The sequence below is a fragment of the Micromonospora parva genome (genome assembly GCF_040649675.1).
Lineage (GTDB): Bacteria > Actinomycetota > Actinomycetes > Mycobacteriales > Micromonosporaceae > Micromonospora > Micromonospora parva.
In genome coordinates, this window is record NZ_JBEZFX010000006.1 from 1 (window position 1) to 97123 (window position 97123).

86 protein-coding genes are annotated in these 97123 nt (G+C 71.9%); 54 read left to right on the plus strand and 32 right to left on the minus strand.

Annotated elements, in window-relative coordinates:
* Window positions 1-143 precede the first annotated feature (143 nt).
* Window positions 144-1109, minus strand: a complete 966-nt coding sequence (locus tag AB0C03_RS16205) for a COX15/CtaA family protein (RefSeq protein WP_357637438.1) — start codon at window positions 1107-1109, stop codon at window positions 144-146.
* Window positions 1110-1207: 98 nt separating this feature from the next.
* Between AB0C03_RS16205 and AB0C03_RS16210 the strand changes: the two genes are divergently transcribed.
* The 12 genes from AB0C03_RS16210 (at window position 1208) to AB0C03_RS16265 (ending at window position 10722) form a co-directional block, all read left to right on the plus strand.
* Window positions 1208-2008 carry a helix-turn-helix transcriptional regulator gene (locus tag AB0C03_RS16210; protein ID WP_374224336.1) on the plus strand — a complete coding sequence of 267 codons (801 nt, stop codon included), beginning with the start codon at window positions 1208-1210 and terminating at the stop codon, window positions 2006-2008.
* Entirely contained in the window at window positions 2005-3435 is a 1431-nt protein-coding gene (gene sufB, locus AB0C03_RS16215; RefSeq protein WP_030337321.1) for a Fe-S cluster assembly protein SufB, read from the plus strand. The genes AB0C03_RS16210 and sufB overlap by 4 nt, the downstream gene beginning before the upstream one ends.
* 57 nt (window positions 3436-3492) lie before the next feature.
* Window positions 3493-4638 carry a Fe-S cluster assembly protein SufD gene (gene sufD, locus AB0C03_RS16220; protein ID WP_357637441.1) on the plus strand — a complete coding sequence of 382 codons (1146 nt, stop codon included), beginning with the start codon at window positions 3493-3495 and terminating at the stop codon, window positions 4636-4638.
* Window positions 4638-4964 (plus strand): non-heme iron oxygenase ferredoxin subunit, encoded by a 327-nt coding sequence (locus AB0C03_RS16225; RefSeq protein ID WP_030337319.1) that lies wholly within the window; start codon window positions 4638-4640, stop codon window positions 4962-4964. Before sufD ends, AB0C03_RS16225 begins: the two co-directional genes overlap by 1 nt.
* A complete protein-coding gene (gene sufC / locus AB0C03_RS16230) occupies window positions 4964-5737 on the plus strand; it encodes a Fe-S cluster assembly ATPase SufC (protein WP_030337317.1) in 774 nt (257 codons plus the stop codon). Before AB0C03_RS16225 ends, sufC begins: the two co-directional genes overlap by 1 nt.
* A 20-nt stretch (window positions 5738-5757) precedes the next feature.
* On the plus strand, window positions 5758-7062 hold the full coding sequence (locus AB0C03_RS16235; protein ID WP_210857798.1) for a cysteine desulfurase: 1305 nt from the start codon (window positions 5758-5760) through the stop codon (window positions 7060-7062).
* Window positions 7062-7535 (plus strand): Fe-S cluster assembly sulfur transfer protein SufU, encoded by a 474-nt coding sequence (gene sufU / locus AB0C03_RS16240; protein WP_030337314.1) that lies wholly within the window; start codon window positions 7062-7064, stop codon window positions 7533-7535. The genes AB0C03_RS16235 and sufU overlap by 1 nt, the downstream gene beginning before the upstream one ends.
* Window positions 7536-7602: 67 nt before the next feature.
* A complete protein-coding gene (locus AB0C03_RS16245) occupies window positions 7603-8049 on the plus strand; it encodes a metal-sulfur cluster assembly factor (protein ID WP_030337313.1) in 447 nt (148 codons plus the stop codon).
* Between the two features lie 471 nt (window positions 8050-8520).
* Window positions 8521-9153, plus strand: coding sequence for a LysE family transporter (locus AB0C03_RS16250; RefSeq protein WP_357637447.1), 633 nt, complete (start codon window positions 8521-8523; stop codon window positions 9151-9153).
* An 89-nt stretch (window positions 9154-9242) separates the two neighbouring features.
* Window positions 9243-9890 carry an acVLRF1 family peptidyl-tRNA hydrolase gene (locus AB0C03_RS16255; protein ID WP_210866735.1) on the plus strand — a complete coding sequence of 216 codons (648 nt, stop codon included), beginning with the start codon at window positions 9243-9245 and terminating at the stop codon, window positions 9888-9890.
* Between the two features lie 95 nt (window positions 9891-9985).
* Window positions 9986-10285, plus strand: a complete 300-nt coding sequence (locus AB0C03_RS16260; RefSeq protein ID WP_030337308.1) for a muconolactone Delta-isomerase family protein — start codon at window positions 9986-9988, stop codon at window positions 10283-10285.
* Window positions 10286-10362: 77 nt separating this feature from the next.
* Window positions 10363-10722: a YybH family protein gene (locus AB0C03_RS16265; protein WP_210866734.1), complete on the plus strand. Its 360-nt coding sequence runs from the start codon at window positions 10363-10365 to the stop codon at window positions 10720-10722.
* Window positions 10723-10811: 89 nt separating this feature from the next.
* Here the strand turns inward: AB0C03_RS16265 and ypfJ are convergent, their stop codons facing one another.
* Complete coding sequence (gene ypfJ, locus AB0C03_RS16270) at window positions 10812-11732, minus strand: KPN_02809 family neutral zinc metallopeptidase (RefSeq protein ID WP_030337304.1); 921 nt, start codon at window positions 11730-11732, stop codon at window positions 10812-10814.
* A gap of 263 nt (window positions 11733-11995) precedes the next feature.
* Here ypfJ and AB0C03_RS16275 point away from each other — a divergent pair, with 263 nt between their 5' ends.
* Window positions 11996-13600 carry an ABC-F family ATP-binding cassette domain-containing protein gene (locus AB0C03_RS16275; RefSeq protein ID WP_030337302.1) on the plus strand — a complete coding sequence of 535 codons (1605 nt, stop codon included), beginning with the start codon at window positions 11996-11998 and terminating at the stop codon, window positions 13598-13600.
* A gap of 73 nt (window positions 13601-13673) precedes the next feature.
* Here the strand turns inward: AB0C03_RS16275 and AB0C03_RS16280 are convergent, their stop codons facing one another.
* Window positions 13674-14273 carry a cadmium resistance transporter gene (locus AB0C03_RS16280; RefSeq protein ID WP_081884132.1) on the minus strand — a complete coding sequence of 200 codons (600 nt, stop codon included), beginning with the start codon at window positions 14271-14273 and terminating at the stop codon, window positions 13674-13676.
* 216 nt (window positions 14274-14489) lie between these two features.
* Here AB0C03_RS16280 and AB0C03_RS16285 point away from each other — a divergent pair, with 216 nt between their 5' ends.
* The 3 genes from AB0C03_RS16285 to AB0C03_RS16295 all read left to right on the plus strand — a co-directional run bounded on the left by AB0C03_RS16285 (window position 14490) and on the right by AB0C03_RS16295 (window position 17622).
* On the plus strand, window positions 14490-14717 hold the full coding sequence (locus AB0C03_RS16285) for a helix-turn-helix domain-containing protein (protein ID WP_007462679.1): 228 nt from the start codon (window positions 14490-14492) through the stop codon (window positions 14715-14717).
* Between the two features lie 46 nt (window positions 14718-14763).
* Window positions 14764-15531, plus strand: a complete 768-nt coding sequence (locus tag AB0C03_RS16290) for an enoyl-CoA hydratase/isomerase family protein (RefSeq protein WP_030337297.1) — start codon at window positions 14764-14766, stop codon at window positions 15529-15531.
* A 114-nt stretch (window positions 15532-15645) separates the two neighbouring features.
* Window positions 15646-17622 (plus strand): ABC transporter ATP-binding protein, encoded by a 1977-nt coding sequence (locus AB0C03_RS16295; RefSeq protein WP_030337295.1) that lies wholly within the window; start codon window positions 15646-15648, stop codon window positions 17620-17622.
* Window positions 17623-17709: 87 nt separating this feature from the next.
* On the opposite strand, the gene mug is transcribed toward AB0C03_RS16295, so the two are convergent.
* The 6 genes from mug to AB0C03_RS16325 form a co-directional block, all read right to left on the minus strand.
* The gene (gene mug, locus AB0C03_RS16300; RefSeq protein WP_156057954.1) at window positions 17710-18297 is read right to left on the minus strand and encodes a G/U mismatch-specific DNA glycosylase; all 588 of its coding nucleotides are present in this window, start codon (window positions 18295-18297) and stop codon (window positions 17710-17712) included.
* Between the two features lie 29 nt (window positions 18298-18326).
* Window positions 18327-19088 (minus strand): SDR family oxidoreductase, encoded by a 762-nt coding sequence (locus AB0C03_RS16305; RefSeq protein WP_210866730.1) that lies wholly within the window; start codon window positions 19086-19088, stop codon window positions 18327-18329.
* Window positions 19073-19618: an SCO6045 C-terminal-like domain-containing protein gene (locus AB0C03_RS16310; protein ID WP_245233762.1), complete on the minus strand. Its 546-nt coding sequence runs from the start codon at window positions 19616-19618 to the stop codon at window positions 19073-19075. Before AB0C03_RS16310 ends, AB0C03_RS16305 begins: the two co-directional genes overlap by 16 nt.
* A complete protein-coding gene (locus AB0C03_RS16315) occupies window positions 19615-20433 on the minus strand; it encodes an MbnB/TglH/ChrH family RiPP precursor modification enzyme (protein WP_030337287.1) in 819 nt (272 codons plus the stop codon). The genes AB0C03_RS16310 and AB0C03_RS16315 overlap by 4 nt, the downstream gene beginning before the upstream one ends.
* Window positions 20430-21353 carry a TIGR04222 domain-containing membrane protein gene (locus AB0C03_RS16320; protein ID WP_030337285.1) on the minus strand — a complete coding sequence of 308 codons (924 nt, stop codon included), beginning with the start codon at window positions 21351-21353 and terminating at the stop codon, window positions 20430-20432. The genes AB0C03_RS16315 and AB0C03_RS16320 overlap by 4 nt, the downstream gene beginning before the upstream one ends.
* An 82-nt stretch (window positions 21354-21435) precedes the next feature.
* Window positions 21436-22008, minus strand: coding sequence for a TetR/AcrR family transcriptional regulator (locus tag AB0C03_RS16325; RefSeq protein ID WP_030337284.1), 573 nt, complete (start codon window positions 22006-22008; stop codon window positions 21436-21438).
* 77 nt (window positions 22009-22085) lie between these two features.
* On the opposite strand from AB0C03_RS16325, the gene AB0C03_RS16330 reads away from it, so the two are divergent.
* The 3 genes from AB0C03_RS16330 (at window position 22086) to AB0C03_RS16340 (ending at window position 24767) form a co-directional block, all read left to right on the plus strand.
* A complete protein-coding gene (locus AB0C03_RS16330; RefSeq protein WP_357637460.1) occupies window positions 22086-22946 on the plus strand; it encodes a carbon-nitrogen hydrolase family protein in 861 nt (286 codons plus the stop codon).
* Window positions 22947-23011: 65 nt separating this feature from the next.
* Entirely contained in the window at window positions 23012-23656 is a 645-nt protein-coding gene (locus tag AB0C03_RS16335) for an HAD family hydrolase (RefSeq protein ID WP_030337281.1), read from the plus strand.
* Window positions 23657-23834: 178 nt separating this feature from the next.
* A complete protein-coding gene (locus AB0C03_RS16340; protein WP_357637463.1) occupies window positions 23835-24767 on the plus strand; it encodes a serine protein kinase RIO in 933 nt (310 codons plus the stop codon).
* 44 nt (window positions 24768-24811) lie between these two features.
* On the opposite strand, the gene AB0C03_RS16345 is transcribed toward AB0C03_RS16340, so the two are convergent.
* Window positions 24812-25060 carry a DUF2630 family protein gene (locus AB0C03_RS16345; RefSeq protein WP_030337278.1) on the minus strand — a complete coding sequence of 83 codons (249 nt, stop codon included), beginning with the start codon at window positions 25058-25060 and terminating at the stop codon, window positions 24812-24814.
* 431 nt (window positions 25061-25491) lie between these two features.
* Between AB0C03_RS16345 and AB0C03_RS16350 the strand changes: the two genes are divergently transcribed.
* From AB0C03_RS16350 to AB0C03_RS16390, 9 genes are all read left to right on the plus strand, one after another.
* The gene (locus tag AB0C03_RS16350) at window positions 25492-26829 is read left to right on the plus strand and encodes a cytochrome P450 (RefSeq protein WP_210866748.1); all 1338 of its coding nucleotides are present in this window, start codon (window positions 25492-25494) and stop codon (window positions 26827-26829) included.
* Complete coding sequence (locus tag AB0C03_RS16355) at window positions 26826-27743, plus strand: terpene synthase family protein (protein ID WP_210866727.1); 918 nt, start codon at window positions 26826-26828, stop codon at window positions 27741-27743. Before AB0C03_RS16350 ends, AB0C03_RS16355 begins: the two co-directional genes overlap by 4 nt.
* A complete protein-coding gene (locus tag AB0C03_RS16360; protein ID WP_357637468.1) occupies window positions 27736-29352 on the plus strand; it encodes a prenyltransferase/squalene oxidase repeat-containing protein in 1617 nt (538 codons plus the stop codon). The genes AB0C03_RS16355 and AB0C03_RS16360 overlap by 8 nt, the downstream gene beginning before the upstream one ends.
* Window positions 29353-29476: 124 nt before the next feature.
* The gene (locus AB0C03_RS16365) at window positions 29477-32035 is read left to right on the plus strand and encodes a nitrate- and nitrite sensing domain-containing protein (RefSeq protein ID WP_357637471.1); all 2559 of its coding nucleotides are present in this window, start codon (window positions 29477-29479) and stop codon (window positions 32033-32035) included.
* 90 nt (window positions 32036-32125) lie between these two features.
* Window positions 32126-32548 (plus strand): roadblock/LC7 domain-containing protein, encoded by a 423-nt coding sequence (locus tag AB0C03_RS16370; protein ID WP_030337269.1) that lies wholly within the window; start codon window positions 32126-32128, stop codon window positions 32546-32548.
* Between the two features lie 5 nt (window positions 32549-32553).
* A complete protein-coding gene (locus AB0C03_RS16375; protein ID WP_030337267.1) occupies window positions 32554-32940 on the plus strand; it encodes a DUF742 domain-containing protein in 387 nt (128 codons plus the stop codon).
* A complete protein-coding gene (locus AB0C03_RS16380; protein ID WP_030337265.1) occupies window positions 32921-33532 on the plus strand; it encodes a GTP-binding protein in 612 nt (203 codons plus the stop codon). Before AB0C03_RS16375 ends, AB0C03_RS16380 begins: the two co-directional genes overlap by 20 nt.
* Before the next feature lie 86 nt (window positions 33533-33618).
* Window positions 33619-33954, plus strand: a complete 336-nt coding sequence (locus tag AB0C03_RS16385) for a YciI family protein (RefSeq protein WP_030337264.1) — start codon at window positions 33619-33621, stop codon at window positions 33952-33954.
* Window positions 33955-33983: 29 nt separating this feature from the next.
* The gene (locus AB0C03_RS16390) at window positions 33984-35213 is read left to right on the plus strand and encodes an RNA polymerase sigma factor (RefSeq protein WP_210861242.1); all 1230 of its coding nucleotides are present in this window, start codon (window positions 33984-33986) and stop codon (window positions 35211-35213) included.
* 100 nt (window positions 35214-35313) lie between these two features.
* Here AB0C03_RS16390 and AB0C03_RS16395 read toward each other — a convergent pair whose 3' ends face one another.
* The 3 genes from AB0C03_RS16395 to AB0C03_RS16405 all read right to left on the minus strand — a co-directional run bounded on the left by AB0C03_RS16395 (window position 35314) and on the right by AB0C03_RS16405 (window position 38901).
* Entirely contained in the window at window positions 35314-35688 is a 375-nt protein-coding gene (locus AB0C03_RS16395; protein ID WP_030337260.1) for a type II toxin-antitoxin system VapC family toxin, read from the minus strand.
* Complete coding sequence (locus AB0C03_RS16400; RefSeq protein WP_210861244.1) at window positions 35685-35942, minus strand: type II toxin-antitoxin system Phd/YefM family antitoxin; 258 nt, start codon at window positions 35940-35942, stop codon at window positions 35685-35687. Before AB0C03_RS16400 ends, AB0C03_RS16395 begins: the two co-directional genes overlap by 4 nt.
* Before the next feature lie 106 nt (window positions 35943-36048).
* The gene (locus AB0C03_RS16405) at window positions 36049-38901 is read right to left on the minus strand and encodes an aconitate hydratase (protein ID WP_030337255.1); all 2853 of its coding nucleotides are present in this window, start codon (window positions 38899-38901) and stop codon (window positions 36049-36051) included.
* 212 nt (window positions 38902-39113) lie between these two features.
* On the opposite strand from AB0C03_RS16405, the gene AB0C03_RS16410 reads away from it, so the two are divergent.
* Window positions 39114-39920: a DedA family protein gene (locus AB0C03_RS16410; protein ID WP_357637477.1), complete on the plus strand. Its 807-nt coding sequence runs from the start codon at window positions 39114-39116 to the stop codon at window positions 39918-39920.
* 89 nt (window positions 39921-40009) lie between these two features.
* On the opposite strand, the gene AB0C03_RS16415 is transcribed toward AB0C03_RS16410, so the two are convergent.
* Both AB0C03_RS16415 and AB0C03_RS16420 read right to left on the minus strand, forming a co-directional pair.
* Window positions 40010-40672, minus strand: coding sequence for a C39 family peptidase (locus AB0C03_RS16415; RefSeq protein ID WP_357637480.1), 663 nt, complete (start codon window positions 40670-40672; stop codon window positions 40010-40012).
* An 860-nt stretch (window positions 40673-41532) separates the two neighbouring features.
* Window positions 41533-41721, minus strand: a complete 189-nt coding sequence (locus AB0C03_RS16420) for a hypothetical protein (RefSeq protein WP_036412665.1) — start codon at window positions 41719-41721, stop codon at window positions 41533-41535.
* A gap of 19 nt (window positions 41722-41740) precedes the next feature.
* Here AB0C03_RS16420 and AB0C03_RS16425 point away from each other — a divergent pair, with 19 nt between their 5' ends.
* The 5 genes from AB0C03_RS16425 to pulA all read left to right on the plus strand — a co-directional run bounded on the left by AB0C03_RS16425 (window position 41741) and on the right by pulA (window position 50150).
* Window positions 41741-42484, plus strand: a complete 744-nt coding sequence (locus AB0C03_RS16425) for a hypothetical protein (protein ID WP_357637483.1) — start codon at window positions 41741-41743, stop codon at window positions 42482-42484.
* Window positions 42485-42521: 37 nt separating this feature from the next.
* Window positions 42522-42911 (plus strand): DUF6841 family protein, encoded by a 390-nt coding sequence (locus AB0C03_RS16430; protein ID WP_030337824.1) that lies wholly within the window; start codon window positions 42522-42524, stop codon window positions 42909-42911.
* A gap of 98 nt (window positions 42912-43009) precedes the next feature.
* Entirely contained in the window at window positions 43010-43696 is a 687-nt protein-coding gene (locus AB0C03_RS16435; RefSeq protein WP_030337823.1) for a hypothetical protein, read from the plus strand.
* A 141-nt stretch (window positions 43697-43837) separates the two neighbouring features.
* The gene (locus tag AB0C03_RS16440; protein ID WP_030337822.1) at window positions 43838-44545 is read left to right on the plus strand and encodes a cellulose binding domain-containing protein; all 708 of its coding nucleotides are present in this window, start codon (window positions 43838-43840) and stop codon (window positions 44543-44545) included.
* 109 nt (window positions 44546-44654) lie between these two features.
* Entirely contained in the window at window positions 44655-50150 is a 5496-nt protein-coding gene (gene pulA / locus AB0C03_RS16445; RefSeq protein ID WP_030337821.1) for a pullulanase-type alpha-1,6-glucosidase, read from the plus strand.
* A 110-nt stretch (window positions 50151-50260) separates the two neighbouring features.
* Here the strand turns inward: pulA and AB0C03_RS16450 are convergent, their stop codons facing one another.
* The 3 genes from AB0C03_RS16450 to AB0C03_RS16460 all read right to left on the minus strand — a co-directional run bounded on the left by AB0C03_RS16450 (window position 50261) and on the right by AB0C03_RS16460 (window position 56745).
* Window positions 50261-51916 (minus strand): hypothetical protein, encoded by a 1656-nt coding sequence (locus AB0C03_RS16450; protein ID WP_030337820.1) that lies wholly within the window; start codon window positions 51914-51916, stop codon window positions 50261-50263.
* 291 nt (window positions 51917-52207) lie between these two features.
* Window positions 52208-54091 carry a hypothetical protein gene (locus tag AB0C03_RS16455; protein ID WP_357637489.1) on the minus strand — a complete coding sequence of 628 codons (1884 nt, stop codon included), beginning with the start codon at window positions 54089-54091 and terminating at the stop codon, window positions 52208-52210.
* Between the two features lie 1172 nt (window positions 54092-55263).
* On the minus strand, window positions 55264-56745 hold the full coding sequence (locus AB0C03_RS16460; protein ID WP_357637491.1) for an aminopeptidase P family protein: 1482 nt from the start codon (window positions 56743-56745) through the stop codon (window positions 55264-55266).
* 132 nt (window positions 56746-56877) lie between these two features.
* On the opposite strand from AB0C03_RS16460, the gene asnB reads away from it, so the two are divergent.
* Window positions 56878-58839 carry an asparagine synthase (glutamine-hydrolyzing) gene (gene asnB, locus AB0C03_RS16465; RefSeq protein WP_036412658.1) on the plus strand — a complete coding sequence of 654 codons (1962 nt, stop codon included), beginning with the start codon at window positions 56878-56880 and terminating at the stop codon, window positions 58837-58839.
* Window positions 58840-58925: 86 nt separating this feature from the next.
* On the opposite strand, the gene AB0C03_RS16470 is transcribed toward asnB, so the two are convergent.
* On the minus strand, window positions 58926-60023 hold the full coding sequence (locus AB0C03_RS16470) for a lytic polysaccharide monooxygenase (RefSeq protein WP_030337816.1): 1098 nt from the start codon (window positions 60021-60023) through the stop codon (window positions 58926-58928).
* Window positions 60024-60375: 352 nt separating this feature from the next.
* Between AB0C03_RS16470 and AB0C03_RS16475 the strand changes: the two genes are divergently transcribed.
* From AB0C03_RS16475 to AB0C03_RS16485, 3 genes are all read left to right on the plus strand, one after another.
* Entirely contained in the window at window positions 60376-61653 is a 1278-nt protein-coding gene (locus AB0C03_RS16475) for an XdhC family protein (RefSeq protein ID WP_030337815.1), read from the plus strand.
* A 111-nt stretch (window positions 61654-61764) separates the two neighbouring features.
* The gene (locus AB0C03_RS16480; protein ID WP_030337814.1) at window positions 61765-62700 is read left to right on the plus strand and encodes a PfkB family carbohydrate kinase; all 936 of its coding nucleotides are present in this window, start codon (window positions 61765-61767) and stop codon (window positions 62698-62700) included.
* A 219-nt stretch (window positions 62701-62919) separates the two neighbouring features.
* Entirely contained in the window at window positions 62920-64746 is a 1827-nt protein-coding gene (locus AB0C03_RS16485; protein ID WP_357637496.1) for an alpha-galactosidase, read from the plus strand.
* A gap of 4 nt (window positions 64747-64750) precedes the next feature.
* On the opposite strand, the gene AB0C03_RS16490 is transcribed toward AB0C03_RS16485, so the two are convergent.
* Both AB0C03_RS16490 and AB0C03_RS16495 read right to left on the minus strand, forming a co-directional pair.
* A complete protein-coding gene (locus AB0C03_RS16490) occupies window positions 64751-65581 on the minus strand; it encodes an MBL fold metallo-hydrolase (RefSeq protein ID WP_030337813.1) in 831 nt (276 codons plus the stop codon).
* Entirely contained in the window at window positions 65578-65982 is a 405-nt protein-coding gene (locus AB0C03_RS16495; RefSeq protein WP_030337812.1) for a thioesterase family protein, read from the minus strand. Before AB0C03_RS16495 ends, AB0C03_RS16490 begins: the two co-directional genes overlap by 4 nt.
* A 137-nt stretch (window positions 65983-66119) precedes the next feature.
* Between AB0C03_RS16495 and AB0C03_RS16500 the strand changes: the two genes are divergently transcribed.
* A complete protein-coding gene (locus AB0C03_RS16500) occupies window positions 66120-67193 on the plus strand; it encodes a phosphatase PAP2 family protein (protein ID WP_245233781.1) in 1074 nt (357 codons plus the stop codon).
* A gap of 85 nt (window positions 67194-67278) precedes the next feature.
* Here the strand turns inward: AB0C03_RS16500 and AB0C03_RS16505 are convergent, their stop codons facing one another.
* The 3 genes from AB0C03_RS16505 to AB0C03_RS16515 all read right to left on the minus strand — a co-directional run bounded on the left by AB0C03_RS16505 (window position 67279) and on the right by AB0C03_RS16515 (window position 69960).
* Window positions 67279-68871, minus strand: coding sequence for a PH domain-containing protein (locus AB0C03_RS16505; protein WP_245233780.1), 1593 nt, complete (start codon window positions 68869-68871; stop codon window positions 67279-67281).
* Between the two features lie 43 nt (window positions 68872-68914).
* Window positions 68915-69430 (minus strand): PH domain-containing protein, encoded by a 516-nt coding sequence (locus tag AB0C03_RS16510; protein ID WP_051708882.1) that lies wholly within the window; start codon window positions 69428-69430, stop codon window positions 68915-68917.
* 299 nt (window positions 69431-69729) lie between these two features.
* Window positions 69730-69960 carry a hypothetical protein gene (locus AB0C03_RS16515; RefSeq protein WP_030337808.1) on the minus strand — a complete coding sequence of 77 codons (231 nt, stop codon included), beginning with the start codon at window positions 69958-69960 and terminating at the stop codon, window positions 69730-69732.
* 241 nt (window positions 69961-70201) lie between these two features.
* On the opposite strand from AB0C03_RS16515, the gene AB0C03_RS16520 reads away from it, so the two are divergent.
* The 3 genes from AB0C03_RS16520 to AB0C03_RS16530 are packed head-to-tail and all read left to right on the plus strand — an operon-like array spanning window position 70202 to window position 73226.
* The gene (locus tag AB0C03_RS16520) at window positions 70202-71299 is read left to right on the plus strand and encodes an AAA family ATPase (RefSeq protein WP_030337807.1); all 1098 of its coding nucleotides are present in this window, start codon (window positions 70202-70204) and stop codon (window positions 71297-71299) included.
* The gene (locus AB0C03_RS16525; protein ID WP_357637501.1) at window positions 71278-72279 is read left to right on the plus strand and encodes a DUF58 domain-containing protein; all 1002 of its coding nucleotides are present in this window, start codon (window positions 71278-71280) and stop codon (window positions 72277-72279) included. The genes AB0C03_RS16520 and AB0C03_RS16525 overlap by 22 nt, the downstream gene beginning before the upstream one ends.
* Window positions 72276-73226, plus strand: coding sequence for a VWA domain-containing protein (locus AB0C03_RS16530; protein WP_357637504.1), 951 nt, complete (start codon window positions 72276-72278; stop codon window positions 73224-73226). The genes AB0C03_RS16525 and AB0C03_RS16530 overlap by 4 nt, the downstream gene beginning before the upstream one ends.
* A gap of 418 nt (window positions 73227-73644) precedes the next feature.
* On the opposite strand, the gene AB0C03_RS16535 is transcribed toward AB0C03_RS16530, so the two are convergent.
* The 4 genes from AB0C03_RS16535 to AB0C03_RS16550 all read right to left on the minus strand — a co-directional run bounded on the left by AB0C03_RS16535 (window position 73645) and on the right by AB0C03_RS16550 (window position 77809).
* A complete protein-coding gene (locus AB0C03_RS16535) occupies window positions 73645-74913 on the minus strand; it encodes an acyltransferase family protein (RefSeq protein ID WP_357637507.1) in 1269 nt (422 codons plus the stop codon).
* The gene (locus AB0C03_RS16540; protein ID WP_051708880.1) at window positions 74910-75815 is read right to left on the minus strand and encodes an alpha/beta hydrolase; all 906 of its coding nucleotides are present in this window, start codon (window positions 75813-75815) and stop codon (window positions 74910-74912) included. Before AB0C03_RS16540 ends, AB0C03_RS16535 begins: the two co-directional genes overlap by 4 nt.
* Before the next feature lie 99 nt (window positions 75816-75914).
* Window positions 75915-76577 (minus strand): response regulator, encoded by a 663-nt coding sequence (locus tag AB0C03_RS16545; RefSeq protein ID WP_030337802.1) that lies wholly within the window; start codon window positions 76575-76577, stop codon window positions 75915-75917.
* On the minus strand, window positions 76574-77809 hold the full coding sequence (locus tag AB0C03_RS16550) for a sensor histidine kinase (protein ID WP_156058005.1): 1236 nt from the start codon (window positions 77807-77809) through the stop codon (window positions 76574-76576). The genes AB0C03_RS16545 and AB0C03_RS16550 overlap by 4 nt, the downstream gene beginning before the upstream one ends.
* 155 nt (window positions 77810-77964) lie before the next feature.
* Between AB0C03_RS16550 and fabG the strand changes: the two genes are divergently transcribed.
* The 4 genes from fabG (at window position 77965) to AB0C03_RS16570 (ending at window position 81386) form a co-directional block, all read left to right on the plus strand.
* On the plus strand, window positions 77965-78669 hold the full coding sequence (fabG, locus tag AB0C03_RS16555) for a 3-oxoacyl-ACP reductase FabG (protein ID WP_030337800.1): 705 nt from the start codon (window positions 77965-77967) through the stop codon (window positions 78667-78669).
* A gap of 26 nt (window positions 78670-78695) precedes the next feature.
* Window positions 78696-79463 (plus strand): enoyl-ACP reductase FabI, encoded by a 768-nt coding sequence (gene fabI / locus AB0C03_RS16560; RefSeq protein ID WP_030337799.1) that lies wholly within the window; start codon window positions 78696-78698, stop codon window positions 79461-79463.
* 99 nt (window positions 79464-79562) lie between these two features.
* A complete protein-coding gene (locus AB0C03_RS16565; RefSeq protein ID WP_030337798.1) occupies window positions 79563-80591 on the plus strand; it encodes a ferrochelatase in 1029 nt (342 codons plus the stop codon).
* Window positions 80592-80606: 15 nt separating this feature from the next.
* The gene (locus AB0C03_RS16570; protein WP_030337797.1) at window positions 80607-81386 is read left to right on the plus strand and encodes an HAD-IIA family hydrolase; all 780 of its coding nucleotides are present in this window, start codon (window positions 80607-80609) and stop codon (window positions 81384-81386) included.
* Window positions 81387-81589: 203 nt separating this feature from the next.
* Here the strand turns inward: AB0C03_RS16570 and AB0C03_RS16575 are convergent, their stop codons facing one another.
* Both AB0C03_RS16575 and AB0C03_RS16580 read right to left on the minus strand, forming a co-directional pair.
* Entirely contained in the window at window positions 81590-82384 is a 795-nt protein-coding gene (locus AB0C03_RS16575; RefSeq protein ID WP_030337796.1) for an Rv1486c family protein, read from the minus strand.
* Between the two features lie 128 nt (window positions 82385-82512).
* Window positions 82513-83088, minus strand: a complete 576-nt coding sequence (locus AB0C03_RS16580) for a TetR/AcrR family transcriptional regulator (protein WP_030337795.1) — start codon at window positions 83086-83088, stop codon at window positions 82513-82515.
* Between the two features lie 341 nt (window positions 83089-83429).
* Between AB0C03_RS16580 and AB0C03_RS16585 the strand changes: the two genes are divergently transcribed.
* On the plus strand, window positions 83430-84242 hold the full coding sequence (locus AB0C03_RS16585; RefSeq protein WP_030337794.1) for a DUF3097 domain-containing protein: 813 nt from the start codon (window positions 83430-83432) through the stop codon (window positions 84240-84242).
* Between the two features lie 73 nt (window positions 84243-84315).
* On the opposite strand, the gene AB0C03_RS16590 is transcribed toward AB0C03_RS16585, so the two are convergent.
* Entirely contained in the window at window positions 84316-85617 is a 1302-nt protein-coding gene (locus AB0C03_RS16590) for a serine hydrolase domain-containing protein (protein ID WP_030337793.1), read from the minus strand.
* A 108-nt stretch (window positions 85618-85725) separates the two neighbouring features.
* Here AB0C03_RS16590 and AB0C03_RS16595 point away from each other — a divergent pair, with 108 nt between their 5' ends.
* The 4 genes from AB0C03_RS16595 to AB0C03_RS16610 all read left to right on the plus strand — a co-directional run bounded on the left by AB0C03_RS16595 (window position 85726) and on the right by AB0C03_RS16610 (window position 90699).
* Complete coding sequence (locus AB0C03_RS16595; protein WP_210865353.1) at window positions 85726-86199, plus strand: NfeD family protein; 474 nt, start codon at window positions 85726-85728, stop codon at window positions 86197-86199.
* Window positions 86200-86203: 4 nt separating this feature from the next.
* Window positions 86204-87310 (plus strand): SPFH domain-containing protein, encoded by a 1107-nt coding sequence (locus tag AB0C03_RS16600; RefSeq protein ID WP_030337791.1) that lies wholly within the window; start codon window positions 86204-86206, stop codon window positions 87308-87310.
* A 152-nt stretch (window positions 87311-87462) separates the two neighbouring features.
* The gene (locus AB0C03_RS16605; protein WP_030337790.1) at window positions 87463-88236 is read left to right on the plus strand and encodes a hypothetical protein; all 774 of its coding nucleotides are present in this window, start codon (window positions 87463-87465) and stop codon (window positions 88234-88236) included.
* A 267-nt stretch (window positions 88237-88503) separates the two neighbouring features.
* On the plus strand, window positions 88504-90699 hold the full coding sequence (locus AB0C03_RS16610; RefSeq protein WP_030337754.1) for a transglycosylase domain-containing protein: 2196 nt from the start codon (window positions 88504-88506) through the stop codon (window positions 90697-90699).
* A 4-nt stretch (window positions 90700-90703) separates the two neighbouring features.
* Here the strand turns inward: AB0C03_RS16610 and AB0C03_RS16615 are convergent, their stop codons facing one another.
* Entirely contained in the window at window positions 90704-92551 is a 1848-nt protein-coding gene (locus AB0C03_RS16615) for a thiamine pyrophosphate-requiring protein (protein WP_357637519.1), read from the minus strand.
* Between the two features lie 92 nt (window positions 92552-92643).
* Here AB0C03_RS16615 and AB0C03_RS16620 point away from each other — a divergent pair, with 92 nt between their 5' ends.
* From AB0C03_RS16620 to AB0C03_RS16630, 3 genes are all read left to right on the plus strand, one after another.
* A complete protein-coding gene (locus AB0C03_RS16620; RefSeq protein ID WP_245233776.1) occupies window positions 92644-93492 on the plus strand; it encodes a TrmH family RNA methyltransferase in 849 nt (282 codons plus the stop codon).
* A gap of 46 nt (window positions 93493-93538) precedes the next feature.
* Complete coding sequence (gene argG, locus AB0C03_RS16625; RefSeq protein WP_030337757.1) at window positions 93539-94990, plus strand: argininosuccinate synthase; 1452 nt, start codon at window positions 93539-93541, stop codon at window positions 94988-94990.
* Between the two features lie 65 nt (window positions 94991-95055).
* Window positions 95056-96774, plus strand: coding sequence for a PucR family transcriptional regulator (locus AB0C03_RS16630; protein WP_455644282.1), 1719 nt, complete (start codon window positions 95056-95058; stop codon window positions 96772-96774).
* Window positions 96775-97123: the final 349 nt, after the last annotated feature.

The window sequence follows — 97123 nt, forward strand, 5'->3', positions numbered from 1 at the left end:
GCGGGGCGCGGGGCGCGGGGCGCGGGGCGCGGGGCGCGGGGCGCGGGGCGCGGGGCGCGGGGCGCGGGGCGCGGGGCGCGGGGCGCGGGGCGCGGCGGTTACCGGCCCGTCGGGCGGTTGCGTGCCGGGGCGCGCGGGGGTTGTCAGGCGGGGGTCGGAACCGGGGTGGCCTCGTCGGCCGGGGTGGCCCGGGGCGCCGGGGTGACCGGCCGGCGTTCCCGGGTGGACCACTGCACCGCCAGGGTGGCCAGCAGCACCAGGCACGAGCCGAGCATGTGTGCCCCGACCAGGAGCGCCGGCACGTGGGTGAAGTACTGCACGAAACCGATCAGGCCCTGACTCAGCTCCACAACCAGCAGGATGACCGCGGCCCGGGTGGCCCGCTGCGCACCGACGGCGCGGAACGCGAAGATGAGCGCCACGGTGAGGCCGATGAGCAGGAAGACCGCGTCGGCGTGCACCTGGGAGATCGACTCCGGGTCCAGGCCGTTGCGGGCGGCGCCGTGGTCGCCGGCGTGCGGGCCGCTGCCGGTCACCCAGGTGCCGATGACCAGCACCGCGATGCTGACGCCGGTGGTGATCCGAGCGAGGGTGCGCAGCGGGGCGGGCACGACCGCCACGACCGGGCCGTCGGGGTCGACGATGCGCCGCCAGAGCGCGTACGCGGCGGCGATCACCGCCATCGAGGCGAGGAAGTGCAGCCCGACCACCCACGGGTTGAGGTTGGTCAGCACGGTGATTCCACCGATCACCGCCTGCGCGGGAATGCCGAGGAAGACGGCGACGGCCAGCGCGAGGAGCCCGGGCCGGCGCGGCCGGTGGACCAGCACCGCCAGCACGGTGGCCAGCGCGATGAGGCCCACCGCGAAGGTCAGCAGCCGGTTGCCGAACTCGATCACCCCGTAGATGCCCATCTCGGGGGTGGTGACGTACGAATCGTCGGTGCACCGCGGCCAGGTGGGGCAGCCGAGGCCCGAGGCGGTCAACCGGACGGCCCCGCCGGTGACGACGATGCCCACGTTCGCGATGATCGAGGCGAGCGCGAGGCGGCGCAGCAGGATGCCGGAGACCGGACGGACGATTCGGTTCACGGCGCAAATCCTACGCACCGTAGTGATCGAGGTCCGTCCGACTCCGGCAGCTCGGTGGTTGGGATCACCGGGGCCCGGGTTTGCGGCCCTCCGGGTAATTACGTAACGTTGGCGTTGTGAAAAACGCGGCGGCGCTCTCCGGGCACCAACCGACGGCCGTAGCGGCCGTCGGTGCGCCGGTGTCCGCGCCCGCCGTGGGCACGTCGGCCGGCCTCGCCGGCCCGGCGGTGGCCGAGATCTCCACCCGGGATCGGGTCACCCGACTGCTGCTGGAACAGGGTGCCGCCACCGCCGCGCAGCTTGGCGCGGCGCTCGGGCTCAGTCCGGCGGCGATCCGCCGGCACCTGGACGCGATGCTCCTGGACGGTGACGTCTACGCCCGCGAGCAGACCGTGCAGGGCAGCCGTGGTCGGGGGCGCCCGGCCAAGGTGTTCCTGCTGACCGAGGCCGCCCGGGTCCGCTGTGGCACACACCACTACGACAACATGGCCACCGCCGCGCTGCGGTGGATCGCCCGCAGCGGCGGCTCGGACGCGGTCGAGGCGTTCGCCACCGAGCAGGTCTCCGCCCTCGAGTCCCGTTGTCGGACGGCCATGGAGGACGCCGGCGATGACCCTCTCGCCCGAGCCGAGGCACTCGCCGCAGCGCTCACCGCCGAGGGTTACGCTGCCAACGCGACCACGATCGCCTCCGGCGGCCAGCTCTGTCAGAACCACTGCCCGGTGGCGCACGTGGCCGCCGAGTTTCCTCAGCTGTGCGAGGCCGAGACCGCGGTCATCTCCCGTCTGGTCGGCACCCACGTGCAGCGTCTGGCCACCATCGCGCACGGCGACGGGGTGTGCACCACGCACATCCCGGCTCAGCCGGGCCGCGCTCAATCCGGTAATCCCGTCACCACTGTGAGGACAGATAGATGACCGAGCAGATCGTCCAGCCCCTGACCCAGGAAGAGCAGCTCGCCGCCCTGGGCCGGTACGAGTACGGCTGGTCCGACCCGGACGCCGCCGGCGCGGTCGCCCAGCGCGGCATCAACGAGGCGGTGGTGCGGGACATCTCGGCGAAGAAGAACGAGCCGGAGTGGATGCTCGACCTGCGGCTGAAGGGCCTGCGGCTGTTCGGCCGCAAGCCGATGCCGGCGTGGGGCGCGGACCTCACCGGGATCGACTTCGACAACATCAAGTACTTCGTGCGGTCCACCGAGAAGCAGGCCACCAGCTGGGAGGACCTGCCCGAGGACATCAAGAACACCTACGACCGGCTGGGCATCCCGGAGGCGGAGAAGCAGCGCCTGGTCGCCGGTGTCGCGGCGCAGTACGAGTCCGAGGTCGTCTACCACAAGATCCGTGAGGACCTTGAGGAGCAGGGCGTCCTCTTCCTGGACACCGACACGGCGCTGCGCGAGCACGAGGACGTCTTCAAGGAGTACTTCGGCACGGTGATTCCGGTCGGCGACAACAAGTTCGCCGCGCTGAACACCTCCGTCTGGTCCGGTGGCTCGTTCATCTACGTGCCGAAGGGCGTGCACGTGGAGATCCCGCTGCAGGCCTACTTCCGGATCAACACGGAGAACATGGGCCAGTTCGAGCGGACGCTGATCATCGTCGACGAGGGTGCGTACGTCCACTACGTCGAGGGCTGCACCGCGCCGCTGTACTCCTCCGACTCGCTGCACAGCGCGGTCGTGGAGATCATCGTCAAGAAGAACGCGCGCTGCCGCTACACGACCATCCAGAACTGGTCGAACAACGTCTACAACCTGGTCACCAAGCGCGCCGTCTGCCACGAGGGCGCGACCATGGAGTGGGTCGACGGCAACATCGGCTCCAAGGTGACCATGAAGTACCCGGCGGTCTACATGACCGGTGAGCACGCCAAGGGCGAGGTGCTCTCGGTGGCGATGGCCGGCGAGGGTCAGCACCAGGACGCCGGCGCCAAGATGGTGCACGCGGCCCCCCACACGAGCAGCACCATCGTGTCGAAGTCGATCGCCCGTGGCGGCGGCCGCACCTCGTACCGCGGTCTGGTGCAGGTGCTGGAGGGTTCGCACCACAGCCGGAGCACCGTCAAGTGCGACGCGTTGCTGGTCGACACCATCTCCCGTTCGGACACCTACCCGTACGTCGACATCCGCGAGGACGACGTGTCGATGGGGCACGAGGCGACCGTCTCCAAGATCAGCGACGACCAGCTCTTCTACCTGATGAGCCGGGGCCTGAGCGAGGACGAGGCGATGGCCATGATCGTGCGCGGCTTCATCGAGCCGATCGCCAAGGAGCTTCCGATGGAGTACGCCCTGGAGCTCAACCGCCTGATCGAGCTTCAGATGGAGGGCGCGGTCGGCTGACGCCGCCCGCCCTACCGAGCACCTGACACCGTCGTCGTTGAACAGACCAAGGAAGAAATGACTACCCAGGCTTCCGCGCCGCCGCCCAGCACCAAGTCGCAGGCGCTGCGCTCGTACGACGTCGCCGACTTCCCGGCCCTCACCGGCCTGGAGGAGGAGTGGCGCTTCACCCCACTCAAGCGCCTCCGCGGCCTGACCACTGAGGCGCCGGCCGCGGCCGGCGCGGTCCGACACGAGTACGGCGACCTGCCCGAGGGCGTCGCCATCACCCGGGTCGGCCGTGACGACGACCGGGTCGGCAGTGTGCTGACCCCGGTCGACCGGGTCAGCGCGCTGGCCTACGGTGCCGCCGCCGACGCCCTGCTGCTGCGGGTGGCCCCCGACGTGGTGCTCGGCGAGGCGGTGCGGCTGCGAGTGGTCGGCGAGGGTGTCGAGCAGCCGGTCTTCGGTCACACGTTCGTCGAGGTGGGCCGGTTCGCCGAGGCGACGGTGGTGGTGGAGCACGTCGGGTCGGCCACCCTGGCCGACAACGTCGAGGTCGCCGTGGCCGACGGGGCGAAGCTGACCCTGGTCACTGTTGCCGACTGGGCCGACGACGCGGTCCAGGCTCAGCACCTGAAGATCAAGCTGGGTCGGGACGCCAAGGTCATCCACATCCAGGTCACCCTCGGCGGCGACCTGGTCCGGCAGTTCACCAGCGTGGAGTACACCGGGCGGGGCGGCGAGGCCGAGCTGTACGGGGTCTACTTCGCCGATGCCGGCCAGCACCTGGAGCATCGGCAGCTGGTCGACCACAACGTGCCGGACTGCCGCAGCTACGTCGGCTACCGGGGCGCCCTGCAGGGCGAGAGCGCGCACACCGTCTGGGTGGGCGACGTGCTCATCCAGGCCGAGGCGACCGGCACCGACACGTACGAGATCAACCGGAACCTGCTGCTCACCGACGGCGCGCGGGCGGACTCCGTACCCAATCTGGAGATCGAGACCGGCGAGATCGCCGGCGCCGGTCACGCCAGCGCGACCGGCCGCTTCGACGACGAGCAGCTGTTCTACCTGATGGCCCGGGGGATTCCGGAGAGTGAGGCCCGCCGGCTGGTGGTCCGTGGCTTCTTCGCCGAGCTGATCAACAAGATTCCGGTGGAGTCGCTGCGCGAGCAGCTCGGCGACGCGATCGAGGCCCGGCTCACCAAGGCCGGCGCCTGATGATCCGGATCTGCTCGACCGAGGACGTGCCGAAGGGCACCGCGATCAGCGCGGACGTCGACGGCACGCCCATCGCGCTGGTGCACGGCGAGGACGGCGAGTTCTACGCCGCGTACGACGAGTGCTCCCACGCCGCGGTCGCCCTCTCCGAGGGCGAGGTCGACGGCTGCACGCTGGAGTGCTGGCTGCACGGCTCCCGTTTCGACCTGCGCACCGGCGAGCCGACCGGCCTGCCCGCCACCGAACCCGTCCCCGTCTATCCCGTCGACGTTCGCGACGGAGACATCTACCTCAGCCTGACGCCGAGTAATGGAGTGACCCGATAATGAGCACCCTGGAGATCCGCGACCTGAAGGTGTCGGTCAAGCTGCCCGAGGGTGAGCTCAAGCCGATCCTGGCCGGCGTCGACCTGACCGTGAAGTCGGGCGAGACCCACGCCATCATGGGCCCGAACGGCTCCGGTAAGTCCACCCTGGCGTACTCGATCGCCGGTCACCCCAAGTACGAGATCACCGGCGGCACGGTGACCCTCGACGGCGAGGACGTGCTGGCCATGACGGTCGACGAGCGCGCCCGCGCCGGCCTCTTCCTGGCCATGCAGTACCCGGTCGAGGTGCCCGGCGTCTCGGTGGCGAACTTCCTGCGCACCGCGAAGACCGCCATCGACGGCGAGGCACCGAAGCTGCGCACCTGGGGTGGCGAGCTGCGCGGCGCGATGGAGCGCCTCCAGATGGACCCGGCGTTCGCCCAGCGCAACGTCAACGAGGGCTTCTCCGGTGGTGAGAAGAAGCGCCACGAGATCGTCCAGCTGGAGCTGCTCAAGCCGAAGATCGCCATCCTCGACGAGACCGACTCGGGCCTCGACGTGGACGCGCTGCGCGTGGTCAGCGGGGGCGTCAACCGGGTCCGCGACACCGGTGACACCGGCGTGCTGCTGATCACCCACTACACGCGGATCCTGCGCTACATCAAGCCGGACTTCGTGCACGTGTTCATCGCCGGCCGGATCGTCGAGCAGGGCGGCCCGGAGCTGGCCGACAAGCTTGAGGCCGAGGGCTACGAGCGGTACGCCGCCGGGGCCGGCACGGCCAAGGCCTGAGTGGGAGAGGCGCTGCCGAGATGACCAGCATCGCGATCCCTTCGGGGATGCCGCAGTACGACGACGCGCCGCGTTTCGACGTGGCCCGGGTGCGCGCCGACTTCCCGATCCTGGACCGGGAGATCAACGGGCATCCGCTGGTCTATCTCGACAGCGCCAACACCTCGCACAAACCCCGGCAGGTGCTCGACGTGCTCGGGGAGCACTACGCGCTGCACAACGCCAACGTGTCGCGCTCGGTGCACACCCTGGGCACCGAGGCCACCGAGGCGTACGAGGGGGCACGGGCGAAGATCGCCGCGTTCATCAACGCGCCGAGCGCCGACGAGGTGGTGTTCACGAAGAACTCCACCGAGGCGATCAACATCGTGGCGTACGCCTTCTCGAACGCCTCGCTACGTCCGGACGGCGACCCCCGGTTCCGGCTCGGTCCGGGCGACGAGGTGGTGATCTCCGAAATGGAGCACCACTCGAACATCGTCCCGTGGCAGCTGCTCTGCGAGCGGACCGGCGCGACCCTGCGCTGGTTCCCGGTCACCGACCAGGGGCGGCTGGACGAGTCGGGCCTGGAGGACCTGGTCACCGAGCGGACGAAGATCGTCTCGCTGGTGCACATGTCCAACATCCTCGGCACCGTCAACGCCACCTCCCGGATCACCGCGCGGGTCCGTGAGGTGGGCGCGCTGCTGCTGCTGGACTGCTCGCAGTCGGTGCCGCACCTGCCCATCGACGTGGTCGACCTGGACGCCGACTACATCGTCTTCACCGGGCACAAGATGTGCGGTCCGACCGGCATCGGCGTGCTCTGGGGTCGCGGTGAGCTGCTGGCGGCCATGCCGCCGGTCTTCGGCGGCGGTTCGATGATCGAGACGGTCACCATGGCCCGCTCGACGTTCGCGGCGCCACCGGCCCGGTTCGAGGCGGGCACCCCGCCGATCGCCGAGGCGGTCGCCCTCGGTGCGGCGGTCGACTACCTGACCGGGATCGGGATGCGGGCCATCCAGTGGCACGAGAAGGAGCTGACGGCGTACGCGCTGGACGCGCTCGGCTCGGTGCCGGACCTGCGGATCTTCGGCCCGACCGTGCCGGTGGGCCGGGGCGGCACCATCTCGTTCGCGCTCGGTGACGTGCACCCGCACGACGTGGGTCAGGTGCTCGACTCGCTCGGCGTGCAGGTGCGGGTGGGCCACCACTGTGCCAAGCCGGTGTGCAGCCGGTTCGGCGTCCCGGCGATGACCCGGGCCTCGTTCTACCTCTACACCACCACCGAGGAGATCGACGCTCTGGTGGCCGGTCTGGAGCAGGTGCGGAAGGTGTTCGACTGATGCAGCTCGACCAGCTCTACCAGGAGATCATCCTGGACCACTACAAGCACCCGCACGGGCGTGGCCTGCGCGACGCCGACGACCCGGGCGACCGGGTCGCGGAAGCGCACCACGTCAACCCCACCTGCGGCGACGAGGTCACCATCCGGGTGGCCACCGACGGCACCGTGCTGCACGACATCTCGTACGACGGGATGGGCTGCTCGATCAGCCAGGCGTCGGCGAGCGTGCTGCACGAGTTGCTGCGCGGTCGGGGCACCGGGGAAGCTTTCGAGGTGCACGAGGCGTTCGTGGAGTTGATGTCCGGACGTGGCCAGGTCACGCCGGACGAGGACGTGCTCGGTGACGGGGTGGCCTTCGCGGGCGTGGCCCGCTACCCGGCCCGGGTCAAATGCGCGCTACTGCCGTGGATGGCGTTCAAGGACGCTGCGGCCCGCGCCGGTGTGGGCGTGAGCCCGGAGGTGAAGGCGTGACCGTGCGTCAGCGAGCGAATGACACAGTGGTGCCTGGTGGCATCACGAAGCGATGCGGAGGGACGGCATGAGCGAGAACACCGCTACCGAGGCGACGCCGGAGGCCGGTGACACCAGCGTGGTGCCGCAGACCGACGCCGCGACGACCGATGGCGGCGCTGACGCCGCTGCCGCTGCGGGCGGCGTCAGCAAGGCCATGCTCGCCGACATCGAGGAGGCGATGAAGGACGTCGTCGACCCGGAGCTCGGCATCAACGTGGTCGACCTGGGCCTGGTGTACGGCGTACACGTCGACGACGAGAACGTCGCCACCCTGGACATGACGCTCACCTCGGCGGCCTGCCCGCTGACCGACGTCATCGAGGACCAGACCCGGCAGGCGTTGACCACCGGTCCCGGCGGCGGCCTGGTCAACGACATCCGGATCAACTGGGTGTGGCTCCCGCCGTGGGGCCCGGACAAGATCACTGACGAGGGTCGGGACCAGCTCCGCTCCCTCGGCTTCAACGTCTGATCCGAACCACTTCGTCGAGCGCGGCACCCGGACGGGTGCCGCGCTCGACGTGTTGAACGCCGACGTGAACAAGCACGGGTCGTTCCGGTCTGACGCTGACGGTCGACCGTCAACAGCTCAAGATCGCGCTCGATCATTGATGTAGTGGCCTCGGTGCGTCGCCGAGGCCACTAGATCCTGGTTCGAGCACGATCTTGGCGGGGCGAGCCGGGGCGAGCCGGGGCCGGGGGCGAGCCGGGGCCGGGGGCGAGCCGAGCCGGGGCGAGCCGGGGCCGGGGCGGGGGCGCGGCGAGCCGGGCCGGGGGCGAGCCGGGGCGGGGCGCGGGGAATTCGGTGGCGGGGGCGCGGGTTCGGCGCGCAGGATGCGCTTGTGATTGAGGCGTACCCGATGCAGGTCCCTGTCCGTGCGGCCACTGCCGTGCGTCGACAGCGGCCGGTTCCCGGACGAGCCTCGACCTGCCACCGACGTCCGTGACCGGGGCGTTCCTCGCCGGCCTGGTCGCCGGTTACGGCGTCGCCATTCCGGTCGGCGCGATCGCGATCCTCATCCTGGGGCTCAGTGCCCGTACCTCGTTTCGGGTCGGTGCGGCCGCGGCGCTCGCCGTGGCGACGGCCGACGGGCTCTACGCGGCCGTCGCCGTGCTCGGCGGTGCCGGGCTGGCCGATGTCATCGCGCCGGTCGCCGGGCCGCTGCGGGTGGTCGCCGCCGTGGTCCTGTTGGGGCTTGCCGGGCACGGCCTCTGGCGGACCTGGTCCGCGCACCATTCGCAGCGGCCACCGGCGGAACGCGCCGGTCGGGGCATGAGCACTCCGGGGCGGGCCTACGCGGCGCTGCTCGGCCTGACCCTGCTGAACCCGATGACGGTGCTCTACTTCGCCGCGCTGGTGCTCGGTCGCAGGGACACGGCCGAATCGGGCGTGGTCCCCATGGCGCTCTTCGTGGCCGGGGTGTTCCTGGCGTCGGCGAGCTGGCAACTGGTCATCGCCGGCGGCGGCACGGTGGTCGGCCGGGCGTTGACCGGGCCGCGTGGCCGGCTGGTCACCGGCCTGGTCTCCAGCGCGCTCATCGCCGCCCTGGCGGTGGCAGCGCTACTGCCCGGCTGAACGGTCACCCGGCCGCGCCGTGCCGGGTCAGGGCGGGCCGGGGCCCGCCCGGGGGTCCGGGCGGGCTCGCGGTGCCGTACGGTCGGGCGGTGACCAGTCGACCCGCAGCCGGCGGAGGTCGGTGGGTCGAGGTCGATCCGGCCCGCGTCGGCCGCTGGGTCGAGGGCTTCGCCGACCGGCACGGCCCGCCCACCACCAGCACACAGGAGTACGGCCTGCTGCTCGCCGCTCCGGACGGGGCGACCGCCGAGCTGTACGCCCCACCGGGCGCGCCGGTCGGCACGGATGTGGCCGGGTTCGTGGCCTCCGCCGTGACGCCGCGCCGGATCGGTCTGCTGCTGGCCCGCAAGGGCGCGGTGGCGATCGGGGTGGCCGAGGGTGCCGACCTCGTCAGCTCCAAGGTGGACACCCGGTACGTGCAGGGGCGCACCGCCGCGGGGGGATGGTCACAGCACCGGTTCGCCCGCCGGCGCGACAACCAGGCGAAGGCCGCGCTGGGCGACGCGGCGGACCTGGCCGTACGACTGCTGTTGCCGGCGGCGGCGACGCTCACCGCGCTGGTCTGCGGTGGTGACCGCAGGGCCGTGGACGGGGTGCTCGCCGACCGGCGGTTGGCCCCGCTCGTGCCGTTGCGGGCAGAGCGGTTGCTCGACGTGCCGGAGCCCCGGCACGCGGTGCTGCTCGCGGCGGTGGGCGCGGCCCGCGCGGTCCGGATCCGGTTGCGCGACCCCGATTGACCTCGCCCTCCGCCGACCAGGTCCCAGGGGAGACGGCCGCCACGCAAAACGGGGTTCCCGCCGTGCTGCCCGGCTGGCGGCCGGAGGATGGGCGCGTGGAGTTTCTGGTTGACATGGTGACGACGGTGCCGCCCGGAACGTCGGACGACGGGGTTGCCGAGATGCGCGCGCGTGAGGCGGCCCGCTCGGCCGAGCTGACGGCGCAGGGCAGTCTCCTGCGGCTGTGGCGGCCACCGCTGGCGCCGGGGGAGTGGCGTACGTGGGGGCTGTTCCGGGCCGACGACGCCGACGAGTTGGAGGCGGTGCTCGCGTCGATGCCGCTGCGTGCCTGGCGGCGCGAGACCGTGACGCCGTTGACGCCGCACCCGAACGACCCGGGTCAACCGCCGCGCTGAGCCTGACGGGGCTCGCCCCGTGGGTTGGTGAGCACGACAGGCACGTTACGCGGCACGCCGCCAACAGGGAGATCATCATGTCCGAGGCCCAGATTCTGCGTACCGTCCTCGACCGGTGGAAGTCGGCTGTCGACGCCCACGAGCCCGATCGGGTCGCGGCGTGCTTCACCGACGACGCGATCTTCCAGGGGTTGCAGCCGTACTCGGTCGGTCGTGCCGGCGTCGCCGCGTACTACGCCGGCCAGCCGCTCGGCCTCACCGCCGCGTACGACGTCCGGGAGATCCGCCGTCTCGCCGACGACGTGGTCCTCGGCTACCTGGAGGTGGAGTTCGGCTTCACCGACCGGCCGGCCCTGACCGTCAACCTCGGTGTGCTGCTGCGGCGGGTAGGCGACGACTGGCTCATCGGCCACTACCAGGTGTCGCGGCTCACCTGACCAGGGAGGCGCCGCCGGCGACAGCGTCTGGTGCCCGAAACAGATCGTGGCAGGCCCGCCGGAGGGGCCTGCCACGATCTCAGAACTGGTCAGAGCTGGTCGGTGCCGAAGGTGTCACAGCTCTTCGGGTCGCCGCGGTCGTAGCCCTGGGTGAACCAGCGCTTGCGCTGCTCGGACGTGCCGTGGGTGAACTGGTCGGGGTTGACCCGCCCGCCGGAGCGTTCCTGGATGCTGTCGTCGCCGATCGCCTCGGCGGCCTGCACCGCCTCGCTGATGTCGGACTGGGTGATGGACGTGAACAGCGGCTCCTGGCCGGTCTTGTCCTTGCTCTCGGTGGCGTGCTTGGCCCAGGCGCCGGCGTAGCAGTCGGCCTGCAGCTCGAGCCGTACGGAGGCGGAGCGGGGGCCGCTCTGGTCGCCCTGGCCGGCCTTCGCGTTGGTGCCGAGCAGGTTCTGGATGTGGTGGCCGTACTCGTGGGCGAGCACGTAGGGCTGGGCGAACTCGCCCTTGGCGCCGAACCGGGAGGCCAGCTCGTCGTAGAAGCTCAGGTCGATGTACACCTGCTTGTCGGCGGGGCAGTAGAACGGGCCGACACCCGAGTCGGCCTGCCCGCAGCCGGTGTTCACGGCCGCCTGGAAGAAGTTGGTGTCGGTCGGCTCGTACTTCCCGTTGCCCACCTCCGGGTACGCCTTCTGCCAGTAGGCCTGGATGCTGTTGACGTAGAGCGCGTTGCGGCAGCGCGCGTCGTCGAGGCGCTGCGGGTTGTCGCGCGAGCAGAGCTGCTCCAGGTCGGTGCCGCCGGCCTGACCGCCCTCGTCGCCGTTGGTCATGGCGTTGAGGCCGAAGCCGCCGCCGAGCAGCGCGACGAGCACTGCCACCACGATGCCGATGATGCCGCCTCGACCGCCGCCGCCGGGGATCGGGATGCCGAAGCCGCCGCCGGATCCACCACCCCGGCCGACGTCGTTGACCTGGGAGGTGTCGATTTCGGCCCGCTCGTTGAGTTCCATGGTGACCCCGATCGCCGTATGCCGGTGAGTGTCTTTTATGTGTTTTTTCGTCCCTCAAGTGCCGGACGGGGTCCGGACAGGCGTTCCCGTACCCGATGATCTTGATCGGTAATCCGGGCGGGCCGCCCGGCGGCGCCCGGTACACTTGCCAGGTGCTGCGCTGCGAAGGCTGAACCGCCCCGCGCCGTCGGGCCCCTTGAGCCCGCCGGCCGTTTCGCGTGCCCCGAGTCAGCCTTCCGAACCCCGAGAGCGAGCCCGCAAACATGATCACTGCCACCGGCCTGGAACTGCGCGCCGGTTCCCGGATCCTGCTGTCCGACACCACCCTGCGCGTGCAGCCCGGTGACCGGATCGGCCTGGTCGGTCGTAACGGTGCCGGCAAGACCACCACGCTGAAGGTGCTCGCCGGTGAGGGGCAGCCGTACGGCGGCCAGATCGACCAGCGCAGCGCCATCGGCTACCTGCCGCAGGACCCGCGCACCGGCGACCTGGAGGTCACCGGCCGCGACCGGGTGCTCTCCGCCCGTGGCCTGGACGTGCTGATGGCGCAGATGCAGGAGATCGAGGCCCGGCTCGCCGAGGACGCCGACGAGAAGCTGGTCCGCCGGTACGGCGCGCTGGAGGACCAGTTCGCCGCCCTGGGCGGGTACGCGGCCGAGGCTGAGGCCGCGCGGATCTGCGCCAACCTCGGCCTACCGGACCGTGCGCTCGCGCAGACCATCGGCACCCTCTCCGGTGGTCAGCGTCGGCGCATCGAGCTGGCCCGGATCCTGTTCCGCGACGCGGGCGAGAACGGCGGCGGCATCCTGCTGCTCGACGAGCCCACCAACCACCTCGACGCCGACTCGATCACCTGGTTGCGAGGCTTCCTCGCCAACCACAAGGGCGGCCTCATCGTGATCTCCCACGACGGCGCGCTGCTGGAGTCGGTGGTCAACAAGGTCTGGTTCCTCGACGCCACCCGGTCGGTCATCGACGTGTACAACCTGGGCTGGAAGGCGTACCTGGAGGCCCGCGAGACCGACGAGCGGCGGCGGCGTCGGGAGCGGGCCAACGCGGAGAAGAAGGCCGGCGCTCTGATGGCGCAGGCCGACAAGATGCGGGCCAAGGCCACCAAGACCGTGGCCGCGCAGAACATGGCCCGCCGTGCCGAGAAGCTGATCTCCGGCCTGGAGGAGGTGCGGGTCGCCGACCGGGTGGCCAAGGTGCGTTTCCCCAGCCCCGCGCCGTGCGGCAAGACCCCGCTCACCGCGACCGGCCTGTCCAAGTCGTACGGCTCACTGGAGATCTTCACCGACGTCAACGTGGCGGTGGACCGCGGCTCCCGGGTGGCCATCCTCGGGCTCAACGGCGCCGGCAAGACGACCCTGCTGCGGATGCTCGGCGGGCTGCTCACCCCGGACACCGGCGAGGTGCACGCGGGGCACGGCCTGCGGTTGGGCTACTACGCCCAGGAGCACGAGACGCTGGACGTGGAGCGGACGGTGCTGGAGAACATGCGCGCCGCCGCCGTCGAGCAGTCCGACACCGACCTGCGCAAGATCCTCGGCGCGTTCCTCTTCTCCGGTGACGACGTGAACAAGCCGGCCGGAGTGCTCTCCGGTGGCGAGAAGACCCGGCTGGCGCTGTCCACCCTGGTCTGTTCCGGCGCCAACGTGCTCCTCCTCGACGAGCCGACGAACAACCTCGACCCGGTCAGCCGGGAGCAGGTGCTCGACGCCATCGCCAACTACCCGGGCGCGATCGTCCTGGTCACCCACGACCCGGGTGCGGTGCTCGCGCTCAAGCCCGACCGGGCCATCCTGCTGCCCGACGGCGACGAGGACGCCTGGAGCGACGACCTGCTCGAACTGGTCGAGCTGGCCTGATCGAGGCAGCTCGACGTGCGCTCGACCTCAACGTGCGCTCAAGCTCGACCTGCGCTCGACCTCGGCGCTGCGGTCAGCCGAGCAGGTCGACCAGCCGGCCGAGCACGCCGGAGCTGACCAGGATCACCAGCCCGATGGCGATGAAGATCGCCGGCACCAGCCAGGCGCCGGCGCGTTCGACGAGCCGGACCACCCTCCGATGCCCGCCCAGCCAGGCCCCGGCCACACACCACAGGGCGATCAGCAGCACGAAGACCAGCAGGAACACCGCGCTGTCGGCCACCCCGAGGGCCCGGAAGACGGGTACGTAGACCGCGACGTTGTCGGCACCGTTCGCGATCGTCACCCCGGCCACGCCGAGCGCTCCGGTGACGACAGCGGGTGGCTCGTCGTCGCCCGAACCCCGCAGTGCGCGGACACCGAGCGCGATCGGCAGCAGGCCCAGCAGACCCGTCCACGGGTCGGGCACCACCAGGAGCCCACCCGCGATCACCGCGCTGGCCAGCGCGAGCGCGCCGATGCCGAGGTATTGCCCGGCGACGATCTGCCAGGTGCGGGGTTGGCCGGTGGTGCGGGCCGCGACGAAGAACAGCGTCAGGATGACGATGTCGTCTATGTCGGTGGCGGCGAAGACGACGGCCGCTGCGCCCGCGGTGCTCAACAGGTCGATCACGACCGAAGGCTACGGGTCGTCGGCAGCCGCCAGCGTCCAGCGGTGGTACGCCCGGACGACGCGGCGGGCCGGATCGCCAGGATCACTCTATCGGGAAGCTGACATTGCATAGCGTGTCGGTTGGCGAAGAGTTGATATCTGGCGCATGATCGTCCGAGGCGGTCTAATAGGTGGGACCGTATCCGAACCGCACAGTCTGGGACGTGAGGACACAGCATGGCAGCCACTGGCACAGCCACCAGCACTGAGAAGGGTCGCCGGATCGTCGGAGCCGAGCGTCAGACGCTCGCCAAGGACCTGGTAAAGCGGTACACCTCGGGGGAGAGCATCCGCGCGTTGGCGGCCTCGACCGGCCGTTCCTACGGGTTCATCCACCGAGTGCTCACCGAGTCCGGCGTGCAGCTGCGTCAGCGCGGTGGTGCCCGGCGCCGCAAGAAGGCGTGACCCGCCCCCCAGCGTCGTCCATCAGCGCCGCGCCCCGGGACGTCCGGTGACCGCCGAGGCGACCGGGGTTCGGCTGACCTGCGACGGGCCGGTCGCCACGGTGACGTTGTGCCGGCCCGACGTGCTCAACGCCCAGACGCCCGCGATGTGGCGAGCGATGAGCGACTTCTCCCGTGACCTGCCCGGCGATGTCCGGGTGGTGGTGGTCCGCGGTGAGGGTCGGGCGTTCTCGGCCGGCCTCGATCTCGCGGTGGCGGGTGCCTCCGGTCCGGGGTCGTTCGCCGAGTTGGCCACGCTGTCCGAGCAGGAGTGCGCCGAGCGCATCGCGGAGTTCCAGGCCGGTTTCACCTGGCTGCACCGGCCGGACGTGATCTCCGTCGCGGCCGTGCAGGGCCACGCCATCGGTGCCGGCTTCCAGCTGGCGCTCGCCTGTGACCTGCGGGTGCTCTCCGCTGACGCGAAGCTGTCGATGGCCGAGGTGACCCTCGGCCTGGTGCCCGACCTGGCCGGCACGAAGCGCCTCGTCGAGCTGGTCGGCTACGCGCGGGCGTTGGAGATCTGTGCGACCGGCCGCCGGTTGGACGCCGCCGAGGCGGACCGGATCGGCCTGGCCACCCTGGTCGTGCCGCCAGCCGAGCTGGACGGTGCGGTGCGGGACCTGACCGCCGGCCTGCTCTCCGGAGCCCGCGACGCGGTGGTGGAGATCAAGGCGTTGCTCGCCGGCGCGGCCGGGCGGTCGCACGCCGACCAGCAGCGCGCCGAGCGGGAGGCGCAGACCCGTCGGCTGCGTGACCTTGCCGGCACTGGAGAATAGGTAAGGACCGCACGGGAAGATCCGGGTTACGGCTGGGGTTGTCACACTCGTCGGGAGAATTGACCTGACGGTGCGGTCTGCCCGGCAACCCGGAGGTGAGCGATGTCCAACCCGATGTCCGGCGGTGGCATGGCCGGGTGGAGCATGCTCCGGTCGATGCGCAACAGCGACGAGGTCTCCACCCACCGCCTCAAGCGGGGGGTGGCCCGCCGCATCGTGGCCTTCGCGCGCCCCTACCGGCGCGACATCGTCATCTTCCTGATCACCGTGGTGCTGGCGGCCGTCATCGGCGTGGCCACACCGGTGCTCGCCGGCGACGTCATCAACGCGATCAACCGAGGCGGCGACGAGGCCGGCCGACTCGTGGTGCGGCTGGCCCTGTTCATCGCCGCGCTGGCGGTCGCCGACGCACTGCTCTCACTGGCCCAACGGTGGTATTCGGCCCGGATCGGCGAGGGCATCATCTTCAACCTGCGCACCCGGGTCTACGACCACGTGCAGCGGATGCCGTTGCAGTTCTTCACCCGTACCCAGACCGGGGCGCTGGTCAGCAGGCTCAACAACGACGTCCTCGGCGCCCAGCGGGCGTTCACCTCGACGTTGTCCGGCGTGGTCAGCAACGTCATCCAGTTGGTGCTCACCGCGGCGGTGATGTTCACCCTCTCCTGGCAGATCACCGCGCTCTCGCTGGTGCTGCTCCCGATTTTCATCATTCCGGCCCGCCGGGTCGGTCGGCGGCTGGCCGAGATCACCCGGGAGTCGTACAACCTCGACGCCAAGATGAACGCGACCATGACCGAACGGTTCGGGGTGGCCGGCGCACTGCTGGTGAAGCTCTTCGGTCAGCCCGAGATCGAGGCCCGCCGGTTCGCCGGGCGGGCCGAGCGGGTCCGCGACATCGGCATCCAGTCCGCCATGTACTCCCGCACCTTCTTCGTGGCGATGCTGTTGGTCGCCTCGCTGGCGCAGGCGCTGACCTACGGCCTCGGCGGCTGGCTCGCGGTGACCGGCGGTGTCAGTGCGGGCACCGTGGTGACCCTCGCGTTGCTGCTCACCCGCCTGTACGGTCCGCTCACCGCGCTCTCCAACGTCCGGGTGGACGTGATGAGCGCGCTGGTCTCCTTCGACCGGGTCTTCGAGGTGCTCGACCTCAAGCCGGGCATCGTGGAGAAGCCCGACGCCGTGGCGGTGCCGCGTGGCAGCGGCCGGGTCGACTTCCGCGACGTGCGGTTCCGCTACCCGAGCGCCGCCGAGATCTCCCTCGCCTCGCTGGAGGAGGTCGCCACCCTCGACCGGACGATCAACGAACCGGTGCTCAAGGGCGTCTCGTTCAGCGTCGAGCCGGGGCAGATGGTCGCGCTGGTCGGCCCGTCCGGGGCGGGCAAGTCGACGCTGTCGATGCTCATCTCCCGGATCTACGACGTCAGCGACGGCCAGGTGCTGGTCGGCGGGGTGGACGTGCGCGACGCGACGCTCGCCTCCCTGCGCGACGAGATCGGTGTGGTCACCCAGGATTCGCACCTGTTCCACGAGACGATCGCCGAGAACCTGCGCTACGCCAAGCCGGACGCCACCGACGACGAGATCTGGGCCGCGCTGGCCGGAGCGCAGGTCGCCGACCTGGTCCGGTCGCTGCCCGACGGGCTGGACACCACCGTGGGGGAGCGCGGCTACCGGTTCTCCGGCGGCGAGAAGCAGCGCATCGCCATCGCCCGCCTGCTGCTCAAGGCCCCGTCGATCGTGATCCTCGACGAGGCGACCGCACACCTGGATTCGGAGAGCGAGGCGGCGGTGCAGCGTGCGCTGTCGGTGGCGCTGACCGGGCGGACCGCCCTGGTGATCGCGCACCGGCTCTCCACGGTGCGCGATGCCGACCAGATCCTCGTTCTCGACGGCGGGCGGATCGTCGAGCGGGGGCGACACGACGAACTGGTGGCGGTCGGCGGGCTCTACGCCGAGCTGTACCGGACCCAGTTCGCTGTCGCCGACTCGCCCACCCCGTTCGTCGACGCGACCGGCCCCGAGCCGGTGGTCATGCCACTGGGCACGTACGTCGCGGACGAGGCCATGCCGCCCGCCGCCGCCAACTGACGGCTGCCGGCCTTGATCGACTCGGGTTCCCTGAAGTCGGGGTGTCCTGGTCGCGTTGACCGCCCGACTTCCTGAAAACCGAGTCGATCAAGGGGCGGTTACCTCGGTGGCCTCCCGCAACTCGGCGAACGCCAGGCCCAGGGTGACCGGGGTGAAGTGGGCGTTCAGGCCGCTCGGGTTGGGCAGCACCCACAGCCGCGCCCCGGCCAACGACTCCGGTTGCGGCCCGAAGGTTGCCTTGGGCCGTTGGAAACCGATCCGGTACGCGGTCACCCCCACCACCGCCACCCAACGCGGCCGGTACCGGGCCACCTTGTCGGTCAGGATCGCCGCTCCGTCGAGGAGTTCCTCGGTGCTGAGTTCGTCCGCGCGGGCGCTGGCCCGGGCGGCCATGTTGGTGATGCCGAGCCCGAGCGCGGGCAGCTCGTCCTGTTCGCTGGGGTGCAGCAGTCGGGGAGTGAACCCGCCCCGGTGCAGGGCAAGCCAGAACCGGTTGCCGGGCCGGGCGAAGTGCCAGCCGGTGGCAGCCGACCAGAGGCCGGGGTTGATGCCGACGAAGAGCACCGCCAGCCCCGGCGCGAGCACGTCGGGGATGGTCCGGTCAGCGGCCGCCGCCAACTCCGCCCGGGTCGGCCCGGCCGCTCTGTCGGTGCGGGCCGGCTTCGACGGTGTCACGGCCCGGGTGGGCCGGGCCCTGTCGGGGGTCACAGCCCGCGTAGCGCGCCGCCGTCGACCGGCACTGTGATCCCGGTGAGGTAGCTCGCGGCGGGGGAGAGCGCGAACGCGGCCACCCGACCGAACTCGGCCGGGTCGCCGATGCGGCGCAGCGGGATGCCGGCCTCCGCCTCGGCGCGGGCCCGCTCCGGGTCGCCGGTAGCTCCGAACAGCTCCCGGTTGCGATCGGTCATGATCCGGCCGGGCAACAGGCCGACCACGCGGACGCCCCGAGGGCCGTAGTCGTCGGCGATGTCCTTGGCGGCCCCGACCAGGCCGGGCCGCAGACCGTTGGAGATGCCGAGACCGGGCACCGGGCCACGCGCCGAGGTGGAGAGCACCAGCCCGATCGCGCCGCCCTCGGGCAGGGCGTTGGCGACAGTGCGTACGGCGCGGATGGTGCCCAGGAAGACCGTCTCGAAGGAGAGCCGCCACTGCTCGTCGGTGACCGCTGCGGCGTTGCCGGGCGGTGGCCCACCGACCGAGATCAGCGCGCCGTCGAGCCGGCCGAAGTGCTGCTGGGCGGCGGCGACGAGCTGCCCCGGGGTCTCCGGGTCGGCCAGGTCGCCGGTCAGCCCGACGGCGTGCTCCGGCCCACCCAGCTGCTGCGCGGCGGCGGCCACGGCGTCCGCGTCCCGGGCCGAGAGGACCACCCGTGCACCGTCGGCGACCAGGCACTGCGCTGTCGCGAAACCCAGGCCGCGGGAGGCGCCGGTGAGGACGTACACGCGGTCGGTCAGTCCGAGATCCATAATGCCGATCCTGCCGCATCCGAAACGCCGTCGCCAGCACGGGTGGATACCCGCGGGGCGGGGCGCAGCAGGCGTACCCGGCCGGCGATCTGCACCGCGACGGCCCCGCCGGCGCGGCCCACCGCCGGCAACCGGCGCGGACGTGGCGGCCGCAGCCCGTCGTAGCGCAGGAGTGCCTCCCGGGCGGCCAGCTCCTCGGCTGCCGGCGGCGGCAGCGCACGTTCGGCGTGCAGCGCGCGGGCCAGGTCCCAACCGTCGCGCAGCGACCCGGCGGTGGGTCGCCGCTCGGCCCAGCCGGCGAAGGTCGTCGTCCACCTGGCACCGAGGCTGGCGGCGAGCAACGGCCAGTGCCGGGCGACGGCACCGGCCCGTTTGCGCAGCAGGGCCGCGCGGGTGGCGGCCAGCGGGCCGGGCGCGAACCCCGGCGGGGGTGGCCCTCCGGCGACGAGCGCGGCGACCAGTTCGGCCTGCCGTTCGGCGAGCCCGGCGCGGGGCGCGGCTGTCGGGTCGCCGTGGGGCGCGCCGGTCATGTGACGGCCGGGAAGCCCGCGGCGGCGGCCAGGGCGTCCAGTTCGGCGCGGAGTTCAGGGGCCGGCGGGTAGTGGCCGTCGCGTTCCAGCAGCAGCGCCGGTGGCCGCTGCCGGGCGCAGAGCGCGCCGACCAGCTCCAGCACCGCTGACGGAACCGGGTCGGTGTGGGTGTCGTGGTAGAAACCGCCGTACTCCGCGCCGCCGGCCACATGGGCGTACGCGATCCGCTCCAGCGGCAGACGGTCCAGCAACGCCAGCGGGTCGGCGCCCCGGTTGCGGGCGTTGGCGTGCACGTTCGCCACGTCCAGCAGCAGCAGGGCCCCGGTCCGGTCGAGGATCTCGGTGAGGAAGTCCGCCTCGTCCAGCTCGTCGTCGGGCCAGTCGACCAACGCGGCGATCGGTTCCAGCGCGATGGGCACCGGCAGGTCGGCCTGGGCCCGCGCCACGTTGGCGCAGACCGCGTCGACGGCTTCCCGGCTGCGCGGCAGCGGCAGCAGGTGCCCGGCCTCCAGACCGCCGGCCCTGACGAACGCGATGTGTTCGCTGATCAGCGGGGCGTCCAGGCGTTGCGCCACCGCGGCCAGGTGGCCGACCCGGGCCGGGTCGACCGGCTCGGCGCCGCCGAGGGAGAGCCGCACCCCGTGCGGTACGACTGTCACCGCGCGTTCCCGCAGCTGTGTCAGCCCGGGTGGGAGCGGCCCGGACGCGGGCACCCCCTCGGCCACCACTTCGACGAAGCGCAGGCCGGGCAGGTCGGCCACGAAGCCGGCGATCTCCGGACGCCAGCCGATGCCGACCCCGGACGGGCCGGTCATCCGCCGCACCCCCCGCCGCCGCACCCGCCACCACCGCCGCAGGAGCTGCCACCGTCTCCACCGGAGCTGTCCCCGCCGCCGGAGGACCCGTCGGACCCGCCCGTCCATCCGCTGCCGGAGGCGGCCTGGCGCTGAATCTCGGCCTGTTCGGCGAAGCCCGGGTCGAGTGCCCAGAGCGAGGCGGTGCCGTACAGGGCGACGCCCATCGCCGCGCCGGCCGCCCCGTAGGTGGCGTAGGCGGGTGCGGAGGCGGGCGCGAGGTGGGTGTGCTCGCGGCGGACGGAACGCACTGCCGATCGACCGGCCCGGGTGAGCATGGGCGCCCGGCGCAGCACGAGCGTGATGATCAGCAGCGGAACCAGTGTCAGCAGCAGGTAACCGACCGGGTGACCGTTGAACAGGCCGGAGACCAACCGGAGCACACCGAGGCCCAGCAGGGCGATCAGGATCGTGGCCCAGAAGCGGGCGCGGGCGCGCTGCGCGTCGTCGGTGAGCAGTCCGCGTTGCTCCAGGCCGTTGCGGATCTGGTGCAGCGCGGTGCGTACCCGCTCGTCCTGCGGGAGGTCCCCGACCCGGGCGTGCTGGTGGGCCGCCCAGTGGATGGCCTGATCCAGCGGGGTGAGCCCGGTCGGCGCGGCCCCGACGGTGGTCAGCCGGCGGTCCGGTCGCACGCCGATCGCTCCGCTGGCGCGCAGCCCGCCGAGCGCGGCGTGTACGGCCAGCCGAGGCCCCCCGTTGAGGTACGCGACCTGCTGGGGCCCGAGGGGGTCGGTGGTCATGGCGCCGGTCGATCCGGCGGCGAGCCGGACCCGGTGGTACGCCGCGATCACCACCACCAGGATGGCCGCTGCGAGGTAGTACCGGAGGAAGGTCGGGCCGGAGATGCCCCAGGTGTCACCGGACGCGGCGTGGACGCTCATCGACTGCTCCTGTCACCGGAGGGGATCGGCGGCCCCATTGTGGAGCAGCCTCGCCACGGTCGACCGACCGGTGCCCGCGCGGTCAGTGCCGGCGGACCGCCTCCTCGACCAGGTCGAGCACCGGGCCCAGGTCACCGGCCGGTCGACCCATGGCCAGGTGCAGCACCAGACCGTCGTAGGCCAGCTCCAGGAACTGGGCCAGCACGTCGATCGGTACGTCCTCACGCAGCACCCCGGCGTCGCGCTGGCGGGCCAGCCGGTCCCGGGTCGCCTCCGCGATCGCGGCGGACCGCTCGGCCCAGCGTTTGGCGAACGCGGGGTCGGTGCGCAGCCGCCGGGAGACCTCCAGTTGGCTGCCCAACCAGCCGGTGGTGTCGGGGGAGACGGCGCGGGCCAGCAGATCGCGCATCACCTGCACCAGACCGTTGCGGGCCACCGTCTCGACCATGGCCGCGGCGTCGTCCTCGGCGACGGCCAGGAAGAGCGAGTCCTTGTCGCGGAAGTGGTGGAAGATCGCGCCGCGGGACAGACCGGTGGCCTCCTCAAGGCGGCGTACGGTCGCGCCCTCGTAGCCGAGCCGGGCGAAACACGCCCGGGCGGCGGCGAGGATCTCCTGCCGGCGCGCGTCGAGCTGGTCCTGACTTACTCTGGGCACACGTCGATCGTCGCAGGTCAACCCGGGGCACGCAAACCGTACGTACGGCTTGGGATGGTGCCGTTTACCATCGCCCGGTGACCCAGCCCCACACCGTGCCCAGCTCCCCGCTGACGGTGGCCACCATCCAGGCCACCCCCACGCCGGGCGACGTCGCCGGCAACGCGCTCGTCGCCGCCGACCTGGTCCGCCAGGCGGGCGAACGGGGCGCCCGGGTGGCAGTCCTGCCGGAGTTGTTCCTCTGCGCGTACCACCCGCCGGCCCTCGCCGCCGACCCGGCCGGCACGGACGTCGCCGCCGATCAGGGCGGGATGGTCGCGGATCCCCGGCTCGACCCGCTGCGCGTCGCGGCGCGCGAGGCCGGCGTCACCGCGCTGGTGGGCGCGGCCGTGCGGCACCCGGACGGCCGGCGGACCATCGCGGCGCTGGTGGTCGACCGGGCCGGCGAGGTGCGGGTCGGTTACGACAAGCAGCAGTTGTGGGGTGACGAACGGGAGCTGTTCGTCCCCGGCGATCGGGGTGCCACGCTGCTCGTCGACGACTGGCGGCTCGGGCTGGGCATCTGTTACGACGGTTGTTTCCCGGAGCACGGCCGGGCCGCCGCCCTCGACGGCGCACACGCCTACCTGTGCCCGAGCGGGTACCTGACCGGCTCCGAACACCGCCGGGATCTCTACTACGCCGCGCGGGCCCTGGACAACACGATGTTCGTGGTCTTCGCCAACGCGGTCGGCGGCGTCGACCCGTGGCGGTTCAACGGTGGCGCGGCCATCTACGACCCGGAGGGGCGGGTGCTGGCTCGCGGGGCCGACGACGGCACGGCGGTGCTCGTGGCGTCGCTGGATCCGGCCGTGCTCGCGGCCACCCGGGCGGCCCACTCGATGCTCGTCGATCGGCTGCCGGAGCAGGGCGGCGCGCGGGTGTCGATGCCTGGCTGAGCCCTTCGTCAGGTCGATACCCGCCGCATCTGTTGGCGGACACGTCGGTCCCGTAGGGTGCCCGAGTGCCACTGCTCCTGCTGGACCTGGACAACACCCTGCTGGATCGGGCCGGGCCGTTCCGCCGCTGGGGTGAGCGCTTCCTGGACAGCATCGGCGCGCCCCACACCGACATCGACTGGCTGGTCTCCATCGACGCCGACGGCCTGACCGACCGCTGGGACCTCGCCGACGCCATCCGGGACCGCTACGAGCTGCGCATTCCCTCGATCGACCTGGTGGAGGAGCTGCACGACGGGGTGGTGGCGCAGACCCGGCTCGACCCGCTGACCGCCTGCGCGCTGCGGATCGCCGACGACGCCGGCTGGGTGCCGGTGGTGGTCTGCAACGGCACCGTACGCGTCGAGGACGCCAAGATTCGCCGGACCGGGCTGGACCAGTACGTCGCCGACTGGGTGATCTCCGAAGAGGCCGGCGTCAGCAAGCCCAACCCGAGAATCTTCGCGCTCGCCGCCCAACGGGTGCGGATGCCGCTGCGCGGGTCGTGGGTGATCGGCGACAGCCCGGAGGCGGACATCGGCGGCGCTGCGGCCGTCGGGCTGCCCAGCGTCTGGCTGCACCGTGGGCGCACCTGGTCGGACGTCCGGTTCGCGCCGAGCCGCACCGTGGACGGGTTGATCGCCGCGGTCGCCACCGTCCTCGCCCGCTGAGGGTTCGCGCACTGGGCTCGGTTATTCGGTTGACCGGTCGCCGTGCTGCGACGAGCATTGTCCGCGCATCGTGCGTCCCGGGTGTGTGCCCGGTCGAGGAGAGGGGGTCGGTCATGGCCGTCTTCGCAGGTCGCTTCCAGCTGCCTATCTCAGCCTCGACCAAGGGAACCTCACCACAGTGCGCGATCATGATCTTCCGGCGCTTGAGCGCCGAACCCGCGGCAAGAGCCGCTTCGACGACGACGAACCGCAGTTTCTGAAGCGCGGGCGGCCCACCGAGCCGCTCGCGGACCCGGACAGCGAGCCCGACCCGGACACCGGCGAGCGCTGGTCGTCCTGGGACGACGCCGTGCACGGGCCGCAGCCGCACCCGGCCTGGCTGGTCACCGAACTGGCCGCCAAGGACACCGAGCTGGGTGTGCTGAAGACCGGCAAGGAGGCGGACGTCCACCTGGTCCGTCGGGCGGTGCCCGACACCGACCGGTCCTGTCTGCTGGCGGTGAAGCGCTACCGCGATCCCGAGCACCGGCTGTTCCACCGCGATGCCGGTTACCTGGAGGGCCGTCGGGTGCGCCGGTCCCGGGAGAACCGGGCGATGGCCGGCCGGACGGCGTTCGGCCGGCAGATGATCGCCGGGCAGTGGGCGGCGGCCGAGTTCGCCGCGCTGAGCCGGCTCTGGGAGATCGGCGCCGGCCACGACCGGATCGCCGTGCCGTACCCGGTGCAGTTGCGGGGCACCGAGTTGATGCTGGAGTTCGTCGGTGACGCCGAGTCGGGGGAGGCGGCGCCGCGACTGGCCCAACTGCGTCCCGGCCCGGCCGAGCTGAGTGACCTGTGGGCCCAGTTGGTGGAGGCGCTGCGGGTGCTGGCTCGGGCCGGCTACGCGCACGGCGACCTGTCGCCGTACAACCTGCTCGTGCACCAGGGGCGGCTGGTCGTGATCGACCTGCCGCAGGTGGTCGACGTGGTGGCGAACCCGCAGGGGCCGGAGTTCCTGGCCCGCGACGTGCGGGTGGTCGCCGCCTGGTTCGCGGCCCGGGGCCTCCCAGGCGAGCAGGCCGACCCCGGCCGGTTGACCGGAGAGCTGCTGCGCGAGGCGGGCCTGCGCTGACCGGAGCGGGTCGGGCGGCCATGTCGCCCGACCCGCCGCGCCGGCTATTGCAGGTAGCGCTCGACCTCGGGCTTGGGGCGTTCGCCCTGGGCGTCCGGGTCGCCGTGGGTGTCCCGGGCGGCCCGCCGACGGCGCAGCAGGTCCCAGCACTGGTCGAGGGACTCCTCCAGGGCGCGCAGGCGCTCGCTGGCCTCGCCCTCGGTGCCCGACTCGTGGGCCTGGGCCTCGGCCCGCAGCTTGTGCTCCTCGTCGACCAACTCGGAGATCCGGTTCAGGATGGTCTTGTCGTCCATGCCCCAGAGCCTGGCACAGGGTGCCGGGCGTCGCCCGGATTCGGGGGTACCGGTGCGTTCCGGGTCACTGACCGGCCCCGACCGGGCCGGCCTCGCCGGGCTGGTGCCGGCGCCGCAGGGACCGGTCGGCGGGGCCCGGGCCGTGGCGCCCCGCGTACCGGCCTTATCGTCCTGCTGAGTGTCCACTCAGGATTCGCCAAAACGAAAATATCGACGCCGGTAGGTTTGTGTAGACGGAAATTGCGCTGTCCGCAAGTCTGGAGGTACCCCTCGTTTGGTGAGATGCTTCCCGTCGGCCCAGAAGGTGAAAGTTTCATCAGCCTGTCCGACCGAAGTGGATCGCTGCGGTCGACGGGACGACGAGGAGACGTGGTTCGATGTCGCAGGTGTCCGAGGCGCGCTCCGCCACCGTCAGCACCGAGCCCCGGACGATCCCGGCACGACGCGCGCTGCCCGCGCTGGTCCGTGATCCGCTGGGCGCGCTCGTCGACTTCGCGGATGCCGCCGGCGGCGAGGTCGTCCGGCTCAACCTCGGCTCGTTCCGCCCCTACCTGGTCAGCCATCCTGAGCACCTGCAACGCGTCCTGCGCGACAACGTTGCCAACTACATCCGGGACGGCGACGGGCTGCTCTGGCGACCCGTTCGCCGGATCGTCGGTGACGCCATCCTGGTCGCCGAGGGTGCGGTCTGGGAGTCCAGCCGAGGCGCGCTGCAGCCGTTGTTCACCGCCAAGCGGGCCGAGACGCTCGTCGACAAGATGGCCGAGGCGATCAACGAGGCGGTCGACGAGTGGCTCGAACCGGCCCGCACCGGTCGCCCGATCGACGGCGGCGCCGAACTGACCCGGATCGTCCTGCGTACCACCATGCGGGTGCTCTTCGCCGACCGGATCTCGGTCCCCGACGCGCTGCGGATCAGCGCCGCGCTGGACACCCTCACCACCGCGATGCTCCCGCGACTGGTGATGCCCGCCGTGCCGTACGCGGTGCCGATGCCCCGCGACCGGCAGTTCCGCGAGGCGGTGCGCACCATCGACGAGGTGGTGCTGCCGATCATCCGGCAGGCCCGGGCCCACCCCACCGACGGCGACGACATCATCTCCACCCTCTGCCGGCCGCGCGCCGACGGCAGCGAACCCGACGAGTACGCGATCCGCGGCGACGTGGTCGCGATGTTCTCCACCGCCACGGAGACCACCATCGCCCTGCTCTCCTGGCTGTGGCCGGTGCTGGCGTCCCGCCCCGACGTGGCCGAGCGGATGACCGACGAGATCGAGCAGGTGGTCGGCGCCGAACGGGTCGGCCGCGAGCACCTGCCCCAACTGCGCTACGGCCGGATGGTGCTCGACGAGATGCTGCGGCTCTACCCGGCGGGTTGGATGATCCCGCGCACCGCGGTCGGCGACGACATGCTCGGCGGGGTGCGGATCAAGGCCGGCGGCACCGTGCTGGTCAGCCCGTACGTGACCCAGCGGATGTCGACGTTCTGGGACAACCCGTCGCTCTTCGACCCGGAGCGGTTCGCGCCGGAGCTGCCCCGGCGGCGTTACCGGTACTCCTACTTCCCGTTCGGCGGGGGCCCGCACCAGTGCCTCGGGCAGTACCTGTTCCTGCTGGAGGCCCAACTCATCGTCAGCACCGTGCTGAGCCGCTACCGCTTCCGGCTGCGCGAACCGGTGGGCCTCACCCCTCGGATGGGTGCCTCCCTGCAACCCAAGCAGCGTGCCGAGGTCATCCTCACCGCGGTCGAGCGCCCGGCCGCATCGTGACCGAGACCCCGCGACCGGCACCGGCAGCTCATGACGCGATCGCCGAGCAGGGGCGGGTGTGCGCGCTCGCCGTGCGGGGCGTACGCGACCTGCAGGAAGTTACCGCCGACCATCCCGAGCTGTTCGACGCCGCGCCGTTCGACCCGGCGCTGCTCAGCTCGGTGGCCACCACCGTCGCCTTCATCGCACCCTGGCACAGTGCCGCCGAACTGCGGATCACCACCCGTACCGTGCTCTGGGTCTTCGCCACCGACTGGCAGGTCGACTACCTCGCCCGGTCCGTCGACGACATCCGGAAGGTGGTGACCGACTGCCTCGCGGTGGCCGACGGCGCCACGCCGGCACCCGGGCGGCACCTGGCCCGGCTGCTGGCCGACCTGCGCGACGAGCTGGCCACCGTGCCGGCGTTCGCCCGGCTGCGCCCGATCTGGCGCGACGAGCTGGCCCGGATGCTCGCCGCCATGGCCCGGGAGTGGGACTGGAAGAACCTGCCGACCGACCCGACCACCGGGCGACGCCTGCCGGACCTGGACCGCTACCTGGACAACGCCGACAACTCCGGCAGCTCCTTCGTCAACGTCACCCACTGGATCGCCACCGGCGACGAGAAGACCCTCGCCCAGTTGACCGACCTGCTGGACGCCGGACGTGGCGTGCAGCGGGTGCTGCGGCTGGTCAACGACCTCGCCACCCAGGGGCGCGACGCCGAGTGGGGTGACCTGAACGCCCTCTCGCTGGTCGACGACCCGGCGCAGGTGCACGACCGACTGGCCGAGCTGACCGCCCGGTCCCGGGGGGACCTGGCCGCCCTCGCCGAGCGGTGCCCCCGCCAGGCGGACTACCTCAACCGGCAGATCTCCTTCACCGGCGGCTTCTACCAGCTGTCGGACTTCTGGGGGGTGCGTGATGAGTGACGGTGCCACCCGGGTGTTCGTCGACGCGGCGACCGCGGCCGACCCGGTCGCCGACGCCGCCCGCGAGCTGATCGCCGGGCTCGGCCTGCGGCCGTGGGGGCAGGTCGCCGCCTCGGTGTACGAGACCGGCCGGCTGGTCGCCGTCGCTCCCTGGCTGACCGGGCACCACCAGCGGATCGCGTTCCTGGTGCGCAGCCAACGCCCGGACGGGGCGTGGGGCCCACCCGAGGGGTACGCGCTGGCGCCGACGCTGAGCGCCACCGACGCGTTGCTCGCCGCGCTGGCCGACGGCCGGACCGGAACGGAGCTGCTCGCCCCGGTGGCCGGTGGGCTCGGCGCGCTCGCCGACATGCTGCTCCGCGCCGACGCCCGGACGCTGCCGGACACCCCCGCGTTGGACCTCATCGTTCCGGCGCTGGTCGACACGATCAACGACCGGCTCGCCGGGCTGGAGCGGGCGGTCGCCGACCGGCTGCCCCGCCCGCCGTTGCCGCTGCCCGCCGGGTTGCACCGGGACCGGCTGCGCGCGGTGCGGTCCGCGGTGGCCGCCGGAGCGACGCTGCCACCGAAGGTGGCCCACTTCTACGAGCTGCTGGACGCGGTACCGGCCGACGCCGGCCCCACCCTCACCGCGGTTGGCGCCTCACCCGCGGCGACCGCGGCCTGGCTGACCGCCGTCGGTCCGGCCGCCGGCCCCGCCGCGCACGCCTTCCTGCGGACGTTGATCCGTGACGGGGGTGGTCCGGTGCCCTGCCCGGCACCGATCACCGTCTTCGAGCGAGCGTGGGTGCTGAGCGGCCTGCGCCGCGCCGGCATCGCCGTCAACCCGCCGGCCTCCGTGCTGGAGAGCCTGACCGCCGCCACCGCCGGCCAGGGCATCGCCACCGGTGACGGCCTGCCGACCGACGCCGACACCACGTCGGTGTCCCTCGACGCGTTGGCCCGGCTCGGCCATCCGGCGGACCCGGCCAGCCTGTGGGCGTACGAGACGGCCGACGGTTTCTGCACCTGGCCGGGGGAGGACGGCTTCTCGGTCACCACCAACGCCCACGTGCTGGACGCTTTCGGCCAGCACCTGACCCGGCACCCGGGCGCGGACGCGCGCTACCGCCGGGCCGTCGACCGGCTGAGCGGGGTGCTGGCCGGGCATCAGCGCGCGGACGGCGCCTGGCAGGACCGGTGGCACGCCTCGCCGTACTACGCCACTGCCTGTTGCGTGCTGGCGCTCGCCGAGTTCGGGCGCGGTGCGGCCGCCGCCGAGGCGGTGGACCGGGCTGCTGGCTGGGTGCTGAACAGCCAGCGCCCGGACGGCTCGTGGGGGCGGTGGGACGGCACCGCCGAGGAGACCGCGTACGCCCTGCAGGTGCTGTTGGCGGTGCCGACGACGGTGCCCCGGGTCGACGACGCGGTCGCCCGTGGGCACGCCTACCTGCACGAATCCGCCACCCGGGACCACCGTCCACTGTGGTACGGCAAGGAGCTGTACTGTCCGACAGTGATCGTTCGCGCGGCGGTGCTCGCGGCCTGCCGGTTGGCCACCGATCGGGCCTCCGGCGTGGACCGATCGGTGGTGGATTGCGGTTACCAGGCTACAAAAACAACAACTTGAGGGGTTGTGTGGACACTGCTAGCGTACGCAGAGCCTCAGCCCCGGATGCCCCACCGTGGTGGGACGTCGCCCCCTCTGATCATTCGTTGATGAGCTGAGTCAACGCCCGGCCTGGGACGGTTCAATGCGTTCTCGCGGTACGAGTATCCGCACCAAGGTTGTCGCCCTGCTGCTCTCCCTGGTCGCGCTGTGGATGTTCGCGGCCTGGGTGACCCTGCGCGACGGCTTCAACCTGCTCGGTGTCCAGGTGATCAACAGCAAGGTCTACGCGCCGACCGAGCCGTTGTTGCAGGAGCTCCAGTTGGAGCGGCGGCTGACCCAGGCGTACCTGAGCAACCCCGAGGCCGCGCAGCGGACGGCGCTCGAAGCCGAGCAGCGCAAGAGCGCGGGGCTGGCCGCCGACTTCGCCGACTCGGTGCGTGACTGGCAGGTCGACATCGCCGGCAGTTCCGCACTGGACACGCAGCTCGGTCTGACGATCGCTCAGGTCAACGCGTTGGAGCAGACCCGCGCCGAGGTGCTGGACCGCAAGATCGACCGGGTCGCCGCCGCCGAGGCGTACACCTCCGCGATCGAGTCGATCTTCCAGATCTACGACGTGACCGGCAGCCTGGACGACAAGCAGATCGCCGGCGAGGCGGCAGCCCTGATCCAGCTCAACCGGATGAAGGAGCTGATCTCCCAAGAGGACGCGCTGCTCAGCGGGCTCTTCGGCAACGGCCGGATGAGCGGGCCGGAGTACGCCCGCTACGTCAGCCTGGTCGCCGCCGAGCGGTTCCTCGGCGACGAGGTCCGGACCCGCCTCGCCGACGCCGACGAGCGCCGCTTCCGGCAGCTCGTCAGCGGGGAGGCGTTCACCAGACTGCGCGCCGTACAGGACAGCATCATCCGCGAGGGCCGGCCGTCGACCCAGCTACCGATCGGCGCCGAGCAGTGGCGGGGCACCGTCGAGCCGGCGTTGACCGAGGTGAACGACGCCGTCACCGCCGGCGGTGAGGGCATCGTTGATCGAGCCACCGGCGTGGCCGTGATGGTCGTCGTCCGACTGGTGCTCGCCACCGGTCTGGGTCTGCTCGCCGTCATCGCCTCCGTCGTCATCTCGATCACCACCGCGCGGAACCTGCTGCGCCAGCTGGACCGGCTGCGGGAGGCCGCCTGGCAGCTCGCCGACGAACGGCTGCCCCGGGTGGTGGAGCGGCTCGGGCGCGGCGAGGAGGTCGACGTGGCCACCGAGGCGCCCCCGCTGGAATTCGGCACCGACGAGATCGGGCAGGTCGGTAAGGCGTTCAACGCCGTTCAGGAGACCGCGCTGCGGACCGCCGTCGAGCAGGCCGACCTGCGTCGCAACGTCCGCGAGGTCTTCCTCAGCCTGGCCCGACGCACGCAGGCACTCGTACACCGTCAGCTCACCCTGCTCGACGCGATGGAGCGCCGCGAACACGACGCGGAGGAGCTGGAGGATCTGTTCCGGGTCGACCACCTGGCCACCCGGATGCGGCGCAACGCGGAAAACCTGATCGTGCTCTCCGGCTCCACCCCCGGTCGGGCCTGGCGGCGCAACGTCCCGATGGTCGACGTGGTGCGCGGCGCCGTGGCCGAGGTGGAGGACTACACCCGGGTCAACGTGCTGCCGCTCGGGCCGGTCTCGCTCGCCGGCCGCGCGGTCGGCGACGTCATCCACCTGCTGGCCGAGCTGATCGAGAACGGCCTGTCGTTCTCCCCGCCACACACGACCGTCGAGGTCCGCGGCCAGCTGGTCTCCAACGGGTTCGCCCTCGAGATCGAGGACCGGGGCCTCGGCATGAGCGAGGAGGACCTGGCCGCGGCGAACCACCGGATCGTCGACCAGTCCGAGCTGAACCTCGCCAACGCCGCCCGCCTCGGGCTCTACGTGGTGAGCCGGCTGACCGAACGGCACGGCGTGCGGGTCCGGCTCAAGGAGTCCGCGTACGGGGGCACCACGGCGGTCGTGCTGATCCCGCTGGAGCTGGTCACCGAGGCCGACGCCTCCCCGGAGGACTCGGGCTCGTTCCGGGCCGGTTCGGCCATCCCGATGCCGTCGACGCCGGCCACGGAGAGCGGCAGCCCAACCTCCCTCGCACCGGTCGCCCTCGCCGCACCGACGACCACCGCGCCGGACGTGGCCGCGACGTCGTCGGCGCCGACGCCAACCGACACCACCACCCCGACGTCGGACGAGGAGGCCGAGGCGGACACCGTTCTCCCCACCCGACAGCGGACCACCCCGACGACCGGCACACCCGACCTGCCCACCCGCGCCCGGCGCGGCCCGGGTCAGCCAGCCCTGGAAGCCCCGACCGTGCCCACCGGCCTGCCCGCCGTCGAGCGCACCCGCCCGGAGACCCGCGACGCGGAGTCGGTCGCGGCTGGTGACGGTGGCCCGGTGCCCGCCCGCGCCGACGCGGAGCGGACCGACTCCGGCCTGCCCGTCCGGGTCCGACAGGCGAACATCGTTCCCGAGTTGCGAGACGACCCGGCGATGTCGGAGACCGACGACGAGGATGTGGTGCGCCCACCGGAGCAGGTCCGCCGGATGATGAGTTCCTACCAGACCGGCACCCGGCGTGGGCGAACCGACGCGGCTCGGCTGCTCGGCGGCGCCTCCGGCACCCCGGCGGCGACGCCGTCCGAGCCGACCGACGAGGATCCACAAGCGACCTGACCGAGCACCGATGACGCGGGTTCCCGCGCGGTGTGACGGTCAAGCCCCAAACGAACACGGCGCACAGCCGGGCGAGAAGAGGACGACGAAGTGACCCAGAAGACGGCTTCGAGCGCCGACCTGACGTGGTTGCTGGATGACCTGGTGGGCCGGGTGAAGCAGGCCGAACACGCGGTCGCGCTCTCCACCGACGGCCTCTTGATGGCCTCCTCCCAGGGGTTGAGCCGAGACGACGGCGAGCACCTCGCGGCGATGGCGGCCGGCATCCAGAGCCTCGCCCGAGGCGCCGGCAAGCGTTTCGGTGGCGGGCAGGTGCAGCAGACCATCATCGAGATGCAGTCGTCGTTCCTGTTCGTCACCGCGGCCGGCCGCAACGCCTGCCTGGCGGTGCTGGCCACCGAGGACGCCGACGTCGGTCTGATCGCCTACGAGATGGCGATGCTGGTCACCCGCGTCGGCAAGTACGTCGCATCACCATCGCGTGGCACTGATCAGCAGGTCGGCGAGAGGTAACGGCGATGACGGTCCAGGGGGAGTCCGCAGACCATCAGTGGGTGGATGACCATGCGGGTCCGGTGGTGCGCCCGTACGCGGTGACGCGCGGTCGGGCCCGCCCGGTCACCGGCACATTCGACCTGATCTCCCTGGTCACGGCGACCCGAGCCGAGGTCACGCCCGAGGTGGGTCTCGGCCCCGAGCATTTGGCGATCGTCGGGCTGTGCCAACGCATACAGTCCGTCGCCGAGATCGCCGCCCATCTCGACCTGCCGGTGGGCACCATCCGGGTGCTCCTCGGTGATCTGGCAGCCCGCAGCCTGGTGCAGGTCCGCGAGCCGCAGACCACGGCCGGTCTTCCCGACAACAGCATCTTCGAGGCGGTAATCAATGGACTACGGGCACTCTGACCGGCCGGCGGGAGCGACGCCACTGCCCACCGCGATCAAGATTCTGGTCGCGGGCGGCTTCGGCGTGGGCAAGACGACCATGGTTGGCGCGGTCAGCGAAACCCGGCCGTTGCGGACCGAGGAGGTGCTGACGGAGTCGGGGGTCGGCATCGACGACCTCTCCGGTGTGGAAGGCAAGACCACCACCACCGTGGCCATGGACTTCGGCCGGATCACCATCAGCGACGACCTGGTGCTGTACCTGTTCGGCACTCCGGGACAGGACCGGTTCTGGTTCGTCTGGGACGAGTTGGCGTTGGGGGCGATCGGCGCCGTGGTGCTGGCCGACACCCGCCGGCTCGCCGACTGCTTCCCCTCGATCGACTACTTCGAGGGTCGCGGCACGCCCTTCGTGGTGGCGGTGAACTGCTTCCAGGGCGCGCGGACGTACCGGCTCGACGAGGTGCAGGCCGCGCTGAACCTGGACCCGGGCGTGCCGGTGCTGCTCTGCGACGCCCGGCAGCGTGAGTCCAGCAAGGAGGTGCTCGTCACGCTGATGGAGCACGCCATGAAGACCCGCGAGGCCCGCCGCCGCGCCGCCAGCGGAGACTGACCCGAGGTTTTTCGGGGGAGGGTGTCCGGAACGCTGTCGGCCGATCGTCATGCTGGTGATACCCCGAGAAACAAGGGAGCGACCAGATGAAGTTCATGATGTTCGTGTGCAGCGACGCCGAGCCGGACACCGACCCCACCGAGTTGCCCGACATCCACAAGTGGGTGGCGGAGAACGACTCACGGGGTCGCCGCCTGACCGGCGACGCGCTGGCGCCGACCAGCGCGGCCACCACCGTCCGGGTTCGCGGCGGTGAACTGCTCGTCTCCGAGGGCCCGTTCGCGGAGACCGCCGAGGTGATCGTGGGCTTCGACCTGCTCGACTGCGCCGACCTGGACGAGGCGATCGAGGTGGCCCGCACGCACCCGATGGCCCGCGAGGGGCGGCTGGAACTGCGCCCGTTCGCGGACCTGCCCGACTGACGACGATGTTCACCTCGCAGCGCCGGCCGATGCCTACCCAGGCACCGGCCGGCGCGGCGGCGGCCGTCGCGGCCGCCAGCGTCGAGGCGTACCCCCGGATCGTCGCGACCCTGATCCGGGTGACCGGGGACTGGTCGTTGGCCGAGGACTGTGCCCAGGAGTCGTTGACCGCCGCGCTGGAGCGCTGGCCCGCCGACGGTGTGCCCGCCAACCCGGGCGGCTGGCTGATGACGGTGGCGCGTAACCGGGCGATCGACGTGCTGCGCCGCGCCACCGTGGAACGACGCAAGCTGCACGACCTGGCGTTGCTCACGCCGGATGAGGCGTCGCCGGAGCCGGAGGTGGGCCAGGACGTGGTGGACGACCGGCTGCGGCTCATCTTCACCTGCTGCCATCCGGCGCTCGCGATCGAGGCCCGGGTGGCGTTGACGTTGCGAACGGTCTGCGGCGTGCCGACCGCCGACATCGCCCGCCTCCTGCTGGTCAGCGAGTCGACGATGACCCGCCGGTTGACCCGGGCCCGCACCCGCATCACCCAGGCGGGCATCCCGTACCGGGTGCCGAGCGGGCCGGCGCTGACCGAGCGACTACCCGGCGTCCTCGCCGTGCTGTACCTGCTGTTCACCCGGGGCTACGTCGCCGACGGCGAACCGGCGTTCGCCGACGAGGCGGTCCGGCTGGCCCGGCTGCTCGACCGGCTGATGCCCGAGCAGTCCGAGGTCGCCGCGCTGCTGGCGCTGTTCCTGTTCCACCACTCCCGTCGGGATGCCCGCCGCGACGCCGCCGGCACCCTGCTCACCCTGCACCGGCAGGACCGCGACCGGTGGGACCGCGCCGCCATCGCCGAGGGCCTGGCCACCCTCGATCGGGTACGCCACGACGGGCCGTACGCGTGGCAGGCCCGGATCGCCGCCTGCCACGCCACCGCCGTCTCGGTCGACGACACCGACTGGCCGACGATCGCGCGGGCCTACGACGCGCTGGCTGCCCTCCGCCCCTCGCCGGTGATCGCGCTCAACCGCGCGGTAGCGCACGGGTACGCGTACGGGCCGGCCGTCGGGCTGGCCCTGCTCGACGCGGCACGAGCCGGGGGCGGACTGGGCGGCTATCCGCTCGCCGTGGCGGTGGAGGCCGACCTGGTGGCCCGGCAGGGTGACCGGTTGCGCGCGGCCAGCCTGTTCCGGGAGGCGGCGACGGCGGTCGCTTCGACCGCCGAGCGCCGTGCCCTGCTCGGCCGGGCTGACGAACTGGCCGGGTAGGCCGGCGGGGTCCAGCCGGGCCCGGCCAGCACCAGGAATCGGGTCCAGACCGCGAGGCCCTGGTCGACCGGGCCGACGACCTCATCCGCGAGGCTGACAGTCACGCCACAAGGATCGGTACGTCGTACTTGTGGATGCGGTCGTCCCGGGTGACCAGGGTCAGCCCCTCGTGCAGGGCCTGCGCGACAAGCATCCGGTCGAAGGGGTCCCGGTGGATCGCCGGCAGCCGACCAGCCGCGATGGCGTGATCGTGGAGGATCGGGAGTTCCCGCAGTTCGGCGTCACGAATCCGCTCGGCGAGGTCGGCAGGGCCGGCCAACTTGCCCAGCGACTGTTTGATCGCGACCTCCCACAGCGTGACCGGGCTCAGATACACATCGGGTTCGGCGTCGATGCGGTCCTTGACGTCCGTGGCGAGCCCCGGGTCGTCGGTCAACCACCAGAGCACCACGTGCGTGTCGAGCAAGAGCCTCATCCGGACAGCCCGAAGTCGCGAGCAACCTCGTCGTTGACCTCGTCGGAATCCCAGTCTCCGGTGAGATCCAGCGCACCGCGCAGAGAGCCGCGACCAGTGCGTGTCGTACGACGAAGAGGAATGACTTTGGCGACCGGGGTACCGGCCCGACTGATCACGATTTCCTCGCCGTGCTCGACCCGTTCGATGATGCGTGACAGGTTCGTCTTCGCATCGTGGATGTTGAACTGTGCCGCAGCTTCACCGGCCACCATGACACCTCCTTAGCTAAGAGGTTAGCCCGGGGCGGGGTGTCGGGACGGGAACGACGCAGGCTCCCTCCCGCCGAAGGGCGGGAGGGAGCCTGGTGACATCGGTACGTCAGCTGGCGATCATGCGGCGCAGCACGAACTGCAGGATGCCGCCGTGCCGGTAGTAGTCCGCCTCGCCCGGGGTGTCGATCCGCACCACAGCCTCGAACTCGACGCCGGTGTCGGTGGTGACAGTCACCGTGCGCGGGGTCTCGCCGTCGTTGAGCGCGGTCACCCCGGTGATGCTGAACGTCTCGGTGCCGGTCAGGCCGAGCGACTCGGCGGTGACGTCCACCGGGAACTGCAGCGGCAGCACGCCCATGCCGATCAGGTTGGAGCGGTGGATCCGCTCGTACGACTCGGCGATGACCGCCCGGACGCCCAGCAGCATCGTGCCCTTGGCCGCCCAGTCCCGCGACGAACCCGAGCCGTACTCCTTGCCGGCCAGGATGACCAGCGGGATGCCGGCCTCCTGGTAGGCCATCGAGGCGTCGTAGATCGAGGTCTGCTCGCCGGTGAGGTGGTTGACGGTGAAGCCGCCCTCCACCCCCGGAACCAGCTGGTTGCGCAGCCGGATGTTGGCGAAGGTGCCCCGGATCATCACCTCGTGGTTACCCCGGCGGGAACCGTACGAGTTGAACTCGTGGCGCGGCACGCCGTGCTCGGCCAGGTACGTGCCGGCCGGGGAGTCCGCCTTGATCGCACCGGCCGGCGAGATGTGGTCGGTGGTCACCGAGTCACCCAGCTTGGCCAGCACCCGGGCGGCGGAGATGTCGACGACCGGGCTCGGCTCCTGCTGCATGCCCTCGAAGTACGGGGGCTTGCGCACGTAGGTGGAGTCGTCCGCCCAGGCGAACGTGTCGCCGGTCGGGGTGGGCAGCGACTGCCAGCGCTCGTCACCGGCGAAGACGTCCGAGTACGCGGCGCTGAACCCGGTGGCGCCGATCGCCTGGGCGATGACGTCCTGAATCTCGGCGCTGTTCGGCCAGATCTCCCGCAGGTACACCGGGTTGCCCTCGGAGTCCTCACCGATCGGCTCGTTGGCCAGGTCGATGTCCATCGTGCCGGCCAGGGCGTACGCGACAACCAGCGGCGGCGACGCCAGGTAGTTCATCTTGACGTCCGGGTTGATCCGGCCCTCGAAGTTCCGGTTGCCGGAGAGCACCGAGACCACCGACAGGTCGTGCTCGTTGACCGCGGCGGACACCTCCTCGGGCAGCGGGCCCGAGTTGCCGATGCAGGTGGTGCAGCCGTAGCCGACCAGGTTGAAGCCGAGCTTGTCCAGGTACGGCGTGAGGCCGGCCCGCTCGTAGTAGTCCATGACGACCTTCGAGCCCGGGGCCAGGGTGGTCTTCACCCACGGCTTGCGGCTCAGGCCCTTCTCCACGGCGTTGCGGGCCAGCAGCGCGGCACCGATCATCACCTGCGGGTTGGACGTGTTGGTGCAGGACGTGATCGCGGCGATCACCACGGCGCCGTGGTCCAGCTCGTACTCGACGCCGTCGGCGCCGGTGACCCGGACCGGGTTGGTGGCCCGGCCACCCGCGCCGACCGCCGCCGTCTCCAGGTCACGCGGCTCGTCGGCCGGGTCGCTGAACTCGTTGGCCGGCGGGTCGCTGGCCGGGAAGGACTCGGCGCTGGCCTCGTCGGCCGGGCCATTGGCGCCGCGCGGCAGCTCCTCGCGGGGGACACCCGGCTTGATGTCACGCTCGTTGGTGGAGTCGTCGGCCACGTAGTCGGTCAACGCCGAGCGGAACAGCGTCTTCGCCGCGCCCAACGGCACCCGGTCCTGCGGGCGCTTCGGGCCGGCGAGCGACGGCTCGATGGTGCTGAGATCCAGCTCCAGGCGCTCGGAGTACTCCGGCTCGGCGTCCGGGTCGTGCCAGAGGCCCTGCTCCTTGGCGTACGCCTCGACGAGCGCGACCTGCGCGGCGTCGCGGCCGGTCAGCTCCAGGTAGCGGATGGTCTCACCGTCGATCGGGAAGATCGCCACGGTGGAGCCGTACTCCGGGGACATGTTGCCGATGGTGGCCCGGTTGGCCAGCGGCACGGCGCTCACGCCCGGGCCGTAGAACTCGACGAACTTGCCGACCACACCGTGCTTGCGCAGCATCTCGGTGATGGTCAGCACCAGGTCGGTGGCGGTGGTGCCGGCCGGCATCTCGCCGTGCAGCTTGAAGCCCACCACACGGGGGATCAGCATGCTGACCGGCTGGCCGAGCATCGCGGCCTCGGCCTCGATGCCGCCGACGCCCCAGCCCAGCACGCCCAGGCCGTTGACCATGGTGGTGTGCGAGTCGGTGCCGACGACGGTGTCCGGGTACGCCTGGCCGCCCCGCTCCATGATCGTGCGGGCCAGGTACTCGATGTTGACCTGGTGCACGATGCCGGTGCCCGGCGGGACGACCTTGAACTCGTTGAACGCGGTCTGGCCCCAGCGCAGGAACTGGTAGCGCTCCTTGTTGCGCTCGTACTCCAGCTCGACGTTGCGGGCGAACGCGTCCTCGCGGCCGAACAGGTCGGCGATGACCGAGTGGTCGATGACCAGCTCGGCGGGGGCGAGGGGGTTGACCTTGCTGGCGTCGCCGCCCAGCTCGCGGACGGCCTCGCGCATGGTGGCCAGGTCGACCACGCAGGGCACACCGGTGAAGTCCTGCATCAGCACCCGTGCCGGGGTGAACTGGATCTCCACGCTCGGGGCGGCGGTGGAGTCCCACCCGCCGAGCTGGCGGATGTGGTCGGCGGTGATGTTCGCGCCGTCCTCGGTCCGCAGCAGGTTCTCCAGCAGGATCTTCAGGCTGTACGGCAACCGGGCGTGGCCGTCCACCTTGTCGATCTTGAAAATCTCGTAGCTCGCGTCTCCGACGCGTAGCTGGGTCTTCGCACCGAAGGTGTCGAGGCTCGCCACGTCGTACTCCTTCACACCAGCGACCGTGAGTAGTCCTGAGCAGTCTGTCGCACCGGTCGGGGTGCCGCCGAGGTTAGGTGACACTTACCGCCGATTCCGCTTCCAACAAAACCGTACGTCCGTCTTGCTATATGTGCAACCCGGCGTACCGACCCGGCGGGCCCACGACCGCACCGCGCCGACAGACCGGCGGGGTAGGGTCGGGAACCGATCGGAAGGGGTGCCGAGTGATCGACGTTCAGCACTGGCTCTCGGCGCTGCCTCCAGGCGTGGTCTACCTGCTCGTCGCCGCAGTGATCGGCGTGGAGAGCATGGGCGTCCCCCTGCCCGGCGAAATCGTCCTGGTCAGCTCCGCACTGCTCGCCGCCACCGGCGTGGTGGAACCGGAGTGGGTGGCCACCGCGGCGGCGTTCGGCGCCATCGTCGGCGACTCCATCGGGTACGCCATCGGCAGACGCGGCGGCCGTCCGCTGCTCGTCCGGCTGGGCAGGCGCTTCCCCAAACACCTGGGCCCGGCGCAACTCGCCCGCGCCGAACAGAGCTTCGCGCGGCACGGCGTCTGGGCGGTCTTCTTCGGTCGGTTCGTGGCACTGCTGAGGATCCTGGCCGGGCCGCTCGCCGGGGCGCTGCACGTGCCGTACCGCCGCTTCCTGGTGGCCAACGCCGCCGGCGGGTTGGTCTGGGCCTTCGGCACGACGTACCTGCTCTACTCGGTGGGTCGCGCGGCCGAACACTGGCTGAAGGACATCTCCTGGGCCGGGCTGGTCCTCGCGGTGCTCGCCGGGCTCGGCAGCACCTGGTGGCTACGCCGACGCGCTCAGCGCATCGAGGCGGCCGACGCCGGCAGTGGCCCGGCCAACGCCGGCAGTGGCCCGGAAGTGGCCGAGGTGGCCGCCGGCTACGGTGGCCCCGGGCGGTCGGTCGGCTGGGGTGGCCCCCGACCTCGGTCCGGTCCGTGTCGACCCGGTTCGTGTCGACCCCGTCCGCGCGGGCGACGAGCACTGACCTTTGGCGCTGACCTCTGGACATGCTGAAGGGCCGGGCCCCGTGGTGGGGTCCGGCCCTTCGGCGGTGTGCTGGGGTGCTGGTGTGCTGGTGTGCTGTGCAGCTGGTGTGCTGTGGGTCAGCTGGTGGCGTAGCCGCGGGTGGCGATCCAGTCGGCGAGGTGCTCGACGGTGACCTCGTAGGAGGCGGTGTTCGGGTTGGCGGAGTCGGCGATCTTGACGGTGTTGCCGTTGTCGCGGTAGCCGACGACGCTGATGTAGTGCCCGCCCTCGAAGGAGTGGGTGTTGCCGTCGGTGTCGGTGGTGGTGCCGGCGATGTTGGCGACCACGGCCCGGCCGTCGTCGACGGTCTTCACAACGTCGGCGCGCAGCTGGTCGGTCTGCTTGTCATCCGCGGCGGGCGTGCTGATCTCCACCGACCGGTAGGCGTCGTTCTTACCGGTCTCCTTGTTCAACACCGGGGTGATGTCGTTGATGGAGTTGGTGCCGGCTTCGGTGGTGCCCATTTCCTTGGCCATGGCGTCGACGCTGATGTCCTTGCCCTGCACGGACAGGGCGTTACGGGCGGCGGCGGGGCCGCAGTAGTAGAAGTTCGGCTGGGCCTCGTAGCGCACGCCGAGCTGACGCTCACCGGCGGGCTGGCGGTCGGTCTGGGTCTGCGACGCCGGCTTGCTGGTGTTCGGGGCGGCGAAGGCGGTGGTGACGGGGCCGGCGATGGCGCCGCCGGTGAAGGCGAGACCGGCGGCGGTCAGGGCGGTCTTACGGATCAGATCGGTACGCATGATGGCGTGCTCCTCTGCATCGGGGGTGTTTCCGCACGAGCACTGAACGCGGGGGGTCACGAGCACTGAACGCGGGGGGTGTGGCCGTGCGGGGAGGTTCGTGGCGGCCCGGCGACCCGCTGGGGTCGGCGTCGGGACAGGGTGTAACGGTTCGCGGTGGCGGGTCATTCCGCCTGCCCAGCGGCCCTGTTGTGATGCCGGGCCTGGCTGGTTCCGCCTACCTGGGGCCGGCCGGTGGTGCTCGGGCCTGGCTGGTTTCGCCTACCTGGGGCCGGCCGGTGGTGCTTGACCGTGCGGGGGGTGTAACCGTGGCAGCCGGGCGGGTGTTCCCGGCGGCTGCCCTCCACCGGGCCGGGGCGCGGTGGTCTGCCAGGTATAACGACCCGGCCCGGTCGGCGATTCCGCCGTCGGGGTGGCACCGACCACCCGACATCCCCGCCCAAACCGGACACCGGTGCCTGCCGGGATGCCCCGACATGACGGACGAACGGGATGATCGACTCGGGTTCCTGAAAACCGCGCTGTCCCGGGGCCCGGGAAGCCCCGACTTCATGAAAGCCGAGTGGATCACGCCCGTCTGCGCCATTTGCGCCCGCTCGACCGGGGCCGACGCGGGGAGACAGTGCCTGACGGAACCGGGCGACTTGGCCGGACCCGGTCCCACCCTTGGGTCACGCCGCGGCCCCGTTCGCCCGCCGGGCCGTCCGCCCGTTCGCCCGGGTCGGCTGTCTGCCCGGGTCGGCTTCTGCCCGGGTCGTTCGTCGGGTCGTTCGCCGGGTTGTTCGCCCGTTTGCCCAAGTCGGTTGGTCGCCGGGTGGCCCGCCGGGTTGCCCCGCCGACTCTCTACAGGGGACGGTCGGTCAGGCGGGGTCGGCGGGCTTCGCCGCGTCGTTGGCCTGGGCGTGCCGCTCCAGGAGTCGCTGCCGGATCTCCTCCGGGGTGTACGCGCGCCGACGCCGTTCGGCCCGCGCGATGACCACACCGGAGGCCGCGACGCCGGCGAGCCCGGCCAGCCCGAGAACCTTCCACCACCGCATTCGTTGCCGCATCGGCCTAGGCTAGTCCCTCATGAGCATCAGCCTGGACGAGGCCGTCGAGTTGACCCGCACCGGTGACGTGTGGGTTTTCCGGGGTCGCAGCGTGCCGGACCGGGCCATCCAGTTCACCACCAACAGCCCGGTGAACCACGTCGGGATGGCGGTGGTGTTGGACGACATGCCGCCGCTGATGTGGCACGCGGAGCTGGGCAGGTCGTTGCCGGACCTGTGGTCGGGCACCCACCAGCGCGGCGTGCAGCTGCACGACCTGCGGGACGCGGTCTGCGTCTGGGCCAACCGGTACGGCCAACGGGCCTGGCTGCGACAGCTCGACCCGCCCGCCGACGGGGAGATGGAACGGGCGGTGCTGCGGACGATCGCGCGGTTGGACGGCACACCGTTCCCGTCGACAGCGCAGCTGGCGTGGCGCTGGGTGCGTGGTCGGGTGCCGACGCTGCCCCTGCCCGGCCGGCCAGCACCTCGGCGAAACCCGGCGACCCCGGCGATCCCTGCCGGCCCGGCCGGATCGGCGGGTGAGCGGGACCAGGCGACCCCGGCCAGTCCGGCCGGATCGGCGGGCGAGCGGGACCGGGCGCTGGAGACGGCGTACTGCGCCGAGGTGGTGGCGGTGACCTACGAGGCCATGGGGTTGCTGCCGGCGGGGCGGCGTCCGAACTGGTACGACCCGGGGCGGTTCTGGAGTGGTGACGACCTCGGTCTGGCCGCCGACGCCCGGTTGGGGTCGGAGATCGAGGTACGGGTGCCGCCGCGCTGAGGTTTGACCCGGGCGGTGACCGGCAATTGCTGTGACCGTGAACGCCTCCACGGATCTTGACACGTTGGCCGACTTCTTCGACCGGTACGGCGTGGCGCTGACCTCCGGCGATCTGCCGGCCATCGCCGGCTGTTACGCCCTGCCGGGGCTGGTGGTGGCCGACACGTACAGCTTCTCGTTCACCACCGCGGCGGCGGTGGCGCTGTCCTTCGTGGGCGCCGCGCCGGACTACCAGGACCGGGAGCTGGTCGCGGCCCACGCCCGGATCGAGGACGTGCAGCCGGTGTCCGCGCTGTTGACGATGGTGGCGGTGGAGTGGGAGTTCCTGGACAGTCGGGGGCAGTCAGTGCCCGGGGAGCGGTACCGCTACCTGTTGCGTACCTCCGATGAGGGGCCACTGATCTGCACGGTCGTCCGGACGGGTTGACCGACCGGGGCCGGTCGGTCCGATCCGTACCCGCCAGGTTCCCGGTCCGCGTGGCGCTGGCTACGCTGTCGCGTCGGTGGGGGACGAGGGGAGACCTGATGGCGGTGCGGCCGGACGGTGCGGCAGATTCGCGGGCGGCGCGGGTGTTGGTGTCGGTGCCGTGGATCGTGGTGCTGCTCGGTGTGTGCGCGCTGGTGGTGCTCCTGGTGGTGGCGCTGTTGTCGTTCCGGGGCAGGGAGCACGACGCCGGGCCGCAGGCAGCGCCTCCGGCGTTCCTGCCGACCGTGCCGGCGGGAGCATCCACCACCGGCGGGCCGACCCCGGCCGCTGTGGAGCGGCGCTCGGTGTCGCCGCGACCGTCACGCAGCAGTCGGTCACCGTCCCCGTCGCCGCGGCCCACGATGACCGGCTCGCCGACGCCGGGGCGGACGAGCGTGCTGTCCGCGCCGACGACACCGGCGGAGGACCCCGTCAGCGCCCGCTACCAGGTCGGCACGAACGGCTGGAACGGGGAGTCGGCGATCCTGTCGATCGCCAACACGTCGAGCCGGTCGGTGGACTGGCAGGTGGAGTTGGCGTTCGACGACGACACCTGGTCGCTGCGAGTCGGTGACGACTCGGGCGTCTCGGTACGGGGGCGCGGGGACGGCGAGTTCGTGGTGCGCGGCACCCGTTCGCTGGAACCGGGCGACTCCCGGACGCTGCGGCTGCGCGTCGGCCTGGGTGAGTCGGCGCAGCGACCGCGAACGTGCACGATCAACGGGGTCGACTGCCGGATCGGCTGAGCCGCGGCCGGGTCGGTGGCCGGCGACGCCGTACGGCCGAGGCTTACCGCCCGGGCGCCGATCGCTACGCCGCGTGGCCGAGGCTTTCCGGCCTGGGCCGCCGATCGCTACGCTGCGCGGACGATCCGCTGAGGGAGGTACATGTCCGGCATGCGCCGCCGTGCTCCGCGTCCGCCGCACGGTCCGGTCGCGATCGCATCGTCGCCCTGGATCGTGGTGGGTGCCGGTGTCGTCGTGATGGTGGTCCTGCTCTTCGTGGCGCTGGGCGCGTACCGGGGACGCACCCCGGCGCCGGACGGCGCGCAGCCGCCGGCGCTGCCGGTGCCGTCCGTGGCGGCGGCGCCGAGCGTGCCCACGTCGGTGCCGTCCACGGTGCCGTCTCCGGCGCCGGTGCTGCCGGGGTTGTCCGGGCGGGCCAGCGGGCTGCCGCCGAGCGCCGCGGCCGGTTCCGGTTCACCGTCGGCAGTTCCGACGGTCGCTGCGACCGGGCGGCCGACGGTGACCCGGTCGCCGACCCGGGCGGCACCGGGGCAGCCGGGGATGGCCGGGCGGTACCGGGTGGTGCAGAGCTTCGACGGCGGTTTCATCGGCGAGGTGGCGATGGTGAACACGTCCGCCCAGAGCCGCGGCTGGACGGTGCGGTTGGAGTTCTCCGGTGGACGGTTGGTGACCGCCTGGGTGGAGGGCGTCCCGCAGGGGACGATCCGGCAGGGCGATGACGGCTTCACGTACGTCAGCGGGGTCGAGGTGTCGGCCGGCGGTTCGGTGTCGCTGCGGTTCCACATGGAGCGGACGTCCAGCGCGCCACGGGAGTGCACTGTGGACGGGGTGCGCTGCAGCGGCCTCTGAGCGGCGATTTCGCAAGGTTGCTGCTTTGTTGCGACCACGTTTGCAAGGTATTGCAGAATGTTTCGGCAAGGGTTAGCGTGCGGCCATCAGCGACCAGAGGAAGGCGTCGATGAAACCCCCGCCGAGACCGCGTACCGCAGTGCTGGCCCTTACCTCCCTGCTCACCGTCACCCTCGCTGGCGCTCCGGTCGCCGTGCAGCCCGCCGCCGCGAGCCCTCAACCGTCCGACCGTGCCTCACTCTCGGTCGTCGGCGCGACCCAGTGGCGCGACGAACCCAGCGCCGACGCGCTGCTGAAGGCCGGCGGCAGCGCCGCCCGCGCCGAGCAGTTCTACTTCGTCCTGCCGGATCGGTTCGCCAACGGAGACCCCCGCAACGACACCGGTGGCCTCGCCGGTGATCGGCTGCGCACCGGCCTCGACCCCACCGACAAGGGCTTCTACCACGGCGGTGACCTCAAGGGCGTCATCGACAAACTGGACTACATCCAGGGGATGGGCACCACCGCCATCTGGCTCGCCCCGATCTTCAAGAACCGGCCGGTGCAGGGTGCCGGCAACGACATCTCGGCCGGCTACCACGGCTACTGGATCACCGACTTCACCCAGGTGGACCCGCACTTCGGCACCATGGAGGAGATGAAGCGCCTGGTCAGGCTCGCCCACCAGCGCGGCATCAAGGTCTACCTCGACGTGATCGTCAACCACACCGCCGACGTCATCAAGTACGCCGAGGACAAGTACGCGTACGTGGACAAGGCGACCTCGCCGTACACCGACGCGCGGGGCCGGGCGTTCGAGGACCGCAACTACGCCGACGGCAGCCGCGCGTTCCCACCGGTCGACAAGGAGTCCTTCCCGTACACGCCGACCTTCGCCGAGCCGGAGGATGCGAGCGTCAAGGTCCCGGCCTGGCTCAACGACGCCACCATGTACCACAACCGGGGTGACTCCACCTTCGCCGGAGAGAACAGCGAGTACGGCGACTTCTTCGGCCTCGACGACCTGTGGACCGAGCGTCCCGAGGTGGTCCGGGGCCTGACCAAGGCGTACGGGGACTGGATCGGCGCGACCGGCGTCGACGGGTTCCGGTTGGACACCGTGAAGCACGTCAACATGGACTTCTGGCCGCAGTTCAGCCGGGGCATCCAACGGGCCGCCGAGAAGGCCGGCAAGAAGGACTTCTTCATGTTCGGCGAGGTGTACAGCGCCGACCCGGAGATCAGCTCCAGCTACGTCCGCCAGGGTGGCCTGCCGGCCACCCTCGACTTCGCCTTCCAGGAGGCCGCGCGGGGCTTCACCGCGGGCGCCGGATCGGCCAAGGCGCTCGCCGACGTGTACGCCCGCGACGACCTGTACGCCGCCCGGGACACCGACGCGGGCCGGTTGACCACCTTCCTCGGTAACCACGACATGGGCCGGATCGGTTCGTTCATCGCCGGTGGTGGCACCGATGCGGCCAGCCACCTCCGACGCGACCAGCTCGCCCACCAGTTGATGTTCCTGACCCGTGGCCAGCCGGTGGTCTACTCCGGCGACGAACAGGGCTTCACCGGGCCGGGCGGAGACAAGGACGCCCGGCAGGACATGTTCGCGTCGAAGACCCCCGACTACCTCGACGACGACCTGCTCGGCACCGACCGCACCCACGCCAGCGACCAGTTCGACACCTCCCATCCGCTGTACCGGACCATCGCCGAGCTGGGCCAGCTGCGCCAGGCCCACCCGGCGCTGCGCGACGGCGCGCAGGTCACCCGGTACGCGGCCGACGGGCCGGGCGTCTTCGCCGCCTCCCGGATCGCCCCGGCCGACCGCACCGAGTACGTGGTGGCCGTGAACAACGCCGACACCGCGCAGACTGTCACTGTGGACACCTGGTCGGCCGGCGCCACCTTCACCGGCATCTACGGCGCCTCCGGCGACGCGCGGGCCAACGGTGACGGCGAAGTGGCCCTCACCGTGCCGCCGTTGTCGGCCGTCGTGTACCGGGCCGGCAGCCCCATCGCACCGGCCGCCGACAAGCCGACCATCACCATCACCAGCCCGATCCCGGACGCGCCGGTCGCCACCCGGGCCGCGGTCACCGCCCGGGTCACCGGTGATCCACTGGCCAGCGTCACCGTCGCGGCCCGGGTGGCCGGTGGCCGGTGGACGCTGCTGGGCAGCGCCGACCACGCCCCGTACACCGTGCAGCACGACCTGACTGGCCTGGCCGGGGGTACCCGGGTCGAGTACAAGGCGGTGGTCCGCGACGGTCGGGGCCGGACCGCCACCGCCCGGTCCACCGCAGTCGTCGGCACCCCGGAGCAGGGCGGCTCCCGGGAGTGGGCGGTGGTGCACTACCAACGCCCGGCCGGCGGGTACGACGACTGGGGGCTGTACGCCTGGGGGGACATCGACCCGGCGTACGTCACCGAGTGGCCCAAGGGGCAGCCGTTCGCCGGGGAGGACTCCTACGGCCGGTTCGCCTGGGTGAAACTCAAGCCGGGCGCGACGTCGGTGAACTTCCTGGTCGTCGACAAGGCTGGCACGAAGGACGTCGCGCAGGACCGCAGCATCGACCTCAGCCAGACCGGAGAGATCTGGCTCAAGCAGGGCGACCCGGCGATCTACCCGAGCAGGCAGGCCGCCACCGGTGAACCGGACCCGCCGGTCGAGGAGGGCACCGCCGTGCTGCACTACCGGCGGGCCGACGGCAACTACGACGGCTGGGGCCTGCACCTGTGGGACGGCGCGGCCAACCCGACCGAGTGGTCCGCCCCGCTGCGGCCGAGCGCCGTCGACGCGTTCGGGGCGGTGTTCCGGGTGCCGCTGGCCGCCGGCGCCACCGGCCTGAACTACATCATCCACAACGGCGACACCAAGGACCTGCCCGACGACCAGCGGCTCGACTTCGCCAGCGCCGGGCGGGAGGTGTGGCTGCTCGCCGCCACACCGGGCCGGCTGCTGCCGTCGGCGGCCACCACCGCCAGCGGGGACACCGACATCAGCAAGCAGAAGGCGCACTGGATCGACAGGTCCACAGTGGCGTGGCAGACACCCCCGACCGACGGCAGGACGTACGCGCTGGTCGCCGCGCCCACCGGTGGGGTCAGCGTGGTCGACGGCGAGCTGACCGGCACGTACACCAGCCTGCCGTTGCGGGCGCAGCGCAACGGGCTCACCGAGGCGCAACGCGACAGGTTCCCGCACCTGTGGTCGTACCGTAGCTTCGCCCTGGACCGGGCGGACCTGGCCAAGGTCCCGGCGGCGTTGCGCGGGCAGTTGCTGGTCACCGCGCGCGACGCCGAGGGTGCGCTGCTCGCCGCCACCGGCGTGCAGATCCCCGGCGTGCTCGACGACGTGTACTCCCGGGCGACCGACGCCACCCTCGGGCCCACCTTCGCGGGCCGGACGCCGAGCCTCGCGCTGTGGGCGCCCACCGCCCGGAGCGTGGCGTTGCAGCTGTTCGACTCGACCACCAGCGCCCCGAGGACGGTGCCGATGCGCCGCGACGACCGCACCGGCGTCTGGTCGGTGCGCGGCGATCGCTCCTGGACCGGCAAGTTCTACCGGTACGAGGTGCGGGCCTGGCAGCCGGCAGCGCAGAAAATGGTCACCGCGTCGGTCACCGACCCGTACTCGGTGGCCCTCGCCGCGGACTCCACGCACAGTCAACTCGTCGACCTCAACGACCCGGCGCTGGCCCCTCCCGGGTGGCGCACGCTGCGCAAACCGGCGCCCGTGCCGGCCGCGAAGGCGCAGATCACCGAGTTGTCCGTGCGGGACTTCTCCATCGCCGACGAGACGGTGCCGGCCGAGCGGCGGGGGACGTTCCTCGCGTTCACCGACCCGAAGACCGCCGGCATGACCCACCTGCGGGCGGTCGGCGACGCCGGTGTCACCCACCTGCACCTGCTGCCGGCGTTCGACTTCGCGACGATCCCCGAGCGGCGCGCCGACCAGCGGCAGCCCGCCTGCGACCTGGCCGCGCTGCCGCCAGACTCCGCGGAGCAGCAGAAGTGCGTGGCGGCGGTCGCCGAGACCGACGGCTACAACTGGGGGTACGACCCGCTGCACTACACCGTCCCGGAGGGCGGCTACGCCGTCGACCCGGCCGGCGCGGCGCGGACCACCGAGTTCCGGCGGATGGTCGCCGGGGTGAACGACGCCGGGCTGCGGGTGGTGATGGACGTGGTCTACAACCACACATCGGCGGCCGGCACCGACCCGAAGTCGGTGCTCGACCAGATCGTGCCCGGCTACTACCACCGGTTGTTGGACGACGGCACCGTTGCCAACTCCACCTGCTGCGCCAACACCGCCCCCGAGCACGCCATGATGGGCAAGCTGGTGGTCGACTCGCTGGTCACCTGGGCTCGGCAGTACAAGGTGGACGGCTTCCGCTTCGACCTGATGGGTCACCACCCGAAGGCCAACATCCTGGCCGTCCGGGCGGCCCTGGACCGGTTGACCGTCGCCCGGGACGGCGTGGACGGCCGGTCGATCCTGCTCTACGGCGAGGGCTGGAACTTCGGCGAGGTCGCCAACGACGCCCGTTTCGTGCAGGCCACCCAGGCCAACATGGCCGGCACCGGCATCGGCACCTTCAACGACCGGCTGCGCGACGCGGTGCGCGGCGGCGGACCGTTCGACGCCAACCCCCGGGTGCAGGGCTTCGCCTCCGGGCTCTACACCGACCCGAACGGCGACCCGGTCAACGGCTCACCGGCCGAGCAGAAGGCCCGGCTGCTGCACGCCCACGACCTGATCAAGGTGGGGCTCACCGGCAACCTGCGCGACTACCGGTTCACCGACACCGCCGGGCGGCAGGTCACCGGGGCGCAGGTCGACTACAACGGCTCCCCGGCCGGCTACACCGCGACGCCGGGGGAGGCCGTCACCTACGCCGACGCGCACGACAACGAGATCCTGTACGACGCGTTGGCGTACAAACTGCCGCAGGCCACCACGGCGGCGGACCGCTCCCGGATGCAGGTGCTGGCGCTGGGCACTGTGCTGCTGGGACAGGGCACCGGGTTCGTCACCGCCGGCACCGAGCGGCTGCGGTCGAAGTCGCTGGACCGCAACTCGTACAACTCCGGTGACTGGTTCAACCAGATCCGCTGGGGCTGTGAACGGGGCAACGGGTTCGGCGCTGGTCTGCCACCGGCGCCCGACAACGAGGACAAGTGGTCGTACGCGAAGCCGCTGCTGGCCGACCCGGCGCTGGTGCCGGACTGCGCGGCGATCAACACCACCGACGCCCGATACGCCGAGTTGCTGCGTATCCGGGCGTCGTCGCCGGTGTTCGGGCTGGCCAGCGCCGAGCAGGTGCAGCGGCGGGTCGCCTTCCCGCTGTCCGGTGCCCAGGAGACGCCGGGTGTGCTGACCATGACCCTGGACGCCCGCGGGCTGGGCGGTGCGTGGACGTCGGTGACCGTCGTCTTCAACGCCACCCCGTCGGCGGCCACCCAGACGGTGACCGGGCTGCGCGGAGCGGACGTGGCACTGCACCCGGTGCTGGTCGACTCGGCCGACCCGACGCTGCGGACCGCCTCGTTCGACCGGGCGGCCGGCACGTTCACCGTACCGGCGCGCAGCGTGGCGGTCTTCGTTCAGAAGTGACGGTGAACCGGCCCCCTTCCGCGTCTCGCGGAAGGGGGCCGGCCGGTGGTGCTGGCGCTGCGCTGTGGTCACCCGAGGGTGCTAAGTCATCGTCACCCAAGGGTGACCGATCAGGCGAAGCAGTTCTCGATGGTGCCGCCCGGGATGGCCAGGCAGTTGGTCGGACGGTTCGCGGTGATGGCGGACTTGTCGTCCACGTTCACGTCTCCGAAGAAGCTGAAGACACCGCCCGGCTCGAAGGTGGAGAAGTTGTGGGCGACCTTCGTCTTCGACAGGTTGACCTCGCCGAAGATGTTGAAGATGCCGCCGCCGACCCCGATCGGGCCGATGGCCCGGTTGCCGACGACCTCGCTGTCGCGCAGCGTGGTGACGCTCAGGGTGTTGAAGAGCCCGCCGCCGAAGAAGCCGGCGGTGTTGTCCTTGATGCTGCTCTTCTCGAACGTGACAGCGCTGCCGAAGGCGATGGCGACACCGCCACCGACACCGGCGGTGCTGTTGCGCTCCACCGAGACGTTGTGCAGGTTCAGCTGGCTGTCCGCCGCAGCGATACCGCCGCCAGCGAGGACCGCGGTGTTCGAGACGAACTTGGTCTCGTACGCCGTGGTGTTGCCCTCGATGTCGAGGTAGCCGCCGCCGAAGCCCAGCGTCTCGTTGTCGGTGATCTCGGCCTTCTTGAGCTCGACCGTTCCGCCGTTGACGTCGTCGGTGAAGATCGGCGCCGCGCCGTTGGAGATGCCGCCACCGCCGATGATGGCGGTGTTGTCCTTGATCTTCGACTCCTCGACCTTGAGCAGGCCGGCGTTGAAGACGCCGCCACCGAAGAAGAAGGCGGTGTTACGGGTGACGGTGCTGTGCCAGATCTTCGTGGTGCCGAAGTTGGCCACACCACCACCGTTGCCGCCCGACTGGTTCAGGACGACCTCGGACTCCAGGATCTCGGCGGTGCCACCCGGCTGGACCAGGATGCCGGCACCGTCGGTGGAATCCGGGTACTCGACGAGCGGCGTGACGACGCCGCCCTGAGCGGCCGGCGCGGCCTTGGCCGCGACCTTGGGTGCCGCCTTCAGGCCCGCCTTCGGGTTGGCCTGTCGGGCGGTGAGCGCCTGGTTCAGCGGAACGCCCGCCTTCACCTGAGCCGCGATCGCCTCGGAGTCCGAGTAGGACGCCCAGACGGCCGCCGGCTCGACGCTGTTGAACAGCTCGAGGGTCTGGCCACCCTTGATGGTCAGGCCCTTGATCGTGAGGTGACCACCGGCACCGACGTTCAGGATCCGGAAGTAGTCAGCGGTGGCTTCCCGAGCGATCGTGGTGTGCTCGCCCTTGAGCGTGATCCGCTCGGTGATCACCGGCAGGCCGTTGCCCTCGTAGTCGTTGCGGCTCAGGTTGTAGGTGCAGCCCTTGGCCAGCTCCAGCACACCGCCGTGCTTGTTGTTGGCGAACACGATCGCCTGAATCAGCTTGTCGGTGTCGCAGGGCACCTCCTTCCCGCGCTCGTGGTCCTTGTCGCGGCCCTTGTCGTCGCGGCCCTTGTCGTCCCGGTTCTTGTCCTCCCAGTCGCGCCCCTCGTCACCCCGCTGGTCGCCGTCCTTGCTGACCTGCGTGGTGTTCCAGTTCAAGCCGACCGCACCGGCGCTGCCCGCGACGCCCACCGCCGCGAGACTGATCACGCCCGTCAAACCGGCCACGCCACTGGCGAGCCAGAGCTTGCGGCGACGCTTGGCCGCCGCCCGCCCGGAGGCTTCGTTGTTCGTTAGGTAGTTGGACATCGGAGCTCTCTGCCCTCTCCTCGTACCAGACAGGGTCGCCGCCGTCAGACGGGCGTCCCCTGCTACAAATCGGTTGTAGCTCCCAAAACCACCGTATGAGAAGGTTCCTCGCCTCGCGGGCTTATCCGAGAGAAGCCCACATTCGGTTCATGTTGCCCCCACCGGGGTCCGGACCGACACACCACTGCCCAAGCCGGCCGAGCGCCCTGTGACCTGCCCAAATGGGTACGCCCCTCCGAACCGTCACCGGCTCGGAGGGGCGCGCCCTCTATGTGGATCAGCCCCACCCGATCAGGCGAAGCAGTCCGAAACGTTGAAGCAGTTGGTCGGACGGTTGGCAGTGACCGCGGACTTGTCGTCAAGCGTCACGGTGCCGCCGAGGCTGTTGAAGATGCCCCCCGGCGGGAGGGTGGAGAAGTTGTGCGCCACCGTCGTCCGGTGGAGCGTGACCTCGCTCCCCTCGGTGTTGAAGATGCCGCCACCGCGAGCGAACGGGCCGACCGCCCGGTTGCCCACCACCTCGCTGTCGCGCAGCGTGGTGACGCTGTCGTCGTTGTAGAGACCGGCACCGAAGAACCCTGCGGTGTTGTCCTTGATCCTGCTGTCCTCGATCGTCGCGACGCTGTCGAAAGCCACCGCCACGCCGCCACCCACGCCAGCGGTGCTGTTCTTGGCCACCGTGGCGTCCTTGAGCGTGAGCTGGCTGTCGGCCACCGCGACGCCACCACCGGCGAGAACCGCGGTGTTGTCACTGACCGTCGTCTGGTGCAACGTCGTGGTGCCCCCGACGTCCAGGACACCGCCGCCGAATCCGAGCGTCTCGTTGTCGGTGACCTCGCTCTTGTAGACCCAGACCGCGCCGCCGTCGACGTCCTCGGTGAAGATCCGCGGCGCGCCGTTGGCGATGCCACCGCCGCCGATGATCCCGGTGTTGTCCTTGATCTTCGACTCGTCGACCTGGAGGACGCCGGCGTTGAAGATGCCGCCACCGAAGAAGAAGGCGGTGTTGTGCGCGACCGTCGTCTTGCTGAGCCTGGTGTTGCCGAAGTTGGCCAACCCGCCGCCGTTGCCGCCGGCCTGGTTGTAGAGCAACTCGCTGTCCAGGATCTCCGCGCGGCCACCGGGCTGCACCAGCACCCCCGCGCCGTCGGTGAACCCAGGCTGCTCGACCAGCGGCGTCACCGCCGGCCCGGCACCCGTCGGCTTCGCCGGTGCGGCTACCGGCTTGGCGGCTGTCGCCGTGGCGGCCTTTGCTGTCGTAGCGGCCTTGGTCGGTGTCGCCTTGGCGGGTGCTGCCTTGGTGGTGGCTTTCGCGGGTGCTGCCTTGGTGGTGGCCTTCGCGGCCGGCTTGGCGACCGGCTTGGCGGCGGGTTTCGCGGCCGGTTTGGCGGCGGTGGCCGTGGGCTTCGCCGCTGCCGCCGGTGACTCGGTCCCGGGTGCGGCAGTGGCCGGCGGCTTGGCCACCGTCGAGCGGACCGCAGCCGAGTACGGCGCCCAGACCGTCGCCGGGTCGGCGGTCATCGAGGGCTGAAGGGTCTGGCCACCCCTGATGCTCAGCCCCTTGAGGGTGAGGTGGCCGCCGGCGCCGACGTTGAGGATGCGGAAGTAGTCCGCCGTGGCATCCCGTCCGATGGTGGTGTGCTCACCCTTCAGGGTGATGTGCTCGGTGATCAACGGGAGGCCGTTGCCGTCCTGGTTGCGGGTCAGGGTGTAGGTGCAGCCCTTGGCCAGCTCCAACACGCCACCGTTCTCGTTGTTGGCGAACGTGATCGCCTGGATCAGCTTGTCGGAGTCGCACGGGACCTGTTTGGCGCGGTCCTTCTCGTCGTGCTTGCCGTCCTTCCCGTCCTTGCCGTCTTTGCTGTCCTTGCCGGGGTGGTCGTCGAAGCCGCTCCAGTCGCCGCCGCTCCACTCGTCGTCCTGACCGCCATCGTCCTTGGTGCCGTTCTTGTCCGCACCGCCGTCGTCGCTGACGGTCTGCCGGTTGGTCGACGGCTGCGCGTCGGACACCTGGTCGGACTTCGGCTTGTCGTCTCGAGCGGCGACGCCGCCGAGCGCCGCCAGGCCGACCACCCCGGTCAACCCGGCCACACCGGCGACCCAGAGCGCCCGCCTTCGTCGTGTCGGCGGAGCTGTCGACGCCCCGCCGTCGGTACTCGTTACGTCGTTGGACATCAGAGCCTTCCGCCCTTTCCTACTACAGACGGGATCGCACCGCCCGAGGCGCCACGACCGGCTACAAATGGGTTGTAGCCAACTGATCCCCACCGTATGAGAACCATCTTCGCGATGCGGACGGATCCGAGATAACCACACATTGGGCGCAGGGCGGACATGGGTCATCAACCCGTCCGGGCTGGCAGAAGAAGGTCACTACCAGCACAAACGCCGACTGGCGGTGCGGCCGGTTCTGCCCCGGGGCCTAGCTCGGGCCGGCTCGGTGGGCCTCGTCCGGACCAGAGAGCCGTGGGCCTGTCGCGGGGTCGGATGTCGCGGGGCGGCCTGGTGTCGCGGGGTGGCCTGGTGTCGCGGGGTTGCCGCGGGGTCGGCCTGTCTTGGGGTGGTCTGGTGGTGCGGGGGTCTGTCGCGGGGTTGTGTGGCGCGGGGTCGGCGTGGCGCAGGGTTGGCCTGGTGCGGCGGGGTCTGTCGCGGGGTGGCCTTGTGGTGCGGGGGTCGGTCTGTCGCAGGGTGGCCTGCGGCGAGGTCGGGCCGACGGCGAGGTCGGGGGGACGGCGAGGTCGGGGCGACGGCGAGGTCGGGGCGACGGCGAGGCCGGGCCGACGGCGAGGTCGGCCGCCGCGAGGTTGAATGGCGATGATGTCGGGGGACGACGGTGTACGGCCGTCGCTGTCGCGGATGCGGCCGTCGCGGTGTGCGGATACCGAACACCGCTTGTCCCCTGCAGCGTGATCCACTCGGTTTTCCTGATAACGCGGTATCCGAGCGACGCGGATGGCACGACTTCAAGAAAACCGAGTGGATCACGGGCGGGGCTCAACCCGGCCCTCAGGCGAGGGCCAGGCGGACCAGGGGCCACGTCCACATCCTGGCGGGGTGGGGCCAGACGGGCCAGGCCCCGGCCCGTCAGTCGACGGGCCGGGGCCTGGTGGGGCCGGAGCTCCGGTGGACCAGGGGCTGGGCGGGCAGGGTCCAGGCGGGCCAAGCCCCGGCCCGTCAGTCGACGGGCCGGGGCTTGGTGGGCCGGGGCGGGGTGGGCCGGGGCCGGGTGGGCCGGGGCCGGGTGGGCCGGGGCCGGGTGGGCCAGGGCCGGGTGGGCCAGGGCCGGGCGGGCCGGGGCCGGGCGGGCCAGGGGCGGGCCTGGCCGGGCTGGCCAGGGGCGGGGCGGGTTAGCCGGGTAGGCGGGGGCCGGCTTCGCGCTGTTCGGCGAGCCAGGTTTCCACCTCGTCAGAGGTGCGGGGCAGCCCGGCCGACAGGTTCACCGCGCCGGTCGCGGTGACCAGCACGTCGTCCTCGATTCGGATGCCGACGCCGCGCAGTTCGGCGGGGACCAGCTCGTCCTCCGGCTGGAAGTACAGACCGGGCTCGACGGTGAGCACGTAACCCTCGCCCAGCGCGCCGTCGCGGTAGGTCTCCTTGCGGGCGTTGGAGCAGTCGTGCACGTCGATGCCGAGCATGTGCCCGAAGCCGTGCAGTGTCCACCGGCGGTAGACGGTCGACTTCTCGTCCATCGCCTCGTCCACGCTCACCGGCAGCAGGCCCAGGTCGGACAGCCCTTCGGCGAGCACCCGCATGCAGGTCAGGTGGACGTCCTTGAACTTCACCCCGGGGCGGATGGCCTCGATGCCGGCCTGCTGCGAGGCGTACACGATGTCGTAGACCTGGCGTTGCAGGGCGGTGAACCGCCCGTTCACCGGGAGCACCCGGGTCACGTCGGCGGTGTAGAGGTTGCGGCCCTCGACACCCATGTCCATCAGCAGCAGGTCACCCGGTCGGGTGGCGCCGTGGTTGTGCACCCAGTGCAGGATGGTGGCGTGCTCGCCGGCACCGACGATCGAGCTGTACCCGACGTCGTTGCCGTCGTGGCGGGCCCGCAGCGCGAAGACACCCTCCAGCAGCCGCTCGGAGACCGCCCGGTCGGCCGGCAGGATCCGGGCCACGTCCTCGAAGCCGCGGACGGTGGCGTCGATCGCGTCCTGGAGTTGGCCGATCTCCCACTCGTCCTTGACCAGCTTCAATTCCGAGATGGCGATCGCCAGCTCCCGGTCCCGGGCCGGTTGGCCGTCGGCGCGCGGCCCGTCATAGGGGCGGACGGCCGCGTCCACCTGGGCGTCGAAACCGCGCAACACACGGGTACGCCCCGGAGCCAGGTCGGCGAGCGTCGCCTCCAGGCCGGTCAGGTCAGCGGTGGGCAGGCCCAGCTCGGTCGACTTCTCGGCGAGGGTGTGCCGCCGGCCCACCCACAGCTCGCCGTTGCGGCTGCGGAAGAACTCGTCGGTCTCCCGGGAGGACCGGGGCCGCATGTACAGCATCGCGTCGTGCCCGGAGCCGTTGGGGCGCAGCACCAGCACGCTGTCGGCGTCGTGGTCGCCGGTCAGGTAGGCGAAGTCGCTGCCCGGCCGGAACGGGTAGTCGGTGTCGTTGGCCCGGACCTTCTCGGTGCCGGTGGGGATCACCAGCGTCTCGCCGGGGAAGGCCGCCGAGAGGGCAGCCCGCCGCTTGGCGTAGTTGGGGGTCTCCGGGCGGGGCGTCACGGGGAGCGCGGTGTCGCGCCAGCCCTGCCGCATGAAGGACAGGAACGCCTCCGGGAAGTCCGGATCGTGCGATTCCGTACCGTCCGTTGGCGTACCGTCGGTGCGTCCCTCGGTCATTGCGCCGCTCCCTCCGCTTCGTTGCTGGTCCCGACGGTACCGCGCGTCCGGTTGGCGGTAACGCCCCCCGGGAGTCGGGTGGATCGACGGACGGCTGCAAGGGCCGACAGCGCGCGTGGAAAGATGACGACCATGTGCGGACTTCTGGCCTTCTTCAGCGCGAACGGCAACGCCGCGGCGCACCGCGACCACATCGCCGGAGCGTTGGAATGCCTGCACCACCGCGGCCCCGACGAGACCGGGGTCGAGGTGGTCGGCGACGCCTCCGGCCGGTACGCGGACGGCGTGTTCGCCCACAAGCGGCTGGCCATCATCGACGTCGCGTCGAGCCACGAGCCACTGCCCTACGCGAACGGCCGTTACCTGCTGACCTTCAACGGCGAGATCTACAACTACATCGAGCTGCGCGAGGAGTTGATCAGGAACTTCGGTGCCCAGTTCGCCACCGCCGGTGACGGCGAGGTGATCGTTGCGGGCTACCACTTCTGGGGTGAGCAGGTGCTCACCCGCCTGCGGGGCATGTTCGCCTTCGTCATCTGGGACCGGCAGGAGCGCCGGGCGTTCGGTGCCCGCGACTACTTCGGCATCAAGCCGATGCACTACCTGGAGACCGCCGACGGCCTCTACCTGGCCTCGGAGAAGAAGGCGCTGCTGCCGTTCGCGCACAGCAACTACCAGGGCGACGCGGGCGTCGACACGGCCAACCTGAGCCACTACCTGACCCTGCAGTACGTCCCCGAGCCGGGCACCCTGCACAAGGGGATCAGCCGGATCGGTTCGGGGGAGTACCTGAACTGGACCCCGGGCGGGCGGATCGACGTGCGTCGGTGGTACCGGCCGGTGTTCCGGCCGGCGCCGGTGGACGACGAGCAGAAGCTCTACCACGAGATCCGGGAGACGCTGCGGGAGAGCGTGCGCATGCACATGCGCTCGGACGTGCCGGTCGGCTCGTTCCTGTCCAGCGGCATCGACTCGACGGCTGTGGTGGCGCTGGCCCGGGAGTTCAACCCGAACATCCTCACCTTCACCGTCGGCTACGACGTGCCGGGTTACTCGGAGATCGACGTCGCGCAGGACTCGGCCCGGCACCTGGACGTCACCACGATCCCCACCAAGATCGGCCCGCAGGACATGATCGACGCGCTGCCGAAGATCGTGTGGCACCTGGACGACCCGGTGGCCGACCCGGCGCTGGTGCCGCTCTACTTCGTGGCCAAGAAGGCCGCCGAGCACGTCACCGTGGTGCTCTCCGGTGAGGGCGCCGACGAGTTCTTCGGCGGCTACACGATCTACCGGGAGCCGCTGTCGCTGGGCACCGTCAACGGCCTGCCCGGCGGGGTGCAGAAGGGGCTGCGCGCGGTCTCCAGGGCGATCCCGCAGGGGGTCAAGGGCAAGAGCTTCCTGGAGCGCGGCACCACCCCGATCGAGGAGCGTTACTACGGCAACGCCCGGATGTTCACCGAGGAGGAGAAGCAGCAGTTGATGCGCCGCTACGACCCCTCGGTGCGCTACACGGATGTCACCGCCCCGATCTACGCCGAGTGCACGGAGCTGGACGACGTCACCAAGATGCAGTACGTCGACCTCTACACCTGGCTGCGCGGCGACATTCTGGTCAAGGCCGACCGGATCTCGATGTCGCACTCGCTGGAGGTGCGGGTGCCGTTCCTCGACCGCGAGGTCTTCGACGTCGCGGCGAAGATCCCGGTGGACCTGAAGCTGCCGCCGCGCTCGGACGCCACCAAGTACGCGATGCGCCAGGCGTTGCAGGGGGTCGTGCCGCCGGCCATCGTCAACCGCAAAAAGCTGGGCTTCCCGACCCCGACCCGGGTCTGGCTGCGCGGCGAGATGTACGAGTGGGCCCGGCACGTGCTCAGCACCTCGGGTGCGGGCGATCTGCTCGACCTGTCGTACGCGCTGCGGCTGCTCGACGAGCACAAGCGGGAGGAGGCCGACCACTCCCGCAAGGTGTGGACGGTGCTGATCTTCTGCATCTGGCACGCGATCTTCGTGGCCAAGACGCTCGACCCGGGTATCCAGCGCAACCAGTCCGCGCTGCTCACGAAGCCGGTGGTCGGTTCCATGGTCCGCTGACCCACGCCCCACCCTGTTGATCAAGAGGTTTGCGTCACCGGAAGCACTCCGGGTGACGCAAACCTCTTGATCATTTCAGGTGGTGGTCAGCGGCCGGCGCACGTGACAGTGGGAAGTCCGTTCGTTCCTGTGCTGCTGGCCAGGAAGCCGAACGTCGTGCTGCCCTCCGGTGCGACGGTGCCGTTGTAGGCGACGTTTGTCGCTGTCACCGTTGAACCGGACGACGTCTGGGTGGCACCCCAGATCTGACTGATCGATTGCCCGTTGGGCCAGGTCCAGTTCGCGGTCCAACCGGAGAACGGCGTGCTGCCGTGGTTCATGATCGTGACCTCGCCCTGGAAGCCGCCCTGCCAGGAGCTGCTCACCTTGTAGGCCGCCATGCATGCACCGCCGGACGGCGGCGGGGTGGTCGGGTCGGTCGGCGGATCCGTCGGGTCGGTCGGCGGATCGGTGGGGTCGGTCGGCGGGTCGGTCGGCGTACCACCCGGACCCACGCCGGTGACCTGGCCGCTGCCGCCGTCGAAGGTCACGTCGGAGCAGCCGAAGAAGTTCTCCTGCGAGTCCGAGCGGACCCAACGGGAGTAGATGATGTGCCGGCCACTCTTACCCGACGGCAGGTTGCCGCTGAAGTAGTAGTGCCCGTCGTTGCTGCCGACGCTGCCGCGCTGCGGCGGGTTGGTCACCGTGAGGAACGGCTGCTCCAGGTCACTCCAGGCCAGCGCCCGGGTCGGGCTCCAGCTGTCCTTCGTGACGTAGAAGTAGAACGTGCCCGGGTGGTGCGCCCAGTTGCTGTACTTGAAGTCCAACCGCGCCCCGGCGGTCAGGTGGGTCAGCGGCCAGTCGGTGCGGGGCAGGTCGTAGCCGCGGAAACCGGAGTTGCCGCCGCTGCACAGTTGCCCGTCCGGGATGAAGCCGGTGGTCCGGCCACCCGCGTCGGAGCGCAGCACGCTGAACCAGTTGTAGAGCGAGTTCGCCCCGCTCTGCGCCACCGCGGCGGCGCACGCGGGGTTGTTCGGCCTGATCTCACCGGTCTGGCTGCGGCCGTCCTGCCAGCACAGGTACGTGCGGCTGCCCGGCGTCATCGCCGCGCCGTGCGCGGTGGCCGGACCGGACGCCACGGCGACAGCGCCCAGCGCGAGGGTCACGGCCGCGGTGAGTAACGCGGCCGTACGGGAACGATTCACGGGTTCTCCTGACTCGCGAGGCGCGCTGCCTGAGCCGCCTCGCCGCAATCGGGTGGGATGTGGCCTGATCGCCCCGCTGTCGTGAGCGGTGCGACGATCACAGCGACGTGCCCCGGCGGAATCGGCCGGTGGACGTGCGCCGTCGACGGTCCTGTCCTGGACCGGTGCCCTCGCGTCTAACCAACCCGGCAACCGGCGGCGCCGCAGCCCTCGCACCGCCCGGTACGCGTCATCCCACCATGCCGTACCGGGCGGGCGCAATAGGCATTGCTCGATGCAGGAGAAGACCCGCCGGTCGCCGTTGAACGCCATATCCTGCCTACGGGGAGCGGGAACGGAGAGGCGGCCGCCGGTGCCGAACGTGTTCGACGAGGTGCACCGCCGGTGCCGCGACGGCGAGCCGGTCGCGCTGGCCACCGTCGTGGCCACCTGGCAATCCGCCCCGCAGCCACCCGGCGCCGCCATGGTGGTCACGACCGACGGCACCGTCGTCGGCAGCGTCTCCGGCGGCTGCGTCGAGGCGGATCTCTACGAACGGGCCCGCCGGGTGCTCGACACCGGCCAACCCGAGCTGCGCCGCTACGGGATCAGCGACGATGACGCCTACGCCGTGGGCCTGACCTGCGGCGGCATCCTCGACGTGTTCGTCGAGCGTGTCGACGCGAGCGCCCTGCCGGCGCTGGACGCGGTCGCCGCCGCCCGCCGCGACGGCCACCCGGCGGCAGTCGTCACCTGCGTCGCCGCCGACGCCCACCACCCACCGACCGCCGACGCCACCTGCGTCGCCGCCGACGCCGGGAGCCGACCGGTCGATGACGCCACCAACACACCGGCCGCCGACGCCGGCCGCCGACCGGCCGACGCCCATGATTCGCCGGCCGCCGCTGACCCCGCCGGGGCGAGCGACCCGGCCCGGCGGCTCGGCCGGCGGCTGGTGCTGACCGGCCAGCGCCGCGTCGGCTCGCTCGGCGACGACCGGCTCGACGACGCCGCCAGCGCCGACACCCTCGGGCTGCTCGCCGCGGGGCGCAGCGGGATGCTCCGGTACGGATACCACGGGCAGCGCCGAGGCAACGGCGTCAGTCTCTTCGTGACCACGTACGCCACGCCGCCCCGGATGATCGTCTTCGGGGCGATCGACTTCGCTGCCGCGGTGGCCCGGATCGGCGCGTTCCTCGGCTACCGGGTCACTGTCTGCGACGCCCGGCGGGTCTTCGCCACCGCGCGACGTCTTCCCGGGGCGGACGAGGTGGTGGTGCAGTGGCCGCACCGCTACCTGGCTACCGAGGTGGCGGCCGGTCGACTCGACGAGCGCACTGTGGTGTGCGTGTTGACCCACGACCCGAAGTTCGACGTGCCGTTGCTGGAGTTGGCGCTGCGCCAGCCGCTGGCGTACGTCGGCGCGATGGGCTCACGGCGCACCCACGACGAGCGGCACAAGCTGCTGACCGAGGCGGGGCTCAGCCCGCAGCAGCTGTCCCGGATCGCCTCACCGATCGGGTTGGACCTCGGTGGTCGTACCCCTGAGGAGACCGCGGTGAGTGTGGCCGCGCAGATCGTCGCGGCCCGGTGGGGCGGCACCGGCCGCCCTCTCGCCGCGCTCGACGGGCCGATCCACCGGTCGGGGTAGCGCGCCCGTCGGTGCCGGGCCTTCGGCGCCCATCGGGGCGCGCGCTGTGCCAGCCTGGTGCCACGGCGATCGGTTCGGCGAGCGGCGGCCGGCGACGACGAGAGGAACGGCATGGGATACGCGGTGGTGCTCGGCGAAGCGCTCGTCGACCTGCTCGACAGCGAGGTGGACGGGGAGCGGGTCTACCGGCAGGCCATCGGCGGTGGGCCGCTCAACGTCGCGGTCGGGGTGGCCCGACTCGGCGGCGCGGCACAGTTCGTCGGCTCGCTCGGTGATGACGCGCTGGGCGGCCGGATCCGCGCGTTCCTCACCGCGGCCGACGTCGGGGTGGCCGGTGCGATCACGGTGCCCGCGCCGACCACGCTGGCGGTCGTCACGTATGCCGGGCCGGAACCGGATTTCCGTTTCTACGGCGAACCGGCCTCCTACGGACTGCTCGGCCCCGACGATCTGGAGCTGGCGCTGCTGGAGGGTGCCGACGTGCTCTACTGCGGCTCGATAGTGCTGCTCCAACCCGGCACGCTGGCCGCTGCCCGACGTGCCTGGTCGCTCGCCACGGGCCTGCGGGTCTTCGACCCGAACGTCCGTCCCCGGCTGCTGACCGGGCCGGGCGCGCTGGAAGGGTTACGCGAGGTGGTGGCGGAGTTCGCGGCCGGCGCGCACCTGGTCAAGCTGAGCGCTGCCGACGCCGTCCTGCTCTATCCCGGTGAGCCGGTGGAGGGGGTGGCGGCGTACCTGCGCGAGCTGGGGGCGGCCACGGTGGTGGTGACGCTCGGCGCGGCGGGTGCGGTACTGGCAGCCGCCAACGCTGACCCGGTCCGAGTTCCGGCTCCCAAGGTCACCGCGATCGACGCCACCGGCGCGGGCGACTCGGTGATGGCCGCGCTCATCGCCGATCTGCTCGTCAACGGCGAACCGGAGAACCCGTCGGGCTGGGTCGACCGGGTGGCCTTCGCCCTGCGGGTGGCCGGCCTGGTCTGTGAGTCCCCGGGCGGTGCCACCGCCATGCCCACCCGCGCCGCCGTCCAAAACCGCTTCAACCCCTGACCTCACCCCCCCCCCCCCGCGCGCCCCCGCGCCCCCGCCCTCACTCCGCCGATCTTGCACTTTCGGTTGGCGATTGGGCAGCTTTGCCCATGTTTGGCGCCGCAGAAAGTGCAAGATCGGCGCGGGATGGCGGGTGGGGGCGTGGGTTGACCTCGGGGATTTGTGAACGTTAACATCGATGATGCACGATGGAAACGTGCTGTTCTCGGGGAGGCTCTGATGCGGGTGGTCCTGGTTCCTCTGGCGTTCCGCCGCGTCGCGGCCCTGCTGGTCGTGCTTCTCGTTGCCGCCGGAGTGGTCGCCGCCGACCCACCCGAGCGGGCGGTCGCGTGGGACAACGGGGTGGCCGACACCCCGCCGATGGGGTGGAACAGCTACGACTCGTTCAACTGGAGCGTCACCGAGGCTGACGTCAGGGCCAACGCCGACTACATGGCCACCAACCTGCGGCAGTTCGGCTGGGAGTACGTGGTGATCGACTGGGCCTGGTACTACCCCGGTCGGCACAACAACAGCCCCAACCAGGACGCGAACCTGCAACCCCGGCTCCGGATGGACGCCAACGGGCGGCTGCTGCCGGACACCACCCGGTTCCCCTCCGCCGCCGGTGACAACGGGTTCAAACCGCTGGCCGACTACGTCCACCAGAAGGGGCTGAAGTTCGGCGTCCACCTGATGCGTGGCATTCCCCGCCAGGCGGTTGCCGACAATGTTCCGGTCCTCGGCACCACCTGCCGCGCCAACCAGGTCAACAACAGCACCACCGCGGCCTGGCTCAACCTGATGTGGGGCCTGAACATGGCCAACCAGTGCGCGCAGACCTACCTCGACTCGATGTTCCAGCTGCTGGCCTCTTGGGGCGTCGACTACGTGAAGGTGGACGACATCGCCGCCCCGACCTACCGGCAGTCGGAGGTCGAGGGGTACCGCCTGGCCATCCAGCGCAGCGGCCGGCCGATGGTGCTGAGCCTGTCACCCGGCCCGACCTCGCTGGCCAGCGGCGCACACGTCCAGGCCAACGCGCACATGTGGCGGATCGTCAACGACCTGTGGGACAACTGGTCGTCGGTGGACGCGCTCTTCGACCAACTGCGCAACTGGACCCCGTACCGCGCCACCGGCGCCTGGCCCGACGCCGACATGATCCCGATCGGCCGGCTCTCCAAGTACGGGCCGGTGGGGTCGCCGCGATACTCCAACCTGACCTCCGACGAGCAGCGCACCCTGATGTCGCTCTGGGCGATCAACCGTGCGCCGCTGATGTGGGGCGGCAACCTGGTCGAGAACCGCGCCGCGGAGCTGGCGTTGATGACCAACGCCGCGGTCATCGGGGTCAACCAGAACAGCACTAACAACCGCCAGCTCTACGGCGGCAGCCAGCAGGTGTGGGCCGCCGACGTGCCGGGCAGCAACCATCGCTACGTCGCCCTCTTCAACCGCAACAGCAGCGCGGCACAGGTGTCGGTGAACCTCGCCGACCTCGGGATCGGGTCGGCCGCCGTGACCGACCTGTGGTCCGGCGCGGCACTCGGCACGGTGACCGGCACCCTCACCCGGTCGCTCCCGGCCCACGGGTCCGGGCTGTACCGGCTGGCCCCGGACACCACGGTGCCGGTACCCACCGCGTACACCGTCACCGCGCGGCACAGCGGCAAGCTGCTGGACGTGTACAACAACGCGACCACCGACGGCGCCGACGTGGTGCAGTGGGCCGCGAACGGTCAACCCAACCAGCGGTGGCGGTTCCAGGATGCGGGTGGGGGTTACCAGACGGTGATCAGTGTGCACAGCGGCAAGTGCCTCGACGTGTACGGCGGCGCGACCGCGACCGCCGACGGGGTCCGCGTGATCCAGTGGAGCTGCAACGGCGGCACCAACCAGCAGTGGCGCGTACAGGATGTCGGCTCGGGGTACGTGCAGCTCGTCGCCCGGCACAGCGGCAAGTGCCTGGAGGTGCTCAACGCCGCCACCACCGACGGTGCCCGCCTCGCCCAGTGGACCTGCGGCACCGGCACCCACCAGCAGTGGCGCCGTACGTCGGTGTAGGCGGTCAGGCCGTGCCGGTCAGTTCGAGGTAGCCACGGTGGGCGGCGACCAGGGCGGGGCGGGCGCCGAACGGGGCCTCGGCGGCCACCCGCTCCGGCGGGGCGCTGCCGGTGTGCGCGGCCCGGATCAGCCAGGCCAGCTTCGCCAGCTCCGCGTGCTGGGCCCGGACGAAGTCGACGTCCACCGGGTCGCCGTGGCCCGGGACCACCACGGTGCGCGCGGTGGTCAGCCGCAGCAGGTCCGCGACCGCGTCCGGCCACTGCAGGGGGTACGAGTCCTCGAAGGCGGGCGGGCCGCTCTGCTCCACCAGGTCCCCGGCGACCAGCACGTCGGCGTCCGGCACGTGCACCACCAGGTCGGCCTCGGTGTGCCCCCGCCCCGGGTGTCGCAGCAGCACCCGTCGGCCGCCCAGGTCGAGGACCGTCTCGACGTGCACGGTGTGCGTCGGGGCGAGCAGCGGGGTGTCGGCCAGCTCCGCGGCGAGCGTGGGATGCTGCGTGCGCAACTCCTCGTACGCCTCCCGGCGCAGCCGCTCCGGCTCCTCGCGCAGGGCGGCGGCGGCCAGCTCGTGCGCGTACACCGGGCGGGGTGGGTCGCCGGCCAGTACCGCGTTGCCGAAGCAGTGGTCGTAGTGGTGATGGGTGTTGACCAGCGTCAACGGACGGTCAGTGACCGCCCGGACGGCCCCGGCCAGCTCGGTGGCCTGGGCGGCCGACGAGAGCGTGTCGACCACCAGCGCCTCGTCGTCGCCGACGACCAGTGTGACGTTGACCCGCAGCAGCGGCTCAGCCAGCACGTACACCCGGTCGGCGACCTCGGCGAAGCCGGCGTTCACGACGCCCGCCCGGCGCGCTCGACGAAACGTGCCCGGTCGACGAGGATCCGTTCCACCCGACCCCGGGCCACCGTCTGGTCCCCGTCGCTGACCGTGACCTCGAACGACAACCGGCGGCCGTCGACGGCCGCCAGCAGCGCCTGCGCACGGACCGTCCGGCCGACCACCGTCGGCGCCAGGTGCTCCAACTCGATCCGGGTGCCCACCGTCGTCGAACCGGACGGCATCCCGGTCGCCGTCGCCGCGACGGTGGCCGCCTCGGCCAGCGCCAGCACCCGGGGAGTGCCCAGCACCGGTACGTCCCCGGAACCGACCGCCTGGGCGGTGTCCGCGTCGGTGACCGTCAACTCGACCTGGGCGGTCAGACCCGGCGCGAGGGCCGGCTCGGGCTGCTCCTGCATGGCGTCAGCCTAGGTGCTCACCGGGCCCGCCGAGCAAGCGGCCGGGGATCCGGAACCGCCCGCCCGCCCACCTGTGCACGACCCCGCCGGGTGGTCCCCGTCGGTCGATGCCGGCCCCGTCGTTAACCTTGACCCCGATGGCCGTCGTGACTGACCCCCAGCCCCCCGCCCGGACCGACCCGCCCGCGTCCCCGGACGGGGGTCGTCGGCGCATCGTCGCCATGACCGTCTGGGCGGTCGCCTTCGTCGCCGCGTGGCTGGCCATCGGCCTGCCCACCGACCCGGCGTACGCCTTCGTCTGGATCTGGGCCGCGACCATCGCCTGGAACAGCGAACGGCCCTGGCGCAGTCACCTGCGCTTCGCCCGGGACTGGGTGCCGGTGGTGCTGCTGTTCGTGGTGTACAACCTCTCGCGCGGGTTCGCCGACAACGGGGCGACGCCGCACGCGATGGAGCTGATCGTCGCCGACCGGTTCATGTTCGGCTGGGCCACCGGCGGTGAGGTGCCCACCGTCTGGTTGCAGCAGCACCTCTACCACCCGCAGGTGCACTGGTGGGACGTCGCGGCGAGCTGGGTGTACTTCTCCCACTTCGTGGTGGCGCTGGCCGCCGCCGCGGTGCTCTGGATACGCGACCGGCACCGCTGGGCGGCGTACATGCGGCGCTGGGGTTTCCTCTGCGCGGCCGGCCTGGTCACCTACTTCGTCTACCCGGCCGCCCCGCCCTGGTGGGCGGCGCAGAACGGCCTGCTCACCGAGGTCGCCCGGATCTCGACCCGGGGTTGGAAGGCGTTCGGCATGCACGGCGCCGGCAACGTCCTCAACGCCGGCCAGATCGCCTCCAACCCGGTCGCCGCGATGCCCTCGCTGCACACCGCGTGGGCGCTGTTCGTGGTGCTGTTCTTCCTGACCGCCACCCGTCGTCGCTGGTGGCCGCTGCTGCTCGCGTACCCGCTGGCGATGACCTTCACCCTGGTCTACTCGGGTGAGCACTATGTGATCGACGTGCTGGTCGGCTGGGCGTACGTGGGGATGACCTTCCTGGTGGTCGGTCTGGCGGAGCGCGGCTGGGCGGCGTGGCGCACCCGCCACCCGAGCGCCAAGTCGGACCAGGCCAAGGAACCCCCACCGACCCCGACCAACCAGCCGGAACCCCCCACCCCCCGCGAACCAGACCCCGCCACCCCCACCTCAGTCCCCGCCGACCACTAACCACCCCCCCGGCCCCCGGCTTCCGGGCCGGTTGATCATGAAGTTGTTGCCCTCCAGCACGGCCTGTCGGGCAATAACCTCATGATCAACGAGGTGAGGGGTGGGGGTGGGTGCGGGCTTGGTGGGCTCTGGTGGTCAGGTCGGCGGCCAGGGCCCAGGCCTCGGCCAGGTCGCGGTCCTGTGCGGTGGCACCGGAGCCGCCAGCGGTGTCCGCGTGGACGGAGGCCAGGCCCAGACGGCGTTGGATGGGCCCCTGGACCACCCGCACGCTCTGGATCCGGGCGTACGGCACGATCACCAGTTGTCGGGTGAGCAGCCCGGACCGGGTGGCGAACACCCGCTCGAACAGGCCCGCGCCGAACGCGGTACGGCCCAGCGGGTGCAGCCAACGGGTTCGCGGTGGTGGTGGGCTCAACGGGAGCGCGTCGAGGCGTACCCCGGGAAGCACCTCGGCGACGATCATCGTCGCCGTCGGCAGGTCGCCGACCGGCAGCAGCCGGTCGGGCCGGTTGCGGTCGTCGGCCTCCGCGACGGAGTAACCGGCCACCTCCAGCCGCAGCCGCAGCCAGCCCTTCACCCGCCACAGCAGCGGCCAGGTGGCCCGCACGGTCTGCACCCGCTCCAGCGGCACGGTCTGCGCGCGCGTCTCCAGCAGGCCGTTGTGCACCCGCAGCGTGCCGCGGTCGCGGGCCAGCCGGAAGTTCCAGTCGTCGAGCACCCGGCGGATCGGTTGCAGCAGGACACCCGCCATCGCGGTCAGGGTGCTCGCTACCGCGACGAACGACCATGAGCCGGCGGTGAGGAACTGCACCACGACGAACGCCACACCGAACGGGAGCAGGAACGCCTGCGGGGTGAGCAGTTGGCTGATCAGCAGGTTCTGGTTGCGTACCGCGTGCAGTGGCCGGCCCGGCGCGGCCGGCGGCGGCGCCGGCGCACCCGGGGTGACCGGGGTCGCCGCGTCGCCGGGCGTGGGCGGCTGCGCCACCCGCCCGGCCAGCGCCAGCAGGCGCTCGCGCAGCACTGTCGCGTCGGCCACCCCGAGGTACGCCAGTGGCGCCTCGGTCTTGCCGCCGCCGACCACCTCCAGACGCAGCTCGGCCAGGCCGGTGAGCTGCGCGAGCAGGGGCCGGACCACCTCCACGGCCTGCAACCGTTCCAACGGGATGGCCCGGGTACGCCGCCAGAGCAGCCCTTCGTACACCCGAAGCTCCCGGCCCACGACGTGGTAGCCGGTGTTGTACCAGCTGATCACCGACAGCACCGTCGCGCCGAGCGCCAGCACCGCCACCGTGACGGCGAACCAGCCGAAGCCCACCCGGGACAGCGTCGACCAGGACAACCCGGCGATCACCACGACCAGGGACTTGGCGCCGTGCAGCACCGGGCTGAGCGGATGCAGCCGCTGCCGGGGCTCGCCGACGCCGCCGCCCGGTGGTGCCGACCACGGCGCGGGCACCCCCGGCGGCACCGGCCCGGACGACGTCGCACCGGCGAACGGCGGGCCACCGGGTCCGCCAGCGAACGGCGCGCCACCAGGTGTGTCAGCGAACGGCGCGCCGCCGGGTCTCTCAGCGAACGGCGGGCCCTCGGGTGCCGTGCCGGTGGGCACCACCGGTCCCGGGGGCGTCGGGCCGGTGGGTGGCACGGTGCTCGGCTCGGCGGGTCCGTCGCTCATCGGCGCGGCCCTCGACGCGTTCGGCGGTTGCCCGCGCGGGTGTTCACAGCCCCTCCGCCCGGTCCTCGCCGAGCGCGGTGAGCCGGTCGCGCAGCCGGGACGCCTCCGCCGGCCGCAGCCCGGGCACCCGGGCGTCGCTGGCCGCAGCCGCGGTGTGCAACTGCACGGTGGCCAGCTCGAAGGCGCGCTCCAACGGCCCGGCGCTCACGTCGACGAACTGCATCCGCGAGTACGGCACGATGGAGAGCCGGCGGACCAGCAGCCCGTGCCGGACCAACAGGTCGTTCTCCCGCTCTGCGTACCCCCAGGCCCGGACGGCGCGGACGATCGCGACGGCCCGCCACGCGCCGAGCACCAGCACCACGGCGACGGCGAGCCCGAACAGCCAGTGGCCGCTGAGGGCCCAGCCGACCGCCGTCACCGCCAGCCCGATGGCGACCACGACCGCCAGCCGGATCAGCTCCACCCAGATCAGGTCGGTGGAGATCGGCTGCCAGTTGACGGTGTCCGGCCAGGGCTCCAGCGGCCCCCGACCACCCGGCGCGGCCGTCAGCAGCACCCCGGACGCGCCGGGGTCGGACGGGTGAGCCCCGGACGCGCCGGGGTCGGCCGGCAGGAGACCGGGGGGTGGCAGTTCGGGTGCGCGGTGGTCGGCGCCGGGTGTCGGCCGGTGACCGGGTGGCAGCGCGCCCGGTGGCAGTGGGGCGGGCGTCGAGACGTCCGGCGCGGCGGGCTCGGGGCCGAGCGTGCCCGGTGCCGGGAACGCGCCGGGCGGCGGATCGACGCCGGGAGGGGTGGCGGCCGGGGTGGGCGGCCAGGACGGAGAAGTGGGGCCGGGGGAAGCCGGAGGGTCGCCGCTCACAGGTCGAGCGTAGGCGATCCGGGCACCGGAGTGACGGCACGCAGGAAGCCTCGGGCGTCCAGGAAGTCACCGAGGCTGCCCCGGTGCTCGTCGCAGGCCAACCAGGTCTTGCGCCGATCGGGGTCGTGCAGACGGGGATTGTTCCACTCCAGCACCCAGACGGCGGCCGACCGGCAGCCCCGGGCCGAACAGACCAGGGCTTCGTCGGCGGGGGAGGGAATGCTCATCCCGGCCAGTGTAGGGCGGCGGGACGGAGAGGTTGAGCGCCGGGCGACCACGGGGGGAGCCGCCCGGCGACGGGGTGAATCGTACACGCGGCGGGCCGGTCTGTGCACACCCGCGATACGCAATTCGGCTGCTGGTGACGGCGCGGCCAAAATCGGCTTCTCCCCACCTCGGCACTCAGCAAGGCGTGCGAGTCTTGATACCGCACAAGCCGCGACGACCGACAAACGCTGTGGAGGACCGGTGGCCCAGCCGACCATGCCCGACGCCCCGACGCCGAACGGCGCGGCACCTGCGCCGGTGACCACACCCGCGCAGGACGCCACCCTGCTGGAAAAGGCGCTGTTCGAGATCAAACGTGTGATCGTCGGGCAGGACCGGATGGTGGAGCGGATGTTCGTCGCGCTGCTCTCCCGTGGTCACTGCCTGCTCGAAGGCGTGCCCGGGGTGGCCAAGACCCTGGCGGTGGAAACCCTCGCCAAGGTCGTCGGTGGGTCCTTCGCCCGGGTGCAGTTCACGCCGGACCTGGTGCCCGCCGACATCATGGGCACCCGGATCTACCGGCAGTCGAGCGAGAAGTTCGACGTCGAGCTGGGGCCGGTCTTCGTCAACTTCCTGCTCGCCGACGAGATCAACCGGGCGCCGGCCAAGGTGCAGTCCGCGCTGCTGGAGGTGATGAGCGAGCGGCAGGTGTCCATCGGCGGCGAGAGCCACCGGGTGCCCGACCCGTTCCTGGTGATGGCCACCCAGAACCCGATCGAGCAGGAGGGCGTCTATCCGCTGCCGGAGGCGCAACGGGACCGGTTCCTCATGAAGATCGTGGTGGGCTACCCGACAGACGCTGAGGAACGGGAGATCGTCTACCGGATGGGCGTGGCCGCGCCCGAGCCGACCGCGGTGTTCGACACACCGGACCTGATCGCCCTGCAACGCAAGGCGGACCAGGTCTTCGTCCACAACGCCCTGGTCGACTACGCGGTCCGGTTGGTCCTGGCCACCCGCGCCCCGGCCGAGCACGGCATGCCCGACGTCGCGCAACTGATCCAGTACGGTGCCAGCCCGCGCGCCTCGCTGGGTCTGGTCCGGGCGACCCGCGCCCTGGCGCTGCTGCGCGGGCGGGACTACGCGCTGCCGCAGGACGTGCAGGACATCGCGCCGGACATCCTGCGGCACCGGTTGGTGCTCAGCTACGACGCGCTCGCCGACGACGTGCCCGCCGACCACATCGTGCAACGGGTGATGTCGACGATCCCGCTTCCCGCTGTCGCGCCCCGGCAGCAGGCCACCCCGCCCTCGATCGCGCCGCCGCCGGGCGCTGGTTGGCCCGGGCAGCGGCCGTGACCTCACCCACCCCTCGTCCGGCCCCCCTCGGCGACCGTAGCGAGGCCGTGCTGTCCCGGCTTCAGCTGCTCGTCACCCGCAAGCTCGACGGTCTGCTGCAGGGCGACTACGCCGGCCTGCTGCCCGGACCGGGCAGTGAGGCGGGGGAGTCCCGGGAGTACCGCCCCGGCGACGACGTGCGTCGGATGGACTGGCCGGTCACGGCACGCACGACCACACCGCACGTGCGGCGTACGGTCGCCGACCGGGAACTGGAGACCTGGCTCGCGCTGGACCTCTCCGCCAGCCTCGACTTCGGCACCGGGCAGTGGCTCAAGCGGGAGGTCGTGGTGGCCGCCGCCGCTGCCATCACCCACCTGACCGTGCGCGGCGGTAACCGGATCGGCGCCGTGATCGGCACCGGCGGCGGGGTGTCCGCGCCGGCCCGACGCTGGCGGGGCAGACCACCGCCGCCGGGGCCCGGTGTGCTCACCCGGCTGCCGGCCCGCTCCGGGCGCAAGGAGGCGCAGGGTCTGCTGCGTGCCGTCGCCGGCACCGCCATCCAGCCCGGTCGTGGTGATCTGGGCGCGCTGATCGAGATGCTCAACCGCCCGCCCCGCCGCCGTGGGGTGGCAGTGGTCGTCTCGGACTTCCTCGCTCCGGCCGAGCAGTGGGCCCGGCCGATGCGTAAGCTGCGCGTCCGGCACGACGTACTGGCGATCGAGGTGGTCGACCCGCGGGAGCTGGAACTGCCCGACGTGGGCGTGTTGCCGGTGGTCGACCCGGAGAGCGGCGAGCTGCACGAGGTGCAGACCGCCGACCCACGGCTGCGGCAGCGCTACGCCGACGCCGCCACCGCCCAACGGGCCACCATCGCCGCCGCCCTGCGCGGCGCCGGTGCGGCCCACCTGCGTCTGCGTACCGACCGAGACTGGCTGCTGGACATGGTGCGATTCGTGGCCGCGCAACGGCACGCACGCACCCGGGGGACGACACGATGATCCGTTTTCTGCAACCGTGGTGGCTGCTGGCCGTGCTGCCGGTGTTCGCCCTCGCCGCGTTCTACGTCTGGCGGCAGCTGCACCGCCGGGCGTACGCGATGCGGTTCACCAATGTGGACCTGTTGCGGACGGTGGCGCCGAAGGGCCTGGGCTGGCGTCGGCACGTCCCGGCGACCGCGTTCGTGCTCTGCCTGCTGGTGTTGGCCACCGCACTGGCCCGGCCCGCTGTCGACACCAAGGAGCCGCTGGAGCGGGCCACCGTGATGCTCGCCATCGACGTGTCGTTGTCGATGCAGGCCGACGACGTGTCACCGAACCGGCTGGAGGCGGCCCAGGAGGCCGCCAAGCAGTTCGTCAGTGAGCTGCCGGAGAGCTACAACCTGGGCCTCGTGTCGTTCGCCAAGGCGGCCAACGTGCTGGTGCCGCCGGGCAAGGACCGCGACGCGGTGACCAGCGCCATCGACGGGCTGGTGCTGGCCGAGGCGACAGCGACCGGGGAGGCGGTGTTCACCTGCCTGGAGGCGATCCGGTCGGTGCCCGCCGACGGCGCGGCGGGTATCCCACCGGCGCGGATCGTGCTGCTCTCGGACGGCTTCCGCACCTCCGGTCGGGCGGTGGAGGAGGCGGCGGCCGCCGCGCAGGCCGCCAACGTCCCGGTTTCCACGATCGCCTTCGGCACGGACACCGGCCAGGTCGACATCGGCGGGCAGTTGCAGCGGGTGCCGGTGGACCGGTTGGCCCTCGCCGAACTCGCCGAGACCACCGAGGGTTACTTCTACGAGGCGGCCTCGGTGAGCGAGCTGAAGCAGGTCTATCAGGACATGGGCAGCTCGATCGGGTTCCGCACCGAGCCGCGTGAGGTGACCCAGTGGTACGCCGGGGTGGCGCTGCTGCTGGCCCTCTGCGCCGGTGCGCTCAGCCTGCTGTGGTCGTCGCGGATGCTCTGAGCGGTGGGACCGGCGGCGGTCACCCACCGCCGCCGGTCGGCACCAACCCGGTGGCCGTCGCCGTGACGACGACCAGCTCAGTGGCCGCCGCCGGGGAGGACGACCAGCTCACTGGCCGCCGCCGGGGAGGACGACCAGCTCAGTGGCCGCCGCCGGCGAGGACGAAGACGATGGCCACCCAGACGGCGGCGAGGGTGAAGCCCAGCGGGGCGACGTAGCGGCTCATGGACGGCTCCGGGTGGCGGCTGGACGGTCCGCGTGCGGGGGCGGACCGCAGGGGGTAGGGACGCGCACACGAAGTCGTGACCGGGCGGCTCCCGGCGACCGCCCGGGTTCGGGCGGCGCGGCACACTCACCTCGGCAGGTGCCGACGTGGTGGGGAGCGGAGCGGGGTCAGCTCACCAGACTGAGTCGTGGCTCAGCGGGACTGACCATCGGCCCGGCCACGACTGGGAGGATCGCTATCTCGCACAGCGATCACCTCCTGCAAGTCGGGCGGGCCGGAACGTCGATGATCGTACACCTGCGGTGCCGGCCGAACGCACTCGGCCGACCGGCCGGCGACCCCTCCACCGCCCGGTCGGCGACGCCGCTGATCACCAGCCCGGACACCTCGGCGGCGCGGCGACCCCGGCTGGCCCACCCGCACGACAGTGACCAGCACCCCGGCGAGCAGCGGCAGCCAGCAGCAGCGGGCCAGCACCCACCCCGAGTCGTCCGGGACGGTGTGCAGACCGGGCAGGGCGAGCCCGCCACGGGCGGTGAGCGCTGTCACCGCCACCAGGACCGGCTGGTGCCACAGGTAGATCCGGACCGCGAACCGGTTCACAGCGGTCACCGCCCGACCCGGCAGTGGCCGGGCCAGCAGCCGTCGCAGCGCCGGCCGGGCCAGCAACCCCAACCCGACCTGGGTGACCGCCAGCGCCACGACCAGCAGCGACGGCGGGTTCAGGTTGGACACCCCGGCCCCGGGCACCCCCACCGCGCTCACCGGATAGCCGAGCGCCAGCAGCGCCGCCAGCGCGAGCGCCCCACCGGCCGCCGCCGTGCCACCGGCCCGCCGGCTCCGCAGCCACCCGTCGGCGTGCGCCACCCCCAGCAGGTACGGCACCGACCAGGCCGCCAGCACGGTGACCGGGGGCAGGTCGCCGGCGGCCGGCACCAGGCGGACGGCCAGGTCGGCCGCGGCCACCACGGCCACCGCCGGTGTCGCGCAGCGCAGCACACCCCAGCGGCGTACGGCGGCGCGCAGCGGGCCGGTCGACGCGACCAGGATCACCAGCGGTAGCAGGAACCACAGCGGGCTGACCGCGAGCCGCAGCGCGACGGCGAGCGTGTCGTCGGAGGTGCCGACGACGGTGGCGGCGAGCAGGACGGCCGCACCCGCCCCGAGCAGCGCCACGGTGGGCAGCAGCAGCCGACGCAGCCGACCGGCCAGCCAACCGCCCGTACCGCCCGGGTGCCGGGCCAGCGACCGGGCCGAGCCGAACCCGGCGGTGAAGAAGAACAACCCGAGCGTCTGCAACACCCAGGTCAGCGGGGCCAGGCCGGGCAGGGCGGTCAGCGGACTGGCCTGGTGCAGCCCGCCGTCGCCGGTCAACACCAGGCCGGTGACCAGCCAGTGCCCCAGCACCACCCCGCCGATGGCGTACGCCCGCAGCGCGTCGACGGCCCGATCCCGGCTCACCGGGCGTCCCCGGTCCGGTCGGCGTCGACGCCGCCCAGCACGACCGCCGCCACCGCGACCAGCGCGGCGCTGCCCGGCGCGAGATAGCCGTCGTGCCCCGCCACCCCGCCCACCGGCAGGGGTCGGGCGCCGAACGCCGGGTCGCCGGGTCGCCGACCGAAGCCCAACCCGGGCAGCCGCAGCGGCGGGACCCGTCGGATCCAGTCCGTCGGCGCCTCGGCGGCCCAGAACCGCCGCCCGCCGGGCAGGTCGTCGGCGCGCTGCACGCCAGCGCCCACCCCACCGAGGCTGACCACGTCGGTGACCTGGGGCGGGGCGTGCGCCGCCGCCAGTGCCACCACCAACGCCCCGTAGCTGTGCCCGACCAGCGTGATCGTCGCGCCCGGACGCCGCCCGGCCAGCTCCCGCAGCAGCCGGGCCAGCCCGGCCGCGCCGCGCCGGGCGCTGACCCCACCGGCGGCGGTCAGCACCCCGTCGGGCGGGTCGTAGCCCAGCCAGGCCAGCACCGCGACCCGCGCCGCCGGGTCGGTCGCCCGCAGCTCCCGGTACACCTGCCCGGCCTGCACGGCGGGCGCCCGCCGGGCCACCCCACCCAACCCCCTGTCGAAGTCGGCGAGCGTGCTGCCGACCCCGGGCACCAGCACCGCGATCCGGTCGGCGGTGGCGAGGTCGCCGAGCACCTCGACCGCGCGGCCGTCACCGCGCGTGTCGAACAGCAGGAACCGGCGTCCGTCGGCCGCCCAGTCCGCGTACGGGGGGCCGGCCGCGCGCATCGCCGCCGCCATCTGCGGGTACGCCTCGACGAACCCCGCCGCCGTGGCCGGCCTGGCCGGGGTCGGCAGGACCAGGTTCACGCCGAGCAGCGCGGCCACCGCCAACCGGCTGGCACCTCGTCGTCGCATCACGTTCTCCCTCCGGAATGTCGTCCGGAGGGAGAGTGCGCCCAGGGGCGGGACCCGGTCGTCGTGCCGCGGAGCCGTTCCCGGGCTGGCTCCACGGGGCTACTCGCCGGCGGCCACCAGACCCGTCTCGTACGCCAGCACCACGGCCTGGGCCCGGTCGCGCAGCCCCAGCTTGGCCAGGATCCGCCCGACGTGCGTCTTCACTGTCTGCTCGGCCACCACCAGGTCACCCGCGATCTCCGCGTTGTTGCGGCCCCGGGCGATCAACCGCAGCACCTCGGTCTCTCGTGGAGTGAGCCCGGCCAGGTCGGTGGGACGGGGGCGGCGGCGGTCCGGGCGGGCCGCGAACTCGGCGATCAGCCGGCGGGTGACAGCGGGGGCGAGCAGCGCGTCCCCGGCCGCCACCACCCGCACCGCCTGCACCAGGTCGGCCGCCGGGGCGTCCTTGAGCAGGAAACCGCTGGCCCCGGCGCGCAGCGCCTCGTACACGTAGTCGTCCAGGTCGAACGTGGTGAGGATGAGCACCCGGGGACGCTGCGCCGACCGGTCACCGAGCAGCGTGCGGGTGGCCTCCAGCCCGTCCATCACCGGCATCCGCACGTCCATCAGCACCACGTCCGGGTCGAGGTGGCGGGCGGCGGCCACGGCCTGCGCCCCGTCGGCGGCGTCACCCACCACCAGCAGATCCGGTTGGGCGGCGAGCAGCGCGCCGAAGCCCTGCCGGACCATCGCCTGGTCGTCGGCGATCAGCACCCGGATCATCGGTCCCCACCCTCCGCGTCGTACGGCAACTCGGCCGCCACCGCGTAACCCCCGTCGGGCAGCGGCCCGGCGGTGAACGTACCGCCCAGCGAGGTGGCCCGTTCCCGCATGCCGGTCAGCCCGTGCCCGGAGCCCGCCTCGCCAGGCCGGGAGCCCGCCGTGGCGGGTGGCGCGTTCTCCACCCGTACCCCCAGGCCGGACGCACCGGCGCGGACGGTGACCCGCACCGCGGCGCCGGCCGCGTGGCGGGCCGCGTTGGCCAGGCCCTCCTGCACGATGCGGTACGCGGCCAGCCCGACCGGCGCGGGCACCCGGTCGTCGTCCACCTGCTCGGCGTCCAGCGTGACCGACAGCCCGGCCCGGCGGGCGGCGTCCACCATCGCGCCCAGGTCGGTCAGGTCCGGCTGCGGCGCGGTCTGCGGCCCGGTCGTCTCGCTGCGCAGCACCCCCAGCAGTCGCCGCATGTCGGTGAGCGCGTCGCGGGCCGACGCGGCGATGGCGACGAACTCCGCGGCTGCCGGCGCCGGCACGTCGGTCAGCCGGTACGGGGCGGTCTCCGCCTGCACCGCGATCAGCGACATGTGGTGGGCCACCACGTCGTGCAGCTCCCGGGCGATCCGGGTGCGCTCCTCCAGCACCCCGCGGCGTTCCTGCTCCCGCTCGCTCAGCTCGGTCTGCGCGGCCAGCGCCCGCCGGGACAGCCGGTTGCGTCGGATCAGGTCACCGACGATCGCCAACGCCCCGAGCAGCAGCAGGACAGCGACCCGGTTCTCGGGCTCGACCAGGGTGAGCACCGGCACCGTCGTGATCGCCACCACCCAGCCCAGCACCGGCCGGTCGACCCGCGTGACGACCACCGCCACCACCACGATCGACCCGAGCGCCAGCGGCGGGGTCCACGGCCAGGCCTGGTCGGCCGGCGCGTTGAACGTGCAGATCAGCAGGGCCAGCACCGTCAGCCGCCAGGCCAGCAGCGGACGCCGGGGCAGCGCCAGCAGCGGCGCCACGGTCATCGCCGCGAACAGCAGCGCGACCAGTATCGGCAGGCCCCACTCGCTCTCCACGGTCAGCGTGATCAGGAAGAGGCCGAGAGCGGCCAGCAGGCCGACCGGGGCGGCGTAGCGGGCCGGCCCGGGCCACCGGGCCAGCAGCGGCCGTTCGACCGGTGCGTCCGGGCCCAGCACTGTCTGCCGCAGGGCCCGCAGGGCCACGGCGATCGGATGCCGGTTCACCACCCGGAGGCTACGGGCCGAGACCGTCACGAGGCGTGCCACCAGGGGTTGATCCCGGTGTCGTACCCCAGTGTGACGCGACTCCCGTTAGCGCTTACCTGTCGGTAACGCCTAGGCTTTCGCGCGTCTGTGCTGACCATTCGCAAGGGGGAACAGTGGCCCGTACCGTGCTGGTGACCGGGGGCAACCGGGGAATCGGCCTGGCCATCGCGCAGGCCTTCGCCAAGCAGGGCGACCGGGTGGCGGTCACCCACCGCAGCGGCGAGGCACCCGACGGGCTGTTCGGCGTCCGCGCCGACGTCACCGACGCCGCCTCGATCGACGCCGCGTTCGCCGCCGTCGAGGCCGAGCTGGGGCCGGTCGAGGTGCTGGTCGCCAACGCCGGCATGACCGCCGACACGCTGCTGCTGCGGATGTCCGAGGAGCAGTTCACCGATGTGGTGGACACCAACCTCACCGGCGCGTTCCGGGTCGCCAAGCGGGCCTCCGGCAAGATGCTCCGCGCCAAGTGGGGCCGCATGATCTTCATCTCCTCGGTGGTCGGCCTCGCCGGCGGTGCCGGGCAGGTCAACTACGCCGCCAGCAAGGCCGGCCTCGTCGGCGTCGCCCGCTCGATCACCCGGGAGCTGGGCAGCCGCAACATCACCGCGAACGTGGTGGCGCCCGGCTTCATCGACACGGACATGACCGCCGGCCTCTCCGACGACCGCAAGGCGGAGATCCTCAACTCCATCCCGGCCGGCCGGATGGCCAGCCCGGACGAGGTCGCGGCCGTTGTCACCTGGCTGGCCTCCGACAGCGCCGGGTACGTCTCCGGTGCCGTCATCCCGGTCGACGGCGGCCTCGGAATGGGCCACTAACCCTTTTGACTACGGAGGAAATCTGCATGTCCGGACTGCTCGCCGGTAAGCGACTGCTCGTCACCGGTGTCATCACCGACGCCTCGATCGCCTTCTCGGTGGCGAAGCTCGCTCAGGAGAACGGCGCGCAGGTCGTGCTCACCGGCTACGGCCGGCTCTCCCTGGTCGAGCGGATCGCGAAGCGGCTGCCCGAGCCGGCGCCGGTGATCGAGGTGGACGTCACCAACACCGAGCACCTGGCCGGCCTCGCCGACCGGGTACGCGAGCACGTCGACGGCCTCGACGGTGTCGTGCACTCGATCGGCTTCGCCCCGCAGAGCTGCCTCGGCGGCGGCTTCCTCGACGCGCCCTGGGAGGACGTGGCGACCGCCCTGCACGTCTCCACCTTCTCGTACAAGTCCCTCGCGATGGCGGCGCTGCCGCTGATGTCGCCCGGTGGCGCGGTGGTCGGCCTGACCTTCGACGCGACGAAGGCGTGGCCGGTCTACGACTGGATGGGCGTGGCCAAGGCCGGCCTGGAGTCGGCGTCCCGCTACCTGGCGCTGCACCTGGGCAAGCAGGGCATCCGCAGCAACCTGGTGGCCGCCGGGCCGCTGCGCACCATCGCCGCGAAGTCGATCCCCGGCTTCGACCAGTTCGAGGAGGCCTGGACCGAACGGGCCCCGCTGGGCTGGAGCCTCACCGACCAGGAGCCCGCCGCGCGGGCCTGCCTGGCGCTGCTCTCCGACTGGTTCCCGGCCACCACCGGCGAGATCGTCCACGTCGACGGCGGCTACCACGCCATCGGCGCCTGACGCTCTCCGGCGACGCCGCCGAGGTCCGGACGCGTGATCCACGCATCCGGATCAGGGGGCGTCGCCGGGGCGTCCCGGCCGAGGGGCAAGAATGACCCCATGTCGTACGACGCGGTGGTCCTGGTGTCCTTCGGCGGGCCGGAACGGCCCGAGGACGTGATGCCGTTCCTGCAGAACGTGACCCGGGGTCGAGGTGTGCCGCCCGAGCGGCTGGCCGAGGTCGCCGAGCACTACCAGCACTTCGGTGGAGTGTCCCCGATCAACCAGCAGTGTCGGGACCTGCTGGCCGCCGTCCGCGCCGACTTCGCCGCGCACGGTGTCGACCTGCCCATCTACTGGGGCAACCGCAACTGGGACCCGATGCTCGCCGACACCGTGAGCCGGATGCGCGACGACGGGGTGACCCGGGCGCTGGCCTTCGTCACCAGCGCGTACGGCGGCTACTCGTCCTGCCGGCAATACCAGGAGGACATCGCCGCCGCCCGTGCCGCCGTCGGCCCGGACGCCCCGGTGATCGAGAAGCTGCGCCAGTTCTGGGACCACCCCGGTTTCGTCGAGCCGCACGTCGACGCCGTCCGGGCCGCCCTGGGCCAGCTCGACCCGGCAAAGCGGGACACCACCCGACTGGTCTTCACCGCCCACTCCATCCCCAGCTCGATGGCGGCCAACGCCGGCCCGCACGGCGGCCGGTACGAGGCGCAGCTGCACGAGACCGCCCGGCTCGTCGCCGCGGCCGCCGCCCCCGACCTGGAATACGACCTGGTCTGGCAGAGCCGCTCCGGCCCGCCGCAGGTGCCATGGCTGGAACCGGACGTCAACGACCACCTGGCCACCCTCGCGCAGGGCGGCACCACCGGCGTGGTGGTCAGCCCGATCGGGTTCGTCTCCGATCACCTGGAGGTCGTGTGGGACCTGGACACCGAAGCGCTGGAGACGGCGAAGCAGCTCGGCCTGGACTTCGTCCGGGCCGCCACGCCGGGCACCGACCCGCGCTTCGTGACCATGGTGCGTGAGCTGGTCACCGAGCGGACCGACCCGGACGGCGCGCAGTTGCGCCGCCGCCTGGGCGAGCTGCCGATGTGGGACACCTGCCCCACCGTCTGTTGCGTGCCGACCCGTCGTCCCTGACCTCTGAGGATCATCATGCATGACCGTAAGCCCGTGCAGAGTTGGCTGACCGACATGGACGGCGTGCTGGTGCACGAGGGCCAGCCGGTGCCCGGCGCGCCCGAGTTCATCAACCGGTTGCGCGCCTCCGGCAAGCCGTTCCTGGTGCTGACCAACAACTCGATCTACACCCCGCGCGACCTGACGGCCCGGCTCAGCCGGATGGGGCTGGACGTGCCGGAGGAGTCGATCTGGTCCTCGGCCCTGGCCACCGGCCAGTTCCTCGCCGACCAGCGGCCGGGTGGCACCGCGTACGTCATCGGTGAGGCCGGGCTGACCACAGCCCTGCACGCCGTCGGCTACGTGCTGACCGACTTCGCCCCCGACTACGTGGTGCTCGGCGAGACCCGCACCTACAGCTTCGAGGCGATCACCAAGGCCGTCCGTCTGATCAACGACGGCGCCCGGTTCATCTGCACGAACCCGGATGTGACCGGCCCGTCCGTGGAGGGCGCGCTGCCCGCCGCCGGCTCGGTCGCCGCCATGATCTCCAAGGCGACCGGGGTGGAGCCGTACTTCGTCGGCAAGCCCAACCCGATGATGATGCGCTCGGCGCTCAACACCATCAACGCGCACTCGGAGAGCACCGCGATGATCGGTGACCGGATGGACACCGACATCCTGTGTGGTCTGGAGGCCGGGTTGGAGACCATCCTGGTGCTCACCGGGATCAGCAGCCGCACCGAGGCCGAGCGCTACCCGTACCGCCCCTCCCGGATCATCAACTCGGTCGCAGACCTCCTCGACGAGGTCTGACCTCGCTGCGGCCGCGCTGCGCCGCTCCTGGGCCGCGCCGCCCCCATGATCGCGCTGTAACCAGGATGTAGGGGTCACCGGCGGAGCCGGAGGCCACTACATCCATGTTCGAGCATGATCATGAGGGGTATCGCGTCGGTCCCGGGCAGTAACGCGTCGGTCCCCGGGCGGTCCCGGGCGGTAACGCGTCGGTCAGGGGGCGGTCAGGGGCGCAGGGGGGCGTTGCAGGCGGCCACCAGGGCCTGGCGGCAGGCGGCGGTGAGCGGACGCAGCGCGGCGTCGCGCTGCTGCGCCTCATAGTTGTTGATCGCCCCGCCGGGCGCGGAGTGCCCGGCCAGCGCGAGCACCCGGTCGAGCACCGCGGCTCGGGCGAAGAGCCGGCGGGCCCTCGGGTCGAACCCTGGTGGCAGGTCGGTGGTGCCGTCGGGGCGGCGCAACGCGGCCAGCGCGCCTGCCAGCTCGGGCCGCCACTGGGCGACGTCGAGGCGGGTCAGCGCGGCGGTCGTCTCGGCCAGCGCGGCGGCCAGTTCGGCCTCCGCCTCGGCGGCGCCGGGCAACGAGAGCGACGCGGCGGGCGCGTTGGCCGGCAGCGGGTACACCCGCCACAGCACCGTTTCGAAACAGTCCCCGGAGCCGGAGGTGTGCGAGCGGACCTCCGGGATCAACCCGAGCCCGCCGGCGACCACCGCCTCACCCGCTACCAGCGCCGCGCCGGCGAAGTCGCCGGGGCCGGGCAGACCCCGGGGGTCGCCGGGTGCGGGCAGCACCAGGCGGATCTCGTCGGGGGAGAGCTTGGCCAGGGTGGGCAGCGCGGAACCCAGCGGGACGTCGGTCCAGGTGCCCGGGGCGTCCGCAACGAGATGTTCCTCGTCGCCGGCGATGGCGTCGGCGACCTCGTCGTACGGCACCAACCCGGCGCGCCACGCGCGCACCCAGGCAACGAACCGGCTCGACCGGCGCGGCGCGAGTGTGGCCGCGCCCGTTGCGGGGGTGGACATGCCGAAAGGGTACGTGGTCACGACCGGCCCTGTCTCGACTGCCGCTCCGGCCGCCCTGCGTGCCCCGAACTGCCCCCTTCGCCCGATCCCGCGTGCGGCACGGTCCGGGGTGCGGGTCTTTCCGGCCGCTAATGCACCCGTAGGCCGGCGATGACCACGTCGACCATGAGACGCGCGTCGTAGGCGGGGTTGTCGGCGCCGATGCAGAGGTTGCCGATGCCCTGCATCAGGACCAGGGGGTTCATGTCGGGAACGATCTCGCCCGCCGCGCTGGCGGCGGCGAGCAGGTCGGCGCAGACGGGGACGAGCCGGTCGAGGAAGTACGCGTGCAGCGTCTGGAAGGCGGCGTCGTCGGACCGCATCGCCTCGGCCAGACCGTGCTTGGTGACCAGGAAGTCGACGAAGAGGTGGATCCAACTGGCCAGGGCGGCGTGCGGTGTGGCGCTCTGCGCCAGGAGCACGGGGCCGGCTTCGGCGCAGGCCTCGACCTGGTGTCGGTACACCGCGACGATCAGGTCGGCGCGGGTCGGGAAGTGGCGGTAGATCGTCCCGACCCCGACGCCGGCCCTGGCGGCGATGTCGCGCACCGGCGCGTTGACCCCGGAGGCGATGAACGCGGCGGCGGCCGCCTCCAGGAGCGCCGTCTGGTTGCGCAGCGAATCCGCCCGCTGCTTGCGCGCGGGATCTGTCCCGGTGCTGGCCACCGTTGCCTCCGTCACATCCCTTGGGGAAAACGGAACCTCGTTCCGTATGTTTTAGCGGAACCAAGTTCCACATATGCAGCATGCCAGAACGGCAGGCCAACACCAACTCACCCAGGAGCGACCGTGCGCGCAATGCCAGCGCCCAACCCCGGTGGACGCCAGGCGTCCTGCTGGCCGTGACCGGCCGCGGCGGAGGCGAGGAATCCGTCTGGCCGGCACCGGTCGACAGCGACCTGGGTCGCCTCGAATCCACTGTGTGATCGCCGCGGTGGTGGCGGGTGGACGAGGTGGGGCGGTGTGTCGGAGGGCGGGGTGATGGCGCGGGAGTTAGCGTGATCGACATGGCGGGGCGATACGGCGAGGACGTGTTGGCGGGGGACTGGCGACGGCGGAAGGTCACCCCCGAGGTGGACGCCGAACCGGACCTCGTGGTGGAGGACGCCGACTCCGGGTTCTGCGGAGCGGTGGTGGGCTTCGAGGCCGGTGCCGTGGTGCTGGAGGACCGGCACGGCAAGCGGCGCAACTTCCCGCTGCTGCCGGCGGCGTTCCTGCTCGACGGCCGCCCGGTCACGCTGCGCCGCCCCACCCGCGCGCCGGTGCCGGCCGCCCGGCGGCGGACCGCGTCCGGCTCGGTGGCGGTGGACAACGTCCGCGCCCAGGTGGCCAAGGCCAGCCGGATCTGGGTGGAGGGTATCCACGACGCCGCCCTGGTCGAGCGGATCTGGGGTGACGACCTGCGCATCGAGGGCGTTGTCGTGGAGCCGTTGGACGGCATCGACGCCCTCGACGCCGACGTACGCGACTTCGGCCCCGGCCCGACCCGACGGCTCGGCGTCCTCGTCGACCACCTGGTGCCTGGCAGCAAGGAGAGCCGGATCGTGGCCCGGGTCGACTCGCCGTACGTGCTGGTGACCGGCCACCCCTATGTGGACGTGTGGCAGGCGGTCAAGCCGGCGGCGTTGGGCATCGCGGCGTGGCCGGTGGTGCCGCCGGGGCGGCCGTGGAAGGAAGGGGTCTGCGCGGCCCTCGGGGTGGCCGAGCCGGCCGACATGTGGCGGCACATCCTGTCCCGGGTGAACAGCTTCGCCGACGTGGAAACGCCCCTGATCAACGCCATGGAACGCCTCATCGACTTCGTCACCGAGACCCCCTGACCGCCCGGCCCCGCCGGCGGCCGGCCCTGTCGCCGCCCGGCTCCGCCGCCGCCCGGCCCTGTCGGCGGCTGGCTCAGGGGGCTTCGTCCGGGCTGCGGGTGAAGACGAAGGTGGCGATGTCGACAGCCGTCGCCCGCCCGTTGTCGTCGCGCAGCACCGACAGGATCTCGCCGTTCTCCGGGCCGGAGCGTCCCCGCCAGCGGTCCGGCCCCTCGGCGGTGAACCGGCTCACCCGCTCACCACGGACATGGGCCACCAGGTCACCCGCGTCCCAGCGCAGATCCAGCGGAAGGCCCATCCACCACCAGCGGCCGCTCAGCTCGGCCAGGTCGGCACCGGGCGCGGCGGCGGCCGGCCGCCACGGCTGCGGGAGCGCCGGCTCGGCGTCCAGCACGCTGGTCAGCACCCGGCGACCGAGTTCGGTGATCGGGAAGCCGTACGAGTTGGCGAAGCCGACAACGGCGGTACGGGTGGGTCGGTGTACCACGAGGCTGGCCACGTACCCGGGCATCGAGCCGCCGTGCCCGACGTACACCCGCTCGCCGTCGCGGTAGAGCTCCAGCCCCAGCCCGTGCCCACCGGTCCAGGAGTCGAGATCGTTGATCACCACGGGCGCGCACATCTCGGTGAGCGTCCCGGCGGCCAGCACCGACGGGTCGGGGTCGGCCAGGAAGGCGGCCCAGCGGCCCAGGTCCTCGATCGTCGACCAGAGCTGCCCGGCGGGGGCCATCGCGCCGGTGTCGGTACGGGGTTCCTCGCGCAACGTGCCGTGCCAGGGGTGGACGACGTAGCCGCGGGCGTACGGCTCGGTGGCCGTGTAGGTGGTGCGGCGCATTCCCAGCGGGCCGAACACCCGTTCGTCGAGCAGGTCGGCCCACCGCGTTCCGGTGAGCCGTTCGAGCAGGCCGCCGAGGAGCCCGTACGCCAGGTTGGAGTAGTGGTAGGCGGTGTGCGGCGGATAGGCGATCTTGTCGGCGTTCAGCCCGTCGAGCAGCCCGGCCAGGTCGGTGCCCGCGCTCCGCTCCCACCAGTCGCCCTCGGGTTCGCGTTGCATGCCGCTGGCGTGCCCGAGCAGCTGACGCAGTGTGAGCGCGCCCACCGCGGTGCCCGGCAGGTGCCGTTCCAGCGGGTCGTCGAGGGACAGCTGGCCGGCATCACGCAACTGCATGATCAAGGTGGCGGTCATCGTCTTGCTGATCGAGCCCACCCGGTACTGCAGATCGGCGTCCGGGCGGGGGTGCTCGCCGGCGGTGGCCAGGTGGACCAGCGCGCCGTCGCGGACCACGCCCAGCACCAGTGACGGGGTACGACCGTCGATCTGCGCCTGGGCCACCTGGGTGTCGATCTGTCGGGCGGTCGCGGGCAGCAGAGTCACGGGGATCTCCTCGTTCGGCCGGTGGATTCGGTGGGCGGCGATCGTTTCGCCGAGCCTACTGATGATCACGGGTGGGCTGCTCGTGCATTAACGTGTCACCCTTGCGGTGTGGACGCCGTGGTGTGGATCGTTTTGGGTGTGGTGCTGGCGGTCGCCGAGATTTTCACGACGACGCTATTTCTGATCATGTTCGGAGCCGGTGCGTTCGCCGCTGCCGGTGCGTCCGCCCTGGGGGCGCCGGTCGCCGTGCAGGCACTGGTCTTCGCGGTGGTGTCGGCATTGAGCCTGCTGGTGGTTCGACCGGTCATCCGGCGGCACAGCCGCTCCGCGCTGGAGAGCGGCGAGCAGCCGTTCGGCGTGGAGGCGATCGAGGGCTCCACGGCGCTGGTGCTGGAACGGGTGGACGCCGAGCACGGCCTGGTCAAGATCGACGGGGAACTGTGGACGGCCCGACCGTATGACACGACGCAGACTTTCGAGCCCGGTCAACGGGTTCGGGTGATAAAGGTCCGGGGCGCGACAGCCCTGGTGTGGCAGGACGATGTTTCTTCCGCCGGCGAGCTGCCGGAAGCGAGAGGGTGAACGGATGACGGTCATCGGTGTGCTGATCATCGCGGTGGCGTTGATCGCCGTGATTACGCTGGCCAAGGCGGTGCGGATCGTGCCGCAGCAGCGCCAGGATGTGGTGGAACGGCTCGGCAAGTACAAGCGCACCCTCAGCCCCGGCCTCAATCTGCTGGTGCCGTTCATCGACGCGGTGCGTACCAAGGTCGACATGCGGGAGCAGGTGGTCAGCTTCCCGCCGCAACCGGTGATCACCTCGGACAACCTGGTGGTCTCGATCGACACTGTCCTCTACTTCAAGGTGGTCGACTCGGTCCGGGCGACCTACGAGATCTCCAGCTTCCTCCAGGCCATCGAGCAGTTGACGGTCACCACGTTGCGTAACGTGATCGGTTCGCTCGATCTGGAGCGGGCGCTGACCAGCCGGGACGAGATCAACCGGCACCTCTCGGGTGTGCTGGACGAGACCACCGGCCGCTGGGGCATCAAGGTGACCCGGGTCGAGATCAAGGCGATCGAGCCGCCGGCCAGCATCCGCGACTCGATGGAGAAGCAGATGCGCGCCGAGCGGGACCGCCGCGCGGCGATCCTGACCGCCGAGGGGCACAAGCAGTCGCAGATCCTCACCGCCGAGGGTGAGAAGCAGTCGGCGGTGCTGCGGGCCGACGGTGACCGGCAGGCCCGGATCCTGCAGGCCGAGGGCCAGGCGAAGGCGATCCGTACGGTCTTCGACGCGATCCACCAGGCGAACCCGAGCCAGAAGGTGCTCGCCTACCAGTACCTGCAGGCCCTGCCGCAGATCGCTCAGGGCAGCGCCAACAAGGTCTGGATCGTCCCGGCCGAACTGACCAAGGCCCTGGAGGGCATGGGTGGCGCGCTCGGTGGGCTGAGCCAGATGGTGGGGGACCTGCCCGCACCGGAGGCCGCGGACCACGCGAGCCAGGTGGAGCGCGAGGCTGCGGAGGCGGCGCAGGCCGCGGCGGCCGCCGCCCAGCAGATCCACGACGAGGTACGCGTCGCCGAGGCGCAGGCCACCGGCGGCAACAAGCCGCAGGGGCTGCCCGCCCCGGAGCCGGTGTCTCCGGCCAGCCTGACCGAGGACCCGGCCGACCAGCGCGAGCGCGGCTGACGCAGGACACCGGCCACCCGGCCGGCTAAATGCGAGAAAGACTCATGGGGCGCTCCGACGCCTGCCACCATCGGTCCTAGGACGGGTGGTGACCAGGCAATCGGGGCGCCCCGGCGCGTCGGTGCACCGCTCGACGACGAGCGAGGTGACGCATGAAGGATCCGGCGAATCGGATGTGGTCCTCGGCCCCGGTGCCCGGCGCGCACGACCCGGTCGCCCCGCTGGGCTCCCGGCGCAGCGGCGGCGGGTTCGGCGTACTGCCCTTCGTCGGCGAGCCGACCCCGGGCGCCCCCGCCACGAACGCCAGTTGGGCCTGGTCAGTGCGTCGGTTCGCCCGGGCGGCCGTCTGGCTGCTGCCCGCGTACGCCATCCTCTACGGCGCGGTGGCGATGGCCAGCGACGGAGGGGTGGGCAACGACCCCTATCCGGCCGACGGCCAGGCGGTGTACCTCATCGGTTGGGTCGCCGCGGTCTGGCTCGGCCTGCTCGCGCTGCTGGCGCTCACCGGGCTGCTGGCCGCGACCCGCAGCCGCCGGGTGGCCGCCGCCGGGCTGCTGGTCAGCATCGCCGGCACCGTGCTCATGCTGCCGTTCGCCGGGTTCGAAGAGCAGACACCGGTCTTCGGCACCACCGCGCGGTCGCTGGTCCTGCTCGGCGCGACGTTCTACAGCGCGGGCTGGTTCCTCACCGGGTGGGCGGTGGCCCGCTCGGGCACCTTCAGCCTCGGCGACGGCGTCATGCTGATCATCGCCGCGCCGCTGCTCGGCCTCGGCGGGGCACTGATCGGGTCGCTCCAGACCTTCGGCGCGATCTTCGTGCTGATCGCCGGCATCGGCATCGGCTACCGCTCCGGCCGCCTGATGCCCCGCGAAACCGCCAGAGACGCCGCCTCCGCCAGCCTCAGCACCCCCAACCCCAACCCCTAACCCCCGGCCAGCCCCACCCCGGACCTCGGCCAGCTCCGGTGATCATGAGGTTGACGGGCGATTCCGTGATCAAACCTCCCGCTAACCCCATGATCATCGGAGCGGGGAGCGGGGAGCGGGGAGCGGGGAGCGGGGAGCGGGGAGCGGGGAGCGGGGAGCGGGGAGGCAGCCGCTGGCTGGGGGTTGGCTGGTGGGGGGCCGTGAAGTTGGTGACAATCGGGCTCTGGGGGTGGTCGGTTGGCGGTTTTTGTGGCAATCCTGGGTTGCATGGCCGCCCCCCGCTCGCCGCTGTCGCGGCTGTTCACCGTGCTGCTCGCCGGAGTGTTGGCCGGGCTCGTCCTGGCCGTCGCCGCGCTGCCGGGCAACCTGCTGCTCGGGCTCACCGCCCGCTCCGCGCTCGGGTCGTACGCCGCGTTGCCGGCCTCGCTGAAGACCCCGGCCACGCCGCAGCGTTCGTACCTGTACGCCAACGACGGCAAGACGCTGATCACCACGTTCTACGACGTGAACCGCACCGACGTCCCGTTGTCCGAGATCGCCCCGGTGATGCGGCAGGCGATCGTGGCGGCCGAGGACCGGCGCTTCTACGACCACGGTGGCGCGGACCTGCGCGGCCTCGCCCGGGCACTGGTGGCCAACGTCAAGGGCGGCGGCACCGAACAGGGCGGCTCGACGCTGACCATGCAGTACGTCCGTAACGTGCTGAAGACCGACCCGACCCGCACCGCCGAGGAGCGCGCCGCCGCGACCGACCCGACCGTCGGTCGCAAGATCCAGGAGATCCGGTACGCGAGCGCGCTGGACAAGAGCCTCGGCAAGGACGAGATCCTCGACAGGTACCTGAACATCGCCTACTTCGGCTCCGGTGCGTACGGGATCGCGGCGGCCAGCCAGCGGTACTTCGGCAAATCTCCGGCGCAGCTGACCCTCAACGAGTCGGCACTGCTGGCCGGTCTGGTGCAGTCCCCGGACGCGTACAGCCCGATCGACGGGGACAAGGAGCAGGCGCTGGCCCGCCGGTCGTACGTGCTGGACTCGATGGTCGCCACCGGCGCGATCACCGCCGCGCAGGCCGCCCAGGCCAAGACCGAGCCGCTGGCCCTGCGCCCCACCGCACAGCCCAACGGCTGCACCGCCGTCTCCCAGGGCCACGACGACTGGGGCTACTTCTGCGACTACCTGCGCCGCTGGTGGCTGACCCAACCGGCCTTCGGGGCCACCGTCGCGGAGCGCGAGCAGGCGCTGCGCTCCGGCGGCTACACGGTGGTCACCTCGCTGGACCCGAAGATCCAGGCCACCGCGCAGCAGCAGGCCACCAAGGTCTACTCCTACGACAACAAGCGCGCCCTGCCGATCGCGGCGGTCCAGCCCGGCACCGGGCGGGTGCTGGCGATGGCGGTCAACCGGCACTACAGCCTCGCCGACAACCCGGCCGGGCAGGCGAACTACCCGCACACCGTCAACCCGTTGATCTCCGGCGGCGCCAGCGTCGACGGGTACCAGGCGGGTTCGACGTTCAAGCTGTTCACCATGCTCGCCGCGCTGGAGTCGGGCCGTACCCTCTCCACCGGTTTCGACGCTCCCGCCAAGCTGCCCACCCGGTACGCCGCCGAGGGGCCGGGCAGCTGTGACGGCCGCTGGTGCCCGGCGAACGCCAACCCGGACTGGATGGACGGGTACCGGATGATGTGGGACGGCTTCGGCCGCTCGGTGAACACCTACTTCGTCTGGCTGGCCGAACAGGTCGGCCAGGACAAGGTGGTCGAGATGGCGCAGCGGCTCGGCATCACCTTCCGTGCCGACTCGGATGCCGCCTTCGCCACGGACAACGCCAAGAACTGGGGTTCGTTCACCCTCGGCGTGGCCGCCACCACCCCCCTCGACCTGGCCAACGCGTACGCCACGGTGGCCGCCGAGGGCACCTACTGCACGCCGCTGCCGGTGGTCTCGGTGACCGGCGCGGACGGTGCGAAGGTGCCGGTCGGGCAGCCCTCCTGCAAGCGGGTTCTCGACGCCGACGTCGCCCGCGCCGCGACCGACGCGGCGCGCTGCCCGGTGGGTCAGCAGTCCGCGTTCGGGCAGTGCAACGGCGGCACCGCCACCGACGTCGACGACATCCTCGACGGCCGGCCGGTGGCCGGTAAGACGGGTAGCTCGGAGCAGAACTCCACCGAGACGTTCGTCGGCTTCACCCCGCAGGTCGCGGTGGCCGGTATCGCCGCCAACCCGGACGACCCGGCCGACTCGGTGGGGTCGGCGGTGCAGGCCAAGGTGATCGACGCGGTCGCCCGGGTCATCGCCACCGCCGTGAAGGGCCAGCCGGAGAAGGCGTTCGCCGCACCGAGCAAGGAGCTGGCCGGCGAACCACGCCGCCCGGTGGAGCGCCCAGCGGTCCCCGACCGCCAGGAGCCCACCCAGGACCCCCGCTCAGCCCTGCAACGCTGGCTGGACCGCCGAGGCTGACGCCTCAGCGTTCGCGGCGGCGGGGGCGGTAGCTGGCCAGGGTGGCGGGGAGGCCGCGGCGGATGATGCCGGCCCAGTCGGTGTCGCCGCGCAGCACCGCCGCAGCGGTGTTGCGGGCCTGCTCGGCGGTGAAGTGCGGGGGCAGCATCAGCTCGGCCGGGTCGACCAGGGCGTTGATCACCACTGGTCGGTCGGCGGTGAGCGCCCGGTCCCAGACGTCGCGCACCTGCTCCGGTGAGTCGATCAGTTCGCCGTGCAGCCCGAGCACCTCCGCCCACTGGTGGTAGGCGATGTCCGGCAACTGCTGACTGTCCGGGAACATCGGCGTTCCCTCGGTGGAGCGCTGTTCCCAGCTGACGAACGCCAGGTCCCGGTTGTTGAGCACCAGCACCACGAAGCGCGGGTCGGCCCAGCTGCGCCAGTACTTCGCCACGGTGATCAGCTCGTTGACGCCGTTCATCTGCATGGCGCCGTCGCCGATCAACGCGACCAGCGGTCGGTCCGGGTGGGCGAACTTGGCGCTCAGCGCGTACGGCATGGCACCGCCCATGGACAGCAGCGTGCCGGACAGGCTGGCCAGCATCCCGGGGCGTACCTGGATGTGCCGGGCGTACCAGGCGGTGGTGGTGCCGCAGTCGACAGCGAGCAGCACGTCGTCGGGTAGCCGTTCGTTCAGGGTGTGGAAGAGCAACTGCGGGTTGACCGGTTCGGCGCTCTGCTCGGCCAGGTCGCGTTGCACCCGGCGCCACGCGGAGGTGGCCTCGGCGACCTCCGCCCGCCAGGCGGTCGGCCCGGGGCCGGGGCCCAGCTCGTTCAGCAGCGCCCGCAGGGTGGGGCGGGCGTCGCCGGTCAGGTTCACCTCGGTCGGGTACCGCAGCCCGAGCTGGGTGCCGTCCAGGTCGATCTGCACCGCGCGGGCCTGTCCGGGCGGCGGGTAGAACTCCGAGTACGGCATGTTGCTGCCCACGATGAGCAGCCGGTCGCAGCCACTCATCAGCTGCCAGCTGGGTCGGGTGCCGAGCAGCCCGATCGCGCCGGTCACCCACGGCTCGCGATGGTCGACGGCAGTGAAGCCGAGCAGCGCGGTGGCCACGCCGGCCCCGAGCCGGTCAGCGATCTCGCGGACCTCGTCGCGCGCGCCGAGGGCACCCTGGCCGACCAGCATGGCCACCCGCTGCCCGCCGCGCAGCACCTCGGCCGCCCGGCGTACGTCCGCCTCCGGTGGCACCGTCGGCGTGCTGCTCGGCGCGTTGCTGGTCTGGTAGTAGCCGTGCGCGTGCGGCGGGTTGGGCACGGCTGGCTCGTCCTGGATGTCCAGGGGCAGGACCAGGGCGGTGACGGTACGCCGGGCCAGCGCCGTCCGGCACGCCCGGTCGACCAGGTGGCGTACCTGCGCCGGGTTGTCGAGCTGGGCCAGGAACGCGGCGGCCACGTCCTTGTAGAGGGCGAGCAGGTCCACCTCCTGGTAGTAGCCGCCGCCCTCGGCGGTGGTCGCGGTGTGCCCGACCAGGGCGATCACCGGCTGGTGGTCGAGCTTCGCGTCGTACAGGCCGTTGAGCAGGTGGATCGCGCCCGGTCCGCTGGTCACCAGCGCGCAGCCCAGCGGGCCGCCGCCGTACTTGACGTGCGCGGAGGCGGCGAAGCCGGCGGTCTCCTCGTGGCGGACCTGGATGAACTGGGCCCGCCCGTTGGTGCGTTGCAGCGCGGAGGTCATGCCGTTGATGCCGTCGCCGGGATAGCCGAAGTAGCGGTGTACGCCCCAGCTGAACAGCCGCGACACGATGTGGTCCGCGACGGTCGGGCGCCGGGGCAGGGCACCCACTTCGCCGGGTGCCGTGTGGTCTGCGCTCACCTGGCTGGTCCTTCCCGTCGAGTCCGATACTCCGCCGGTCATTCCCCTTCTTCTTCGGACAAAACACCCCGCCGCGCGGGCGTCGGAGCGCGCTGCCCCGCGTCCGGCAGAATCGTCCGGTGCCCGTACACCAGATCACCGACCCTGACGACGACCGGATCGCCGACTACCGGGCGCTCACCGACGTCGAGCTGCGCACCCGCTGGGAACCACCGCACGGCCTGTTCATCGCCGAGGGGGAGTTGGTGCTGCGCCGGGCGCTGCGCGCGGGCTACCCGGCCCGGTCGTACCTGGTCGACGCCAAGCGGATCGACCAGCTCGCCGATCTGGACACCGGCGACGCGCCGGTCTACGCCGCCACCCAGGACGTGCTGCAACGGGCCACCGGCTTCCACGTACACCGGGGGGTGCTGGCGTCGTTCCACCGCCGGCCGCTGCCGACGGCGGCCGAGGTGCTCGCCACCGCGCGCCGGGTCGTCGTCCTGGAGGACGTGAACAACCACACCAACCTGGGCGCGATCTTCCGGGGGGCTGCCGCGCTCGGTGTCGACGCGGTGCTGCTCTCGCCGACCTGCGCCGACCCGCTGTACCGGCGCAGCGTCCGGGTCAGCATGGGTGAGGTCTTCGCGATGCCGTACGCGAAGCTCGACAGCTGGCCCGGGGGCCTGGACCAGGTGCGGGAGGCCGGCTTCACGGTGCTCGCCATGACGCCCGCGCCGGACGCCGTACCGATCCAGCTGTTGACCCCGGCGCAGCGGGAGCGGGCGGCGTTGCTGCTCGGCGCGGAGGGGCCCGGCCTCACCGCGGCGGCCCAGGCCGCCAGCGACGTGCGGGTGGTCGTTCCGATGCGCCGTGGCGTCGACTCGTTGAACGTCGCCGCCGCGGCGGCGGTGGCGTTCTGGGAGCTGGGCCGCGACGACCCGCCCTTCGGCGGCGAGTAGACCCTTCGGCTTGCATGGCCATGCGTTCTATTGCATAATTTTCCCCGTGTCCAAGGTTCTCACCTCCCTGCCCACGGGCGAACGTGTCGGCATCGCCTTCTCCGGCGGCCTCGACACCTCCGTCGCGGTCGCGTGGATGCGCGACAAGGGCGCGATTCCCTGCGCCTACACCGCCGACATCGGCCAGTACGACGAGCCCGACATCGCGTCGGTGCCCGGTCGCGCGCTCAGCTACGGCGCCGAACTCGGCCGCCTGGTCGACTGCCGCGCCGCCCTGGTCGAGGAGGGCCTGGCCGCGCTGACCTGCGGCGCCTTCCACATCCGCACCGGCGGGCGGGCGTACTTCAACACCACCCCGCTGGGCCGGGCCGTGACCGGCACCCTGCTGGTGCGCGCGATGGTCGCCGACGACGTCCAGATCTGGGGCGACGGCTCGACCTTCAAGGGCAACGACATCGAGCGGTTCTACCGCTACGGCCTGCTGGCCAACCCGATGCTGCGCATCTACAAGCCGTGGCTCGACACCGCCTTCGTCACCGAGTTGGGTGGGCGTAAGGAGATGTCGGAGTGGCTGCTGGAGCGCGGCCTGCCCTACCGGGACAGCACCGAGAAGGCGTACTCGACCGACGCCAACATCTGGGGCGCCACGCACGAGGCCAAGACCCTGGAGCACCTCGACACCGGCATCGAGACCGTCAACCCGATCATGGGTGTCCGGTTCTGGGACCCGTCGGTGGAGATCCCGACCGAGGACGTCACCGTCGGCTTCGACCAGGGCCGCCCGGTCACCATCAACGGCAAGGAGTTCGGCAGCGCCGTCGACCTGGTGCTGGAGGCCAACGCCATCGGCGGCCGGCACGGTCTGGGCATGTCGGACCAGATCGAGAACCGGATCATCGAGGCCAAGAGCCGGGGCATCTACGAGGCGCCCGGCATGGCGCTGCTGCACTACGCGTACGAGCGGCTGGTCAACGCCATCCACAACGAGGACACCCTGGCGAACTACCACAACGAGGGCCGCCGCCTCGGTCGGCTGATGTACGAGGGCCGCTGGCTGGACCCGCAGGCCCTGATGCTGCGCGAGTCGCTGCAACGGTGGGTCGGCACGGCGGTCACCGGCGAGGTGACGCTGCGGCTGCGCCGGGGCGAGGACTACTCGATCCTGGACACCACCGGCCCGTCGTTCAGCTACCACCCGGACAAGCTGTCGATGGAGCGTACCGAGGACTCGGCGTTCGGCCCGTCGGACCGGATCGGCCAGCTCACCATGCGCAACCTGGACATCGCCGACTCGCGGTCGAAGCTGGAGCAGTACGCCTCCCTCGGCCTGGTCGGCGGCGGCAACCCGCAGCGCATGATCGGGGCCGCGCAGGCCGCCTCGACCGGCTTGATCGGTGCCATGCCCCAGGGCGGCGCGGAAGCCATCGCCTCCCGGGGCGTCGCCTCGCCGGAGGACGAGGCGCTCGACCGCGCCGCTATGGAGTTCGGCGTCGACTGAGCCCGGCGGTCCCGGCCCGCGGCGGCAAGTCGAGTTCCGGCGTCACGGACGGTAGCGTGTCGGCCGTGTTCCCTACCGTCCGTGAGATCCTCGCCCTGGACCCGGTCCGCCACGGCGCGCCGCGCGTGGTCGCCGGGGACGACGGGCTGGACCGACCCGTCCGCTGGGTGCACGTGGCCGAGGTGCCGGACATCGCCACCCTGCTCGGCGGCGGTGAACTGGTGCTCACCACCGGCATCGGCCTGCCCGCGGACGACGCCGGGTTGCGCGCCTTCATCGGCGACCTCGCCGACGTCGGCGTGTCCGGGCTCGTCGTCGAGCTGGGCCGCCGCTACCTCAGCGGGGTGCCCCGGGTGATGGCCGCCGCCGCCGACCGGCGCGGGCTGCCGCTGGTGGAGCTGCGCCGGGCCACCCCGTTCGTCCGGATCACCGAGGCGGTGCACGCGCTGATCGTCGACGCGCAGCTCACCGAGCTGCGCGCCACCGAGGAGATCCACCAACGGTTCAACGACCTCTCCGTCGAAGGCGCCGACACCGCCGAGGTGATCAGGCAGGCCGCCGAGCTGTCGGGTTGCCCGGTCGTGCTGGAGAACCTGTCCCGGCAGGTGCTCGGGTACGACCCGGCGGGCGAGAGCGCCGAACTGCTGCTCGACGGCTGGGAGCAGCACTCTCGCCGGATCCGCCCGGCCGGGCGGACCGCGTACGACCTGGACAGCGGCTGGCTGGTGACCACCGTCGGCGCCCGGGGGCAGGACTGGGGTCGGCTGCTGCTGCGCTGGCCGGCCAGCGGGGACGTGCCCAGCGCCCAGGCCGGCGAACCGACCGTCGGCCCACCCACCCGGCTCACCATCCTGATCGAGCGGGCCGCGTCCACCCTCGCGTTGGGCCGGCTGATCCGCCGCGACGCCGAGGGCCTGGAACGGCAGATCCACCGCACCCTGCTCACCGCGCTGCTCGACCACTCCCGCCCGGTGGACGAGGTGGGGCTGCGCGCCAAGGCGCTCGGCGTGGTGCTCGACCGGCGTCACCTGGTCGGCGTGATGGTCCGGCACCGCGCCGACGACGCCGCCGGGGAGGTCGGCCCCGAGGCCGCCCAGGCCCGGCTGCGGGATCTCGCCGAGGCAGTCGGGCAGGCGGTGCGGGAGGCGAAGCTGACCGCACTGACCAGCGCCGTCGACGACCACTCGGTGGGCGCGCTGCTGGCCCTACCGGACCCGGCCGCCGAGGACCGCGCGCTGTCCGCGTTCGCCAGCGCCCTTCATCGGGTACGCCTCGACGCCGGCACCGGCCGCGCGTCCACCGCCGGTGTCGACCCGGCCCGGGGTGCCGGCCCGGCTGCCGTGATCGTCGCCGCCGGATCGGGTGTGGGGAGCCTGCGGGAGGCCCGAAGGTCGCTCGTCGAGGCGCGGCAGATCGCCGAGGCGGCCCGCCGGGACCGGCGCGACCTGCCGATCTTCCGGCTACCCCACGTCGGTCTGGCGGGGTTGTTGCACCTGCTGCGCGACGAGCCCCGGTTGCAGACCTTCGTCGAACGCGAACTCGGGACGCTGCTGGAGTACGACGCCCGGCACCCCCGGGAGCAGCTGCTCGACACCCTGCGCGCCTACCTGGAGCAGGGTCGTAACAAGTCCGCCGCGGCCGCCGCCGCCCACCTGTCCCGACCGGCCTTCTACGAACGCCTGGCCCGCATCGCCCGGATCCTCGACGTGGACCTCGACTCGGTAGAGGCCGCCCTGTCCCTTCACGTAGCTCTCCTGGCCCTGGAAGCGGTCCGAGCGCCCTGACGTGGCTCCTTGTGTTGCCGATTCGGCGGCGGCGGACGGCTCGGCGTCGGGGTGAACGTCTGGGTCGGGCACGCTTTGGAGCTGATGTCGTAAACGAATCATCCCCTGGCCTTACTCGGCCGGGCGCTGACTTCGGTGCGGCCCTGGGTCCGGCCCGGTCCTGGTTCGGCCTTGGGTCCGGTCCGGTCCTGGTTCGGCCTCGAATCCGACCCCGTCATGGTTCGGCCCTGGGCCCGACCCCGTCATGGTTCGGCCCTGGGTCCGGCCCGGCCCTGGGTCCGGCCCGGCCCTGGGTCCGGCCCGGCCCTGGGTCCGGCCCGGCCCTGGGTCCGGCCCGGCCCTGGGTACG

What these genes read in the sequence shown, in the direction of transcription:
- sufB (WP_030337321.1), top strand. Translation starts at nt 2,005, where the DNA reads ATGACCGAGCAGATCGTCCAGCCCCTGACCCAGGAAGAGCAGCTCGCC.
- sufD (WP_357637441.1), top strand. Translation starts at nt 3,493, where the DNA reads ATGACTACCCAGGCTTCCGCGCCGCCGCCCAGCACCAAGTCGCAGGCG.
- AB0C03_RS16225 (WP_030337319.1), top strand. Translation starts at nt 4,638, where the DNA reads ATGATCCGGATCTGCTCGACCGAGGACGTGCCGAAGGGCACCGCGATC.
- sufC (WP_030337317.1), top strand. Translation starts at nt 4,964, where the DNA reads ATGAGCACCCTGGAGATCCGCGACCTGAAGGTGTCGGTCAAGCTGCCC.
- AB0C03_RS16235 (WP_210857798.1), top strand. Translation starts at nt 5,758, where the DNA reads ATGACCAGCATCGCGATCCCTTCGGGGATGCCGCAGTACGACGACGCG.
- sufU (WP_030337314.1), top strand. Translation starts at nt 7,062, where the DNA reads ATGCAGCTCGACCAGCTCTACCAGGAGATCATCCTGGACCACTACAAG.
- AB0C03_RS16245 (WP_030337313.1), top strand. Translation starts at nt 7,603, where the DNA reads ATGAGCGAGAACACCGCTACCGAGGCGACGCCGGAGGCCGGTGACACC.
- AB0C03_RS16265 (WP_210866734.1), top strand. Translation starts at nt 10,363, where the DNA reads ATGTCCGAGGCCCAGATTCTGCGTACCGTCCTCGACCGGTGGAAGTCG.
- ypfJ (WP_030337304.1), bottom strand. Translation starts at nt 11,732, where the DNA reads ATGGAACTCAACGAGCGGGCCGAAATCGACACCTCCCAGGTCAACGAC.
- AB0C03_RS16275 (WP_030337302.1), top strand. Translation starts at nt 11,996, where the DNA reads ATGATCACTGCCACCGGCCTGGAACTGCGCGCCGGTTCCCGGATCCTG.
- AB0C03_RS16285 (WP_007462679.1), top strand. Translation starts at nt 14,490, where the DNA reads ATGGCAGCCACTGGCACAGCCACCAGCACTGAGAAGGGTCGCCGGATC.
- AB0C03_RS16295 (WP_030337295.1), top strand. Translation starts at nt 15,646, where the DNA reads ATGTCCGGCGGTGGCATGGCCGGGTGGAGCATGCTCCGGTCGATGCGC.
- AB0C03_RS16305 (WP_210866730.1), bottom strand. Translation starts at nt 19,088, where the DNA reads ATGGATCTCGGACTGACCGACCGCGTGTACGTCCTCACCGGCGCCTCC.
- AB0C03_RS16310 (WP_245233762.1), bottom strand. Translation starts at nt 19,618, where the DNA reads ATGACCGGCGCGCCCCACGGCGACCCGACAGCCGCGCCCCGCGCCGGG.
- AB0C03_RS16315 (WP_030337287.1), bottom strand. Translation starts at nt 20,433, where the DNA reads ATGACCGGCCCGTCCGGGGTCGGCATCGGCTGGCGTCCGGAGATCGCC.
- AB0C03_RS16320 (WP_030337285.1), bottom strand. Translation starts at nt 21,353, where the DNA reads ATGAGCGTCCACGCCGCGTCCGGTGACACCTGGGGCATCTCCGGCCCG.
- AB0C03_RS16345 (WP_030337278.1), bottom strand. Translation starts at nt 25,060, where the DNA reads ATGGACGACAAGACCATCCTGAACCGGATCTCCGAGTTGGTCGACGAG.
- AB0C03_RS16360 (WP_357637468.1), top strand. Translation starts at nt 27,736, where the DNA reads ATGAGTGACGGTGCCACCCGGGTGTTCGTCGACGCGGCGACCGCGGCC.
- AB0C03_RS16365 (WP_357637471.1), top strand. Translation starts at nt 29,477, where the DNA reads ATGCGTTCTCGCGGTACGAGTATCCGCACCAAGGTTGTCGCCCTGCTG.
- AB0C03_RS16375 (WP_030337267.1), top strand. Translation starts at nt 32,554, where the DNA reads ATGACGGTCCAGGGGGAGTCCGCAGACCATCAGTGGGTGGATGACCAT.
- AB0C03_RS16380 (WP_030337265.1), top strand. Translation starts at nt 32,921, where the DNA reads ATGGACTACGGGCACTCTGACCGGCCGGCGGGAGCGACGCCACTGCCC.
- AB0C03_RS16385 (WP_030337264.1), top strand. Translation starts at nt 33,619, where the DNA reads ATGAAGTTCATGATGTTCGTGTGCAGCGACGCCGAGCCGGACACCGAC.
- AB0C03_RS16390 (WP_210861242.1), top strand. Translation starts at nt 33,984, where the DNA reads ATGCCTACCCAGGCACCGGCCGGCGCGGCGGCGGCCGTCGCGGCCGCC.
- AB0C03_RS16395 (WP_030337260.1), bottom strand. Translation starts at nt 35,688, where the DNA reads ATGAGGCTCTTGCTCGACACGCACGTGGTGCTCTGGTGGTTGACCGAC.
- AB0C03_RS16400 (WP_210861244.1), bottom strand. Translation starts at nt 35,942, where the DNA reads ATGGTGGCCGGTGAAGCTGCGGCACAGTTCAACATCCACGATGCGAAG.
- AB0C03_RS16415 (WP_357637480.1), bottom strand. Translation starts at nt 40,672, where the DNA reads ATGCGTACCGATCTGATCCGTAAGACCGCCCTGACCGCCGCCGGTCTC.
- AB0C03_RS16420 (WP_036412665.1), bottom strand. Translation starts at nt 41,721, where the DNA reads ATGCGGCAACGAATGCGGTGGTGGAAGGTTCTCGGGCTGGCCGGGCTC.
- AB0C03_RS16425 (WP_357637483.1), top strand. Translation starts at nt 41,741, where the DNA reads ATGAGCATCAGCCTGGACGAGGCCGTCGAGTTGACCCGCACCGGTGAC.
- AB0C03_RS16435 (WP_030337823.1), top strand. Translation starts at nt 43,010, where the DNA reads ATGGCGGTGCGGCCGGACGGTGCGGCAGATTCGCGGGCGGCGCGGGTG.
- AB0C03_RS16440 (WP_030337822.1), top strand. Translation starts at nt 43,838, where the DNA reads ATGTCCGGCATGCGCCGCCGTGCTCCGCGTCCGCCGCACGGTCCGGTC.
- pulA (WP_030337821.1), top strand. Translation starts at nt 44,655, where the DNA reads ATGAAACCCCCGCCGAGACCGCGTACCGCAGTGCTGGCCCTTACCTCC.
- AB0C03_RS16450 (WP_030337820.1), bottom strand. Translation starts at nt 51,916, where the DNA reads ATGTCCAACTACCTAACGAACAACGAAGCCTCCGGGCGGGCGGCGGCC.
- AB0C03_RS16455 (WP_357637489.1), bottom strand. Translation starts at nt 54,091, where the DNA reads ATGTCCAACGACGTAACGAGTACCGACGGCGGGGCGTCGACAGCTCCG.
- AB0C03_RS16460 (WP_357637491.1), bottom strand. Translation starts at nt 56,745, where the DNA reads ATGACCGAGGGACGCACCGACGGTACGCCAACGGACGGTACGGAATCG.
- asnB (WP_036412658.1), top strand. Translation starts at nt 56,878, where the DNA reads ATGTGCGGACTTCTGGCCTTCTTCAGCGCGAACGGCAACGCCGCGGCG.
- AB0C03_RS16480 (WP_030337814.1), top strand. Translation starts at nt 61,765, where the DNA reads ATGGGATACGCGGTGGTGCTCGGCGAAGCGCTCGTCGACCTGCTCGAC.
- AB0C03_RS16485 (WP_357637496.1), top strand. Translation starts at nt 62,920, where the DNA reads ATGCGGGTGGTCCTGGTTCCTCTGGCGTTCCGCCGCGTCGCGGCCCTG.
- AB0C03_RS16495 (WP_030337812.1), bottom strand. Translation starts at nt 65,982, where the DNA reads ATGCAGGAGCAGCCCGAGCCGGCCCTCGCGCCGGGTCTGACCGCCCAG.
- AB0C03_RS16500 (WP_245233781.1), top strand. Translation starts at nt 66,120, where the DNA reads ATGGCCGTCGTGACTGACCCCCAGCCCCCCGCCCGGACCGACCCGCCC.
- AB0C03_RS16505 (WP_245233780.1), bottom strand. Translation starts at nt 68,871, where the DNA reads ATGAGCGACGGACCCGCCGAGCCGAGCACCGTGCCACCCACCGGCCCG.
- AB0C03_RS16515 (WP_030337808.1), bottom strand. Translation starts at nt 69,960, where the DNA reads ATGAGCATTCCCTCCCCCGCCGACGAAGCCCTGGTCTGTTCGGCCCGG.
- AB0C03_RS16530 (WP_357637504.1), top strand. Translation starts at nt 72,276, where the DNA reads ATGATCCGTTTTCTGCAACCGTGGTGGCTGCTGGCCGTGCTGCCGGTG.
- AB0C03_RS16540 (WP_051708880.1), bottom strand. Translation starts at nt 75,815, where the DNA reads ATGCGACGACGAGGTGCCAGCCGGTTGGCGGTGGCCGCGCTGCTCGGC.
- AB0C03_RS16545 (WP_030337802.1), bottom strand. Translation starts at nt 76,577, where the DNA reads ATGATCCGGGTGCTGATCGCCGACGACCAGGCGATGGTCCGGCAGGGC.
- fabI (WP_030337799.1), top strand. Translation starts at nt 78,696, where the DNA reads ATGTCCGGACTGCTCGCCGGTAAGCGACTGCTCGTCACCGGTGTCATC.
- AB0C03_RS16565 (WP_030337798.1), top strand. Translation starts at nt 79,563, where the DNA reads ATGTCGTACGACGCGGTGGTCCTGGTGTCCTTCGGCGGGCCGGAACGG.
- AB0C03_RS16570 (WP_030337797.1), top strand. Translation starts at nt 80,607, where the DNA reads ATGCATGACCGTAAGCCCGTGCAGAGTTGGCTGACCGACATGGACGGC.
- AB0C03_RS16575 (WP_030337796.1), bottom strand. Translation starts at nt 82,384, where the DNA reads ATGTCCACCCCCGCAACGGGCGCGGCCACACTCGCGCCGCGCCGGTCG.
- AB0C03_RS16585 (WP_030337794.1), top strand. Translation starts at nt 83,430, where the DNA reads ATGGCGGGGCGATACGGCGAGGACGTGTTGGCGGGGGACTGGCGACGG.
- AB0C03_RS16600 (WP_030337791.1), top strand. Translation starts at nt 86,204, where the DNA reads ATGACGGTCATCGGTGTGCTGATCATCGCGGTGGCGTTGATCGCCGTG.
- AB0C03_RS16605 (WP_030337790.1), top strand. Translation starts at nt 87,463, where the DNA reads ATGAAGGATCCGGCGAATCGGATGTGGTCCTCGGCCCCGGTGCCCGGC.
- AB0C03_RS16610 (WP_030337754.1), top strand. Translation starts at nt 88,504, where the DNA reads ATGGCCGCCCCCCGCTCGCCGCTGTCGCGGCTGTTCACCGTGCTGCTC.